105 protein-coding genes (1 of these 105 only partly in view) are annotated in these 112,951 nt (G+C 66.7%); 44 read left to right on the top strand and 61 right to left on the bottom strand.

Translation table 11 applies throughout. From position 1 onward, the window contains the following. On the bottom strand, nt 1–603 hold the 5' portion of the coding sequence (locus tag KHP16_RS13110) for a Bug family tripartite tricarboxylate transporter substrate binding protein (protein ID WP_211960341.1). 369 nt of this gene lie to the left of the window's left edge; only the first 603 of its 972 coding nucleotides appear in the window; the start codon lies at nt 601–603; its stop codon lies off the left edge, out of view. Nucleotides 604–630: 27 nt separating this feature from the next. Beyond that, a complete protein-coding gene (locus tag KHP16_RS13105; protein WP_109582897.1) occupies nt 631–1,434 on the bottom strand; it encodes a maleate cis-trans isomerase family protein in 804 nt (267 codons plus the stop codon). Nucleotides 1,435–1,619: 185 nt separating this feature from the next. On the opposite strand from KHP16_RS13105, the gene KHP16_RS13100 reads away from it, so the two are divergent. Next, the gene (locus tag KHP16_RS13100) at nt 1,620–2,336 is read left to right on the top strand and encodes a GntR family transcriptional regulator (protein ID WP_109582898.1); all 717 of its coding nucleotides are present in this window, start codon (nt 1,620–1,622) and stop codon (nt 2,334–2,336) included. An 18-nt stretch (nt 2,337–2,354) separates the two neighbouring features. Here KHP16_RS13100 and KHP16_RS13095 read toward each other — a convergent pair whose 3' ends face one another. Beyond that, nucleotides 2,355–3,908 (bottom strand): methyl-accepting chemotaxis protein, encoded by a 1,554-nt coding sequence (locus tag KHP16_RS13095; protein ID WP_211960340.1) that lies wholly within the window; start codon nt 3,906–3,908, stop codon nt 2,355–2,357. 151 nt (nt 3,909–4,059) lie between these two features. Here KHP16_RS13095 and KHP16_RS13090 point away from each other — a divergent pair, with 151 nt between their 5' ends. Both KHP16_RS13090 and KHP16_RS13085 read left to right on the top strand, forming a co-directional pair. After that, nucleotides 4,060–4,572, top strand: coding sequence for a substrate binding domain-containing protein (locus KHP16_RS13090; RefSeq protein WP_342344357.1), 513 nt, complete (start codon nt 4,060–4,062; stop codon nt 4,570–4,572). Between the two features lie 23 nt (nt 4,573–4,595). Beyond that, nucleotides 4,596–4,772: a YciI family protein gene (locus KHP16_RS13085; protein ID WP_211960338.1), complete on the top strand. Its 177-nt coding sequence runs from the start codon at nt 4,596–4,598 to the stop codon at nt 4,770–4,772. 40 nt (nt 4,773–4,812) lie between these two features. On the opposite strand, the gene KHP16_RS13080 is transcribed toward KHP16_RS13085, so the two are convergent. Beyond that, nucleotides 4,813–5,367, bottom strand: a complete 555-nt coding sequence (locus tag KHP16_RS13080) for a TetR/AcrR family transcriptional regulator (RefSeq protein WP_109582901.1) — start codon at nt 5,365–5,367, stop codon at nt 4,813–4,815. A gap of 89 nt (nt 5,368–5,456) precedes the next feature. Between KHP16_RS13080 and KHP16_RS13075 the strand changes: the two genes are divergently transcribed. After that, nucleotides 5,457–6,476, top strand: coding sequence for an NADP-dependent oxidoreductase (locus KHP16_RS13075; protein WP_211960337.1), 1,020 nt, complete (start codon nt 5,457–5,459; stop codon nt 6,474–6,476). Nucleotides 6,477–6,492: 16 nt separating this feature from the next. On the opposite strand, the gene KHP16_RS13070 is transcribed toward KHP16_RS13075, so the two are convergent. The 4 genes from KHP16_RS13070 to KHP16_RS13055 all read right to left on the bottom strand — a co-directional run bounded on the left by KHP16_RS13070 (nt 6,493) and on the right by KHP16_RS13055 (nt 11,646). Next, the gene (locus KHP16_RS13070) at nt 6,493–6,792 is read right to left on the bottom strand and encodes a hypothetical protein (RefSeq protein ID WP_179593684.1); all 300 of its coding nucleotides are present in this window, start codon (nt 6,790–6,792) and stop codon (nt 6,493–6,495) included. Nucleotides 6,793–7,077: 285 nt separating this feature from the next. Beyond that, a complete protein-coding gene (lpdA, locus tag KHP16_RS13065; protein ID WP_211960336.1) occupies nt 7,078–8,871 on the bottom strand; it encodes a dihydrolipoyl dehydrogenase in 1,794 nt (597 codons plus the stop codon). 94 nt (nt 8,872–8,965) lie between these two features. After that, nucleotides 8,966–9,973 (bottom strand): tripartite tricarboxylate transporter substrate binding protein, encoded by a 1,008-nt coding sequence (locus tag KHP16_RS13060; protein ID WP_415831084.1) that lies wholly within the window; start codon nt 9,971–9,973, stop codon nt 8,966–8,968. A gap of 20 nt (nt 9,974–9,993) precedes the next feature. Then, nucleotides 9,994–11,646 carry an acyl CoA:acetate/3-ketoacid CoA transferase gene (locus KHP16_RS13055; RefSeq protein ID WP_211960335.1) on the bottom strand — a complete coding sequence of 551 codons (1,653 nt, stop codon included), beginning with the start codon at nt 11,644–11,646 and terminating at the stop codon, nt 9,994–9,996. Nucleotides 11,647–11,772: 126 nt separating this feature from the next. On the opposite strand from KHP16_RS13055, the gene KHP16_RS13050 reads away from it, so the two are divergent. Further along, a complete protein-coding gene (locus tag KHP16_RS13050) occupies nt 11,773–12,603 on the top strand; it encodes an IclR family transcriptional regulator domain-containing protein (RefSeq protein ID WP_109582905.1) in 831 nt (276 codons plus the stop codon). Between the two features lie 19 nt (nt 12,604–12,622). On the opposite strand, the gene KHP16_RS13045 is transcribed toward KHP16_RS13050, so the two are convergent. The 3 genes from KHP16_RS13045 to KHP16_RS13035 all read right to left on the bottom strand — a co-directional run bounded on the left by KHP16_RS13045 (nt 12,623) and on the right by KHP16_RS13035 (nt 15,591). Next, nucleotides 12,623–14,419, bottom strand: a complete 1,797-nt coding sequence (locus KHP16_RS13045) for an FAD-dependent oxidoreductase (protein WP_121491409.1) — start codon at nt 14,417–14,419, stop codon at nt 12,623–12,625. Nucleotides 14,420–14,608: 189 nt separating this feature from the next. Further along, complete coding sequence (locus KHP16_RS13040; RefSeq protein WP_211960334.1) at nt 14,609–14,899, bottom strand: hypothetical protein; 291 nt, start codon at nt 14,897–14,899, stop codon at nt 14,609–14,611. Nucleotides 14,900–15,111: 212 nt separating this feature from the next. Continuing rightward, nucleotides 15,112–15,591 carry a VOC family protein gene (locus KHP16_RS13035; RefSeq protein WP_211960333.1) on the bottom strand — a complete coding sequence of 160 codons (480 nt, stop codon included), beginning with the start codon at nt 15,589–15,591 and terminating at the stop codon, nt 15,112–15,114. A gap of 185 nt (nt 15,592–15,776) precedes the next feature. On the opposite strand from KHP16_RS13035, the gene KHP16_RS13030 reads away from it, so the two are divergent. The 5 genes from KHP16_RS13030 to KHP16_RS13010 all read left to right on the top strand — a co-directional run bounded on the left by KHP16_RS13030 (nt 15,777) and on the right by KHP16_RS13010 (nt 20,566). After that, nucleotides 15,777–16,514 carry an ATP-binding cassette domain-containing protein gene (locus KHP16_RS13030; RefSeq protein WP_109582909.1) on the top strand — a complete coding sequence of 246 codons (738 nt, stop codon included), beginning with the start codon at nt 15,777–15,779 and terminating at the stop codon, nt 16,512–16,514. Continuing rightward, nucleotides 16,511–17,845, top strand: coding sequence for an ABC transporter permease (locus KHP16_RS13025; RefSeq protein WP_211960332.1), 1,335 nt, complete (start codon nt 16,511–16,513; stop codon nt 17,843–17,845). The genes KHP16_RS13030 and KHP16_RS13025 overlap by 4 nt, the downstream gene beginning before the upstream one ends. A gap of 110 nt (nt 17,846–17,955) precedes the next feature. Further along, nucleotides 17,956–18,498 (top strand): DUF3299 domain-containing protein, encoded by a 543-nt coding sequence (locus KHP16_RS13020; RefSeq protein ID WP_211960331.1) that lies wholly within the window; start codon nt 17,956–17,958, stop codon nt 18,496–18,498. A gap of 52 nt (nt 18,499–18,550) precedes the next feature. Further along, nucleotides 18,551–19,204 carry a DUF3299 domain-containing protein gene (locus KHP16_RS13015; protein ID WP_208648224.1) on the top strand — a complete coding sequence of 218 codons (654 nt, stop codon included), beginning with the start codon at nt 18,551–18,553 and terminating at the stop codon, nt 19,202–19,204. Nucleotides 19,205–19,345: 141 nt separating this feature from the next. Then, complete coding sequence (locus KHP16_RS13010) at nt 19,346–20,566, top strand: MFS transporter (protein ID WP_121491413.1); 1,221 nt, start codon at nt 19,346–19,348, stop codon at nt 20,564–20,566. Between the two features lie 4 nt (nt 20,567–20,570). On the opposite strand, the gene KHP16_RS13005 is transcribed toward KHP16_RS13010, so the two are convergent. After that, entirely contained in the window at nt 20,571–21,593 is a 1,023-nt protein-coding gene (locus KHP16_RS13005) for an AraC family transcriptional regulator (RefSeq protein WP_115952991.1), read from the bottom strand. 166 nt (nt 21,594–21,759) lie between these two features. Here KHP16_RS13005 and kce point away from each other — a divergent pair, with 166 nt between their 5' ends. The 8 genes from kce (at nt 21,760) to KHP16_RS12965 (ending at nt 30,379) form a co-directional block, all read left to right on the top strand. Beyond that, a complete protein-coding gene (kce, locus tag KHP16_RS13000) occupies nt 21,760–22,722 on the top strand; it encodes a 3,5-dioxohexanoate:acetyl-CoA acetone transferase (protein WP_258307957.1) in 963 nt (320 codons plus the stop codon). A gap of 44 nt (nt 22,723–22,766) precedes the next feature. After that, nucleotides 22,767–24,122, top strand: coding sequence for an MFS transporter (locus tag KHP16_RS12995; protein ID WP_244835783.1), 1,356 nt, complete (start codon nt 22,767–22,769; stop codon nt 24,120–24,122). Nucleotides 24,123–24,159: 37 nt separating this feature from the next. Then, a complete protein-coding gene (gene fabG / locus KHP16_RS12990) occupies nt 24,160–24,900 on the top strand; it encodes a 3-oxoacyl-[acyl-carrier-protein] reductase (protein WP_109582915.1) in 741 nt (246 codons plus the stop codon). Nucleotides 24,901–24,991: 91 nt separating this feature from the next. Then, nucleotides 24,992–25,783, top strand: coding sequence for an SDR family oxidoreductase (locus KHP16_RS12985; protein ID WP_211960330.1), 792 nt, complete (start codon nt 24,992–24,994; stop codon nt 25,781–25,783). Between the two features lie 548 nt (nt 25,784–26,331). Continuing rightward, nucleotides 26,332–27,582, top strand: a complete 1,251-nt coding sequence (gene cqsA / locus KHP16_RS12980; RefSeq protein WP_109582917.1) for an alpha-hydroxyketone-type quorum-sensing autoinducer synthase — start codon at nt 26,332–26,334, stop codon at nt 27,580–27,582. Nucleotides 27,583–27,630: 48 nt separating this feature from the next. After that, nucleotides 27,631–28,953, top strand: a complete 1,323-nt coding sequence (locus KHP16_RS12975; RefSeq protein WP_211960329.1) for a sensor histidine kinase — start codon at nt 27,631–27,633, stop codon at nt 28,951–28,953. Nucleotides 28,954–28,984: 31 nt separating this feature from the next. Continuing rightward, nucleotides 28,985–29,287 carry an ArsR/SmtB family transcription factor gene (locus tag KHP16_RS12970; RefSeq protein WP_109582919.1) on the top strand — a complete coding sequence of 101 codons (303 nt, stop codon included), beginning with the start codon at nt 28,985–28,987 and terminating at the stop codon, nt 29,285–29,287. 132 nt (nt 29,288–29,419) lie between these two features. Beyond that, nucleotides 29,420–30,379: a zinc-dependent alcohol dehydrogenase family protein gene (locus KHP16_RS12965; RefSeq protein WP_211960328.1), complete on the top strand. Its 960-nt coding sequence runs from the start codon at nt 29,420–29,422 to the stop codon at nt 30,377–30,379. A gap of 17 nt (nt 30,380–30,396) precedes the next feature. On the opposite strand, the gene KHP16_RS12960 is transcribed toward KHP16_RS12965, so the two are convergent. From KHP16_RS12960 to KHP16_RS12945, 4 genes are all read right to left on the bottom strand, one after another. After that, nucleotides 30,397–30,684, bottom strand: coding sequence for a putative quinol monooxygenase (locus tag KHP16_RS12960; RefSeq protein ID WP_109582921.1), 288 nt, complete (start codon nt 30,682–30,684; stop codon nt 30,397–30,399). Nucleotides 30,685–30,754: 70 nt separating this feature from the next. After that, nucleotides 30,755–31,528 carry a glycine betaine ABC transporter substrate-binding protein gene (locus KHP16_RS12955; protein WP_211960327.1) on the bottom strand — a complete coding sequence of 258 codons (774 nt, stop codon included), beginning with the start codon at nt 31,526–31,528 and terminating at the stop codon, nt 30,755–30,757. Between the two features lie 201 nt (nt 31,529–31,729). Then, on the bottom strand, nt 31,730–32,122 hold the full coding sequence (locus tag KHP16_RS12950; protein WP_211960572.1) for a type II toxin-antitoxin system PemK/MazF family toxin: 393 nt from the start codon (nt 32,120–32,122) through the stop codon (nt 31,730–31,732). A gap of 17 nt (nt 32,123–32,139) precedes the next feature. Continuing rightward, complete coding sequence (locus KHP16_RS12945) at nt 32,140–32,394, bottom strand: AbrB/MazE/SpoVT family DNA-binding domain-containing protein (protein ID WP_109582924.1); 255 nt, start codon at nt 32,392–32,394, stop codon at nt 32,140–32,142. Between the two features lie 166 nt (nt 32,395–32,560). On the opposite strand from KHP16_RS12945, the gene KHP16_RS12940 reads away from it, so the two are divergent. Then, nucleotides 32,561–32,821: a hypothetical protein gene (locus tag KHP16_RS12940; protein WP_146208428.1), complete on the top strand. Its 261-nt coding sequence runs from the start codon at nt 32,561–32,563 to the stop codon at nt 32,819–32,821. 9 nt (nt 32,822–32,830) lie between these two features. Here KHP16_RS12940 and KHP16_RS12935 read toward each other — a convergent pair whose 3' ends face one another. Continuing rightward, nucleotides 32,831–33,406, bottom strand: a complete 576-nt coding sequence (locus KHP16_RS12935; protein ID WP_211960326.1) for a hypothetical protein — start codon at nt 33,404–33,406, stop codon at nt 32,831–32,833. A gap of 448 nt (nt 33,407–33,854) precedes the next feature. Here KHP16_RS12935 and KHP16_RS12930 point away from each other — a divergent pair, with 448 nt between their 5' ends. Next, a complete protein-coding gene (locus KHP16_RS12930; protein ID WP_211960325.1) occupies nt 33,855–34,805 on the top strand; it encodes a Bug family tripartite tricarboxylate transporter substrate binding protein in 951 nt (316 codons plus the stop codon). Between the two features lie 144 nt (nt 34,806–34,949). Next, nucleotides 34,950–36,506 carry a class I adenylate-forming enzyme family protein gene (locus tag KHP16_RS12925; RefSeq protein ID WP_415831086.1) on the top strand — a complete coding sequence of 519 codons (1,557 nt, stop codon included), beginning with the start codon at nt 34,950–34,952 and terminating at the stop codon, nt 36,504–36,506. Nucleotides 36,507–36,546: 40 nt separating this feature from the next. On the opposite strand, the gene KHP16_RS12920 is transcribed toward KHP16_RS12925, so the two are convergent. Continuing rightward, nucleotides 36,547–37,449 carry a LysR family transcriptional regulator gene (locus KHP16_RS12920; protein ID WP_109582925.1) on the bottom strand — a complete coding sequence of 301 codons (903 nt, stop codon included), beginning with the start codon at nt 37,447–37,449 and terminating at the stop codon, nt 36,547–36,549. A 214-nt stretch (nt 37,450–37,663) separates the two neighbouring features. Between KHP16_RS12920 and KHP16_RS12915 the strand changes: the two genes are divergently transcribed. Next, the gene (locus KHP16_RS12915) at nt 37,664–38,443 is read left to right on the top strand and encodes an enoyl-CoA hydratase/isomerase family protein (protein ID WP_415831087.1); all 780 of its coding nucleotides are present in this window, start codon (nt 37,664–37,666) and stop codon (nt 38,441–38,443) included. 276 nt (nt 38,444–38,719) lie between these two features. On the opposite strand, the gene KHP16_RS12910 is transcribed toward KHP16_RS12915, so the two are convergent. Beyond that, a complete protein-coding gene (locus KHP16_RS12910) occupies nt 38,720–39,712 on the bottom strand; it encodes a tripartite tricarboxylate transporter substrate binding protein (protein ID WP_211960324.1) in 993 nt (330 codons plus the stop codon). A gap of 72 nt (nt 39,713–39,784) precedes the next feature. Continuing rightward, the gene (locus KHP16_RS12905) at nt 39,785–41,275 is read right to left on the bottom strand and encodes a class I adenylate-forming enzyme family protein (protein WP_244835817.1); all 1,491 of its coding nucleotides are present in this window, start codon (nt 41,273–41,275) and stop codon (nt 39,785–39,787) included. 393 nt (nt 41,276–41,668) lie between these two features. Between KHP16_RS12905 and KHP16_RS12900 the strand changes: the two genes are divergently transcribed. The 4 genes from KHP16_RS12900 to KHP16_RS12885 all read left to right on the top strand — a co-directional run bounded on the left by KHP16_RS12900 (nt 41,669) and on the right by KHP16_RS12885 (nt 45,555). Continuing rightward, nucleotides 41,669–42,832, top strand: coding sequence for a thiolase domain-containing protein (locus KHP16_RS12900; protein ID WP_109582928.1), 1,164 nt, complete (start codon nt 41,669–41,671; stop codon nt 42,830–42,832). 18 nt (nt 42,833–42,850) lie between these two features. Further along, the gene (locus KHP16_RS12895; protein ID WP_211960322.1) at nt 42,851–43,249 is read left to right on the top strand and encodes a Zn-ribbon domain-containing OB-fold protein; all 399 of its coding nucleotides are present in this window, start codon (nt 42,851–42,853) and stop codon (nt 43,247–43,249) included. A 66-nt stretch (nt 43,250–43,315) separates the two neighbouring features. Then, complete coding sequence (locus KHP16_RS12890; protein ID WP_109582930.1) at nt 43,316–44,230, top strand: SDR family NAD(P)-dependent oxidoreductase; 915 nt, start codon at nt 43,316–43,318, stop codon at nt 44,228–44,230. Nucleotides 44,231–44,262: 32 nt separating this feature from the next. Continuing rightward, a complete protein-coding gene (locus KHP16_RS12885; RefSeq protein ID WP_211960569.1) occupies nt 44,263–45,555 on the top strand; it encodes a CaiB/BaiF CoA transferase family protein in 1,293 nt (430 codons plus the stop codon). A 39-nt stretch (nt 45,556–45,594) separates the two neighbouring features. Here KHP16_RS12885 and KHP16_RS12880 read toward each other — a convergent pair whose 3' ends face one another. Together KHP16_RS12880 and KHP16_RS12875 are read right to left on the bottom strand one after the other, a co-directional pair. Then, nucleotides 45,595–46,905: an ArgE/DapE family deacylase gene (locus tag KHP16_RS12880; RefSeq protein WP_415831091.1), complete on the bottom strand. Its 1,311-nt coding sequence runs from the start codon at nt 46,903–46,905 to the stop codon at nt 45,595–45,597. A gap of 140 nt (nt 46,906–47,045) precedes the next feature. Beyond that, nucleotides 47,046–48,404 (bottom strand): MFS transporter, encoded by a 1,359-nt coding sequence (locus KHP16_RS12875; RefSeq protein WP_211960320.1) that lies wholly within the window; start codon nt 48,402–48,404, stop codon nt 47,046–47,048. A 165-nt stretch (nt 48,405–48,569) separates the two neighbouring features. Between KHP16_RS12875 and pdxR (KHP16_RS12870) the strand changes: the two genes are divergently transcribed. Continuing rightward, nucleotides 48,570–50,048 (top strand): MocR-like pyridoxine biosynthesis transcription factor PdxR, encoded by a 1,479-nt coding sequence (pdxR, locus tag KHP16_RS12870; RefSeq protein ID WP_115952999.1) that lies wholly within the window; start codon nt 48,570–48,572, stop codon nt 50,046–50,048. Between the two features lie 18 nt (nt 50,049–50,066). Here the strand turns inward: pdxR (KHP16_RS12870) and KHP16_RS12865 are convergent, their stop codons facing one another. From KHP16_RS12865 to KHP16_RS12840, 6 genes are all read right to left on the bottom strand, one after another. Further along, a complete protein-coding gene (locus tag KHP16_RS12865; RefSeq protein WP_179593704.1) occupies nt 50,067–51,395 on the bottom strand; it encodes an aspartate aminotransferase family protein in 1,329 nt (442 codons plus the stop codon). Next, nucleotides 51,388–52,626 carry a phosphotransferase gene (locus tag KHP16_RS12860; protein WP_211960319.1) on the bottom strand — a complete coding sequence of 413 codons (1,239 nt, stop codon included), beginning with the start codon at nt 52,624–52,626 and terminating at the stop codon, nt 51,388–51,390. Before KHP16_RS12860 ends, KHP16_RS12865 begins: the two co-directional genes overlap by 8 nt. Before the next feature lie 192 nt (nt 52,627–52,818). Then, nucleotides 52,819–53,916, bottom strand: coding sequence for an alkene reductase (locus KHP16_RS12855; RefSeq protein WP_109582939.1), 1,098 nt, complete (start codon nt 53,914–53,916; stop codon nt 52,819–52,821). A 196-nt stretch (nt 53,917–54,112) separates the two neighbouring features. Continuing rightward, nucleotides 54,113–55,711: a SulP family inorganic anion transporter gene (locus KHP16_RS12850; RefSeq protein ID WP_211960318.1), complete on the bottom strand. Its 1,599-nt coding sequence runs from the start codon at nt 55,709–55,711 to the stop codon at nt 54,113–54,115. Nucleotides 55,712–55,833: 122 nt separating this feature from the next. Continuing rightward, entirely contained in the window at nt 55,834–56,454 is a 621-nt protein-coding gene (locus KHP16_RS12845) for a carbonic anhydrase (RefSeq protein ID WP_109582942.1), read from the bottom strand. Between the two features lie 121 nt (nt 56,455–56,575). Beyond that, nucleotides 56,576–57,139: an acyloxyacyl hydrolase gene (locus tag KHP16_RS12840; RefSeq protein ID WP_121491425.1), complete on the bottom strand. Its 564-nt coding sequence runs from the start codon at nt 57,137–57,139 to the stop codon at nt 56,576–56,578. A 348-nt stretch (nt 57,140–57,487) separates the two neighbouring features. Between KHP16_RS12840 and KHP16_RS12835 the strand changes: the two genes are divergently transcribed. Next, the gene (locus tag KHP16_RS12835; protein ID WP_109582946.1) at nt 57,488–57,805 is read left to right on the top strand and encodes a hypothetical protein; all 318 of its coding nucleotides are present in this window, start codon (nt 57,488–57,490) and stop codon (nt 57,803–57,805) included. Here the strand turns inward: KHP16_RS12835 and KHP16_RS12830 are convergent. From KHP16_RS12830 to KHP16_RS12790, 9 genes are all read right to left on the bottom strand, one after another. Next, nucleotides 57,763–58,806, bottom strand: a complete 1,044-nt coding sequence (locus KHP16_RS12830) for a LysR family transcriptional regulator (protein ID WP_109582948.1) — start codon at nt 58,804–58,806, stop codon at nt 57,763–57,765. The two genes, KHP16_RS12835 and KHP16_RS12830, sit on opposite strands and share 43 nt — an antisense overlap. A gap of 31 nt (nt 58,807–58,837) precedes the next feature. Continuing rightward, nucleotides 58,838–60,370: an efflux transporter outer membrane subunit gene (locus KHP16_RS12825; RefSeq protein ID WP_211960317.1), complete on the bottom strand. Its 1,533-nt coding sequence runs from the start codon at nt 60,368–60,370 to the stop codon at nt 58,838–58,840. After that, a complete protein-coding gene (locus KHP16_RS12820) occupies nt 60,370–63,510 on the bottom strand; it encodes an efflux RND transporter permease subunit (protein ID WP_211960316.1) in 3,141 nt (1,046 codons plus the stop codon). Before KHP16_RS12820 ends, KHP16_RS12825 begins: the two co-directional genes overlap by 1 nt. Before the next feature lie 9 nt (nt 63,511–63,519). Further along, nucleotides 63,520–64,800, bottom strand: coding sequence for an efflux RND transporter periplasmic adaptor subunit (locus KHP16_RS12815; RefSeq protein WP_244835782.1), 1,281 nt, complete (start codon nt 64,798–64,800; stop codon nt 63,520–63,522). Between the two features lie 42 nt (nt 64,801–64,842). Continuing rightward, complete coding sequence (locus KHP16_RS12810) at nt 64,843–65,694, bottom strand: alpha/beta hydrolase (RefSeq protein WP_211960315.1); 852 nt, start codon at nt 65,692–65,694, stop codon at nt 64,843–64,845. A gap of 127 nt (nt 65,695–65,821) precedes the next feature. Further along, entirely contained in the window at nt 65,822–66,598 is a 777-nt protein-coding gene (locus tag KHP16_RS12805) for a FadR/GntR family transcriptional regulator (protein WP_211960314.1), read from the bottom strand. Beyond that, nucleotides 66,599–67,576 carry a Bug family tripartite tricarboxylate transporter substrate binding protein gene (locus KHP16_RS12800; RefSeq protein ID WP_109582959.1) on the bottom strand — a complete coding sequence of 326 codons (978 nt, stop codon included), beginning with the start codon at nt 67,574–67,576 and terminating at the stop codon, nt 66,599–66,601. A gap of 44 nt (nt 67,577–67,620) precedes the next feature. Further along, complete coding sequence (locus KHP16_RS12795; RefSeq protein WP_109582961.1) at nt 67,621–68,772, bottom strand: mandelate racemase/muconate lactonizing enzyme family protein; 1,152 nt, start codon at nt 68,770–68,772, stop codon at nt 67,621–67,623. Between the two features lie 43 nt (nt 68,773–68,815). After that, nucleotides 68,816–69,811, bottom strand: a complete 996-nt coding sequence (locus KHP16_RS12790) for an NAD(P)-dependent oxidoreductase (RefSeq protein WP_211960313.1) — start codon at nt 69,809–69,811, stop codon at nt 68,816–68,818. A 165-nt stretch (nt 69,812–69,976) separates the two neighbouring features. Here KHP16_RS12790 and KHP16_RS12785 point away from each other — a divergent pair, with 165 nt between their 5' ends. The 3 genes from KHP16_RS12785 (at nt 69,977) to KHP16_RS12775 (ending at nt 72,319) form a co-directional block, all read left to right on the top strand. Continuing rightward, complete coding sequence (locus KHP16_RS12785) at nt 69,977–71,020, top strand: tripartite tricarboxylate transporter substrate binding protein (RefSeq protein WP_244835781.1); 1,044 nt, start codon at nt 69,977–69,979, stop codon at nt 71,018–71,020. A 142-nt stretch (nt 71,021–71,162) separates the two neighbouring features. Further along, nucleotides 71,163–72,074 (top strand): YihY/virulence factor BrkB family protein, encoded by a 912-nt coding sequence (locus KHP16_RS12780; protein WP_211960311.1) that lies wholly within the window; start codon nt 71,163–71,165, stop codon nt 72,072–72,074. A 14-nt stretch (nt 72,075–72,088) separates the two neighbouring features. After that, nucleotides 72,089–72,319: a hypothetical protein gene (locus KHP16_RS12775; protein ID WP_109582968.1), complete on the top strand. Its 231-nt coding sequence runs from the start codon at nt 72,089–72,091 to the stop codon at nt 72,317–72,319. Between the two features lie 18 nt (nt 72,320–72,337). Here KHP16_RS12775 and KHP16_RS12770 read toward each other — a convergent pair whose 3' ends face one another. Further along, entirely contained in the window at nt 72,338–72,754 is a 417-nt protein-coding gene (locus KHP16_RS12770) for a DUF1801 domain-containing protein (protein ID WP_109582970.1), read from the bottom strand. Between the two features lie 74 nt (nt 72,755–72,828). Continuing rightward, nucleotides 72,829–74,094 (bottom strand): 4-aminobutyrate--2-oxoglutarate transaminase, encoded by a 1,266-nt coding sequence (locus tag KHP16_RS12765; RefSeq protein WP_211960310.1) that lies wholly within the window; start codon nt 74,092–74,094, stop codon nt 72,829–72,831. 112 nt (nt 74,095–74,206) lie between these two features. Here KHP16_RS12765 and pdxR (KHP16_RS12760) point away from each other — a divergent pair, with 112 nt between their 5' ends. Together pdxR (KHP16_RS12760) and KHP16_RS12755 are read left to right on the top strand one after the other, a co-directional pair. Then, nucleotides 74,207–75,766, top strand: a complete 1,560-nt coding sequence (pdxR, locus tag KHP16_RS12760) for a MocR-like pyridoxine biosynthesis transcription factor PdxR (protein WP_342344356.1) — start codon at nt 74,207–74,209, stop codon at nt 75,764–75,766. A 59-nt stretch (nt 75,767–75,825) separates the two neighbouring features. Then, nucleotides 75,826–76,602, top strand: a complete 777-nt coding sequence (locus KHP16_RS12755; RefSeq protein ID WP_121491439.1) for an IclR family transcriptional regulator — start codon at nt 75,826–75,828, stop codon at nt 76,600–76,602. Between the two features lie 3 nt (nt 76,603–76,605). Here KHP16_RS12755 and KHP16_RS12750 read toward each other — a convergent pair whose 3' ends face one another. The 9 genes from KHP16_RS12750 to KHP16_RS12710 all read right to left on the bottom strand — a co-directional run bounded on the left by KHP16_RS12750 (nt 76,606) and on the right by KHP16_RS12710 (nt 86,842). Then, nucleotides 76,606–77,361 carry a class II aldolase/adducin family protein gene (locus KHP16_RS12750; RefSeq protein ID WP_109583695.1) on the bottom strand — a complete coding sequence of 252 codons (756 nt, stop codon included), beginning with the start codon at nt 77,359–77,361 and terminating at the stop codon, nt 76,606–76,608. 41 nt (nt 77,362–77,402) lie between these two features. Next, nucleotides 77,403–78,077 carry an FMN-binding negative transcriptional regulator gene (locus KHP16_RS12745; protein WP_121491440.1) on the bottom strand — a complete coding sequence of 225 codons (675 nt, stop codon included), beginning with the start codon at nt 78,075–78,077 and terminating at the stop codon, nt 77,403–77,405. 10 nt (nt 78,078–78,087) lie between these two features. Beyond that, nucleotides 78,088–79,074: an alpha/beta hydrolase fold domain-containing protein gene (locus KHP16_RS12740; protein WP_244835780.1), complete on the bottom strand. Its 987-nt coding sequence runs from the start codon at nt 79,072–79,074 to the stop codon at nt 78,088–78,090. Nucleotides 79,075–79,154: 80 nt separating this feature from the next. Continuing rightward, on the bottom strand, nt 79,155–80,093 hold the full coding sequence (locus tag KHP16_RS12735) for a 2-hydroxyacid dehydrogenase (RefSeq protein ID WP_244835779.1): 939 nt from the start codon (nt 80,091–80,093) through the stop codon (nt 79,155–79,157). After that, nucleotides 80,090–81,820 carry an ABC transporter ATP-binding protein gene (locus tag KHP16_RS12730; RefSeq protein WP_211960309.1) on the bottom strand — a complete coding sequence of 577 codons (1,731 nt, stop codon included), beginning with the start codon at nt 81,818–81,820 and terminating at the stop codon, nt 80,090–80,092. The genes KHP16_RS12735 and KHP16_RS12730 overlap by 4 nt, the downstream gene beginning before the upstream one ends. A gap of 2 nt (nt 81,821–81,822) precedes the next feature. After that, a complete protein-coding gene (locus KHP16_RS12725) occupies nt 81,823–82,689 on the bottom strand; it encodes an ABC transporter permease (protein WP_109582984.1) in 867 nt (288 codons plus the stop codon). A gap of 22 nt (nt 82,690–82,711) precedes the next feature. Next, nucleotides 82,712–83,653, bottom strand: coding sequence for an ABC transporter permease (locus KHP16_RS12720; protein ID WP_109582986.1), 942 nt, complete (start codon nt 83,651–83,653; stop codon nt 82,712–82,714). 33 nt (nt 83,654–83,686) lie between these two features. Further along, nucleotides 83,687–85,300: an ABC transporter substrate-binding protein gene (locus KHP16_RS12715; RefSeq protein WP_211960308.1), complete on the bottom strand. Its 1,614-nt coding sequence runs from the start codon at nt 85,298–85,300 to the stop codon at nt 83,687–83,689. A 72-nt stretch (nt 85,301–85,372) separates the two neighbouring features. Further along, the gene (locus KHP16_RS12710) at nt 85,373–86,842 is read right to left on the bottom strand and encodes an amidase (protein WP_211960307.1); all 1,470 of its coding nucleotides are present in this window, start codon (nt 86,840–86,842) and stop codon (nt 85,373–85,375) included. A gap of 352 nt (nt 86,843–87,194) precedes the next feature. Between KHP16_RS12710 and KHP16_RS12705 the strand changes: the two genes are divergently transcribed. Continuing rightward, nucleotides 87,195–87,641: a lytic transglycosylase domain-containing protein gene (locus KHP16_RS12705; protein ID WP_109583697.1), complete on the top strand. Its 447-nt coding sequence runs from the start codon at nt 87,195–87,197 to the stop codon at nt 87,639–87,641. 36 nt (nt 87,642–87,677) lie between these two features. Here the strand turns inward: KHP16_RS12705 and KHP16_RS12700 are convergent, their stop codons facing one another. The 3 genes from KHP16_RS12700 to KHP16_RS12690 form a co-directional block, all read right to left on the bottom strand. Then, nucleotides 87,678–88,451, bottom strand: coding sequence for a response regulator transcription factor (locus KHP16_RS12700; protein WP_146208429.1), 774 nt, complete (start codon nt 88,449–88,451; stop codon nt 87,678–87,680). A 471-nt stretch (nt 88,452–88,922) separates the two neighbouring features. After that, nucleotides 88,923–91,073 carry a TonB-dependent siderophore receptor gene (locus tag KHP16_RS12695; RefSeq protein WP_211960306.1) on the bottom strand — a complete coding sequence of 717 codons (2,151 nt, stop codon included), beginning with the start codon at nt 91,071–91,073 and terminating at the stop codon, nt 88,923–88,925. A 174-nt stretch (nt 91,074–91,247) separates the two neighbouring features. Beyond that, nucleotides 91,248–93,383: an HrpF/NolX family T3SS translocon protein gene (locus KHP16_RS12690; protein WP_211960305.1), complete on the bottom strand. Its 2,136-nt coding sequence runs from the start codon at nt 93,381–93,383 to the stop codon at nt 91,248–91,250. Nucleotides 93,384–93,601: 218 nt separating this feature from the next. Here KHP16_RS12690 and KHP16_RS12685 point away from each other — a divergent pair, with 218 nt between their 5' ends. Then, nucleotides 93,602–93,907 carry a hypothetical protein gene (locus tag KHP16_RS12685; protein ID WP_211960304.1) on the top strand — a complete coding sequence of 102 codons (306 nt, stop codon included), beginning with the start codon at nt 93,602–93,604 and terminating at the stop codon, nt 93,905–93,907. A 56-nt stretch (nt 93,908–93,963) separates the two neighbouring features. On the opposite strand, the gene sctC is transcribed toward KHP16_RS12685, so the two are convergent. The 10 genes from sctC to KHP16_RS12635 all read right to left on the bottom strand — a co-directional run bounded on the left by sctC (nt 93,964) and on the right by KHP16_RS12635 (nt 104,058). Then, nucleotides 93,964–96,078, bottom strand: coding sequence for a type III secretion system outer membrane ring subunit SctC (gene sctC / locus KHP16_RS12680; RefSeq protein WP_244835777.1), 2,115 nt, complete (start codon nt 96,076–96,078; stop codon nt 93,964–93,966). Next, the gene (locus KHP16_RS12675; protein WP_115953028.1) at nt 96,071–97,576 is read right to left on the bottom strand and encodes a helix-turn-helix transcriptional regulator; all 1,506 of its coding nucleotides are present in this window, start codon (nt 97,574–97,576) and stop codon (nt 96,071–96,073) included. The genes sctC and KHP16_RS12675 overlap by 8 nt, the downstream gene beginning before the upstream one ends. Nucleotides 97,577–97,753: 177 nt before the next feature. Further along, the gene (gene sctT / locus KHP16_RS12670; protein WP_211960303.1) at nt 97,754–98,560 is read right to left on the bottom strand and encodes a type III secretion system export apparatus subunit SctT; all 807 of its coding nucleotides are present in this window, start codon (nt 98,558–98,560) and stop codon (nt 97,754–97,756) included. 33 nt (nt 98,561–98,593) lie between these two features. Beyond that, nucleotides 98,594–99,106, bottom strand: coding sequence for a hypothetical protein (locus KHP16_RS12665; protein ID WP_211960302.1), 513 nt, complete (start codon nt 99,104–99,106; stop codon nt 98,594–98,596). Nucleotides 99,107–99,188: 82 nt separating this feature from the next. Next, entirely contained in the window at nt 99,189–100,511 is a 1,323-nt protein-coding gene (locus KHP16_RS12660; protein ID WP_115953030.1) for a FliI/YscN family ATPase, read from the bottom strand. Beyond that, entirely contained in the window at nt 100,508–101,332 is an 825-nt protein-coding gene (sctL, locus tag KHP16_RS12655) for a type III secretion system stator protein SctL (RefSeq protein WP_211960301.1), read from the bottom strand. Before sctL ends, KHP16_RS12660 begins: the two co-directional genes overlap by 4 nt. Next, complete coding sequence (locus tag KHP16_RS12650; protein ID WP_211960300.1) at nt 101,329–102,138, bottom strand: type III secretion protein HrpB4; 810 nt, start codon at nt 102,136–102,138, stop codon at nt 101,329–101,331. Before KHP16_RS12650 ends, sctL begins: the two co-directional genes overlap by 4 nt. Before the next feature lie 119 nt (nt 102,139–102,257). After that, nucleotides 102,258–103,022: a type III secretion system inner membrane ring lipoprotein SctJ gene (gene sctJ, locus KHP16_RS12645; protein ID WP_211960299.1), complete on the bottom strand. Its 765-nt coding sequence runs from the start codon at nt 103,020–103,022 to the stop codon at nt 102,258–102,260. Nucleotides 103,023–103,027: 5 nt separating this feature from the next. Beyond that, complete coding sequence (locus KHP16_RS12640) at nt 103,028–103,549, bottom strand: hypothetical protein (RefSeq protein ID WP_179593731.1); 522 nt, start codon at nt 103,547–103,549, stop codon at nt 103,028–103,030. A gap of 20 nt (nt 103,550–103,569) precedes the next feature. Further along, nucleotides 103,570–104,058, bottom strand: coding sequence for an HrpB1 family type III secretion system apparatus protein (locus tag KHP16_RS12635; RefSeq protein WP_244214637.1), 489 nt, complete (start codon nt 104,056–104,058; stop codon nt 103,570–103,572). A gap of 231 nt (nt 104,059–104,289) precedes the next feature. Here KHP16_RS12635 and sctU point away from each other — a divergent pair, with 231 nt between their 5' ends. From sctU to KHP16_RS12590, 9 genes are read left to right on the top strand one after another with little or no spacing between them, the layout of a single operon-like run. After that, complete coding sequence (sctU, locus tag KHP16_RS12630) at nt 104,290–105,357, top strand: type III secretion system export apparatus subunit SctU (protein WP_211960298.1); 1,068 nt, start codon at nt 104,290–104,292, stop codon at nt 105,355–105,357. Nucleotide 105,358: 1 nt separating this feature from the next. Beyond that, on the top strand, nt 105,359–107,338 hold the full coding sequence (locus tag KHP16_RS12625; RefSeq protein ID WP_211960297.1) for an FHIPEP family type III secretion protein: 1,980 nt from the start codon (nt 105,359–105,361) through the stop codon (nt 107,336–107,338). Between the two features lie 5 nt (nt 107,339–107,343). Further along, nucleotides 107,344–108,246, top strand: coding sequence for a type III secretion HpaP family protein (locus tag KHP16_RS12620; RefSeq protein WP_211960296.1), 903 nt, complete (start codon nt 107,344–107,346; stop codon nt 108,244–108,246). Nucleotides 108,247–108,298: 52 nt separating this feature from the next. Further along, a complete protein-coding gene (locus tag KHP16_RS12615) occupies nt 108,299–109,435 on the top strand; it encodes a FliM/FliN family flagellar motor switch protein (protein WP_211960295.1) in 1,137 nt (378 codons plus the stop codon). After that, nucleotides 109,425–110,078 carry a type III secretion system export apparatus subunit SctR gene (sctR, locus tag KHP16_RS12610; RefSeq protein ID WP_211960294.1) on the top strand — a complete coding sequence of 218 codons (654 nt, stop codon included), beginning with the start codon at nt 109,425–109,427 and terminating at the stop codon, nt 110,076–110,078. Before KHP16_RS12615 ends, sctR begins: the two co-directional genes overlap by 11 nt. A 1-nt stretch (nt 110,079) precedes the next feature. Further along, nucleotides 110,080–110,343 carry a type III secretion system export apparatus subunit SctS gene (sctS, locus tag KHP16_RS12605; protein WP_109583023.1) on the top strand — a complete coding sequence of 88 codons (264 nt, stop codon included), beginning with the start codon at nt 110,080–110,082 and terminating at the stop codon, nt 110,341–110,343. After that, nucleotides 110,340–111,377, top strand: a complete 1,038-nt coding sequence (locus KHP16_RS12600) for a hypothetical protein (protein WP_211960293.1) — start codon at nt 110,340–110,342, stop codon at nt 111,375–111,377. The genes sctS and KHP16_RS12600 overlap by 4 nt, the downstream gene beginning before the upstream one ends. Next, the gene (locus tag KHP16_RS12595; RefSeq protein WP_211960292.1) at nt 111,374–112,555 is read left to right on the top strand and encodes a hypothetical protein; all 1,182 of its coding nucleotides are present in this window, start codon (nt 111,374–111,376) and stop codon (nt 112,553–112,555) included. Before KHP16_RS12600 ends, KHP16_RS12595 begins: the two co-directional genes overlap by 4 nt. Nucleotides 112,556–112,575: 20 nt before the next feature. Next, nucleotides 112,576–112,815 carry a hypothetical protein gene (locus KHP16_RS12590; protein ID WP_109583029.1) on the top strand — a complete coding sequence of 80 codons (240 nt, stop codon included), beginning with the start codon at nt 112,576–112,578 and terminating at the stop codon, nt 112,813–112,815. Nucleotides 112,816–112,951: the final 136 nt, after the last annotated feature.

Here is a 112,951-nt window from a genome sequence, read left to right as displayed (position 1 = left end):
CACGTCGACGAGTCCGCTCAGCAGGTCCGTCAGCGCCGCGCCGCTCCCCTTGTACGGCACGTGCGTCATGCTCGTGCCCGTGGCCGACTGGAACAGTTCCGCCGCAAAATGCTGCTGCGTACCGACACCCGAAGAGGCGTAATTCACGGCGCCCTGCTTCGTCTTGCACAGTGCGATGAACTCGGCCAGCGTCTTCGCCGGCGAACTTGCCGGTACCACGATGACCTGCGGCACCGTGCCGATCAGCACGATCGGCGTGAAGTCCTTGTTCGGGTCATAGGCAAGCTTCGGCGTGATGGCGGGCACCATCGCGTTCGAGCTCACATGCCCGAGCAGCAGCGTGTAGCCATCGGGCTTCGCGCGCGCCACCGCCGTGGCGGCAATGGTGCCGCTCGCGCCCGCGCGGTTCTCGATCACTACCGGCTGCTTCAGTTTCTCGCCCAGCTTCTGTCCCAGCTGTCGCGCGATGATGTCCGTACCGCCGCTCGGCGCAAAGCCGACCAGTAGCGTGATGGGCTTCGCGGGATAGGGCTCCTGCGCACTCGCCGTGCCGGTCAGCAGCCCGAGGGCGGCTGCCAGCACGATCCGTTGGATGTGTTTCACGTCCTGTCTCCTCGGGCTGGCTGGCGATCAGTGATGCGACATCAGGCTGCCGAATCCATCGATCTGGTCCTTGATGCCCATCTTGCGCAGCGCGGACCAGTAGATGACCGGACCCGACGCAAACACCGGCTTGCGCAGCCATTTCTCCGCATCGTTCGCCACCTTCGCATACGCGAGGTTGGTGCCGAGCTGAAGGATCGCGTCGGGCTTCGCGGCCTCGCAGCGCATCGTCGCGGCCGCGAGTTCCTCGTACGTCTGGGAGGCCACGTGAATGATGCTCTTGCACTTGAGCCCCTCCACATGCACGACCTCGAAGCCGCGCGCCGTGAAGTAGTCGATCGCGTTCTGCTCGATCACAGGGTAGTACGGCGTCAGCAGCGCGATTTTCCTGGCGCCGCACAGCTTGAACGCCTGCTCCGCGGATTGCGCGCCCATCGTCACGTCGAGCCCGGAGATCTTCTGCAGATGCTCGAGCAGCGCAAAGCTGCCACGCTCGCCGCCCATATAGCTCTGCGACGACATGCCAAGCACCAGATGATCGATCAGCGCCTCGCGCAGCCGGCGTACCGAATCGTCGAGGTTGGCGGCGACGTTGCGCATGATGATCGACCAGTCCTCGTTCTGCACGATCTTCTGGTTCGGCACGTAGTAGCGATCCACCGCATTGATGACCCCGCGCGGCCGCATGTCCATCATCTCGTTCTCGACGTTGACGTTCGGCCCCGGCGTCATGATGCCGATCACGCCGCGCGGACCGAGTGCGTTGACGTAGCGCTGCTCGTCGTGTGTGGACCCGTCGACCTCATGGATACCCTGCTGAAATGCATTCATTTTTTCGCTACCTCCAGATTTATTCGCATTGAACATCCACTTTTATTGCCAAAGTGAATGCATGTCACTGTAGGAGCCAGCACGGCGCATGGTCAAGCGATATTGCATGCATGATCGGGTAAACACTGGGCCCTTAACCGATATCCGGCGCACATAATCGTAAAAATGCATGCATAATCGCGGTCATGAGCAAAGAATTCGTCCACAACTCCCTCCTCGACAGCCTGCGCGAGGTCTTCATTCAGGGCGACGTGCCCCCGGGCGCCAAAGTCCCGGAAGCCGAGCTATGCGAACGGTTTGGCGTGTCGCGAACGCCGTTGCGAGAAGCGCTGAAGGTGCTGGCGGCGGAAGGCCACGTCGAACTGCTGCCCAATCGCGGCGCGCGCGTGCATGTGCTGACGCTGGAGGAAGTGGATGGCCTGTTCGCGGTGGCCGGCGCGCTGGAAGCGTTGGCGGGGGAACAGGCCTGCAAGCGCATCGAGCCGCAGGCGCTCGCGGCATTGGAGGCGATGCACGAGGAATTGCGCACGGCCTTTCGCGCGCGCGATCTGGCCCCCTATTACGAGGCCAACCGCCGGATTCACGAAGCCATCGTCGCGGCCACGCACAACCCGATCTTGCAGACGCAGTACGCGCAACTGAACGCGCGCATACGGCGCATCCGCTTTGCTTCGCCGATGACCGAAGAGATCTGGTCCCGCGCGATGGCGGAGCACGAAGGCATGCTCAACGCACTGCAACGCCGCGATGCCGCGGCGATGGCGAGCATCCTGAAAACCCACCTGATGCACAAGAGCGAGGCCATCCTCGACGCATTGCGCGCCGAGGCTGCCGTGCAGAAACCCGTAAGAACCCGACGCGCGACGAACGGAAAGGCTTCGCCGTCGCCCGAGGTCGTGTAACGTCCCGAAGCGGGCGCGTTACGCCGCCACGCGGAACGCCGACACGGCGTGATGCAGCGCCCCGGCCTGGTCCTCGAGGGAGGCGGCTGCGGCGCTCGCCTCTTCTACCAATGCGGCGTTCTGCTGGGTCATCTGATCCATCTGCGACACCGCGCGGTTGACTTCCTCGATGCCCGTGCGCTGCTCCGCCGTGGCCGTGGCGATGCCATCCATGATCGCGGTCACGCGACCGACCGCGGTGACGATTTCGGCCATGGTCTGGCCGGCCTGTTCGACCAGCAGCGAGCCGCTGTCGACCTCGTTCACCGATTCCAGGATCAGCGTCTTGATTTCCTTGGCGGCGCCCGCGCTGCGCTGCGCGAGGCTGCGCACTTCGCCCGCCACCACCGCGAAGCCACGGCCCTGTTCGCCCGCGCGGGCGGCTTCCACCGCGGCGTTGAGCGCGAGGATGTTCGTCTGGAACGCGATGCCGTCGATCACGCCGATGATGTCGTTGATCTTGCGCGAGCTGGCCGTGATGCCGCGCATCTTGTCCACGACCTCGCTGGCCACGCTACCGCCACGCTCGGCGATCTGCGCGGCGTCCGAGACGTAGCGGCTGGCTTCCGCCGCGTTGTCCGCGCTCTGGCGCACGGCGGCGGTAATCTGCTCCAGGCTGGCGGCGGTTTGCTGCAGCGATGCGGCCTGCTGTTCGGTACGGCTCGACAGGTCGGTGTTGCCCGCCGCGATCTGCTGGGCCGCGGCGTTGATCGCATCGGCCGATTGCTGGATGCCGGCCACCGTATCGGCAAGCTGGTCGCGCATATGGCCGATGGCGTACATCAGGCTGCTGCGGTCATCGGGCTGCGTTTCCGCGCGTACCGTCAGGTCGCCGCCCGCCATGCGCAATGCCAGCGCCGCGGCGACAGGAGGTTCGCCGCCGACGGATTTCTGGATGCTGCGGATCACGAGCGTCGCCACCACGGAGATCGCGATGCCAAGCAGCACCAGCAGACCGAGCGATTGATACAGCGAGTTACGGAACTGCGACTCGATGTCGTCCATGTAGGTGCCCGCGACCAGGTCCCAGCCCCACGGCTTGAAGCGCGCCACGTAACCGATCTTGGGGCTCGGCGCGTCGCTGCCGGGCTTCGGCCACCAGTATTCGAGATACCCGGTCCCTTCGGACGACTCGCCGCGAGCGGCGATTTCCACATACAGCGGATACCCCTTGGCATCCTTGAAATCGCGCATGTTCTTGCCGTTCAGCTTCGCGTTGGTCGGATGCATGACCACAGCGGAATCCGCGCCGACGATGGTGACGTAGCCATCCTTGCCATAACGCTGCGCGGCGATGCGCGCGGTCGCCTGCGACTTGGCTTCTGCCTCGCTGATCTTGCCCTGCTTCGCCTGCTCGGCGTAGTCACGGATCAGGGACATCGACATATCGACGACACTGGCGAGTTCTCCGCGACGGTCGGCCAACTGCAGTTGCCGCGTCTGGAACGCATGCGTGACGGTCAGCAAGAGCAGGCCGAGCCAGGCCAGCACGAGTGGAATCCACAGTTTCTTACGCAGGGTCAGGCGATTCATTTGGGGGCGAATGATGAAAGCAGACAAGATCTGGGGTTATGGGTCTCCCCCACATATCGGAGCGTTTCCTGTTTGCTTGAGTTTTTTCATCGCCGTGCATGCTATGCGGGCATACCTCTGCACATCGGTGCTAAGGTAACCTCTCAATGCGATGGCGAACGGGAGCGCCCAGTGGATCGGATCGATGTCATGCGATTGTTCATTCGCGTCGTGGAGACAGGCAACTCGCATCGGCAGCACGCAGTACGCGACCGTGGCTTCGCCGGCCTACCTCGCGCGCGCGGGCACGCCGTCGTCCATCGAGGATCTGTCCAGGCATGCCTGCATCGCCATGATGTCGCGGGATGTGCCGCGCCTGTGGCCGTTCGCCGCGCCGCATGGCGACGTCGAGCATGTGCCGATGGGACCGGTGCGCAGCAACGATGCAGAGTACGTGCGCGCGGCCGTCCTTGCCGGCCTCGGCATCGGCCACAACGCGGGATGGCTCTATGCGCGCGATGTCGAGGCAGGCCTGCTGGTACCGCTGCTGGAGACTTTCCGGCCCGCCCCGTTTCCGATCAGCGCCGTGTGGCCCGGCAGCCGCCGATTGCCCGCGCGGACGCGCGTGTTCGTCGACTTCCTCGCGGAGACCTTCGCGGCGGATCCGCTCCTCGCGATCCGCTAGCATGCCGCGCCGGCATACGTGCTATGCCGGCGGGCCCTCTACCGGCCACCTCCTCGCGCGTCGTGCTCGACGATGGCGGCATGACGATCTTCAAGGCAAAAGACCTCGCCGAGGCCACACGCATCGCGACGGACGACCCCACGGTCAAATCGGGTTTCCTCAACGTCGAAGTGAAGATGATGTGGGTGCCGTTCCACTGAAGCGGCATCGAGATTCAGGGGGTTCGGATCCGGGTCGGCGTCATGCCATGCGACGCGTCAGGATCGCGCTGGCAATCACGTTGAGCAGCCGGTCCGCGCGCGGCGCGTGCGACGGTTGTTCGCGGAGCCACGCGAGCGCCGCGATCAGGTCGAAGAGTTCCGAACCGTCGAGATCGGCCCTGGCATGCCCGTCCCGCTGGGCCCTGGCCAGCAGCGACGCGCCCGCGGCGCGCAGGCCCACGCACGATGTGTGAAGCGCGGACTCCGGGTCTTCGATCGCGCCCATCATTGGCGCGATCACCCCGCGGTGCGCATGCGTGAACGCGATGATCTCGCGCAACCACGTGACCAGCGCATCGTCGGGATCGCGCGCCGATTCCAACGCGCGCGCCCGGTCCGCAAGCGCCTCGAAACTCGAACGCAGCAGCGCCTCCAGTAGCGCCTCTCGCGTGGGGAAGTGACGATATAGCGTCCCCAATCCCACCTCTGCCTTGCGCGCGATATCGCGCAGGGACGCATCCGCACCCTGCTCCGCGAACACTTCGCGGGCGGTCGTCAGCAGCTGGTCATAATTTTTTCTAGCGTCGGCGCGCATACCTGTCCTTGACAAACGGAGCGGCGCTCCATATATTCGGATCACTGCTCCGCTCGCAGCATATCCGAAATTCGTCCAAGGACAAAGTCATGCTACCCACCACCATGAAAGCCGTCAGGCAACACGCCCTTGGCGGCCCCGACGTATTGCGCTACGAAGATGCTCCCATGCCGGCGGCCGCCGCCGGCGAGGTCATCGTTCGCGTGTATGCGGTCGGCATCAATCCACCCGACTGGTACCTCCGCGAGGGATACAGGATGTTGCCGCCCGAGTGGCAGCCCAAGCTGTCGCTGCCGCTCATTTTGGGCACCGACATTTCCGGTGTGGTCGCGTGGGTGGCTGACGATGTGACGCAGTTCGCCGTGGGCGACAGCGTCTATGCGATGGTCCGATTCCCCGAGGGCCTCGCCGGTGGCAGCCAGGCGTATGCCGAATACGTGAGCGTGCCCGCCAGCCAACTGGCGCACAAGCCGGCCGGAATCGGCCACATGCACGCGGCCGCCGCCCCGATGTCCCTGCTTACGGCCTGGCAGTTCCTCGTCGATCCCGGCCACGACGCCCCGAATCCGCTACAGCCACAGCCGCATGTGCCCGTCCCGCTGGCCGGCAGAAGCGTCGTCGTCAACGGCGCCGCCGGCGGCGTCGGGCACTTCGCCGTGCAGGTCGCGAAGCTGCAGGGCGCGCACGTAACGGCCATCGCGTCGGGCAAGCACGAAGCCCTGCTGCGGGACCTGGGCGCCGACGCCTTTATCGACTATACGCGGACCACCCCGGAAGACGTCATCCGGGATGCCGACCTCATCGTCGACGCCGTCGGCGGCGCGGCCTCCGGTCGGTTCCTGCGCGCGATCCGGCGCGGCGGCGCGCTCTACCCCATCTTCCCGCTCGGCTTCACGGGCGCCGACGATGCCGCGGCGCTAGGCATCACGGTGTCCACAACGCAGGTCCGCTCGAACGGCCCTCAACTCGCGGAAATCGCGAAGCATCTCGACGCAGGCACGATCCGCGCGGTCATCGACAGCACCTATCCGCTATCCAACGCCCAAGCGGCTCACGAACGCGCCGCGCGCGGCCACATCCAGGGAAAGCTCGTGCTGGCGGTGCAATGAGGCGAGATGCATGCGTTCAATCGTGGCGAAGCCCGATGCGGCCGGGCGCCATGCCCACAGGCGGGTCGCCCTCCCCGGCACCGGCGAATTCGCCTTCCACCTGATGCAGTTGTGCCATCAGCGAGTCGCGCACCCCGCGGCAGATCGCGACCGATGCGCGGAGGGATCTCAGCAGGCGCAGACCCAGGTCATCGTCCTGTCCCGACGAACGCAGTTCCCGGACGACCCGGATCTGCTTGCGAACCTGCCGCCGGCCGGCAGCAATTCTGTCTTCGGCGGTGGCGAGCCTCGTTAGTAGATATGTGCGATCTGGCATGTTTAGAGGTTACGTCGGAATGTTCCCAGAACATACGCCGATTTTCCTCACGCACAAAGACAATAAGCCGCCGCCACACACAGAAAAAAGGCCCGTCATGCGGACGGGCCAACTTCAAGGACCAAAGGAGCCTTCAAACGAAGGAAGGCGATTCGAGTGTAGGCTTCGGCGCCGGCGCGACGCATGTTCGCTTTGCTCGCCTTCCGGATGCCGCCTTCCGGATGCCGCCTTCCGGATGCCGCCTTCCGGATGCCGTATTCCGCGCATGCGCCGCGCCAGTCTCGCTTACATGTTGAGAGAGCGCTTCCGCACCGCGAGCGCCGCCTCCCGCATGGCCTCGGGCAGCGACGGATGCGCGTGGCTGATCATGCCGATGTCTTCGGAGGCGGCCTTGAATTCCATCGCGACGACCGCTTCGGCGATCAGGTCGGAGGCGTTCGTGGACACGATATGCACGCCGAGGATCTCGTCGGTCTTCGCGTCCGCGATCATCTTGACGAAGCCTTCGGGGTGCCCGAGTCCCAGCGCGCGGCCATTGACCGCCATGGGGAACTGCCCCGCGCGGTACTCGCGGCCTTCGGCCTTGAGCTGGGCTTCGGTCTTGCCGACCCATGCGATCTCGGGTTCGGTGTAGATGACCCACGGAATGCAGTTGTAGTCGATATGCGGCTTCTGGCCGTCGATGACCTCGGCGACCAGCACGCCCTCGTCTTCCGCCTTGTGGGCCAGCATCGGCCCGCGCACGACATCGCCAATCGCATAGATGCCCGGCACCGACGTGCGGCAATGATCGTCCACGGGAATAAAGCCGCGCGCATCGGCCGCGAGCCCGACCTGGTCGAGGCCGAGGTTGTCCGTGTTCGGCACGCGGCCGATCGACACGATCAGGCGGTCCGCCTCGAGCTTGTGGTCCTTGCCATCCTTGTCCTGATAGGCGATCTTGACGCCCTTGGCCGACGTGGCGATGTCGCCGATTTTCACACCCAATTCGATCGTCAGGCCCTGCTTCTTGAACTGTTTCGCCGCTTCCCTGGCCACGCCTTCATCGACCGTGGGCAGGAAACCCGGCAGCGCTTCCAGCAGCGTGACTTCCGCGCCGAGCCGGCGCCAGACCGAACCGAGCTCCAGCCCGATCACGCCCGCCCCGATCACCGCGAGCTTCTTCGGCACCGAGTCGAACGACAGCGCGCCCTCGTTGTCGGAGACGATCTTGTTGTCCACGGGCACGTTCGGCAGATGGCGCGCCTTCGAACCCGTGGCGATGATCACGTCGCGTGCCGCATAGGATTGGGTCTTGTCGCCCTCGGTCACATCCACCACGAATGCGCCATCCGCCGCGCGCTGGTTGAACTTGCCATGACCCTTGAGCCAGGTGACCTTGTTTTTCTTGAACAGGAATTCCACGCCGCCCGTGAACTTGTCGACGATGGCGGCCTTGCGCTTGAGCATCTGCGGCAGATCCAGCGTCACGCCCTGCACGCGCACGCCGTGCTCGGCCATGCCATGCTGCGCTTCCTCGAAGCTCTCCGACGAGGCGAGCAGCGCCTTGCTCGGAATGCAGCCGACATTGAGACAGGTCCCGCCGAGGCGCGGCTTGCCCGCATCGTCGATCCACTCCTCGACGCATGCCACATTGCGGCCCAGCTGCGCGGCACGAATCGCGGCAATATAGCCACCGGGGCCGCCACCGATCACGATGACGTCGTAGTCAACCTTGGCCGATGCGCTGACCCCCGGACCGGCGGCGGGAGCGGGTGCCGAGGCGGTAGGTGCGGGAACTGGCGCGGAGGCCGGCGCCGGTGCGGCGGCAGCGGCCGGGGCGGCCGCGGTGGCCTTGCCCTCGGTATCGACCACCGCGATCACCTCGTCCGCGCGAACCGTCGCCCCATCGGGCTGCAGGATCTTCGCCAGGACGCCGGCCGCGGGACTCGGCACCTCCAGCGTGACCTTGTCCGTTTCAATCTCGATGAGGATCTCGTCCTGCCCGACCGCCTCGCCAACCTTCTTCTTCCATTGGATCAGGGTCGCTTCCGAAACCGACTCGGAGAGCTGGGGAACCTTCACATCGATCGTTGTCATGGTCATCCTCGTTGAACTGTCGTGCGACGAAAACTGCTCCAACCCGCAAGTGTATGGCGTTGAGCGGCATTGCGCATCTTCAACGAGGGTGACGTCAATCGCTGCGAATGTTGTTGTCCTTGATGACCTTGCCCCACCTGGCATAGTCCGCCTGCATGCGCGACGTCAGCTGCTCGGGCGGCAGGTAGGAGGCGATCGTCCCCGCGCCCAGCATCTTCTGTTGCACCGCAGGGTCCGCCAGCGCGCCCTTCAGCGCATCCGACAGCTTCGCCACGACCTCCTTCGGCGTGCCGGCCGGCACGAGCAAACCGCCCCACGAGGACGCGTCGAACCCCGGAAAGCCTTGCTCGGCCACCGTCTTGACGTCCGGCGCGAACGACACACGCTTGCCCGACCCCACGGCGATGGGCCGCAGCTTGCCCGCCTTGATATGCGGCAACGCAGCAATCATGTCCGAAAACATCATCGGCACCTGCCCGGCCAGCAGATCGGCGATGGCGGGCGCGCTGCCCTTGTACGGCACGTGCTGCACATCGAAATGACCGAGGTTCTTCAGCAGCTCCGTCGAGAGATGGCCGAAGCTGCCATTGCCCGCGCTCGTGTAGTTGGTTTGCCCCGGCGCGGCCTTCGCCCTGGCGATGTATTGCTGGAGGTCCGTCACATCGGGCAGCGCGTTGGGGTTCACCACCATGACGATCGGCAACTCGTAGGCGTTACCGACGGGCGCGAAGTCCTTGAAGATGTCATAGCTCTTGCGCGGCAGCAGATGGGGCGCGAGCAGCGTGGGCGTGGCGAGCATGACCAGTGTGTAGCCGTCGGGCGCGGCCTTGGCGACCGTCTCCGTGCCGATCGTTCCCGATGCGCCGGGGCGGTTGTCGATCACGAACGTGGTCTTCAGCGTGTCGCCCATCTTCTGGCCGATGATGCGCGCGGCCGTATCGGTGGGGCCGCCCGCGGGGAACGGCACGACGAGGCGGATGGGCTTGTCGGCGGGGAAAGGCGCCTGGGCAAGGGCCGGGGTCGCCGCCGCCATGGCCACCATGGCTGCCATGGCCAGCGTGCCTGGCATGAAGAGGGTCCCGCGTGCGTGACGGTACGTCATATGTGTCCTCCAGTGACTACTCATTGTTTTTTCAGCTTCATGACACCCGGCCTGAACAGCCGCGCATCCATCGGGCGCAGATCCTCCGCCACGGCGATCGGCGTCGCGCACTGGTCGAGCACATCGCGCTGCAAGTCGATGCCCGGCGCGATCTCCACCAGTGTCAGGCGCGACTCGCCCTTCGCGTCGGGACGCATCTCGAACACCGCCCGCTCCGTGATGTAGATCACCGGTATGCCGAGCGACGCGACATACGGCCCGTTGAAGCTCAGATGCGATACCTCGGGCACGATCTTTTTCACGCGCCCCTCCTTCGCGATGACGAGCCGCTCATCCTCGACGGCAACCTCGAGTCCTCCGGCTGTCAGCGTGCCCATGAAGACCACCGCCCGCGCACTCTGCGTGATGTTGATGAAGCCGCCCACGCCCGCGATGAGCGCGTTCTCGCCTTCGCCGAACTTGCTCACGTTGACGTTGCCGTGCCCATCGAGTTCGGCAAGCCCGAGAATCGCGAGGTCGATACCGCCGCCCTCGTAAAAATCGAACTGCGCGGGCTGATCGATGACGGCCTCGGGGTAGGCCGACGCGCCGAAACTCAGCCCGTCGGCGGGCGTGCCGCCAATCGGACCGGCCTCCACGGTCAGCGTGAAACCATCGAGCCCGGCGCGATGGGCGAGCGCCCCGACAGCCGCGGGCATGCCCACACCGAGATTGACGACGCGCGGCGCGCGGGCCGCAAGTTCCATCACCGCGCGGCGCTGCACGATCGTGCGCGCATCGAGCGGGGACGCGGCGGAGGGTAAGGCCTCCGCTTCTTTCGCGGCCTCCGCGGCATGCGCGGCTTCGCCACGCCAGGGCCTCACGTAGGCCTCGTTATAGACCTCCGCGAAGGTCATCTGGTGATGCTCGGGCGCTTCGCTGACCACCACGTAGTCGACGAGAATGCCGGGCACATGGATCGCCTGCAGGATCTCGTGGCGATCGACGAGCGACTCGACCTGCGCGATGACGATGCCGCCCGAGTTGTGCGCGGCCTGCGCCATCGCCAGCAGTTCGTGATGAAATGCTTCGCGATGCGTGCTGAGGTTGCCGCGCGAATCGGCGGCCGTGCAGCGGATCAGTGCGCAGTCGATGCGGAAGCTCGGATAGAACAGGTACTCGTCGCCACGGAACTCGACGGCCTCCACCCAATTGGCGGTGCCCGCGGTCACCGCGTCGCGGGCCCGCGCGTTGATGGCGCCACCGTGATAGCGCGCATCGTGTCTCGTGCGTGGATCGACGAACGTATGCAGTCCGACCTTGGTCAGCACACCGGGCTTGCCGCCCGCGATCGCCCGGTAGAGATGCGTGATCACGCCCTGCGGCAGGTTGTAGCCCTCGCAGGCCTCCTGCATGGCGAGCGTCGCGAGGCGCGTGGCCGAACGCCAGTGGCCGCCGACAATCGCGCGCGTCATGCCGGCATTACCGAAGTGATTGACGCCGCGCGCGCCGCGATCGCCCTGCCCCGCGGAATACACGAGCGTCAGATCGCGCGGCATTCCGCCTTGCAGAAAGCGGCGCTCGAGCGCCTCGGTCACGCCCTCCGCATGGCCCGCGCCGACGAATCCCGCGCTGGCAACGGTCCATCCGCTCTGGACGAGCGCCGCCGCCTGGCTGGCCGTGATGACCTTCATCGCCTGTCTCCCGATTCTTGTAATTTGCGAACATTTGTTCGGAAAACGAATATCATACGGATCGCACCGCCAGATGCAAGTCCCGATAAACACTCCCCCCTGCCCTCACACCCACGCCGAATCGCTATGCCACGCGCCGCACCCGCCGACAAAGCAGACGCCATCGACGCCGAGAACGAAAGCGCTAACGAAGCGCCAAAAAAGGAAGAACTCCTCGACTCGCTGACCAAGGGGCTGGCGTTGCTGCGGCTGTACGCGACGGGCGTGGACGGACTGACGATGCAGGAGGTGGCGGAACAGCTCGACGTGACGCGCGCGGCCGCGCGGCGGCTGCTGCTGACGCTCGTGCACAACGAATACCTCGTGCAGGAGGGCCGGAAATTCGTGCTGACGCCAAAGGTGATGGACCTCGGCTACGCGTACTTCGCGTCGATGAACCTGCCGCAACTCGCGCGCCCCTATCTGCAGGCGCTATGCGCGGAGGTGGGTGAGAGCTGCTCCATCGGCATGCTCGATCACGAATCGGTGGTGCTGGTCGCACGCGAAGAGCCGCACCAGCTGCTGCGCGTAGACATGGCGATCGGCCGCCGCATGCCGGCCTATGCCCACTCGCTCGGCCGTGTGCTGCTGGCCGGGCTCGACGACAACGCGCGCGACGCCTATCTGAAGCAGGCGGCACTGCGCAAGCTGACGCCCTTCACGGTGACATCGCGACAAACCCTTTCCCGCAAGCTCGCGGAGATCCGCCGCCAGGGCCATTGCACGCTGATCAGCGAACTCGTCGATGGATTCGCGGGCATCTCGGTGCCGCTGCACGACCAGACCGGCAAGGTCGTGGCGGGCGTGGGCCTGAGCATGGTGCTCGGCAGCCGCGATCAGGCGTTTCTCGAGAAGCGTTTTCTGCCGGCGCTGCGGGCCACCGCGGAGAAGATCGAAGCGATCTTGAAGGGACGGTAGCCCGCCGCCAGCGGGGATATCAGACGGTAGCCGGCGCCAACGCCACCGCCGCCGCACTGGCGGATGCCGCCACCGAGGATGCCGACGACGCCGCCAGAAACTCGTGAATCTGCGCGACGACAGCAGCGCCCTCGCCAATCGCGCCACCGACGCGCTTGACCGACCCGGATCGCACATCGCCCACCGCAAACACGCCGGGCACGCAGGTCTCCAGCGCGGCGGGGAGCCGATCCGCCGGCCCGTCCACGGCGGCCGCACCGGTGCGCACGAAACCCGAACGGTCGGTGGTCACGTCGCAGCCCTCCAACCAGCGCGTTTCGGGTTCGGCGCCGACGAACAGGAACACGTTGCGGATATTGCGCTCGGTCTCCACGCCCGTCTGCCGGTTCTGCCACGTCACGCCGACGAGGCCGTCGCACGAGCCCTTGTGGAGCGCAACCAATTCCGTATGCGGCAGCAGTTCGATGTTCGGCGTGGCCGCGATGCGATCGATCAGGTAGCGCGACATCGTTGCCGCGAGTCCCGGTCCACGCACGAGCATGTTCACCTTGCCCGCGTGCTGCGACAGGAAGACGGCGGCCTGGCCCGCCGAGTTACCGCCGCCGACGAGCGCCACTTCGGCATTCGCGCAGCTGCGCGCCTCGATCGCCGAGGCCCAGTACCACACGCCGCGTCCCTCGAAGTCCGGCAGCATGGGGACATTGGGCCGGCGATAGCGCGCGCCGCTCGCGATCACGACCGTGCGCACGCGCAGGCGGCGGCCATCGGTCAGCTCGATCTGCATCACGTTGTCGGGTCCGGTCCGCTCGCAATCGAGCAGGCGCACCTCGGACGGAATCCACAACTCGGCGCCGAATTTCTCGGCCTGCACATGGGCGCGGCCGGTAAGCGCGGCGCCGGAGATACCGGTCGGAAAGCCCAGGTAGTTCTCGATGCGGGCACTGGCGCCGGCCTGCCCGCCATACGCGCGACGATCGAGCACCACGACATGCAGGCCTTCGGACGCGGCGTACACCGCGGTGGCGAGGCCCGCGGGCCCGGCGCCGACTACGGCGACATCGAAGATCTCGTTCCGCTCGCCGGTATCGACCATACCCATGCAGCGGGCCAGTTCCGTTTCCGTCGGATTGACGAGCACCGCGCCGCTCGGGCAGACGGCCACCGGATCGCCCGCCGCGGCGCCGTATTGCTCGATGAGTGCGGCGGCACCGGCATCCTCGCGCGCGTCCACCACGCGATACGGCTCGCCATTGCTGCGCAGAAAGCTTTCCAGATGCAACAGCGCGCCCGATCCGGGACGCCCGATCAGCACGGGACCGCTCTCGCCCCATTCGATCAGGGACACGCGGCGCAGGATCAGCGCGCGGATCAGCCGCTCGCCGAGGTCCGCCTCTTCGACGATCAGCGCGCGCAATTCCTGCGGCGTAACGAGCAGCGTTTCGACATGATCGATGGCGACGGCATCCACGAGCGAGGGCTTGCCCGACATCGCGGCCAGTTCGGCGGCGAAGTCGCCGCGCGTGAACTGCGTCAGCGGCCGCGTATTGCCGAGCCCGTCACGTTGGTTGATCTGCACGGTGCCGTCGAGAATGACGAACATCCCGGCCGTCCGCACGCCCGTGCATTCCAGGTGCCCGCCCGGCGCATAGCAGCGCAACGTCCCGAACCGCCCAATGCGGGCGAGCTCGGGCTCCGAGAACCGCATGTACATCTGATGATGCCGGGACGACATCGAGGCCGGAATGTCGCGGTCCACCGCGCTGGCGGTCGCTTCGGATGCTGCTTCGGTTGCCGTATCAGTCGTCTTGCTGGTCATCGCTGCTCCCCTGCAGGTTATCGGCGCGGGCACCAGCCTGAACGTTACTCCGACTCCGTGACAACGGTAAATGAAATGCGCGTGAAGCGCTGTTAACGACGCATCCGCCGGCGAATGCTGCCACGCCGGCGGATGAACGGTGGTCGGGCTGCGGGTTTCAGGATGCAAGGCGTACCGCCGCCCGAGCCATCAGGACAGATGCGAGGCGCACTCTCCTCGCACGGGCATGGCACGCGCGCCGTCGGTATACGTATCGCGCATGCCGATACGGTTGCCGCCGTCGGTATAGGGATCGCGCGGGCCCATGCGGGTACCGTCGGTGTAGGGATCGAAGCCGCCCAGCTTGCACGTGGTGCTCACATGCTTTGTGGACGCACTGGCCGGAACGAAGGTATCGCTCCATGCGGCGTGCGCGGCCTGAGACAGGCCGAAGGTCATCGTGGAAACAACAAACAGGGTCTTGGCAAGCTTCGTATACATCTCGACTACTCCAACGCAAACTCCAATCGGTAAGGGATGCGGCCTGGCATGGATTGCCAAACCGTGGAGCCATTGTCGGAAATCGATCGGTCCCGGACATGAGGCGAGCGTCCCGGTTCCGGCCGCGATCGGGCCGGAACGCGCCGGAATGCATGGGACATCGGTCCCCCGCGAGGGATTACCCTACCCTCGTTTATTGTCGATCAGCCCCTTCAGCCCTTCACCGCGGCCTCGATCTTTGCCACGTCGATCTTTGTCATCGACATCATGGCCGTAAAGGCGCGCCTGGCCGCGGCGCGGTCCTTGCTCGTGTACGCCTCCGTCAGCACGCGCGGCGTGATCTGCCACGAGATGCCCCATTTGTCCTTGCACCAGCCGCACACGCTTTCCTGCCCGCCGTTCCCGACGATCGCGTTCCAGAGGCGGTCCGTCTCCGCCTGATCGTCGGTGGCGATCTGGAACGAAAACGACTCGTTATGCTTGAACTCGGGCCCGCCATTCAGGCCGATGCAGGGAATGCCCGCGACGGTGAATTCGACGGTGATGACGTCGCCCTCCTTGCCCGAGGGATAGTCGCTTGGGGCATGGTGCACCGCGACGACGCGGCTGTCCGGGAAGGTTGTCGCGTAGAAATTGGCCGCCTCTTCCGCGCCGCCGTCGTACCACAAACAGATCGTGTTCTTGGGTATCACGTCGTCTCTCCTTGTCTTTGTGCCTTGCTGTTGTGCCCTGCCGTTGTGCCTTGCCATGGTGCATCGATTGCTACGATACGACCCCGCCGCGACGCGCGCAAAGCGCAGTTTTGTAAGCAGATAACATTCGACATTGCAACTAAGTTGCATTAATCTTGCCGACTGCCCCATCACCCGCACCATCCATGTCACCGCACCCACGCGCCCCAGTTACTGCCCAGGCGGTCGCCCTGCAGAAGGTCGTGTTCGCATGGCCGGGCCAACGCGACGCCTGCCTCCGCATCGACCGTTTCGACGCCGCCCCAGGCGAGCATGTGTTCGTCTCCGGCGAGAGCGGCAGCGGCAAAAGCACGCTGCTCGGCCTGCTCGCGGGCGTGCTGGTCCCGACCGAAGGCGCGATCGACGTCTGCGGCACCGCATTGCACACGCTATCCGGCGCGCAGCGCGACCGCTTCCGCGCCGACCGCATGGGCATCATCTTCCAGCAGTTGAATCTGCTTCCCTACCTGTCCGTGCTCGACAACGTCCTGCTCGCCTGCCGGTTCTCCGCGGCGCGTCGCGAACGCGTGCGGGAACAAGGGGACAACCCCGCCGATGCCGCGGCGATGCTGCTGGGCCGCCTCGACCTGCCCGAAGCGCTGTGGCATCGCCCCGCGTCGCAACTTTCCGTGGGGCAGCAACAACGGGTCGCCGCGGCCCGCGCGCTGCTCGGCCGGCCGCAACTGATCCTGGCCGACGAGCCAACGTCCGCGCTCGATGCCGCGCGGCAGGCGGCGTTCATGGATCTGCTGCAACGCGAGTGCCGCGCGGTGGGCGCAAGCCTCATCTTCGTCAGCCACGATGAACGTCTGGCCCGGCATTTCGACCGGCATTTCGACCGGAGATTCGCCATGCCGATGCCGGCGATGGAGGCCACGGCATGACGCTGTTCGGCCTTGCCGCGCGCAGCGCGTGGAACCGGCGGTACAACCTGCTGCTGATGATCGTGGTCATCGCGCTCTCCACGGCGCTGCTGCTCGGCGTGGAGCGCATCCGCCAGCAGGTGCGGGCGGGGTTTTCTCAATCGGTGTCGGGCACGGACCTGATCGTCGGCGCGCGGGGCAGCCCAATGCAGCTGATGCTCTATACGGTCTTCCACCTCGGCAGCGCGACCAACGACATGAGCTGGGACAGCGCGCGCCGCATCGCCGCGCATCCGCTTGTGGCCTGGACGATACCGGTGTCGCTAGGGGATTCGCATCGCGGATTTCCCGTGTTGGCGACCAATGGCGACTACTTCCGGTACTACCGTTATGGCGCGCAGCACGCGTTGCGGCTGGCCGAGGGGCAGCCGCTCGATGCGCGGTCCGATGGGCTGTTCGATGCGGTGATCGGCGCGGAGGTCGCTCGCGCGCTGCACTACAAGCTCGGCGATCGGATCGTGCTGAGTCATGGAGACGCGGGTGGGGACGCGGATGGCGATGAGCACGACCATGGCCCGCTCGGCGCGCATCACGCGCATGCGGACAAGCCGTTCGTCGTGACGGGCATTCTCGCGCCGACGGGCACGCCCGTTGACCGCACCGTGCACATCACGCTCGAGGCGATGGAAGCGATCCACCTCGACTGGCAGGCTGGCGCCCCGATCCCCGGCATGAGCATTTCCCGGCAGCTCGTGCGCAAGTTCGACCTGACGCCCAGACACGTAACGGGTCTGCTTGTCGGCCTGAAGCTGCGCTCGCGCGTGTTCGCCATGCAGCGCGAGATTGCCGACGGGATCGCCGACGACAAACAAGAGCCGTTGATGGCCGTGCTGCCTGGCGTCGCGCTCGACGAACTCTGGGACATGATCGGGGTGGCCGAGACCGGCATGCGGCTGATGTCGGTGCTCGTCATTGCGGTGGGACTCGCGGGACTGATATCGTCCATCCTCGCCGCGCTGGGCGAACGCCGCCGCGAACTCGCTATCCTGCGCGCGGTGGGCGCGCGGCCGCTGGATCTGCTGTGGCTGCTCGCGGCAGAGGGCTTCTGCCTGATGCTCGCCGGCACGCTTGCCGGATACCTGCTGGTGACCGTGGCGTCGGTCGCCGTCGCGCCCTGGTTGCAGGCGAGCCTTGGCATCGCGTTGCCGGTGGCCTGGCCGCAGGCAAGCGACCTGGCGAGGGAGTTGTGGCTGCTCGCCGCAATCGTGGCCGCGGGCGCGGTGGCCTCGCTGCTGCCGGGCTGGCGCGCATACCGGCTGAGCCTCGCGGATGGCTTGACTCCGAATACATGAAATCGACTGTAGCGCCGACTGTACGACCCATACCCCCATGCCCGATGGCGGCCCCCCATGGCCCACCTCCGGCCCGCCGCGGGGCCGGGGGAAGGCGCTTTCCTGAACCCATGACCATGCCCTCCCGACGCCTGACCCTGCAAGCCCTCGCCGCACTCGGCGGCGCCTGCCTGCTGCCGACCGCGCGCGCGGACACTACGGTGCGCGAGCTCAAGTGGTCCGCGCTGCTGCCCGCGGGCTGGGACGCGAAGGCCCCGCTGCAAGGGCTCGACCTCGACAGTCTCGAGGACAACGATCCCCGCGCGCGGGAAGCGCTCGCGCGGGCCCGCGACTATTGGAAGTCCGCGCCGGTCGAACGCTCTCTCGACGGCGTGCGCGCAAGGCTGCCCGGCTACGTCGTGCCGATGTCCGGCGACGCGCGCATCATCGGCGAGTTCCTGCTGGTGCCATACTTCGGGGCATGCATCCACGTACCGCCCCCGCCGGCCAACCAGATCGTGCATGTAAAGCTCGACAAACCCTCCCGCACGCCGCTCCGCGTGATGCGCGCGGTGTGGGTCACGGGCACCCTGCGCGTCGAACGGTTGACGTCGGCGATGGGCGATGCGGGCTATGCCATGCATGGCGCGAGCGTGGAAACCTATACCCGTTGATGTGCCACCGCCGCGCGATGCGCGGCCAGGGCCCGCAGTACCCGAGACACCCATGACATCCCGAGGCCCGCGCCTGTCCGCCCCCCTTCTGGCCACCGCGGCCATCGTCCTGTGCACCGCCGCGGTCGTGGCCGGCGCGTACTGGCTGCGATCCGCGCCGCAGAGACCTACCCCTGCAGCCACCTCCACCACAGTGGCCGCCGCGCAACCCTCGATACCCGAATCACCGCCGGCATCCGGCACGCCCACGGGCAACTTCCGGGACATCGACTGGCAGGCCCTGCTGCCCAAAGGCTGGGACCCGATGGCCCCCTTCAAGGGCCTGAAGCTGGACGAGATGGAAGACAACGATCCGCGCGCCGAAGCCGCCATGGACAAGGCGCGCAAGTTCTGGCAAACCGCACCCATCGAACCGTCGCTCGACGGCGCAGCGGTACGGCTGCCGGGGTTCGTGGTCTCCCTCGACGGAGAGGGCGAAGCCATACGCGAGTTCCTGCTGGTGCCGTACTTCGGCGCCTGCATCCATGTGCCACCCCCGCCTGCCAACCAGGTCGTTCACGTCCGCACGAATCGCCCGCTGGAAGGTCTGCGCACGATGGACACGGTATGGATCCGCGGCACCCTGCGCGTGGAGCGCGCGGAGACGATGATGGGCGAGGCAGGCTACGGCATGAAGGACGCCATGCTCGAGCCGTATCGGCCCTGACGACGCGCGCCAATCCGCCCTGCAGAACGGCCAGCCACCGGCCTCACCCCCGCCGCACGGTCGTTCTGTGGAAATTCGTTGACTTGGCTACAATCTCGGAGGCCCGCAGAGGCCATCCAGATAACGACACCGAGACACGACATGTCCAACCCCTTGCGTTCCGCGCTGCCGATCCTCGTCGGCGCGTCCGTCATGCTGTCCCTCGCCATGGGATTGCGCCAGAGCCTGGGGATCTTCGTCCCGCCGCTCACGCGCGACATCGGCATTTCCGTGGGCGACTTCACGATCGCCGTCGCCGTGCAGAACCTCACGTGGGGCTTGCTGCAGCCATTCGCGGGGGCGTTCGCCGTGCGCGTGGGGTTTCGGCCGTTGATGATCGGCGGGTCGCTGCTGTACCTCGTCGGCCTGCTCCTGCTGGCGACCTCGCAGGGACTCTGGACCGTGATCCTCGGCGCCGGCCTGCTGATCGGCGCCGCCATGGCGACCACGGGCACGGCGATGTCGATGGCCGCCGCGTCCCATGCGGTGCCACCGCATGTCCGCAGCCTCGTGCTTGGCTTCGTGTCGGCCTGCGGCTCGCTCGGCGCGATGATTGCCGCGCCGCTCGGGCAGGCGATCTCGCAGGGATGGGGCTGGCGGCTCGGTGTCGCTTCGTTCGTCATCCTCGCGCTGATCATGTTGCCCGCGGCGTGGACGGCCGGGCGCGTCGATACCCTGCGTCAGGCCACGCCCACGCATGCCCCGGTCGAACAATCCGGCCGTCACGCGCTGACGAGCGCGCTGCGCCATCCGCCGTTTGTCGTCATGGCGCTGGCCTATACGGTCTGCGGCATGCAACTGGTCTTCCTGACCACGCACCTGCCGGCCTACCTCGATCTCTGCGGCATGGACCCGATGCTCTCCGCCAAGGCGCTGGGTCTGATCGGCGGCTTCAACGTGCTCGGCAGCCTGTTCTTCGGCTGGGCCGGCGGCCGCGTCAACAAGCTGCATCTGCTGGGCTGCATCTACATCCTGCGCTCGCTGGGCTTCGTCTGGTACTTCCACGTGTCGCCGACGCCCGAGACGACGATGATCTTCGCATCGGTGATGGGCTTCCTGTGGCTCGGCGTGTCGCCGCTCGTGCAGGGCTGGATCGCGCAGACGTTCGGCCTGCGCTGGCAGGCGATGATCGCCGGCGTGGCCTTCTTCAGCCATCAGATCGGCAGCTTCATCGGCGCGTTCGGCGGCGGCTGGCTGTACGAGCTTGCGCGCAACTACGACACGGCATGGAAGGTCGGCGCGGCGATGGGCTTGTGCGTTGGCGCCATGCAGATCGCGTTCGCATTCGCCTCGCGGACGCAGGCGCCGCGGCTGGCGACCTGAGTCGTCAACCGAGGCGGGCGGCCTCGGTTTCCTTCCATCGCTTGAACGCCCGGCGGAAATTCGCGCCATCGCTGAAGCCGAGCAGCAGCGCGATGTCGTCCGTGCTCATACGTGTGGTCTTCAGATACTCGGTGGCTAGCGAGAACCGCACGTCGTCAAGAATCGCGCCGAACGACGTATCCTCGGCGGCCAGATGCCGCCGCAGCGTGCGGCTCGTCATGCCAAGCGCATCCGCCACGGCATCCATGCCCGGAAACACCCCAGGCTCGCGCATCAGGATCTGATAGACCTCGCCCGATACCCCGCTCGACGTCTTTGCTTCCCCGACAAGCCGGTCGCACGTTTCCTGAATCAGCGCGGCCGAATGCCGGTGCGCGAGCTGCGGCTTCTGTCCAAGGATGGCGCTGTCGTAGATGAGCTCGTACGCAGGCTGCCCGAATTCGCAGGGGCAACCGAGGTACTGCTCGTACAACGCCGCATGCGCGGGCGGCGCGTGAACGAAGCGCGCGAGCACGGGCGGGCAACGCTGGCCGGCAACGTCCTGCAGATGGGTGGCATGCTGCGTGAACTGCTGCTCGATCAGGAACCGCCGCAGTTCGTCCGACGCGATGGCGACCATCGCATCGGGAAACGTCCACACGATGCGGTCCGGATACTCCGTCCATTCGATCGTCACCGTCGGCGTGGCGAGCCTATGGTATTTGACGCCGAGCCGGAAATAATCCCGCAGCGACAGGCAGGACATCAGCGCATACCCATACATCCCGTAGGCCGCCAGATGCAGCCGCCCGCCGACCACGAACGGCGTGGCGGGATCGTGGGATAACGCCAGCGCATTGCGGCACACCGCGATGTACTGCCGCACGGACGTCAGCAACGACGTGTCCGTCAGAGCCTCCGGTGCGAGCCCGGTGCCGCGAAGGCTGTCTTCGGGCGCGATGCCCTGCTCGGCCAGCACTTCCACCAGCGCGGCAATCTTGTACGGCGCATGGATGCGCTCGTTGTGCAGCGGAAATCTCGGCGGCACGGGTGTCTCCTGTTTCAGGCTGGCACCCCGGACAACGCCCCCTCAAATCTGTCCTATTTGGACATGAGCGTGTCCGGAAATGACCTTACGCCGGGCATCCTATCGAACTATCATCCCCTCCACAAGCTCGCCCGAGCCCTATAAGCCAGATACCGAGACACCTGCCGTGACACCCTCCCCCAAGCGTTCCGACTCCCGGAAAGTCATCATTTCCTGCGCCGTCACCGGCTCCGCGCACGTGCCGTCGATGTCGCCGTACCTGCCGCTGACGCCCGCGGACATCGCCTCGCAGGCCATCGAGGCCGCGCAGGCCGGGGCCGCCATCCTCCACCTCCACGCGCGAAACCCCGTCGATGGCCGGCCCACGCCCGACCCGGCCGTTTTCCGCGAGTTCGTGCCCGAGATCGTGCGCGCGACGAATGCGGTCATCAACATCACCACCGGTGGCAGCACGCGCATGACGCTGGACGAGCGCCTCGCTTACCCGCGCGTCGCGCGTCCCGAGATGTGCTCGCTCAACATGGGCTCGATGAACTTCTCGCTGCATCCCATCGCGCCGAAAATCGAGCGCGAGGACGGCTGGCGCTTTGGCTGGGAGAAGGAATACCTCGAAGGCATGGAGGACATGATCTTCCGCAACACCTTCCGGGACATCCGCAACATCCTCACCGAGTTCGCGGATCACGGCACGCGCTTCGAGTTCGAGTGCTACGACGTGGGCCACCTCTACAACCTCGCGCATTTCATGCAGCTGGGGCTCGTCAAGCCGCCGTTCTTCATCCAGACAGTGCTTGGCATTCTCGGCGGCCTCGGTCCCGATCCCGAGAACCTCGTCGTCATGCGCAACACCGCGGACCGCCTGTTCGGCCGCGAGAACTATCACTTCTCGGTGCTCGGCGCCGGGCGGCACCAGATGCCGCTCGTCACGATGGCCGCGATCCTTGGCGGCAATGTGCGAGTGGGACTCGAAGACAGCGTGTACCTGTCCAAGGGTGTCAAGGCGCGCAGCAACGCCGAGCAGGTCGGCAAGATCCGCCGCATCCTCGAAGAGCTGTCGTTCGAGATCGCCACGCCCGACGAAGCACGCGAGATGCTCGGGCTCAAGGGCGCGGCCAACGTGACGTTCTGAACCTCACAACGATAGCCACAACGATAACCATCCGGAGACAAACCATGGTGACCCCTTCGTTCGAATCGGCCAGCGACGCGACGCATGACGAGGCCACGCGCAAGGCCATGCGGTATCTCATCCCGCTGATGTGCGCGATCTATTTCATGTCGTATCTCGACCGCACCAACGTCGCGCTCGCAAAGGTGCAACTGTCGCACGACCTTGGCATCACGGCCGCGATCTATGGGCTGGGCGCGGGTATCTTCTTCATCGGCTATGCGCTGCTCGAAGTGCCCAGCAACCTCATCGCCCATCGCGTGGGGCCGCGCCGCTGGATCGCGCGCATCGCGGTGACGTGGGGCGCGTTGTCCGCGGGCATGATGTTCGTGCAGGGAGAGTGGTCCTTCTACGTGCTGCGCGTGCTGCTGGGCATTGCCGAGTCCGGTCTGTTTCCGGCACTGATGTACATGGTGACGATGTGGTTCGCGCCGAAGGACCGGCCCGTTGCCGTCGGCTGGATCTACACGGCGCCCGCCATCGCGCTCGTCATCGGCAATCCGATCGGCGGCGCGCTGATGCAGATGGATGGCATCGGCGGCCTGCATGGCTGGCAGTGGATGTTCCTGATCGAGGGCCTGCCCACGATCTTCGTCGGCATCCTGCTGTACTACAAGCTGCCGGAGCGGCCATCGGACGCGCGCTGGCTGTCGCGCGACGAGGCGCAGGCGCTGACGGACCGCGCGGTCATCGAGGATCATGCGCGGCTGACCTCGGCGCACTGGATGGCGGCGCTCAAGCGGCCCACCACGGTGCTGATCGGGCTGATCTACTTCCTGAACCAGGTGGCGTTCGTCGGCCTCGTCTTCTTCACGCCGGCGATCATCCAGCAGATGCATGTCACGTCGCCGCTGGTCATTGGCCTGCTATCGGGCAGCGTGGGCATCGGCTTTCTGCTCGGCGTGCTGACGCTGCCGCGTATTCATCGCCGCACGCAGTCCGACTGCAAGTTCCTGTGGGTGCTGACGGCGGGCTCCGCGCTCACGGCGGCGGGCATTCTGCTCACGTCGAACCAGACGCTGCAGATCGTCCTGCTCGCGGGCACGGCGTTCTTCGGCGGCGGTGTGCTGCCTTCCTACTGGACCATTGCGATGAAGCGCCTGCAGGGCATTCATGCCGCGGCCGGGCTCGCGTTCATCAACACGATCGGCCTGCTGGGAGGTTTCGCGGGGCCGTATCTGTTCGGCATGGCCGAGGCCGCCACGGGGCGCAGCGCATCGGGCTTCGCGGTCATCATCGGTGCCGCGGTGCTCGGTCTGCTGATCGTGCCCCTGCTGGCGCGGGCCATCGACAACGAGACGGGTTCCGGTCGCACCCGCGGCGCGGGCGATCTGTCGCGCGATCGGCCCGCGCGAGCGTAATATCTGTTCTCCCCTACAACAACAACCATCCTGTTTCATGAGACTCAGCAGCAAGGTAGCCATCATCACGGGCGCGGGCCAGGGCATCGGCGCCGCAACCGCGCTCAAGTTCGCTCGCGAGGGCGCCGCCGTGGCCGTGTGCGACGTGAATCCGGGGGCCGTGGCCTCGGTCGTCGACGCCTGCCGCGCGGCGGGCGTGGAGGCGCACGGTTACACCGTGGACGTCACGAACCGCGATGCGGTGGACGCCATGGTGGCGGACGTGCTGGCGCGCTGGCGGCGCATCGACGTGCTCGTCAACAACGCGGGCATCACGCGCGATGCGCGGCTGCAGAAGATGACGTCGCAGCAGTTCGACGACGTCATCGACGTGAACCTGCGCGCGGTCTTTCATGTGGCGCAGGCGGTGGTCGATCCAATGATCGATCAACGCGCGGGCGTGATCCTGAACGCGAGCTCGGTGGTGGGCGTGTATGGCAACTATGGCCAGACCAACTACGCGGCCGCCAAGTTCGGCGTCATCGGTTTCACCAAGACCTGGAGCCGCGAACTCGGGCCCAAAGGCATCCGCGTGAACGCGGTGGCCCCGGGCTTCATCGAAACCCCCATTCTCGGCACGATTCCCGAGGACGTCCTCGGCAGAATGCGCGCGGACGTCCCGCTGCGACGCCTCGGCCAGCCGGAGGAGATTGCCAACGTGTATGCGTTCCTCGCGAGCGACGAGGCGAGCTATGTCAACGGCGCGGTCATCGAGGTGTCGGGCGGGATGACGTTGTAACGCGCCGGTGGGAGTGCTCCCTGTGGGTGGGCTCCCTCTGGGTGGACTCCCTGTGGGTGGGCTCTCATTCCTTCAACGACATGACCAACACATGACCATCCTCGACATGCTCAAGCCCCGCGCAGGACTGCGGGTACTGATCTCGGGCGGCGCCTCGGGCATCGGCGCGGCGATCGCCGATGCGTTTCTGGAAGCGGAAGCGTCCGTCTACGTCTGCGATATCGACCCCGAGGCCGTTGCCCGTGCGGCGAGCCGGCATCCGCGCCTCTTCGCGGGCGTCGCCGACGTGGCGGACCCCTCGCAGGTGGACCGCATCATCGACGCCGCCCATGCCGCGCTAGGCGGGCTCGACGTACTCGTGAACAACGCGGGCATCGCGGGGCCGACCGGCGCGGTGGACGCCATCACGCCGGAACAGTGGCAGCAGACCGTCACCACGAACCTGAACAGCCAGCACTCGTTCCTGCGCAAAGCCGTCCCCCTGCTCAAGGCTACCTCCGACACCCCTTCGATCATCGCGATGTCGTCCGTCGCGGGACGCCTCGGCTATGCCTATCGCACGCCGTATGCGGCCACCAAATGGGCCATCGTCGGTCTCGTGAAGTCGCTGGCCATCGAACTCGGTCCCGACGACATCCGCGTCAACGCCATCCTCCCCGGCGTGGTCGAAGGACCTCGCATGGATCGCGTGATCGCCGCGCGCGCGGAGGAGCGCGGCATCGGCTTCGATGACATGAAGCGCGAATACCTGGGCAAGATTTCGCTTCGCCGCATGGTCACCGCCGAGGACGTCGCCGCCATGGCGCTGTTCCTCGCCTCGCCCGCCGGCCGCAACGTCTCCGGCCAGGCCATCAGCATCGACGGCAACGTCGAGTATCTCTGACGCGTCCCCCGCAAGCGTGGCGTCATCCGCCACGCTGCAATACATCACGGCAGGATCCACCCCGGATCCACGCCGCCTGAGCGCGGAAAGCGCCAACATTCGACCGTAACGTCCCTGGGCCATCGACGCCATCGAAGCCTCGGGCCGCGATCGCCCGCACCACGCGCCTCCCATCCCCGACATCGCCGCCATATAGTAGATGTCAGCCATCGTCGCGTCGTAGCCGTTGTTTCACAAGGCCTGCGCGGCCCGCCATCATCGAGCGGCCGTCCGGCGCCGCCCCCTTTGCAGGCATTTCGGCAGCATCACGTGCGAAGCGTTCGGCAGCGCGCATCCACCGCGCGCAATCGCAAGCAGAACGCTGACAATCCTTCGACAATGCGCGCGGGCATTGTTGTGACGTGACAACATTTCACCTGTGCAGATCGCGCGGCGGCCCGCTCCCCACCGACGGGGGGTGCCGCGGATATTGGCAGTAGGCCTCGAACAGCTTTCATGAACGTTGTGTCTGTGTCTTTTATCGCCCAATACCCCCTGGAGAATCCTTCATGCCGTTTGCCGATGTCAAAGAATCGCCGACAATCGCCCGCAGTTGCCAGTCTCCGCCACTGCCCGCGTGGATTGCCGACCGGATGGAGACCCATTTCGTCGATCGAATGGAAAAACTCTGGGGCGGTGACCATTTGCTTCACGGCCGGACACCGGACCCCGATGCGCTGCACCTGAGCAGCAACGACTATCTGTGCCTGCTGGGCGAGCCCGCGCTGGTACAGGCCCAGGCGCGGGCCCTGCTCGATGAACAGCCCGAACTGCTGATGTCGTCCGTGTTCCGGCATGGCGACACGCCCCAGCAGCGGCTTGAACGCAAGCTCGCGGACCTGATGCAGGCCGAGGATGGCCTCATCGCGCAGTCCGGATGGGCGGCGAACGTGGGACTCGTGCAATGCATCGCGGGACCGGGCGTGCCCGTATACATCGACATGAATGCCCACGCGTCCCTGTGGGAGGGCATCAGCGCCGCCGGCGCGCAAGCCGTGCCGATCCGCCATAACGACTTCGCGCACGCGGAACGACAGATCGAGCGCGTCGGCCCCGGCGTCATCATGGTGGACTCCGTCTACAGCACCACGGGCAGCGTGGCGCCGATCGAGGCGTTCGTCCGGGTTGCGGAGTCCACGAAGAGCGTGATCGTCGTGGACGAGTCCCACTCGCTGGGCACGCATGGCCCCGGGGGCGGCGGACTGGTGCCGGCGCTCGGCCTGTCCGAACGCGTCCACTTCCGCACCGCGTCGCTGGCCAAGGCCTTCGCGGGCCGCGCGGGCTTTGTCACCTGCTCGAGCCGGTTCAAGGAGTTCTTCGCGGTGGAAGCGCGGCCCGCGATTTTCAGTTCCGGCCTGCTGCGGCACGAGATCGCGTGGTTCGACGCGGCCACGGATTTCATCGCGCAGGCGGAGGACCGCCGCCAGCAGCTGCATGCCATCACGCGAGACGTCCGGGCCGCGATCTCCGCGCTGGGCTACAACATCAGCGACGGCAGCGAACAGATCATCGGGCTCGAAGCGGGAACGGAGCCGCAGGTGATGGCCTTGCGCAATGCGCTACAACGCCATGGAATCTTCGGCGCGGTGTTCTGCTCGCCCGCCACCCCCAAAAATAGGGCATTGATGCGACTAACGCTGCATGCGAAACTCACGGCCTCCGAAGTGGAGCGGCTTGTCGCGGTGCTGGCGGCGATCCGGGATGAAGTCCGGCTCGATGAATGGTCGTCGACGCGCAGGGCGCGCCGCGGCACATCGTGACCCGCAGCCGGAGCCTCGCCACAATCCCTCAAGGAGTACAAGCTGGCTATGGAAGCAACGCGGAAGCAGGCAGGCGGCGAATCCAATGCGGTGCGGCTTGTAAAAAATACATGGCGCGCTTTGTTCGAGCGGGCATCGCGTTCCACGCTGCTCGACGAGGAAAGCGTCGTACGCCTGCGCCGCATCCAGATGGTCGGCGCGCTGGGCGTCATCGGGCATCCGCTGTACTACGTCATCTGGTCCTACGTTTTTCCGCAGCCCTACGAAAACCTGTGGCTGCGCCTGATCTGCACGGTCCTCTTCGCTCCGCTGCTGTTCGCCTCGGCGCTGTCCCACAAGCGCTGGCTCCCGATGTACGCGCTGTTCGCGATCACCGTAGGGATGCCGTTCGCCTTCATCTTTCTCTATCTGGAAAATCACGGATCGCTGGTGTGGGCAGAGTCCGTCATCATCGCGGTGGTGGTGCTTTACCACTTCAGCTCCGTCTTCGCGACGGTATCGCTGCTGTCCGGCGCGGCCGGCGCCTTCGGGCTTTTCCTGCTGGCTGGCCACTCGCTCGCCGGCATTCCGTGGGAGCCGTTGCTGCTGCAGCTGCCGATCATCGCCTTCGTGATCGCGGTGCTCATCGTCATCAAGCTCGACCGCCAGTTGCTGGTCGAGGAGAAGCGGCGCGGCATGGCCGTGGCCCTCGCGACGGTCGCGCATGAACTGCGCACGCCGCTGACCAGCCTGGCGATGACCGCGGTCGGCCTTCGGGGCCGCCTGCCGATGGCGCTCGACGCGAACTCCGCCTATCGCGACGCGCTGCTGCAGGCCGTGGCGCGACTGCAGACGGACGTCGCGTATGTCAACGGCAGCATCGAACTGCTGGTGGCGAACTCGAAGGACCCCAAGTCCGCCAGGCAAGCCGCCTTCGAACTCGCGGATTCGATCCGCGCCAGCATCGGACGCTTTCCCTTCGAACCCGCATTCGAGGGGATCGTCACCGTCGAGTCGTGCGAGCCGGTGCACGTGATGGGCAACGCGCAGCTATTCGAGCTCGTCATCACCAATCTCACCAAGAACGCGCTGGAGGCGATCAAGCGCGCGGGCAAGGGCCGCATTCACATCCGCTGCGAGGGACGGCCCGATGGCATCTACGTGCTCTTCCGCGACACGGCCACGGGGGTCTCGCCCCAGGTCCTCGCGCGCATGTTCCAGCCCTTCTTCTCCTACCCCGCCCATCGGGGCACGGGCATCGGCCTCGCCTTCTGCAGGGACGTCCTCCAGAGCTGGGGCGCGTCCATCTCCTGCCGCTCGGTGGAACACGAGTTCACGGAGTTCGAGATCCAGTTTCCACGGTTGAAAGCCGGCTCCGGGGCGGCGCATTGACATATCGGGAAAACCCGATATACTCCGCCGCATGGATTTGCTCGATATCTTCAAAGCCCTCTCCAACAAGACGCGTCTCGAGATTTTGCGCGGACTGAAGGATCCCGTTAAGCACTTTCCGCCGCAGGACGAGGGCGATGTGCACGAGGTGGGCGTGTGTGTCAGCAGTATCCAGGAGGGCGTCGGGCTGTCGCAGTCGACGGTGTCGGACTACCTTGCCACGCTTCAGCGCGCCGGTCTTGTGGAGGTTCGGCGGATTGGGCAGTGGACGTACTACAAGCGGAACGAGGCCGCGATCCGCGCGCTGGCCGCGGCCATCGGCAAGGAACTTTAGGTCTTCGCCGCTCGGTCTTCCTTACCCCGCTCGCATCCCGGCGGCCTTGTGCATTTGTCTCTTCTACCCTTATTGCACCCTTCAATATCGATATTTCCCGATATCCCTTTTTACCGAACTGGAGACTAACCCATGCTCGCCCAAATCCTGACCGCCTTCGGCGGCCCCGACGCCTTCTCGCTGCGCGACGTACCCACGCCGATCCCCGGCGCCGGCGAAGTGCTGGTCCGCGTCCATGCGACCTCGATCAACCCGCTCGATTACCAGGTGCGGCGCGGCGACTATGCCGGGTACGTGCCGTTGCCCGCGATTACCGGGCACGATGTGTCGGGCGTCGTGGAGGACGTCGGGCCCGGTGTCACGGCGTTCTCGCCGGGGGACGAGGTCTGGTACACCCCGCAGATCTTCCATGGCTCCGGCAGCTATGCCGAGTATCACGTCGCGGCAGAAGGGATCGTCGGAAAGAAGCCTGCGTCGCTGAGCCACCTCGAGGCGGCGAGTCTCAGTCTCGTGGGTGGGACGGTATGGGAGGCGCTGGTGGGCCGCGCGGCGTTGCGCGTGGGGGAAAGCATCCTCGTGCATGGCGGGGCCGGCGGCGTGGGCCATATCGCCATCCAGCTCGCGAAGGCGATGGGCGCGAAGGTGTTCACCACCGTGCGCGAGGCCAACTTCGGGTTCGCCAGGGCGCTTGGTGCGGATGTCGTCATCGACCGGCAGGAGGACGATGTCGAGGCCATCCTGCGCGAAACCGGAGGCCATGGGGTCGACGTCATCTTCGACACCATCGGCGGCGACACGCTGACCCGGGGCCCGAACGCCCTCGCCCAACTGGGCCGCATCGTCTCGATCGTCGACACGGCACAGCCGCAAAACCTGATTCAGGCCTGGGGCAAGAACGCCAGCTATCACTACGTCTTCACCCGCCAGAACCGCGGCAAGCTCGACGAACTCGCCGCGCTGATCGACCGCGGTCAACTACGGCCGCACGTCGGCGCGGTCTACACCCTCGCCGACATCCCAGCCGCCCACACACGACTGGAAAGCCGCGACAACGGCCTACAGGGCAAGATCGCGATCGCTGTGGCGGCGTGAACGCACATCATGCGATCTCAGGCGACCGGCGTCAGCCGCAGAATCGACAACTGGGCGATGCCCGTGATGGCCTTGGCCAATGCGAGGAATGCCGGCGCTTTGGCGTGGGCTTCGAGGTCGGCCTCGCTGTGCCAGCGTTCGACCATGACGTAGGTGCCCGGCCGCTGCGGGTCGGCGCTCAGGTCGTATTGCTCGCAGCCGGGCTCGCCCCGGACCGCCGCGACGGCGGTGGTGAGGGCATCGCGGACGATGGTTTCAGAGCCGGGTTCTGCGGTGATGGTGGCAACGACGACGATGGATGGCATGATGAACTGTCTGGAGTCTGAGATAGGTTGAGCGGAATGCAGCGGAAACTGCAGCGGGAAATCGTATGGGCTACCGCGCGGCGGCTTCCCGGGCAGCGTCGATCGGGTCGCGGTGTTGTCGCGAAACGAGATAGTCTAACTTGCTGATCGTCGCATTTCCCGGCCGCAGCTTACGCAGCGCCTCGACAGCCGCGGACGGCAACTTGCCCAGCCGGTCCTTGCGGGCGACCAGCGTCGCGTCATCCACGGTTCCCATGATCCCGAGCGGATCCTCGAGCGGACGGATACGGTGCGTCTCGTGGAGGTATTGCGGTTGCCACAGCGGAACGACGACCCACTCGCCCGCAGCGACGGCATGCTCATAGGCGGTCACGCAGTCATCCAACGTGCCGTTCTCGAAATGGTAGCCATGCTGCGCCAGCCCATATCGTTCGAGCGCGACGCGAGAGAATCGGCTGATGCCGGCACCGGGCCCGATGCCCTGCAATCGCTTCGTCATGCGCGCCACAACGGTCGCATGGGCGAGATCCCCGATCGTGCGTACCGACTCGATCGGCACGTAGTCCGGCACGCCCCAGAACGCGAACGGGCGATAGAGCACCGTCAGCTTCTCGACCTCTTGCGCGATCGGGGCAAGATAGATCTCGTGACTGGATGGCAGCCACGCGCTGCAGAGCAAGTCAGCCTCTCCCGCCGCGAACAACTCGAACGCCCGCTCATGCGGCGCCAGCAGTTCCCGCGTCGTGACACCGTGGTCTTCCAGCGTGGCACGCACGAGGCCCGTCGCGGCCCGGTGAAACGACAAATCGATCGTAACGATGGTGATATCGGCCGACATACGCATTGCCCTCTGCTCTGGATTCGATGAGGCAATGGTTTCATGACACAGGGCGGGAGATCACCAGGTGTTGCAGGGGAACAGTTTCACTGTGGGCGTGAAGACGGCAAAGACTCTGCAGGCGATAACCTTGCAAACGTTGACGACCCGCATCGACCGCAAGCCGATCGCTACGCCATGGAAGGCGGGCGGAGGCAGGCGCAGCCCTCAACCAATGAGCGCGTCCACTCGCGCTTTTATCTCGTCGAGCTCATCGTCCGTGGCGTCCTTGCCGCTATAAGCGGCATAGCGAGCTGCCCAATCTATCGTCTCGATTTGATCGGGCAACGCTACACTTGGCTCATCCATCGAGGTAATGGGGACCTGCAACTTTGCGCGCTGCGTTCCCGGAGTCGCCAACTTCGTTGTCATCGGCACGACGATGGCGCGATCCGTTGCACGATTGAATCGTTCGGGGGTCAGCACGACGACCGGCCGCTTTCCTGCCTGCTCGTGTCCTTTCGTGGGATCGAGGTTGACCCACCACACCTCTCCACGAATGGGCGCCTTTCGTGCCGCCCTCGTGAGCGCTGCCTCGACGACATCAGTCTTCCGTTGCATCAAGATGGTTCCTTGATTCAGGTCTCATCCGGAGATCCGAACTCTTTGCCTACGGGCTGCCCCCAATCCACCAAAGGATCCAGCTCCGCACCAGCTTCGAGTTCATCCAGAAGCGCATCGAGCGAGAAAGTCGGTTTCCTTTCGACGATGATGCGTCCGTCCCGGACGTCCAATTGCACGACGGTGTCTTCCGTGAGGTTAACTTGGTCCGCAACCTTGCTTGGGATACGAAGCGCGAGGCTATTTCCCCAACGCTTCACGGTTAGTTCCATTGGTGACTTCCTCAAAGCTGGGCGAGACAGCCCACAGGGTTCAGTTCGCTAACGTCCTCCAGATCTCCTTGTCGCCGTATCAAGAGCGCCTGGGGGTCCATAGGTAGATACAATGTATCTCCCACCGCGACGCGTGTCAACAATGGATATACGTGGAAAGGTGGACATGCACCAGCGTCACCTGACGCAATTGTCGGATAACCATTCAAGCATCACATTGACGGACAGCAACTTTGGCACTGCGGCGGCGGACGCCATTCAAGTTTGGCTTGATGTTTCTTCACATCCTGCAAGAGGCCGTGAGCAGGCAGGACTGATCGAAGAAAAACTCATCAACAAGCTTATTGGAGATTCCGGGCGAAAGACCTTAAAGCGTTCGTCAAACCTTGCGAACTGTTCCGAAATGCTGGACGAGATTTTCGAATAGCAATCCGCGTCAACGTCCCCGCCGCATGGCGCGTCTCACGATCGTCTGCCTTGCATTCGCGACCGCGCGGACTTTTTCGTTGGCGGCTCGGAGTCGGTCGATGACCGCCGCGCGGCGTTGGGCGATTTCTTCGGGGGATTCGAGGGCGTCGTAGGCGGTCTTCCCCGCAGCCAGCACCGTGGGGAGGGTCTGGTCGATCAGGGCGCGCATCGCGTCAGGCAGCGCGTGCCCTTCCCTCGCAAGTCTCGCGCGCTCGAGTTCGAATAGCGCGATGCTGATTTCCGTGACGGCGACATAGTCCCAGCGTTTGGGAACGGCGGCTTCGGAGAACCATACCTCGCCTTCGCCGGGGGCGATCAGTGCCACCACATCAAAGCCGCGGACTTCGAAACGCAGCATCTCCGGTTGCGGATGCGAGAAGGCGCGTTCCAGATAGCGGCGGAAGGCCAGTGCGTCGATGCGGTGCATGGCGTCGGCCTGAGGATCGTCCGGCGAGACAAACTCATGCTCTTCGCCCGGGCGCGTGCCAAGGGAGACTTCCCGATAAGCAATAAGCGGCGCTGGCGGTGGCTTGGCTTCAGGCATCGGCATCCGGGGGGCAGCCCGTCTCCGCTGTGAGATGCGGCCATTATCGCGGGTGGCTGCCGAGGTGTCGTGACCCATTTGTGGAGGGCGTGGCACCCGGGCAACGTCGATGCACCAGAGCCATGTGAAATTGGGCGAAGTTCAATGATTTTGCGCGTCTTTTCGCGCCGCATCGCCGATGAACTGCCTACCCTACGGAGGTGTTCACAGCGGAAGGAATGGCGTGTCACACGCTACATAGAAGGTCAAAGGAGCCCAGCGCCGCTTATCGCTTCCTCGAAGGTGACCTTCCAATAATGAAAATTGCCTGCGCGGCAGGCGTGTCGCACAGTCTCCTCAACAAGAACGGCGAAAGCCGACAACAGGAGGAGACATGCTGCGTTACTACATACCGCGTCACTTGCTGCGTTACTTGCTGCGTTACTTGTTGCGTTACTTGCTGCAACTCATGACAGCCGTCGCCATGCTGGCGTCGCTTCACGGGAAGGCGCTGGCCGACACCTACCCATCCCGCCCGCTCCGCCTGCTGGTCGGCTACGCGCCGGGCGGCCCGGTGGATACCGCCGCGCGGATCTATGCCGACTATCTTGGCCGCGTGCTCAAGCAACCGGTGATCGTCGATAACCGCCCCGGCGCCAGCGGCGCCATCGCGGCCGGGATGACGGCCAATGCGAAGGCGGATGGCTACACGCTTTATTTCGTCGCGAGTCCGACCATGACCATGACGCCTCTCGTGCAGAAGTCGGTCACGTTCAAGCCCGCGCAGGACTTCACGTATGTCGGGCTGATCACCGACTACACGAACGTGCTGCTGATCAACAAGGACTTTCCGGCCCGGAACGTGGAGGAGCTCGTTGCCTATGCCCGCAAGCACCCAGGCGAGGTCAGCTATGGCTCGGCGGGCGTCGGCGCATCGAATCACCTGTCGGCGGAGCTGCTGGCGCAGATGAGCGGCGTGAAGATGCTGCACGTACCCTACAAGGGCAACGCACCGGCGATGGCCGACGTGATGAGCGGCAAGGTCACGTTCATGTTCGACATCACGGGCACGGCCATCGGCCATATCAACGGCGGCAAGGTCCGCGCGCTCGCGGTGACCTCGACAACGCGCAACGCCGCGCTGCCGACCGTGCCGACGCTGGTCGAGTCTGGCCTCCGGCAATACGACATTACCGGCTGGTACGCCCTGATCGGCCCACTGGGCATGCCCGCGGAGATTACCGATCGGCTCGTCAAGGCGCAGCAGGCGGTCGGTCAGGACGCAACCTTCCGCGAGCGGATGTCGGGCGTGGGATACGACCTCAATGTCACGGGACCCGCCGCGCTACAGGATCGCATCCGGAAGGAACTCGCACTCTGGGGGGACGTCGTGAAGACCGCGCACATCGAGGTCGAGTAGTGAAAGGCGAGTCCTCCGGCGCTCTATTCGTGCATCGGTCGCGCTTCGGCACGATAGAAGGTCCTCTTTCCTGAAGACGAATTGCCGCGAGGGTGCGGCGCCCATACACTGCTACGCATCCCTATCTTTACCAAGATGCCGTCCATGCATCGTCCTAGCGAATACCGGATCAGCGACGACCGGATGAGCGACTCCCGGATCAGCGACATCCCCCGTCAGCGCGCCACGTGCGCGCCGGACGATGTGGCCGCCTTCGAAGGCGAGCGCACCGTCACGTTTGCACGTTTATGGGAGGACATCGGTCACGCGCAGCAATTCCTGCGGTCGCGCGGCGTGGGCCGGGGCGACCGCGTCATGATCGTCGCGGAGAATTGCCTCGCCGTTGTCACGACCATCTTTGCGTTATCCGAGCTCGGCGCATGGCCCGTTGTGACCAACCCGCGCCTGACTGCGCGCGAGGTCGAGGAGATTCGCGCGCACTGCACGCCGCGGTTGATGCTGTTCACGCATGCCGCCTCGCCCGACGCATTACGCCACGGCCTGCGCTACCGCGCGCGCGAGATCGAACCCGAGGGCCTCGGCCCAGTGATGGCCGCCGACACGGACACCGCTAGCCAGGCCGAACCCGAGGCGCTCGCCCGCGAGGTCGCCGCGCTGATCTATACGTCGGGTACGACAGGACAGCCCAAAGGGGTGATGGTCACCCATCGCGGGCTGCTGCACTATGCGCGCATCACGGTCGAGAACCGCCGCATGCACCCCGGCGACTGCGCGTATGCGGTCATGCCGATGTCCCATATCTTCGGCCTGGCCACGCTGCTGCTCGCGACGTTTCAGGCCGGCGGCAGTCTCTATCTCGTACCGCGCTTCAACGTCGCCGATGCCTGCGCGGCGCTGCAACGCGGCGCGATCTCGATCCTGCAAGGCGTGCCGGCAATGTTCAGCCGTATGCTCGCGCATTTGCGCAAGCAGGGCATCGAGCGGCTCCATTCGCCACGCCTGCGTTATCTCTATACGGGCGGCGGTCCGCTCGAGCCTACGCTCAAGCGCAATGTGGAGGCGATGTTCGGCCAGCCGCTGCATCATGGCTACGGCATGACCGAGTACGCGGGCTCCCTCGTCATCACGCGCATGGATCGCCCGCGCGACGACTGCGCGGCCGGCGAGGTCGTCGAAGGGGCCGAGCTCCGCGTCGTGGGCGCGCACGGAGAACCGGTGCCCTCCGGGACGCCCGGGGAGCTGTGGGTCAAGGGCCCGGGCGTGATGCGGGGCTACTATCGCGAGCCCACGCAGACGGCCGAGGCGCTGCGGCCCGATGGCTGGCTCAATACCGGCGACATCGGCCGTATCGATCCCGATGGCGCCGTCTTTATCGTGGGACGCACGCGCGATCTGATCATCCGGTCGGGCTTCAACGTCTACCCGATCGAAGTCGAGTCGGTCATCAACTCGCATCCGTCGGTGCGGCTGTCGGCGGTAGTGGGCAATGCGACGGCGGATGGCAACGAGGAAGTGATCGCGTTCGTGGAGTTGCGGGAGGGGGCGACGTTCGACGAGGCCGCCTTGCACGCGCATCTGGCGGAGCGATTGTCCCCGTACAAGCGGCCCGCGCGTATCGTTCGCGTGGCGGCGATCCCGACCACGCCGAGCGGCAAGCTGCACAAGCACCAGCTGCGCGCGATGGTGCGGGAGATGATTTGAAGGGTTTGGCTAAGGCTAAAGCTCAGGCTAAGGCTAAGGCTCACGCCGGCCCGCGCATCCCGTCCTCGACGAGCAGGTCCACGAGTTTGCGCGCGAACACCGGCAGCGCGGCAAGATCGGCCACGCAGATCTGCAGGTTGCGCTCGGCCCAGTCGTCCTGCAACTGCACGATGCTGAGCGCCATGGTCTGCGCATGACGCCGTGCGGTGCTCTCCGGCAGCACACCGATACCGACATTGGCTTCGATCATGCGCCCCGCCGTCTCGAAGTTGCTGACCTGTATGCGCCAATGCAGCGTTCGTTGCAGATCGGATGCCGCGCGCTTCAGAAAATTGTGGATCGCGCTCTCCTCGGGCAAGCCGACGAAGTCGTACTCGAGCGTATCGGCAAATCGCACGCGCTTCTCGCGCGCGAGCGGATGGCTCAATGCCGTCGCCAGGACGAGCCGGTCCACGCGATATGGCATGACCTCTAGCCCCTCGTTTGGCATAACGCCCGCGGCGATGCCGATGTCGACCATCCCCTCCTGCACGGCGCGCACGACGTCGGGGCTCAGCCGCTCCCGGATATCCACGGTAACGTTCGGATGGTTGACAAGGTAGGTACGCAGCACACCCGGCAGGAACTCGCTCATCGCCGTGGTGTTCGCGAAGACGCGGATATGGCCCTTGATCCCCGACGCGAATTCCTGAAGGTCACCGCTCAACTGCTCGATCTGCCGCAGTACGCGCCGCGCATGCGCGAGCAGCGTTTCGCCGGCGGGCGTGACCTTCACGCCCTGGCTGCTGCGACTCAATAGCTTGACGCCGATCTGCTCCTCGAGGTTCTTGATCCGGGTGCTCGCCGCGGGCAACGACAGATGGCAGCGTTCTGCACCGCGGGTCACGCTGCTGGCCTCCGCGATATGCGTGAACAGATTCAGATCCACCAGATCGAAGCGCATGACGGTCGTCTCCTGAATAATCGTCGATTATCTCCCGAAAGCCCGCCCCATCGATGTTCGCAATTACCCGAAATCGCGGTCTCTCGTGCGATCTTCGGCTCGGTGGAATACCTGCCTCTTGAGAGGCAAATTGCCACGGTCGCGCGCTTCGTTCAAGCTGTACGTTCCGAGAATCGCGGGAGAGATGATGGCCGATCAGGACTCGATAATGCCGATGCGCATGAACGTTGACGATGGCGTGGCGACGCTGACCCTCAATCGTCCGCAGCAGAAGAACGCGCTCAATGTGGCGATGCGCGATGCATTACGCGAGGCCGTATACCGCATTCGCGCGGATCGCGCCATCCGTGCGGTGGTATTGCGCGGTGCGGGCACGGACTTCTGTGCCGGCGGCGATATCCGTTCGATGAACGTCACGGCCGCCGACGCGGGCCGGGACCGCCTCGACGATATGCATGGCTGGATCGCGCAGCTGGCCGACCTCGACCGTCCCGTGGTGGCGGCCGTCGATGGGGTTGCCTATGGCGCGGGCTTCAGCCTCGCGCTACTCGCGGACCTGATCGTCGCTTCCCCGCGCGCGCGGTTTTGCATGCCGTTCATGAAGGTGGGCCTCGTGCCGGACTGCGGCGCGCTATACACGCTGCCGCGCGTGGTGGGCATGGCGCGCGCGCGGGAACTCGTGTTCAGCGCGCGCGAGGTCGGCGCGGAAGAGGCGCTGCGGCTCGGCTTCGTACTCGAGATTGCACCGCAGGAGGCCTTGCACGCGCAGGCCGACGCATTGGCCCGCTCGCTCGGCGGCGCATCCCCGACGGCGTTCGGGCTGGCGAAGCGCGCGATGCTGCAGTCGTTCGATAGCGATCTGCGTGCCATGCTGGAACTGGAGTCGCTTGGACAAGGCATCGCGTTCACCACCGACTACCATCGGGAGGCCGTGCGTCGCTTCAAGGAGAAGGCGCCACCGTTGTTCCAGTGGCCCGCGGCGTCTGCGCCCTAACCAGCCGCCGCAACAACTAGCCGCCTTAATCACCAGCCGCCTTAGCGCCCGCCCCTTGGCGCCCGCCCCTTAGCGCCCGCCCCTTAGCGTCCGCCTTAACCGGCGGCGTTAGCCTGCGGCGCTAATCGGCGGGTTGATCGGCGGGTTGATCGGCGGGTTGATCGGCGGCGTTGATCGGCGGCGTTGATCGGCGGCGTTGATCGGCGGCGTTGATCGGCGGCGTTAGCCGGCGGCCGCAACAGTAGCGGCTTTGACCGGCGGCGCTCACCATCGACGCTAACCGGCGGTGATCCCCGCCGTCTTGATCACCTTGCGCCATTTCTCGATCTCGGCGCGCAGCCGCTGGCGCATCTGCTCCTGCGTGCCGGGGTCGGCCTCGGCGCCCGCCTGGAGCAGGCGTTGACGCACGGCCGGGTCATTCACCGCGACGTTGAAGTCCGCATTGATCTTGTCGAGGACCGGCTTCGGCGTGCTGGCCGGCGCGAACAGCGCGGCCCATGAGTAGGCCTCGTAGCCCGGCAAGCCCGACTCCGCGACCGTCGGCACATCCGGCAACATGCCCGAACGCTGTCGGCTGGCCACACCGAGCACTTTGATACGCCCCGACTTGATATGCTGCAGCGCGGTGGGCGCGTCGCTGAACATCAACTGCACCTGTCCACCGAGCAGATCGTTCATCGCGGGGCCGCTGCCCTTGTACGGAATGTGCTGAAGCTTCGTTCCCGCCTCCATGTTGAACAGCTCGCCGGCCAGATGCGTGCCGCCGCCATTGCCAGACGACCCATATGCCAGAGGCTTGTCGCTCTTCTTCGCATAGGCGATCAGTTCGCGGATCGTGTTCGCCGGCACCGAAGGATGCGCGCACACGAACACCGGGAAGAGCGCCGCGAAGCTGATCGGCGCAAAGTCGCGCTCGATGTCGTACGGGAGATTGCTCATCAGCGTCACGTTGACCGCGTGATGGATCGATCCAACGAACAGGCCGTAGCCATCGGGTGCTTCCTTGGCGGCGATCGCCGCGCCGATCGTGCCGCCCGCGCCCGCGCGGTTGTCGATGACGACCGATGTCTTCCAGATCTCGCCGAGACGCTGGCCGATGATGCGCGCCGTGCTGTCCACGGGGCCGCCTGCGGGAAACGGCACGATCATCTTGACGGGCTTGGCCGGCCAGGGGTCGGCGGCCAACGCCGACAGCGGCCTGGCGACGAGGCTCAGCGCACCAGCGGCCAGTAGCCGCCTTCGCATGGGGAACGTATCGAGGGTTTCCATTGCAGCGTCTCCTTGGGTCTTATGGTTGTCAGGTCGTTCCGGGGTCTACAGAAGTTCGGGTCTACAGGAATTTCACGCCATCGCGCCCGCCTGCTCCTGCAGGACGCGCTTGAGCACCTTGCCGTTATGGTTGGTCGGCAGCTCCGCGAGCGCGACGATCCGCGCGGGGCGCTTGTACGGCGCCAGCCGGTCGCGGAGGTGATGCCGCAGGGCCGACTCCTCCAGCTGCGCACCGGGCCGCAGCTCCACGAAGGCCACGATCGCCTCATTGCCATCGCGCTCGGGTGTGCCGACCACCGCCGAACGCTGGATGCTCGGATGGGTGTTGATGGCGTTCTCCACCTCGGCCGGATACACGTTGAATCCGGAGCGGATGATCATTTCCTTGAGCCGGCCCACCACGAACAACGCACCGTCGGCATGTATCTCGCCGAGATCGCCGCTGGCATACCAGCCGCCCTCGCGCATTACGGCCAGCGTCGCCGCGGGATCGCGGAAGTAGCCAGGCATGAGCCCCCTGCCCCGCAGCCAGAGTTCGCCGCGCTCCCCTGCGGGCAGCGTGCGACCCGTTTGCGGATCCACCACGCATACCTCGGCTTCCGCGACCGCGTATCCCGCGCTCGTGTCGGGGCGATGCTCGCCCAGCCGTGTCACGTGCACCGAGCCTGCGTATTCGGACAGGCCGTAGCCATGATGAAGCGCAAGGCCGAACGCCGCCTCCACCCGCTGCTTGAGGGAAAGATCGAGCGGCCCGGCGCCCGTGTACAGATAGCGCAGCGCGGGGGCCACCGGCTTGTGGATTCCGCGTGCCTGGAGATGCGTGAGCAGGCGCGAGAACAGCGTGGGAGGCCCCTGCAGTTGCGAGATGCCATGGTGCGCGAGCGCGTGCAGCAGATCGTCCGGGTCGAACTGCGGACGCATGACGAGTTGCGCGCCCGCCAGCAGCGCGCTCAGCAGCACGGTGCCGAGTCCGAAGATATGGGTCATCGGTACGAACGCGTAGAGGCGGTCGTTTGCGTCCATCGCGCGCGCCTGCCGCGTGACGCGCGCGAAGTGGATCAGCGCGTCGTGCGTGAGCATCACGCCCTTTGGAAGGCCAGTGGTGCCGGACGTGAAGATCAGCGAGGCGACCTGGTCGCGCAGCGGCGCGTCCTCGGGCACGGCATCCTCCCGCACGGCGCCGTGTGCCAGACCGGGCACGGCCGAAGGCGTGGCGCCGAACCGCCGGGCGTGCGCGGCGGCGGCGTCCGAAGCTTCAGCCGTGAAATAGACGATGCGCGCGTCGGCGCGCGTGACGAATGTATCGACCTCGCCGGGCGCCATGCGCGCGTTGACGCCGCAGGACCATGCGCCGACGCGGCTGCAGGCCAGAATCAGCGCCGCGTGCTGGGGACAGTTCTCGGCCACCACCATGACGCGGTCGCCCGGGCGGACGCGGCGGGCACGCAGCTCCGCCTCGGCCTGGGTCGTCAGCGCGTCGAGGTCCGCAAAGGTCAGGATGCGGCCGTCGGACAGGTGGATAAACGGCCGGTCCGGCGCGTGCGCGACCCAGTGGTCGAGCAGGTGGTGGATGCGGCCCGACCATTGGGTCCCGCACGCCGGGCGGCCCCCGGACACGGCGGGCAGCGCCTGCGGGTCGGTCAGCGTGGGATCGGATGGTGCGGGATCGGGTGGCACAGGATCGGATAGCACGAGGGGTGTCTGCGTGGTCACGGACGTTTGCGATGCGAGATGTGGTTCGCGCAGCATGGACGCAAAGGCAGGGGCGCGCTATTCGTAAATCGCAAGGCCGGGCTTCGAAGACTTGAAATCGCCCGCTGCCTCCGGCCCGGCGCCGATTTCGCGTTGATGAAGGCCGGATTCCGCAAACCTGAACCAGCGCGCCTCGCACGCTTCTAGAATGAGCCACATTGCATCCACATCGCCACTACAGCGTCAAAACCACAGGCCAAATCGATGAGTCAAGCGAACGCATATATCGTCGGTGCCTACGAGCACCCCACGCGCAAGGCCCCGGACAAGACCGTGCCTCAACTGCACGCCGAATGCGCCAGAGGCGCGCTGGAGGACGCGGGGCTGACGCTCGCCGACATCGATGGCTACTTCTGCGCGGGGGACGCCCCGGGCCTCGGCATGGTCAACATGGTCGATTACCTCGGCATCCGCGCGCGGCATGTGGATTCCACCGAGATGGGCGGCTCCTCTTATATCGCGCATGTCTCCCACGCCGCGCAGGCCATCGCCGCCGGCAAGTGCAACGTCGCGCTGATCACCCTCGCCGGCCGCCCGCGCTCGGAGGGTTCGAGCGGCACGCAGGCACGCAACTGGGGCGCCAACCTGCCCGACCAGCCATTCGAGGCCCCTTACAATCCTGTGACGGTCAACCTGTACGCGATGGTCGCGCAACGCCATATGTACGAGTACGGCACCACATCCGAGCAGCTCGCATGGATCAAGGTCGCCGCATCCCAGCATGCGCAGCACAATCCCAACGCCATGCTGCGCGACGTGGTGACCGTCGAGGACGTGCTCAACTCGCCGATGATCTCGGACCCGCTCCACCGGCTCGACTGCTGCGTCGTGTCCGACGGCGGCGGCGCGCTAATCGTCGCGCGCCCGGAGATCGCGCGCAAGCTGAACCGCCCGAGAATCCGCGTCATCGGGGCGGGGGAACACGTCAAGGGCCAGCTCGGCGGCGAAGTGGACCTGTCGTGGTCCGCCGCGCGTGTATCGGGCGCGGCCGCTTTCGAGGAAGCCGGCGTCAAGCCTTCCGATATCAAGTACGCCTCGATCTACGACAGCTTCACCATCACGGTGCTGATGCAGCTGGAGGACCTCGGGTTTTGCGCAAAGGGCGAAGGCGGAAAGTTCGTCATGGACGGCAACCTGATTTCGGGTGTGGGCAAGCTCCCGTTCAATACCGATGGCGGCGGCCTGTGCAACAACCACCCGGCCAATCGCGGCGGCATCACCAAGGTCATCGAAGCCGTGCGCCAGCTGCGCGGCGAGGCGCACGCCAAGGTGCAGGTACCGAACTGCGACCTCGCGCTCGTGCAGGGCACGGGCGGCTACATGGGGTCGCGCCACGGCTCGGCCACGCTGATTCTCGAACGTGAATAACCAAGGTCACCGATTCTCATGACGACGCCCTACGTTCCCATGGCCCAAGCGGCCCCCGACGAGCTGCCCGATAACCAGGCGTTCTGGCAGGCCGCGCGCGAGGGCCAGCTGCTCGTGCGCCACTGCAAGGCCTGCGGCAAACCGCACTGGTATCCGCGCTCGCTGTGTCCGTTCTGCCTCGGCGACACCGAGTGGAAGCCGGCCTCCGGCCTCGGCGAGGTCTACTCGTACAGCATCACGCGCCGCGCGGGCCCGCAACCGTACTGCATCGCATACGTGCGCCTCGACGAAGGCGTCACGATGATGACCCATATCGTCGATACGGACCTCGACAGCGTACGCATCGGCCAGCGCGTCCGCGTGCGCTTTGCCGAGACCGAGGGCGGTCCGCCCGTGCCGGTGTTCGCCCCGGCCTGACGGCGACCCTCGCGCGGCCCCCGCGGCCCCCCGCGGCCCCGCTACGACACATTCAAGGAGACAAGCATGGCGCAGATGATGGAAGGCAAGGTAGTGGTCGTGACCGGCGCGGGCGGCGGTATCGGCCGCGACATGGCACTGGCCATGGCGGCCGCCGGCGCAAGCGTGGTCGTCAACGACCTTGGCACCTCGACCAGCGGCGAAGGCCAGGACATGGGCCCCGCGGAGTCCGTGGCACGTGAGATTCGCGAGGCCGGCGGCCGCGCCGCGGTCAGCACGGACAGCGTGGCGGGCGCGAACAGCGCGGCGCGCATCATCGAGTGCGCGCTCGACAGCTTCGGCCGCATCGACGGCGTGGTGAACAACGCCGGCATCCTGCGCGACCGGTTCTTCCACAAGATGGGGAACGACGAGTGGGATGCGGTGATTCAGGTCCACCTCTACGGCAGCTACTATATGAGCCGCGCGGCCGCGCCCCACTTCAAGGAGCAGGAGTCTGGCGCGTTCGTGCATATGACCTCGACATCGGGCCTGATCGGCAACTTCGGGCAGGCCAACTACAGCGCCGCCAAGCTCGGGCTGGTCGCGCTGTCCAAGAGCATCGCGCTCGATATGCAGAAGTTCAACGTGCGCTCCAACTGCATCGCGCCGTTCGCCTGGAGCCGCATGATCGGCTCGATTCCGACGGACACGCCCGAGCAGCAGGCCCGCGTGGCGAAGATTCAACAGATGACGCCGGCCAAGATCGCGCCGCTTGCGGTCTACCTGCTGTCCGACGCCGCATCGGCGGTCAATGCGCAGGTCTTTGCCGTGCGCAACAACGAAATCTTCGTGATGAGCCAGCCGCGCCCGCTGCGTTCCGTGCATCGCGGCGAGGGCTGGACGCCCGAGTTCATCGCGGAGCACGGCATGCCCGCGCTGCGCGCGTCATTCGTGCCCATGGACCGCTCCGCGGACGTGTTCTCGTGGGATCCGGTATGACATCCGGTATGACATCCGGTATGGCGCCCGGCATGGCACACCCGGCCGGCGCGTCCAACGGCCTGCCGCCGCCATCCCGGCAGACCGGTGCCCTGAGCCACGTGCGCGTGCTGGACCTGTCGCGCGTGCTGGCGGGACCATGGTGCACGCAGAACCTCGCCGATATGGGGGCGGACGTCATCAAGATCGAGAAGCCCGGCGAGGGAGACGATACGCGGCGCTGGGGGCCGCCGTACCTGTCAGGCGACGACGGTCCGACCTCGCAGGCGAGCTACTTTGCCGCCTGCAATCGCAACAAGCGTTCGGTCACAGTCGATATGGCCACGCCCGAGGGTCAGGCGCTCATTCGGGAACTCGCGCGCCAGAGCGACGTCGTGATCGAGAATTTCAAGACGGGTGGGCTGACGCGCTACGGGCTCGACTACGAAACCCTGAGCGCGCTCAACCCACGGCTCATCTACTGCTCGATCACCGGCTTCGGCCAGACCGGTCCCTATGCCGCGCGCCCAGGCTACGACCTGCTGATGCAGGCCATGAGCGGCCTGATGAGCGTGACCGGCCAGGCCGATGGCGATCCCGGCGCGGGGCCGATGCGCGTAGGCGTGGCGGTCATCGACGTATTCACGGGCATGTATGCGACCACCGCCATTCTCGGGGCGCTCGAAGCGCGCCACCATACGGGCCGGGGCCAGGCCCTCGATATCGCCCTGCTCGATGTGGCGATGGCCGTGCTGGCCAATCAGGGCGCGGGGTATCTGAACTCGGGATCGGTGCCGAAGCGCCAGGGCAATGCCCATCCGAGCGTCGTACCCTATCAGGATTTTCCGACGCAGGATGGCCGGATGCTACTCGCCATCGGCAACGACGGACAGTTTGCGCGCTTCTGCGAGGTAGCCGGGACCGACTGGGCGCGCGACGAGCGCTATCGCACGAACTCGGCGCGCGTCGCCCATCGCGACACGCTGATTCCGATGATGAGCGACATCACGCGGGCGCGCACGACTGCCACATGGATCGACGTGCTCGAGGCAAACGCCGTACCCTGCGGCCCGATCAACGATATCGGGCAGGCGTTCGCGGACGCGCAGGTGCGACATCGAGGCGTAGAGGTAGAACAGCGCCGCTATCGCGACGGGGAGCGGCCCGCGCACGACCCGGTCGACCGCATCCGCACGGCCGCCAGTCCGCTGCGATTCTCGGAGACGCCAACGCAGTTACGCTATGCGCCGCCCGCGTTGGGGCAGCATACGGACGAGGTCCTGCGGGATTGCCTGAAGTTAAGCGGGCCGGAGATCGCCGCGCTGCGTGAGCGCGGCGTGTTGTAGGCGCGGCCGAGCCGCGACTGACTCGCGACCGAGCCGCGATCAACCCTCCACCGGCTCCACCCCGCACCAGCCCGCGATAAACAGCGCGAGCGTCTGCGTGACGCGCCGCAGCGAGTCGAGGTCGACGGCTTCGTCGAAGCCATGCGGCATTTTGCACAGCGGGCCATAGACGATAGCGGGCGTGTCGGCGTACAGGCCGAAGAACCGCGCGTCGGTCGCCGCCGAGGTCGAATGTTCCTCCAGCGCGCGGCCGAAGACGCGCTCGTGGCTCGACCGCAGCACGGCTTCCGCCTCGTCCGCATCTTCCAGCGCATAGCCCTCGGCCATAAAGCCGTGGTACACCACGCGCGGCGGATGCTTGGCGAGAAACGGATCCCTGGCGGCCGCGGCGGCGATGAAGGCCTCGATCTCGGCGCGCGCGGCAGCGAGGCTCTGGCCCGGATAGACGGCCACCCGCATATCGAAGTGGCACCAGGCGGGCACGCTGGATCCCCAGTCCCCGCCAGCGATCTTGCCGAGGTTGAAGTTGATCGGATGCGGATGGTTGCAGTAGTGCCGCGTCTGCGTCTTGCGCGCATTCCATTCGACTTCGAGCTGTTTGAGTTCGCCGATCAGGAAGATGGCTTTCTCGATCGCATTGGCGCCCGCACCGGCGAATGCGGACGCGTGTTGAGGATCCCCTTCCACCTGCACCTGGAACCACATCGGCCCGACCTGCGCGCGCATCAGCTTGGGCTCGAACGGTTCCAGGATAAACGCCGCATCGGCGCGATAGCCGCGCGCGAGGCACGCCAGCGCGCCGTTGCCGGTGCACTCCTCCTCGACCACCGATTGCAGGTGAACCGTACCGGCCGGCTGCAGGCCGATGGCGCGCAGGGCGTCCAGCGCCGCCACACCGGCCAGCAGACCAGCTTTCATGTCGCCGGATCCGCGGCCATACAGCCAGCCGTCGATGATGTCGCCGCCATACGGGTCCACGGTCCATTTGTCGAGCGGGCCCACGGGCACCACGTCGATATGGCCGTTGATGATGAGCGACCGGCCCGCCTGCGTGCGCCCGCGGTGTGTGCCGACCACGTTGTAGGCGTTGTCATAGGACACCGCCACCGGCGAGAATCCCGGCAGATGCCGGATCGCGTCGACGTCGATGCGCCAGTGATCGACTGCGTAGCCACGCTGCCGATACGCGGCCGCCATGTAGTCCTGCGAGGCCGCCTCCGCGCCGCGCTGCGAGGGAATACGTACGAGCTGGCGCAGCATTTCCGTTTGCGTGTCGAAGCCGCGCTCCACGGCGTCGATGATGCGCGCGCGCAGGGCGTCGGGCAATGGCGCTGGCAATGGCGGTGGCAAGGGCGCCTGCACGCCCGCCGTAGCGAATGGTTTGACTGCTGACAAGCTGAGACTCCCCATCGGGTGGATGATCCGGGGTCGATGATCCGGGGTTGACGATCCGAGGCTGAAGCTCCGAGCAAAACTGGATCGTAAAACAATCAGGCGTTGCGCACCGTCATGCCGGACGCTGCGCCCGAGGCCGACAGGTTGCCTTCGGACTCCGCCCCGCCCTCCGCCTGCGCCTCGTGCGGAATCAGCACCGCGCCCAGGAACGTCGCGCCGGCAATGATCGCAAACAGCAAGGCAAGCGGCCCCCAATGCAAGCCGAAGCGCTCGGCGATCCACAGCCCGAGCAGCGGCGTGGTACCGCCGAACAGCGCGCCGCATAGCTGGAAGCTCAGCGAGATGCCGGTGTAGCGCACGTCGATCGGGAATGCCCTGGGCAGGAACGGTGCGAGTACCGCGTAATACGCGCCGATAAACACCGTTGCCACAAGGATCCCGACCGCGATGTTGGCGATGTTTCCGGTCATCACCAGCATCATCATCGGGGCAGCCCACAACGCTGCCGCGCCCGCCACGATGGCGATCGTGCGGCGTTCGCCGATGCGCGTCGCGATATACGACGCGATCGGGAAGCTCAGCAGTTCGACGATGCCGGTGTACGTACCGACACGCAGGATGTCCGGACGCGCGACATGGAGGTATGTCGTCGTGAACGTGATCATCAGCGTGGTGATGAAGTAGAAGCCCGAGATGCCGAGCATCGACAGCGCCATGCCCAGCAGCAGGCGCGTCTTGTAGCGCGCGAAGATGTTGCGCAGCGGCGCCACCTCTTGCACGTGCCGGGCCTTTGCCATGCGCTCACGATGCGCCTCGAGTTCCGGGCTCTCGTTTACGCTGCGGCGAATCAGCAGCGCGGCCAGCACCAGTACGCCGCTGAACAGGAATGGAATGCGCCAGCCCCAGCTCTTGAAGTCCGCGTCGGGCAACGACGACACCGCGGCGAACATCGACGTGGCGATGACGAGTCCGACCGGGCTGCCATATTGCGGGGCCGCGGCGAGGAACGTGCGCAGTTTCGGCGGCGCATGCTCGGCCGCGATCAGCACCGCGCCGCCCCACTCGCCCCCGACGGCGACGCCCTGCAGCAGCCGCAGCACGACCAGCAGGATCGGTGCCATGACGCCGATCGACTGGTACGACGGCAGCATGCCGATCACCATCGTCGCGATGCCCATCAGCAGAAGGGTCACGATCAGCGAACGCTTGCGGCCCACCTTGTCGCCAAGGTGACCGAACACGATCGCGCCGACGGGCCGCGCCACGAAGCCCACCGCAAAGGTGCCGAGGGAGGCCAGCGTGCCGACGAAGTGGTCGGCGTTGGAGAAGAACACGTCGCCGAACACCAGCGCCGAAGCGGTCGCATAGATGAAAAAGTCGTACCACTCGATCATGGTGCCGAAAAATGCCGCGGCGGCTGCTCGATAAGGCTGCCTTGCTGCCGAGATGTCCATCCCTATTCCTCCGTGCGCCCGTAACGGGTGCGCCATGCGTTTGTGTTCCCGAGTCCGGGCGTGTCGATTGAGCTCGCGATTGACTATAGCAACCGGTGGCTATAGCCTATATATCCATATATGTTAATTTGATAGGGCCACTTGTCCGGGCCCTCCCGACGCCCGATGCGTGCCGTCCTCCTGACCGACCTGCTCTCGCAGGCATTGTCCGAAGCGAATCCCGTACCGATGCAGCGCCAGATCTACGACGTGATTCGTCGCGCGGTGCTCGATCATTCGCTCGTCGCGGGGCAGAAGCTGCCGTCGTCGCGCGCGCTCGCGGAGGAGCTCGGCGTGTCGCGCATCACGGTCTCGCTGGCGTACGACCGGCTCATCGCCGAGAACTACCTCACGGCCAGTACGGGCAGCGGCACGTTCGTCGCGGCGACCACGGACCTGCCGCTGGCCGGCAAGTCCGAGGCAAGCCACGCGCGCCATACCATGGCGCTGTCCCAGCGTGGCACGATGATCGGCACGCTGCCGGGCGGACTGCAGCAGTTCCATGGCGCGTTCGTTCCCGGCGTGCCGGACGCCTCGCTGTTTCCGTTTCATCTGTGGCGGCGCCTCGTTTCGCGCCATATCGGCAAGGGCGACCTCGCGCTGGCGGGGTATGCCGCCGACGGCGGCGGCCTGCCCGCATTGCGGCAGGCGGTGGCGAGCTACCTCAAGATCTCGCGCTCGGTCGTCTGCGATCCGGAGCAGGTCATCATCACGGCCGGCACGCACCAGTCGATCGATCTGTGCGCGCGCATGCTCGCGGACCCCGGCGACATGGCGGTGATCGAGAATCCCTGCCACTGGGCATTCCCGACCGTGCTCGCCGCGGCGGGCATGCAAATCGGCGCCGGCGTCGTCGATGAAGGGGGGCTGTCGCTCGCGGCCAGCCATGTGCCGCGCCATGCGCGGCTCGTGGTGACGAGCCCCTCGCATCAATATCCGACGGGCGTGGTAATGCCGCTCGCGCGCCGGCTCGAGTTGCTGCAGGGCGCGCGCGATCACAACCTGTGGGTCATGGAGGACGACTACGACAGCGAGTTCCGGTACGACGGCACGCCGCTGCCATCGCTGCAGGGACTCGACAGCGACGCACGCGTCATCTACGTAGGCACCTTCAGCAAGGCGATGTTCGCCGGCATCCGGCTGGGGTACCTCGTGGTGCCCGCACACCTCGCGCAGGCGTTCGCGAGCGCGAGCGCGCGGATCTATCGCCCGGGCCAGCTCCATATCCAGGCGGCGCTGGCCGACTATATCGATGAAGGCCACTTCGCCCAGCACATCCGCCGCATGCGCGTGGAGTACGGCGAACGGCAGCAGTTGCTGCGGACGTCGCTGGCGCGGGCCTTGGGCGATGCCATCACGCTGTCCGAAGCGCGCGCCGGGCTGCATCTGTTCATGCGTTTCAACTTGCCGCTGGACGCGGCGGTCCTGCACGCGCGCGCCGCCGAGGAAAAGCTCGTGCTCGGCGTGCCGCGCTTTATCGGCGCCCGGCCCGACATCGACGGCCGCTCCGTGGTGCTCGGCTTCGGCGGCGTGCCGCAGGACCATATCGCGCGCGGCGTGAATGGGCTCAAGCGAGCCGTCGAACGCACGCTTGGGCGGCGCTGAATCTCCGACCCCGCTCGCTCACACGCCGCGTAGCGCGTCGTCGGCCACCTGCAGCAGCAAATCCGCATTCTCCGGCGTGAACGGCAGCAGCGGGCGGATCTTCAGCACGTTGCCGAGCATCCCGGTGGTGCTGATCAGCACGCCATTCCGCCGCATCGTATTGACGATGCGCGCGGTCTCCTCGGTGGCGGGCGCCTGCGTGGCACGGTCGCGCACGAGTTCGATACCGAGGAAGAGCCCATCGCCGCGCACATCGCCGATCAGGTCGTGCCGCCGGGCCAGCGCCCTGAAACCCTCTCGCAGGTGCGCGCCGATCCGCGCGGCATTGGCCTGGAGCCCGTCCTTCCCGATAACGTCGAGCACCGCCAGCGCGGCCGCGCACGAGACCGGATTGCCACCGAAGGTATTGAAGTAACGGGCTTCGCGGCCGAACGCCTCGACGACCTCGGGACGTGCGACCACGCCGGCGATCGGATGCCCGTTGCCCATCGGCTTGCCCATGGTGACGATATCCGGAACCACATCGTGCCGCTGGAAGCCCCACATGCAGGAGCCCGTGCGCGCGAACCCCGCCTGCACCTCGTCGGCGATAAAGACGCCGCCCGCCTCCCGAATGACGTCCACCGCCTCGCGCAGGAACCCCGCCGGGTCGGCGAACACGCCATCGCTCGTGAACAGCGTATCGACGATCAGCGCGGCCGGCCGGATGCCATGTCGCAGCAGGTCCTCGCAGGCATCGCGCACGGCTTGCGCGAAACGCTGGCCTACGGTTGCCGCATCTTCGCGATAGGCATCGGGCGGCGGCACCGCGCGGACGGCCGGCGACAGCGGCACCGCCTTGCCGAGCGATGGCGAGATTTCGGCGATGGCCGTCGTCACGCCGTGATAGGCGAGGCGCGTCACGATGATGCCCTCTCCGCCCGTGTGCCGGCGCGCGATGCGCAGCGCGAGGTCGTTCGCCTCGCTGCCGGTGCACGTGAACATGGCCTGCGACAGCGGTGCCGGGAAGGTGGCCAGCAACCGCTCGGCATAGTGGAGGACACCCTCGTGCAGATAGCGCGTATGGGTGTTCAACACGCTGGCCTGCCGGGCGATGGCCTCGACCACTTCCGGCCGGCAGTGGCCGACCGACGCGACATTGTTGTAGGCGTCCAGGTAGGCGCGGCCGGTATTGTCGTAGAGCCAGACGCCCTCCCCGCGGACGATATGCAGCGGCTCGTCATAGAACAGGCGATATGCGGGCGACAGCAGTTGCTGGCGCCGCGCGACGAGCGCGCGATCCGCTTCGGCAAGTTCGCTCGCGCGCGACGGGTCGAACGCATTGAGCATCGCCTTGTCCTTACTCATGAATATCCTCGACTTGCTGATGAGAGTGATGTTGCGACATGGGCAGTGCCTGTTGCAGTGCGTGTTGAAGGGATCGCACGGCCTGGTCCATGCCCAGTGCATCGAGCCGTTCGAGCCCGCTCCACGACAGCCCGCTGTTGCGCAGGATGTACGCGCTGTTCTCGGGATGCTCGCGCGCGCGCCACGACGTGATGAGGACGGTCGTCATCAGCCTTGCGGCGATCAGGTCGGGCAGCAGCGCGATTTCCGTGTCGGTCAACGGCAGGCGCGCATGATAGGCGCCGATGCATTCGGCGGCCGTGACGAGCGGATCCGGCGCATCGGCCAGCTGGTAAGCGGCCGCGACGGCGATCTCGTTCACCAGCGGAGCCTCGACCATGTCGCCGAAGTCGAAGACCGCCGCGACCCGGTCGTGATCTTCCGCGTCGACGAGAACGTTGTACGGGTTGAGGTCGTTATGGATGACCTGGCGGCGCAGCGTGGGCAACACGGGGGCGACGCGCGCCTCGAAGCGATCGAGGTACCGGCGCACGAGCGACTGCCGCGCGGGGTCCTCGATACAGGCCAGCAATGGCCGTAACTGCGCGAGATGCTGGAGGTCCCACAGCAGCCGGTGACTGGCATGCGCGTGCGTAAATCCATGCAGCGCGAGGTCGATGCGCGCGAGCGCCGTGCCAAGCGCGCGCCGTTGGGCCGCGCTTCGCGCCACCTTGTAAAGGGGGACGCCCGGAACGAATGTGATCAGCCGCACGGCCTGCCGTGTGGGCGCGCTCCCATCGGACCCGCTGCCGAGGCCGCGCCAGTAGACGCTCTGGCCGTCGCGCGTGGCGATCAGTCGCGGAATCGGGAGCGTGGCGTCCGCGCGCATGAGGTGCAGCTGCGCCTGCGTGTGAAAGTCGGTTACGCCGGCGTCCTCGGCCGGATGCGTGATCTTCAGCACGTAGGCCGCGTTGTCCGGTCCGTCGATGCGGAAGTTTTGATCGCGCTCGCTCGTGAGCAGCGTGGCATCGCCGGAGATGCCGAACGCCCGCGCGGCCAGCGCGGCGGCCTGCGGCGCGTCGAGCTTGGGCCAGGAGCGCGCGAACACTGCGTCCGCGAACAAGGCGCCGGCCCGGCCTTCGTGAGGCTCGTTTTGAGGCTCGTTTTGAGGCTGGTTGTGAAGCCCGTCTTGCGGCTGGCCTTGCGGCGGGTCTTGCGGCGGGGCTTGCGGCGGGTCTTGCGGCTGCGTCATGAAAACAATCCCATGGGAAAGCGTGGCGAAAGAAGCGACGCACAACTATAGGGCGGATTGGCGTTATTCTGGATATCCATTCCAGAGTATTTGATATAGCCACTTTCCCTAAGCTGGCGCGCCGCGCCGCGCTCCCATGGGGACCATGCCGGCTGGCGATCAGCCCTCCAACATTTCAGCCCTCCAACCGTTTCAGCCCTCCAACGTCTCGTAATCCGTATACCCCGCCGCCCCGCCGCCATAGAACTTGGACGGATCGGGCGATGCCAGCGGGGCGTCGCGGCGCAGGCGGTCCACGAGGTCCGGGTTGGCGATAAACGGTCGGCCGAAGGCCACCATGTCCGCGTGGCCGGAATCCACCGCCTCGATCGCCATCTCGCGGCTATAGCTGTTGTTGGCGATGTACTTGCCGCCGAACGACGCATGCAGGGCCTTGAAGTCGAATGCGCTCGCCGCGTTGTCGCCACGGGTCTGCCCTTCGATGCAATGGAGGTAGGCCATGCCGAGCTTGCCGAGCCGCTCCGCGTAATAGCCGTAGAGCGCCTGCGGATCGCTGTCCAGCGGCGTGTCGCCGACCGCGCGCGTGATCGGCGACAGGCGTACGCCGACGCGGTCCGGTCCCCACACTTCCGCCACGGCGGAGATGGCCTCTACCGGGAAGCGCGTGCGGTTCTCGATCGAGCCGCCATATTGGTCCGTGCGCTTGTTCGTGCTATCCCGCAGGAACTGCTCGAGCAGGTAGCAGTTGGCGGAATGCACTTCCACGCCATCGAAGCCCGCCTCTTTCGCGCACCGCGCGGCGTGCCGGTAGTCATCGACGAGCTTGGGAATTTCGGAGGTTTCGAGCGCGCGCGGCATCGAGGGACGGTCCTGCGTGCTGGTCTCGAGGAACACCAGTTCACCGGCCTGGATGGCCGAGGGCGCTACCGGCGGCTGGCCGTTTTCCTGCAGCGAGGCGTGCGACATGCGGCCGACGTGCCAGAGCTGGCAGACGATCTTGCCACCGGCTTCGTGCACCGCGTCGGTGACGCGGCGCCACGCCGCCACATGCGCCTCGGTATAGATGCCCGGCGTGAACGCGTAGCCGCGCCCCTGGCGCGAGATATTGGTGGCTTCGCTGATGATCAGCCCTGCCGATGCACGCTGCCGGTAATACTCGACCGCAAGGTCCGAGTGCACACCGTTCATGTCCGCGCGCGACCGCGTGAGCGGCGCCATGGCGATGCGGTTCGCCACCTCGATGGCGCCGATCGTCGTCGCGGAAAACAGGGCTGGTTCGTTCGTTGGCATGGGATTGACTCCTGGTGTCGGTTCAAACGCGCGGCAAACGCTGGCATGCCGCGCCCTCGCACACGTTAACAGAGGTGGCGCAACTTGGTCTGTTAACCGTTGCAATGCGCAACCCCCGACCCATCGCCGAATGGCACTATGCGGCACTCCTCCGATTCACGGCGATTCACGACGATCGACGCCAATCGATCTCCGGTTACGTGTGGATCGCCGCCGCCACCGCTGGCGGCACGCCGCGCGCGGGCATGGGGCGGAAGGTCACGTCGATCTTCGTCACGCGCGCGCTGCGCTGGAAGTCCGCGATGGTCTCCTCGATATCGTGGTCGATCCACGCACAGCGGCTTGCATCGATGATCAGCTTGCTGCCCGGCTCCACGCGCGCGAGCAGGTGCCGCAGCCGCGCCTTGTTGAAGAACGACACATCCTTATGCATGCGCAGCAGATAGCAGTCTTCGTAGCGCGTCAGCGACAGCGCGCTATGGAAGTTGCTGCGGAGCGTGAAACCGATGCCGACCGCCATGCCAATGGCGATGCCGATCAGCAGATCCGTCGCGAGAATGGCCGCCACCGTGACGATGAACGGCACCGCCTGCGACGGTCCCTCCCGCCACGCCTGCGCAAACAGCGACGGCCTGGCGAGCTTGTAGCCCACATGAAGCAGGATCGCCGACAGCGCCGCGAGCGGAATCCAGCGCAGGGCATTCGACAGGAACAGCACACTCAACAGCAGCAGCACGCCATGCACCATCGCCGAGACCTTGGTGCGCCCGCCCGCGTTGATATTCGCCGAGCTGCGCACGATCACGGCCGTCAGCGGCAGCGCGCCGACGAGACCGGCCGCGATATTGCCCGCCCCCTGCGCGTAAAGCTCGCGATTGCTCGGCGCCACGCGGCGCATCGGATCGAGCTTGTCGACGGCCTCGACGCTCAGCAAGGTCTCGAGGCTGGCCACGATGGCGAGCGTAATGGCCACGCGATACATCGCGGGATTCGCGAACTGGGAGAAGTCCGGCTGCACGAGTTGCGCGCCCAGCGACGCCAACCCGTCGATGGGGGGCAGTTGCACGAGGTGCTCGTCCGCAAGCGCGACGCCCGGCGCCGCATGCGCCGTGACAAGCTGGTACAGCACGCCCCAGGCCACCACGACGAGCGGACCGGGCACGTGGCGCAGCACGCGCTGCGCGCGCGCCCAGGGCGTCTCCCAGATCGCGAGCAGCGCGAGCGAGACCGCCGCGACCGTCAGCGTGCCACCCGAGATGGCGCCCCCAACCTGCGCGAGCATGCCGCCCAGCCCGGCATCGTCGGGAATGCGGCTATCGAACGCGGAGAACGACGCATGCCCGAGCGCCACCGGAACCTGCTTGACGATCAGCATCAGGCCGATGGCGGCGAGCATGCCCTTGATGACGGACGAGGGGACATACGCGCCGAGATCGCCCGCACGCAGACGGGCGAGGACGAGTTGCAGCACGCCCGCGACGAGCACGGCGGTCAGAAAGCCTTCGAAGCCGCCCAGCAATGCAATGGCCTCGATCACGATGACGACAAGACCGGCGGCGGGACCGCTGATGCTGAGCTGCGAGCCGCTGAGTACCGCGACGAGCAGTCCGCCTATCACGCCCGCAAGCAGCCCGGCGAGCAGCGGCACGCCCGACGCCAGCGCGATGCCCAGGCAAAGCGGCAGTGCCACGAGGAAGACGACGATCCCGGCGGGGATGTCATGCGAGAGGTGGCGCGTGTAGGGCTTCCACGCGGAAGCGGTCCGCGGGGCCGTTCGGTCGGCGTTGAGAGTCATGAGGGCGCTTTGAGTGAGACGCTTTGGATGAAGGAAATCGCGGACGCACCTCTCCCCCGCGCGGGTCGTGCGACACGCGCGGCATGAACGGTGCGGGCCGGAAAAAGGTGGCGGAACTGGCGCTAGGCAGCCAGCGCCGAGGCCGGCGCGGGGGCGATCGAATGCCGTTGGTCGAGCAGTCCGGTGTGCAGGTCGTAAACCCACGCGTGGAGCTGCAGCGGACGGCCGTTGTCCCACGCCTGACGGATCAGCGGCAGCGCCGCGAGCCGCTCGACCTGCGCGACCGCATTGAGTTCGACGAGGCGCTCGACGCGCGCGTCGTCATCGGGCAGCGCATCGAGTTCGCGGCAATGGTGTCGATAGACCTGCCTCAGGGAATCGAGCCGCGCATCGACGTGCGGCAGGTCGGGCACGCGCGCGAGCGCGGCGCGCACGCCTCCGCAGCCGCGATGGCCGCACACGATGATGTTGTCGACCTTGAGCACTTCCACCGCGTATTGCAGCACGCTCATCAGGCTCGGATCGTGCTCGACCACCAGGTTGGCGATATTGCGGTGAACGAAGAAATCCCCGGGCTCGGCGTTGGTGATGAGCTCGGCGGGGACGCGGCTATCGGAACAGCCGATCCACAGGACGGCGGGGGCCTGCCCCGCCGACAGACGCGCAAAGCCTTCGGGATCGCGGGCCAACGTCTCGCTGGCCCACGCGCGGTTTTCAAGAATCAAGCGTTTTACGACTTCCATGCTGGCGTTCCCTAATCGTCGATCGTGTGTATCGTATTTCCACGATTCGAGAAGCAGGATACAGGCGAGTTCCTGTTACATCGCACAGACTTTTGCAGTGCAGTATTTTGAATTTTTTTTGTCAGAAGCGGTAATTGAAGTAGCCCGTGATGAAATCCGTGCCGGGGTTCGGCTTCTTGATCGTGCCGTTGGACAGATGCTGGAAGCGCAATCCGAACTCGGCCGCGTTGCGCGGACCGAATGCCACGCCGACCCCGACGATCTCCGTGAAGCGGAACGCGGTGCTGTAGTTGTGCTGCGGCGATGTGCTCGAATGACTCATGATGCGGAAGCCGACGGAGCCTTCGATGAACGGCTCCCACGCGCCGCCCCGCTTCTGCAGGCGGAACAGCGGCGAGACACCACCCTCCACGACGTTCTGTCGCGGCGTGCCATAACGCGTCTGCCATTGGGCGATATCGAACTCCCAGTAAAGCGTGGTCTGCCATCCCTGCGGGTTGCCCCAGTGGAAGCCGGAGTCGAACTGAAAGCCGATCTCGTACTTGTTGATGTCGTGCGAGTAATCGCGACCGAATCCGACATGCACCGCCGGCGCCGGAATCTCGGCGTTCGCGCTGGCTGCGGCCACCAGCATGGCGACGGCCGCGAACAGCGCCGCGAGCGCGTTCGGAACAGCGCGGGACATGGACCATCCTCCGGGAGATATTTGCGAATGCAGTTTCTGCATGTGCCGCTATTCATGCTAGTGGCGCATGGACGCGTCCGCGTCGGAAAGATGGATGGGTTGTTGCATGGCACAAACATGTCTTGCGCCATGTCTCATCCCCGCGCGACGGTGAGTGGGTGGCAATAATTGCCGATTGCGGCCTGCGTTACACGGTGGGCGTGCAAATTTGACACACAGAGGGTGCCAGCAGGCCGCCAGCACGCGGGAATGTGGCAGGCATGCGGCTTGCACCCCCCGGCATGCACACCCGTAGGGACATCCACCTCCCCTACCTCACCCACCAAGACAACCCACGGGAGAAACTTCATGAAGCCACGCGTGGTGATCATTGCCGCATCGCTGATCGCGGCGTCCTTGCTGCTTGCGCCGATGGCCGCCTCGACGGCGCTGGCCGCCAATGCGGCCGCGCCCGACAGCACGGGTCCGGGGATCATGCAGGGCTCGGGCGGCGCCGGTTCGCAGCCCATCGACACCAATCATCCGGGCACGAATGCGGGCAGCAGTGGAACAGGCAGCGCAAAGCCCGGTGCCACGAAGCACGGCAGCAGCACCAGCAATAGCAGTAGCAAGCGGAAGCGCGCTCAGTCCGCCAGCGGCGCCAGCGCACCCGCCGCCAGGCCGTAGGAACCGTCCCGCGCGCTGGCGTCCCGCACGTCCGAGGCCCCCGCAACAGAGGCCTGCGCAGTCGAGGCTCCCCCACCCGCCCGGCGCACCGCTTCGGGCGTGAAGAGCGGCGACGCCTCGAACAGGCCCAGCACCCACTCGACGAACACGCGCACTTTCGGTGCAAGATGCCGGCTCTGCGGATAGATGGCCGAGATCGGTAGCGAGCGCGGGCGCCATTGCGGCAGTATCTCGACGAGCGCGCCAGAGCGCAGGTGCTCGCCCACCATGAAGCGGGGCGGCTGGAGAATGCCGGTTCCCGTCAGCCCGCATTCGACGTAGGCGTCGGCGTCGTTGAAGCCGAGCTTGCCGGGCACCTGCACTTCCACCATGCGCCCATCGACCGTGAAGCTCAGCGGAATCGCACGATTGGTCTTGCTTGAAATGTAGTGGATGGCCATATGCCGCTCGAGATCGTCGAGGGTGCGTGGCAGGCCATGGCGATGCAGGTACTGCGGGCTGGCGACCGTAATCGTCTGCATGTCCGCGAGACGGCGCGCGATCAGCGTCGAGTCCTGAAGCTCGCCGACACGGATGGCGCAGTCCACGCCGTCCTGGATCAGATCGACGAGCTTGTCGCCATAGCCGACGATCAGCTCGACGTCCGGATACAACTCATGAAAGCGGTACAGGTGCGGCGTCACGACCCATTTGCCGATGGTGGCGGGCATATCGACGCGCAGCTTGCCGCGCGGCCCCCTGCCAGCGCCGGCCATCGCCGCCTCGGTTTCGGAAATCTCGGCAAGAATGCGCACGCAATGTTCGTAGTACTCGGCGCCCTCGGGCGTGAGCTTGAGCTTGCGCGTGGTCCGCTGAAGCAGCGGCGTGCGCAGATGCGCCTCCAGGCTCTTCACGATCGTCGTGACCGACGTACGCGAGAGATCGAGGGAATCGGAAGCGCGCGAGAAGCTGTTCGCTTCCACCACGCGCGCGAAAACTTCCATCGCCTGCAACCGATCCATCTTCCCTCACCCTCGCGTGCTTCGTCACCGGTTAATTGTTATTTAGATGACGATCGTTTTCCACATGCGCGACTGTACCACCTTCGCGTTCACTGCGTGCGACAGGGTCGGATGCTGGCGGCGGCACCGTCCAGCCGCCGCCCAGCGACCGGAACAGCGTGACCGCCGCGCGACTCGTATTGGTGCGCGCCTCGTCCTCCCCATCCCGCGCCACCAGCAACTGGCGGTCCGCGTCCAGCACATCGGTCAGCGTGATGGCGCCGAGGCGGTACGCCTGCTCCGACAGTTCGCGGGCGCGCTGCAACGATGCCACCTCCGCCTGCAGCTCCTGCCGGCGCTCGGCCGTCTGCGCCATGGCCGTCATCGCGTTCTCGACGTCCTCCGCCGCCCGCAGGATCGATTGCCGGTAGCCGGCAAGCGCCTCCGCGTAACCGCCGCGCGCCTGCTTGACTTCGGCGTCGATCTTGCCGAAATCGAACAGCCGCCACCGCAGCCCGGCCGTGCCGACCGGCTGGAACGACCGTGCCGAGAACAACCCGTTGGTCGTGATGCTGTCGAAGCCCAGCGCGCCGGACAGCGACAGCTTCGGGTAGTAATCGGCCAGCGCCGCGCCGATGCGCTCGTTAGACGCGGCCAGCCGACGCTCCGCCGCGAGCACGTCCGGGCGACGGCGCAGCATCTCCAGCGGCTCGGTAGCGCCCGCGATGCCCGGCGGCGACGGAATGCGCACGGCATCCTGCGCGGGCGCCGCCAGCTCCGCCGCGTACGTTCCCGGCTGCACGCCCATCAGCACGTCGAGCCGGTTGAGCTGTGCCTCCAGCGCGATGCGCAGCAGCGGCACGGTCGCGCGCGCCTGACGCAAGAGCGCATCGGCCTGCGCCACCTGCCGATCGTCGGCCGCACCATACCGGCGCCGCTCGCGCACGAGGTCGAGCAACCGTTCGTCCGTGCGGATCTGGTCCAGCGCCACCGCCAGGCGCGACTGATACCCGCGCACCTGCAGATAGGCATCGGCCGCATCGGCGGCGACGGTCACCCGCGTGCCGACGTGATCGGCCGACGCGGCTTCCGCCTCCGCGCGCGCCGCGGCCGCACCGCGCCGCAGTCCGCCGGCGATGTCGATCTCCCAGCTGGCCACGGCACCCGCCGTGTAATGGCGCTGGTTGCGGTCGAACCCGGGGAACGTCTGCGCGAGCGTACCGAACGGGCTTTGCAGGCTCTGCCGCTGCGCGGCGGCCGATGCGGAGAGGTCGAACGTCGGCAACAGCTCCGCGCCGGCGGCCTGCGCCACGGCGCGCGCCTGCTCGACCCTTGCCAGCGCGGCCGCGAGGTCGAGGTTCTGCGCCAATGCGCGCTCGATGACGGTGACGAGCATCGGGTCGTCGAAGCCCGTCCACCAGGTGTCGAGGCTCACCGGCGCCGCGTTGTCCGCAACGCGTGGCGCGGTGTTATGGAACGGTGCGAGGTCGGTTTGCGGCTTCACGTAGTCGGGGCCGACCGCGCAGCCCGCCAGCATCATGGCGGCCACGACCACAACGCGCGGTGTAAGAGAGAAATTGGACATCACGCTTGACTCCGGCGACCGAACTTGCGAATGAAGATATAGAACGCTGGCGTGAACAGCAGGCCGAAGCAGGTCACGCCCAGCATGCCGAAGAACACCGCGGTACCGAGCGATTGCCGCATTTCGGCGCCGGCGCCCGATGCGATCGTCAGCGGCGCCACGCCGAGGATGAACGCGAGTGACGTCATCAGGATCGGACGCAGACGGGTGCGTGCCGCGTGCACCGCCGCTTCCACCGGCGAGCTTTCTCCCTCGTCTTCCTTCTGCCGCGCGAACTCGACGATCAGGATCGCGTTCTTCGCGGCAAGGCCAATGAGCACCACGAAGCCGATCTGCGCGAGGATATCGATCGGCATGCCCCGCAGATGCAGCCCCGTGACCGACGCCAGAATGCACATCGGCACGATCAGGATGATGGCCATCGGCAGCCGCCAGCTTTCATACTGCGCCACGAGCACGAGGAAGCAGAACAGCGCGGCGGCGGCGAACACGAGCGTGGTGGGCGTCCCGTGTTGCTGCTGCTGGAAGGCCAGTTCGGTCCACTCGAAGCCGATGCCGCGCGGCAGCACTTCCCGTGCGAGCTGCTCCATGCGCAGCAGCGCGGTGCCGGACGCCACGCCCGGCGCGGCGGCGCCCTGCACTTCCGCGGCCGGATACAGGTTGTAGCGCGGCACGCGATACGGGATCGTCGTCGTCTCGACCGAGGCCACCGTGCCGATCGGCACCATGTCCCCGAACACGTTGCGTGCCTTCAGCCGCGTGATGTCCTCCGCGGTACGGCGGAACGGTCCGTCGGCCTGGGCGATGACCTGATACGTCCGGCCCAGGTAGTTGAAGTCGTTCACATACTGCGACCCGAGGTACACCTGCAGCGTGGAGAACACGTCCGTCGGCTTGAGGCCGACCTTCTCCGCCTTGACGCGGTCCACGTCAGCGAAGAACGACGGCGAACCAGCGTTGAACAGCGTGAACGCGCCCGCGAACGCCGGATCCTTGTTCGCGGCGGCGACGAGCGACTTGGCCGCATCGACGAGCGCCTGCGAGCCGAGCCCGCCGCGGTCTTCGAGCATCAGCTTGAAGCCCCCCGCGCTGCCGAGACCCTGCACCGGCGGCGGCGGAATCGTCAGCACGTAGGCATCCTTGATGACGGACAGCCGCTTGCGCAGGTCGGCCAGCACGGTATTGGCGTCAACACCGGGGATGTGGTGGTTGTATAGCGACGGCAGGCCGGTAAAGACGGTACCCGAGTTCGAAGCGACGGTACTCGTCGTGGCGTCGAGGCCGACGAACGGTGCCGCATGTTCGATGCCCGGCGTGGACAGCGCGATATCGATGACCTGGCGCACGACTTTCTCCGTACGCTCGAGCGACGAGCCGGGCGGCAGTTGCACGATCGTGATCAGGTAGCCCTGGTCCTGCTCGGGGATGAAACCCGTCGGCGTGCGCGAGAACTGCACGCCCGTCAGCACGATCAGGCCCACATATACCGCCAGCACGAGGCCCAGCACGCGCGCCAGACGGCGCGTGACGTTGCCGTAGCCGAACGACATGCGGTCGAACGCGCGGTTGAAGCGGCCGAACCCCGCATCGAGCCAGCGGCGCGCGCGACTCTTGTGGGCGGCATCGTGCGGCACATGATGCTTGAACAGGACCGCGCACAATGCCGGACTCAACGTCAGCGACACCACGCAGGAAATGACGGTCGCCGCGGCGATGGTCACCGCGAACTGCCGGAAGAACAGGCCAGTGATACCGCTCAGGAACGCCGCGGGCACGAACACCGCGCACAGCGTCAGCGCGATGGCGATCAGCGCGCCGCCCACTTCGTCCATCGTCCGGTGCGCGGCCTCGAATGGGGACATGCCCGACTGGATGTTCCGCTCGACGTTCTCCACCACGACGATGGCGTCGTCCACCACGATACCGACCGCGAGCACGAGCCCGAATAGCGACAGGTTGTTCAGCGATATGCCCGAGGCATAGAGCACGATGAACGAGCCGAGCAGCGAGATGGGAATCGCGACGACGGGGATGATTGTCGCGCGCCAGTTCTGCAGGAACAGGAACACCACGGCGACCACGAGGACGATGGCTTCGAAGATCGTCACGACCACTTCGTCGACCGACTTGCCGATGAAGATCGTCGGGTCGTAGATGATCTTGTACTCGACGCCCTTCGGGAAATCCTTCTCCAGCTCCTTCATCGCCGCCAGCACCTTGTGCTCGACGTCGAGCGAGTTGGCGCCCGGCTGCGCGTAGATCAGCATGGCCGTGGCGTCGTCGCGGTCCATGAACGACGTGGAACCGTAGTCCGCGGCGCCCACTTCCACGCGGCCCACGTCGCGGACGCGCGTGATTCGGCCCTGCGCATCGGCCTTGAGCACGATGTCCTCGAACTCCTTTGGCGTCGCCAGCCTGCCGCGTGCTTCCACGTTGATCTGGTACGCCTCCGCGGAAGGCGTCGGCGGCTGGTTCAGCACGCCCGCGGACACCTGCAGGTTCTGCGCGCGCAGCGTGGTCAGGATTTCGCTGGCGTTGAGGTTGTTGGCCGCTGCCTTGTCGGGGTCGATCCAGATGCGCATCGCGTATTCGCGGCCGCCCTGGAACTGCACGTCCCCGACGCCCTCGATCCGCGCGAGCACGTCTCGGATGTGCAGCGTGGCGTAGTTCGACAGGTATAGCGTGTCGCGCGAATGGTCGCCCGAGAACACGTGTACGGCCAGCAGAATGCTCGGCGTGGCCTTGCGGACCTGCACGCCGAGGCGCTGGACATCTTCCGGCAACCGTTGCAGCGCGTTCTGCACGCGGTTTTGCGTGAGGTTCTGCGCGACGTTCAGGTCCGTGCCGATGCGGAAGGTCACGGTAATGGTGAGGCGGCCGTCGCCGGTGGACTGGCTGCTGAGGTACAGCATGTCCTCGACGCCGTTGATCTGCTGCTCCAGCGGCGTCGCCACGGTGCGGGCGATCGTTTCGGCGGAGGCGCCCGGATACGACGTGGTGACCTGCACGGTCGGCGGCACGATCTCCGGGTACTGCGCGACGGGCAGCGCGAACATCGCGCCGAGGCCGATCAGCGTCAGGAAGCAGCTGACGACCGTGGCGAAGCGCGGACGGTCGATGAAGAAGTGGGCGAGTCTCATGATCGGTACTTACCCCTTGCTGCCCGTAGCGGCGTTATTCCCGTCGCCCTTCGCGTCAATCCGGATCTCGCCCGTTTTCACCGCCACTTTCGCACCGGGGGCCGCATAGGGGATGCCGCCGATGATCACGCGGTCGGTGGCCGCGAGGCCGCCGCGAATCACGCGCATGCCGTCGCGCACGTCGCCGACCTGCACGATCTTCGGGGCCACGGTGCCGTCGGGCGTCACCGTCAGCACCACGAATTGCGATTGGTCCGGCAGCACCGCACGGTCCGGCACGAGCATCGTCGGCGCGGGTTGATCCAGTGCAAGGCGCACGCGCGCGAACTCGCCCGGCGTCAGCCGATAGTCCGCGTTTGCCACCGTCGCCCGCGCGCGGATCGTGCCGCTGGACCGATCGAGCACGTTGTTGATGAAGTCGAGCACGCCCTTCCGGGAGTAGGACTTCTCCGTGCCGAGCGCGATCTCCACCGTGTTGGTCAGCGCGGCCTTCTTGTCCGACTTGCTCCGGTAGCTCGACAGCAGCTGGTAGTCCGCCTCGCTGATATCGAAGTCGAAGTAGATGGGATCGAGCGAAACCAGCGTGGCCAGCAGCGTGGTAGCGCTGGTTGCCGCGCGGCTGCCGGAGATCAGGTTGCCGATGGACACCAGATGGGTCCCGATGCGCCCCGTGAACGGCGCGACGATACGGCACCGGTCGACGTCGAACTGCGCGTCGTCGACGGCCGAACGGGCCTCCGCCACGGCGGCCTGCGCGACCTGCCGGTCCGCGCTGCGCTGCTCGAGGTTCTGCACGGACCCCGCGCTCGTGCGTTCGAGCGCCTGCGCGCGCTGGAACTCGCTCTCGGCGAGCGTGAGTCGGGCCTTGGCCGTTTCCAGCTGGGCCTTGGCCTGCGCGAGGCGGATGTCATAGGGCCGCGATTCGATCGTGAACAGCAAGGCGCCCTTCTGGACGATATCGCCATCCTTGAAATGAATGCCCACGAGCGGGCCGCCGACCTGCGCGCGCAACTCCACGCGCTGCACGGCCGAGAACTGCCCCAGCGCCCCGAGACGCGCCTCGAGGTCGCGCACGAGCGGCGTGGCCACCGTGACCTCGGGCAGCGCGGTGCCCTGCTGGGCGGCGGGTGCCGACTTGCCACGCTGCTGGAAGCCCCAGCCGACCGCGGCGAGCGCGACCAATATGCCAACCGCGATCGCTGTGCGCCGTAGCGTGCGCTGCCTGCCGGTATCCGAATTGCCACCCCTCGACAGGGGCTTGGCGCCTGTCTGCTGTAGTTCCGTATCCACTGGATTCTTCCTCTGGGTTCTGCTGTTGATCTGCTGCTGGAATCAGGTTTTCCCGCCTTTGGTGCGCGGCGAGAGTTGTTTCGCGAAGAACGCCGACACTTCGGCCAGCGCCTGGGCGTTGGCCGCCAGCGCGGCGTGCGATACGTCGGGAATGCGGAGCATCTGGGTCGGAACCCCCGCGGCGATCAACGCGCCGGCATAGGCTTCGGCCTCGAGATGAAGCAGGTCCAGGGCCGCGCTGATAATCAGCGTGGGCGGCAGGCCGGCCAGGCGCCGCGACTCCAGCGGCGCTGCATAGGGATGCAGCAGTTGCCGGAATCCGGGCAGATAGGCGCGATATCCGTGCGCGCACGCTGTGACCGACAGCTCGCCGCTGGGGCATTCGATGAGGTGGGAGACGCGTGTCAGGCTCGGATCGAGCAGTGGCGCCAGCAGCGCCTGCGCACGCACGGGAATCTCCTTACGGTCGCGGGCCATCGCGCCGATACCGGCCGCGAGGTTGCCGCCGGCATCGTGACCGGCGACGCCGAGGCAGTCGGCATCCGCGCGCAGGCGGCGCGCGTGCTCACGCGCCCACCGGCAGGCGAGGTAGCCGTCTTCGAGCGGCGCGGGGAATGGGTAGGCGGGGGGCAGCGAGTAGCCGACCGAGACGACGACGGCCGGGGTGGCTAACGCGATCGCGCGCGCGGCGGCGTCGCCGGCATCGAGGTTGCCGTGCAGGAAGCCGCCGCCGTGCAGATAGACAACGATCGGGCGAAGCGCCGCGGCGGGACGTCCGGCGTCCGGGCGCAACCCGGGGGCGTACACGCGCAGCGGGATCCGCTTCGCATGCCCTTCAATGGTGACGTCTTCGACTTCTACCGGAACGCTGTCCGCAACGATGTGGCCAGCCATGATGCTGTTCCTGTGGCGCGATATCGCAATGGCTGGATTCTCGGCGCTCCACAGATACAGGTAAACGATAATAATCCAAATGTGTATTTGGTATTACCGAACAATCGATGCGGGCTGGTGCTGGCGGTCAGGAAAGCTTCTGCAATGCGGTTTCGACCCGGCCGATATGCTCGCCCATGATCCGCTGTGCCGCGGCCTCGTCGCGGCGGCGGATGGCGTCGAGCAGTTCGCGGTGCTGGCGGTTGGAAGCCTTGCTCCGCGTCTTGTCGGCGAAGAATGTCGCGCGCCGGTGCGCGGACATCAGGTAGAACGGGTGCACCATCTGCGTGAGCACGGTGTTGTGCGCGGCGTTGAAGATGGCCATGTGGAAGTCATAATCGAGGTCGGCGGTGCTTTCCTCCGCGCCACCTGGGGCCGCACCTGAGGCCACACCTGAGTCCCCACCTGAACCGCCGCCGATCGACACTTCGAAACGCTCGACGATGTCCTGCAGGACGGCGAGATCCTCGTCCGTGCGCCGCTGGCAGGCCAGCTGCACGGCCTGCACCTCGACGATGCGCCGGACTTCGAGTGCCTCGAGCAACTTGTCCGTGGTCAGCGAGATGCCGAGCTCGGAGAACAGGCTCAGCGTCTCGAGGCTCACGCGCTCCGGCGTCGCGGTCAGGAACACGCCGGAGTTGGGCCGGCGTGTCAGATATCGCAGGTTTTCCAGCACGGATAACGCCTCCCGCACGACGCCTCGCCCCACCCCGAATCGCTCGGACAATTCCCGTTCGGACGGCAGCCGCTCGCCCGGGTCGTAGGCGCGCTTCTGGATGAACGACAGGATGTCCGCGAGCGTACGGGAGGTCAGCTCCTGCTTCTCGTTTGGCTGTTCTTCTGTGCTTGGACTGACTTTGGGCATCTATTGCTGCTGCTTGGTAAATATCTTCGGGGCGACGGTATTGAACGTATTTTGAATCGCCACGACCTGCTTTTGCAACTCGTCGCCGCGCACGTCCGACACTTTCATGCCGTATTCGCGCGCAAACGACTGGTACGCGTCGCTGGCGATGGCCCTGGCGAACAGTTCCTGCAACTGTTGCGCGCGCTCCGCCGACAATCCCTTCGGCCCGACCAGATACGACATCTGCTCCAGCGCGCCGAACGGAAACACGTCGATCTTCTTTTCCGCGAACGTCGGCACCTTCGGCAGGATCGACACGCGCTCGTGCGAGAACACGCCCACCGGACGAATCAGCCCGCCGTTGATCTGGCTCAGCGTTTCCGACGGCTTCAGCACCGCGCCATCGATCTGGTGACCGGCTAGGTCCGTCAGCACTTTGGCGCCACCCGTGTACGGCACATTGATGAAGCTCACGTCATTGGCGCGCGCGAGCATGGCCGCGAACGTATGGTTGACGTTGTTGTTGCCCGGCGTGCCGATCGACACGCCGCCGGGCTTCTTCTTCATCAGCGCGACGAACTCCTCGATCGTGTTGACGGGGCTCGACTTCGACACCACGAGGATCATCTGCTCGATGGTGGTCTGATTGAGCGCCTTGAACTGATCGACGCGCAGCCGGGTCATGTCCTGCGCGACGGCGCCCATCAGCGACGATGTCGCGAGGCCAACGGTGTACCCGTCCGGGGCGGCGTTGGCCACCTTGGTCAGGCCGATCGTGCTCGATGCGCCGGGCACGTTCTCCACCACCACGGTCACGCCTGATTTGCCGAGGATATCGGACAGCTTGCGCGCCGTCAGGTCCACCGAGCCGCCCGCGTTCCACGGGACGATCAGCGTGATGGGCTTCGACGGAAAGGCATCGGCGGCATGGGCGGATGCGCCCATCCACGCGGTAGCGGCCAATGCCACTGCGGCGGCGATTCTGAACAGCTTCATGACTACGGTCTCCTCCAATTTCGTTATGTTTTTGGGGTGCAGCGTCAGAACTTCACGACGTAGCCCGGGCCATCGATGAACGGGTATTCCTTGAAGATGCCCTCGTCGATGTCGAGCCCGAGGCCCGGCTTGTCGAGCGGGCGGACGTAGCCGTCGCCGTCTGCATGGAACGCGGGGCCGAACATGTCGCGGAACGGGTTGAAGTGCGACACGCACGCTTCGAAATACCCCGGGTTGTCCACGGCCGCCAGCATGTGCACGCAGGCCGAATGGTTCAGGCCCGTGGCCGAGCTGTGCGGATGCACCTTGTAGCCCCAGGCGGAGACCAGCGCGCCGATGCGCATGCCTTCGGTCACGCCGCCGGTCTTCGACAGATCTGGCTGAAACACCTGCACCGCGCGCTCTTCGATCAGGCGGGCGAAGTCGTAGCGCGTGTAGTGATTCTCTCCGGCCGCGAGGGGCACGCGCGTGCTCAGCGCGCCGGCGGCGCGGTAGCCGCCGAAGTTGTCGCAGGCAAACGGTTCTTCCAGCCAGCCGATGCCGGCTTCCTCGAGAACGGGCATCAGGCGGCGGACTTCGTCGATCGTGTACGCCGCGTTGACGTCGGTGAGGATGTCGATGCCGTTGCCGAGCGCCTTGCGGACGTGCAGCACGCGGGCGCAGTCGTCGGCCACGTTGTCGCCGAGGCGCAGTTTCAGCGCCTGATAGCCCGCGTCCACGTACTGCTGGGCTTCCGCCGCCAGCGACTCCGGCGCCTGAAAGCCCAGCGCGATGCCGCCCGCATACGCCTTGATCTTCTTGCTGCTGCCGCCGAGCAGTTTGTACAGCGGCTGGTTGCAGAGCTTGCCGCGTACGTCCCACAGCGCCATGTCGATGCCGGACAGCGCGAGCGATGCACCCGCACCCATGCCATGGCTGGCCAGCTGCATCTTGTGGATGCGGCTCCAGACGCCGTTGGTGTCGAAGGCGTCCATGCCAACCGCCAGCGGCGCCATCGTATTGGCGATCAGGCTTGTGACGGCGCCGGGGCTGCGGCCCGGATGCGCTTCGCCGTAGCCGATCACGCCGCATTCGGTCTCCACGCGCACGATGATCGCGTCGCGCTTGATGGTGCTGCCGATGCCGAGCTTGACCGTCTTGCCTTCGGGCAGGCGGAACGACAGCGGGATGGCCTGGATGGATTTGATTTTCGACATGCTGGGGTGTCTCCTCTTTGACGATGCCTTGTGAATCTGGAAGTTATTGCGGCGCGATGCCCAATGCCGTCCATCGCGCCCGGATGGCGGCTTCGGCGTCGCGGTTGACCCAATGCGGCGGCAGGCGGCCTGCCAGGACGTCGAGCACTTGCGCGGCGGCGCCCATGCTCATCGCATGCAGGCTCTGCGCCGAGATGCCCGCCATATGGGGTGTCAGGCGCGCGGTGGGACATGCGAACAGCGGATCGCCGGCGGGCAGCGGCTGCGTGTCGAACACGTCGAGCGCGGCGCCCGCGATCCGCGACGATCGCAAGGCGTCATACAGCGCGAGGCGATCGACGACCGCACCGCGGGCCACGTTGATCAGGAACGCCGTCGGCTTCATGCGCGCGAGCTGAGCGGCGCCGATCATGCCGCGCGTCTCGGACGTCAGCGGACACGTGAGGACGAGGTAGTCCGCCTGCGACAGCGCGTCGTCGATCGGCACGTATTCGGCATGGGTCTCGCGCGTGCCCGTGCGCTTCGGATGCACGCCGAGCACGCGCATGCCGAAGCCCGCCGCGCACATCGCCGCCACGCGGCGGCCGATCTCGCCCATGCCGACGATGGCCACGGTCTTGCCGCCGATCTGCTGCCCATGGTCGGCGATCAGGCGGCTCTCGCTCCACGATGCGGAGCGCATGAGCCGGTCCATGTCCGCGAACCGCCGGGAAAGCGCGAGCATCTGGCCCAGTACGTATTCCGCGACGGCGACGGCGTTCACTGCCGGCACGTTCGCCACGAGCACGCCTCGGGCGGAGGCGGCTTCGACGGGAATCATGTCGAGCCCGACGCCATGGCGGATCACGGCGCGCAGCCTCGGTGCGCGATCGAACAGTTCGGATGGGATGCGATTGCGGACGATCACCACTTCGGCATCGGCGAGATCGTCGGCGTAGGCCGCGCCGTCGCGCCAGGGGCGGATGTCGAAGTTCGAGGCTTGCTGCAACCGCGTCTGGGCCTCGGGGTGGATGCGGTCCGTGCTGATAACGGTAGCCATGCCTTGTCGGACGGATTCCATGCGTCTGGGGTCTCGCGCTCTGGGCGCTCTAGGGGATAACGCTAAGTGGTCATATTTGTTTGGTACTACCAGTTTGGTATGGTAAGTTCCACCTGACGCCTACGTCAACCCACTCAACCACACAAGATGGTGAAGGAGACAACCATGATCACGACTCGCATCGCGGTGGCAAACCCGCGCCTGCCCGCCTCATCGTTACCCATGTCCTCCGCCGGCCGGCTGCTGGCGATGGCGCTGCTCGGCGCGCTCGCGGTGGCCGCCGCCCCGGTCCGCGCCGCGGAGGGCGACAACTATCCCGACAAGCCCATGCGCATCGTCGTGCCGTACACGCCCGGCGGGTTCAACGACACGCTTGCCCGCACCACCGCGGAGAAGCTCACGGCCAAGTGGAAGCAGTCCGTGGTGGTGGACAATCGGCCGGGGGGCAATACGGTGATCGGCAACAGCCTCGTGGCGAAATCCCCGGCGGACGGCTATACGCTTCTGATCACGCCGCTGCCATTCGCCGCGCTGCCGGCGCTATACGGCAACCGGCTGCCGTACAACGCGACGAAGGACTTCACCCCTGTGGTGTGGGCCGCGAGCACGCAGAACGTGTTGGTCTCACGCCCGGACCTCGGGCTCACGACGGTGAAGGACGTCATCGAGTTCGCGAAGAAGCAACCGGGCAAGCTCAACTACGGTTCCACGGGCGCGGGGTCGTCCAACCATCTGTCGATGGAGCTGTTCAACAAGATGACGGGCACGCGCATGACGCATATCCCGTACAAGGGCAGCAGCCCCGCGGTGGTGGCCCTGCTCGGCGGCGAAACCGACCTGATGTTCGACAACCTGCCGAACGTGATTCAGCAACTGCGGGCAGGCAAGTTCAAGGCGATCGCGGTGACGGGGCAGACGCGATCGCCGCTTCTGCCGGATGTGCCAACGGTGGCCGAATCCGGCGTCCCCGGTTATGAGGTCAACGTGTGGTTCGGCATCCAGGCCCCGGCCGGCACACCGGCCCCGATCGTCCAGAAACTCAACGAGGAAATCGTCCGCTCGCTGGCGGAGGCCGACGTGGTCAAACGCTTCCGCGACCAGGGCGTGGAAGTCGTCGGCAGCTCGCCCGCGAAATTCGGCACGCTGGTGGAGTCGGAGATCCGGAAGTGGGGCGAGGTGGTGCGGGAGGCGAAGGTGCAGCTGGAATAGGAAGGCGGAGCGCTACGCTATGACGGGACCGGCAGAGGTTGGGAAATCGGCGAAACTCCTACAGACCCTTGAGCCTGCGCCGTCTGGTGATGGCGCGGTAGCCGTCCCATAATGGCCGCACGAGCGACCTTCGGAGGTTTCGATGCGGTTACCCGACGCCCGCGTGCTGCTGCGCAGCGCGTGGCGCTTCTTCTGGCATACGCTGGCGCAGTTCCGTGCGAACCAGGGGTTGTTGCTCGCTGGGGCGGTGGGCTATTACGCCCTGCTGTCCATCGTTCCGCTGCTGATCCTGCTCGTCATCGCGGTCTCGCATTTCGTGGATCCGGATCTGCTGCTGACGACGGTGGCGCGTTATCTCGAGTGGGTCGTACCGGGGCAATCGCGCGCGCTCATCGGCGAGCTCGCCGCGTTTCTGCATCATCGCGGCACCTCTGGCTGGGTGTTGCTGGCGACCATGTTGTTCTTCAGTTCGCTGGCCTTCACCGTGCTCGAAAACGCCATGTCGGTCATCTTTATTCACCGCGTGGCCATCCGGCGGCGGCACTTCCTCGTTTCGGCGGTGCTGCCCTACTGCTACATCGCGGTCCTGAGCGTCGGACTGCTGGTCGTCACAGTGGTGTCGGGCGGCCTGCTCGCCATCGGCGAACGCCATCTGGACGTCCTCGGCCATGAATGGTCGCTGGACCGCCTTTCCACCAGCCTTCTCTACATGCTTGGCTTCCTCGGCGAGGTCATGATGCTGACGTCCATCTACATGGTCATGCCGGTGGGCCGCCTCTCCCTGCGCCGCGCGCTCGCGGGCGCCCTGCTTGCCGCGGTCCTCTGGGAAATCTCACGGCATCTGCTGGTGTGGTACTTCACGTCGCTGTCGCAGGTCAGCCGCGTGTATGGCTCGCTCACCACCGCCATCATCGTCCTCTTGAGCCTGGAAATCGCCGCGGCATTGCTGCTGCTCGGCGCGCAGGTGATCGCCGAACTGGAGCGAGGCGACTGGAAAAAGAACCCCGCCGCGCCGGACCAGACAGGCGACAAGACGGGCGAATTCAGGACATGACGAGCGACGACGCCATGAAGACCTACCGAAACCTCAGCGGCACCTCGAACATCAAGTGCTACGACATCACCGACGACGGCATCATCGTCGTCTTCAAGTCGGGATCGGAACCGCACTACCTCTACAACCACCTCAGCGCGGGCAAGCCGATCGTGGACCAGATGAAGAAGCTGGCCACACAGGGACGCGGGCTATGCACGTATATCTCGACGACCGTCAAGGACCGGTACGCGAAGAAGTGGTAGGCCGGATGCGAGCAAGGCCTACGTGGCCGACGGTCCCGAGCGAACAGAGCCCGCCCGGTTCAACTCGACTGCCGCCCGAATCAGCGCTCGCAGGGCCGCTTCGTCGATGTCGTCGCCCTCGTGGATGTCGATGGCGCGGCGGGTGTTGCCCTCCAGGCTGGCGTTGAAGAGGCCGGTGGGGTCCGGGAGGGAGGCGCCCTTGGCGAAGGTCATTTTGACGGCGGATTTGTACGTTTCGCCGGTGCACAACATGCCGTGATCGGACCAGACCGGGACGCCGCGCCATTTCCATTCCTCGATGGCGTCGGGGGCGGCGGTGTGGATGATCCTGCGGATGCGGGCCAGGGTCTGGCCGCGCCAGTCGGCGAGTTCTCGAATGCGGGCGTCGATAAGTTCGGCGGCGGGCGCCGCAAGGGGCGAGTCGGTTTTTGCCATGGGGGTCTCCTTGGTCCGGACTTCGGTGTTTTGCGGCAGCATAAACGATCGAAGTCCGGACGAGCCGGAGCGCGTTACTCGACCAGCGCCTTCTCGAGAATCGCCAGTGCCGCGTCGAACTGCGCCTGCGGGATGGTCAGCGGGTACAGGAAGCGGATGACGTTGCCATGCACGCCGCACGTCAGCAGGATCAGGCCGGCTTCCAGTGCCCGGGTCTGGACGCGTTTGGCGGCGTCGGGACTGGGGGCGCCGGTGGCGGGATCGGTGAACTCGGCGGCGATCATCGAGCCGACGCCCCGGACCTCCGCGAGCGACGGGCAGCGCGGGCGGAGCGATAGCAGATGCTCCGTCAGTTGCGTGCCCAATGCCGCGGCCCGCTCGCACAGTCGTTCTTCCGTGATGACGTCGATCACCGCGTGGGCCGCGGCCACGGCCAGCGGGTTGCCCGCGTAGGTACCGCCGAGCCCGCCCGGCTGTGGGGCGTCCATGATCTCGGCGCGGCCGCATACCGCCGACAGCGGCATGCCGCCGGCCAGGCTCTTGGCCATCGTGATCAAGTCCGGCTCGACATCGTAATGCGACATCGCGAACAGCTCGCCCGTGCGCGCGAAGCCCGTCTGCACCTCGTCGGCGATGAGCACGATGCCATGGCGGTCGCACACCGCCCTCAGTCCGCGCATGAAATCGGCCGGCGCGGGATGAAACCCGCCCTCCCCCTGCACCGGTTCGATGACGATCGCGGCCACGCGCGACGGATCGATGTCGGTCTTGAACAACGAGGCCAGATCGTCGAGCGCCTGCGCCGTCGTCACGCCGCGCAGCGTGTTCGGGAACGGCGTGTGGTAGACGTCCGCCGGAAACGGACCGAAGCCAACCTTGTACGGCACGACCTTGCCCGTCATCGCCATGCCCAGCAGCGTGCGGCCATGGAACGCGCCCGAGAATGCGATCACGCCCGGACGTCCCGTATGCGCGCGGGCGATCTTGACGGCGTTTTCCACCGCCTCCGCGCCTGTCGTGAACAGCGCGGTCTTCTTGACGCCGCCGATCGGCACCAGCGCATTGATCCGCTCCGCGAGCGCGACGTAACCCTGATACGGGACGATCTGGTAGGCCGTATGCGTGAAGCGGCCAAGCTGCCCGGCAATGGCGTCCACCACGCGCGGATGCCGATGGCCCGTGTTCAGCACGGCAATCCCCGCCGCGAAGTCCGTGAAGGCCTGGCCTTCGACGTCCCACAGCGTCGCGTTCTCCGCGCGGTCCGCGTAGAAATCGCACATCACGCCGACGCCGCGCGGCGTGGCCAGGGTACGGCGTTGATCGATATCGAGATTTTTCATGGCGATGAGGTGTTGGGGTGGATGGCGCGGGGATGGCGTGGGGGATGGCGAGATTTCAATCCCATTTGGCTCTACAATCCAGCACCGCTTTGATAAATCTCCTGGTGCCAAATTGAAGTCGATCTGCGCCGATCTGTTGCTGCAACGCATGGGCCCCGATGGGGTGGCATCGCTGGAGAGGCCGCTCAACCGCGCGCTGTATGCCTGCGTGCGCGGCGCGATTCAGGATGGGAGCCTCGCGCCGTCCACGCGCATGCCGCCGCAGCGGGACCTTGCGGCCGAACTCGGGCTCTCGCGCAATACGGTGATGTTTGCGTACGAGCAGTTGCTGGCCGAGGGCTACCTCACGGCGCGCACGGGCAGCGGCACCTTTGTGGCCGATACCGCGCCGGAGCGGTTTCTCCATGCCGGCGTCGCCGCCACGCCGCATGCCGGCACATCCCACGCCACCGCCGCCCACGCCACCGCCGCCCACGCCACCCACGCCCACGCGGCGGCGCCCATGCAAGGCCTGTCGCCGCGCGGCCAGCGGCTGATCGCCAATGCATCGGCCTCCCCCACGCAGTGGGGCGCGTTCATGCCCGGCGTGCCTGACCTCGTCCGCTTTCCGCATCGCCGCTACGCCCAGATCGCCGCGCGGCTATGGCGCCAGCCGCATCCCGAATGGCTCAGCTACAGCCACGGTGGCGGCCTCCCCGCACTGCGCGAAGCCGTCGCGGCCCACCTGCGCGTGGCGCGCTCCGTGCGTTGCGACGCGTCGCAGGTGCTCATCACCGAAGGCATCCATCAGGCGATCGACCTCGTGGTGCGCATGCTGGGCACGCCCGGCGAAACGGCATGGGTGGAAGAGCCCAGCTACTGGGGCATCCGCGGCGTGCTGGAAGTGAGCGACATCGGCATGGTGCCGATGCCCGTGGATGCCGAAGGCATGACGCTGCCCGCCAGCGGCGACGCGCGCTTCGGCTACTGGCGCCGTCCCGCGCCCCGCTTCATCTTCGTCACGCCCTCGCATCAGTACCCGCTCGGCGCGGTGCTGACCCTGAAGCGCCGGCGCGAACTGCTCGAGTTCGCGCGCCGCGAAGGCAGCTGGATCGTCGAGGACGACTACGACAGCGAATTCCGCTTCTCGGGGCAGCCGATTCCCTCGCTGCAGGGACTGGAGCCCGATGCCCCCGTGATCTATATCGGCACGTTCAGCAAGACGCTCTATCCGGGCCTGCGGATGGGGTATATGGTGCTGCCGCCCGCCATCGCCCCGGCATTCCAGACCGCCCATGCCGAGCTCTATCGCGCGGGACACCTGATGACGCAGGCGACGGTGGCGGAGTTCATGCAGGCGGGAGACTATGCCGCGCACATTCGCCGGATGCGGCCCCTGTATGCGCGGCGCCGGGCGATCCTGGCCGGACTGATCGAGCGGTATCTGGGACCGGGCGCGCTCCACGCGCATACCAGCAATGCCGGATTGCATCTCGTGATGCGGTTGCCGGATAACGCGGACGATGTCGCCGTCGCCGCGCGGGCCGGGGCGCGCGGGATCATGGTCCGGCCGCTGTCGCGGTATTACATGGGGCCGTCGGCCGAGCGCGGCCTGCTGCTCGGTTACGCGTGTGTGCCGGAGGAAGCGATCGCGCCCGCCTTTCAGACGCTGCTGGAATGCCTGCGCGCGTAAGGAAGACCCGCTGGTATTGATATAAGATACCGAGCATTCGATATTCAATACTGCCCGCCATGAGCGAACGCACCAACACGCTATTCGTCCAGTCGCTGGCCAAGGGCCTGAGCCTGCTGGAGGCCTTCGCCGACCGCCCGGGACCGCTGACGCTGAACGAGCTGGCCACCGTCTGCGACATGGACCGCAGCGCCGTTCAGCGGATGGCCCACACGCTCGTGGCGCTCGGCTATCTGGAACGCGGCGCCAACGGCAAGGCCTTTCTGCCGGGGAAGAAGATTCTCGAGCGGACGTTCGACTATCTGCGCAGCGTGCCGCTGCTCGAACGCGCGACGCCGCTCATCGTCGACCTGCAGCGGGAGTCCGGCGAACGCGTGGAACTCAGCCTGTTCGACGACCTGACGATCATCTTCGCGCTGCGCCGCCAGACCAAGCGGCAGACGTACACGACCACGCTGATCGGGCGGCGCCTGGCCACGATCCATACGGCGAGCGGCCGCGCGGTGATGTCCCACATGAGCGACGAACAGGTCGATGACATCCTCGCGCGCAGCACCTCGGAGCCATTGACCCGCAAGACTGTCACCGACCCGGACGACATCCGGGAACTCGTGCGGCGCTGCCGCGCGGACGGTTACGCGGTGGCGGCCGAGGAAAGCATGCTCGGCGAGATCAATCTGGCCAGCGCCATCCTCGACCACGAGGGCCGTCCGATCGCGGCGATCGACATCTCCGGCTCGCTGGCGGACTGGAGCATCGAGGACTTCGCCCGCCGCTTCGCGCCGCTGCTGATGAGCGGCACCAAGGCGCTCAGCGGCAAACCGGGTCTGTCATAGACCTTACAGCAGACGGATGGCAGCGTTCCACACGCGCTGACAATACTCGGGCGCGGTCGGACGCTCGAACTGGCGCGCGGTTTTCTCGCAGACTTCCGGCGAGGGATACACGAGTTCCGCGCCGCCCGACGTCGCCTTGATCTGCGCCTGGCACGCCCGCTCCAGGTAATAGATATTGACGAACGCCTCCTGGATCGTATTGCCCGCGGCCAGCAGGCCGTGGTTGCGCAGGATCATCGCCTTGTGGTTGCCGAGGTCCGCCACCAGCCGCTCGCGTTCCTCGAGTTCGAGCGCGATGCCCTCGTACTCGTGATACGCCAGCCGGTTATAGAACCGCAGCGAATGCTGGGACAGCGGCAGCAGGCCTTTGCGCTGGGCGGATACCGCAATGCCGTCGGCCGTATGGGTGTGGATGACGCACGCCAGATCGTGGCGGGCCATGTGCACCGCCGAATGGATCGTGAAGCCCGCCGCATTGACGCGCTGCAGCGCAGAATCGCCGTTCTCGACGGCACGGCCCTCGGTATCGATCTTGACCAGCGTTTCCGGGCGCATCTCATGGAACAGCACGCCGTAGCGGTTGATCAGGAAGTGGTCTTCGCTCCCCGGCACGCGCGCGCTGATGTGCGTGTCGATGAGGTCGGTCATGCGGAAGTGCGCGATCAGCCGGTACAGCAGCGACAGGTCGCGGCGCACCGTGGCTTCGGTCTGCGGCTCGTTGAGGCCGGCGAGCGGATCGGAAAACGCGTCTGGTTCCACGGGCGGCGCGGTAGTTACCGTGGCAATCACATCGTCGAGGTTCAAGGTCTACTCCCGGTGTCTGAAACGGCTTGGTGATATTGCGTCTGCATATCGGCATGGTCGCGCATCAGCGCGGCCACCGCCACTCCCTGCGGCTCCCCCAGTGCCTCCAGCGCCGCGATCACGCCAGCGCGATCGGCCACGGACTTGTCCTGGTTGAGCTTCATCTTGCCTTCCAGCGTGGCGATGGGAATCCGCACGCCCGCGATCGCGCCCATTCGCTGGCGCGTGACCTCGGCGGGCATCCCCTCCAGCGTCCACGCGCCGCCTGCGGGGCGCAAAGGCATATCGTATCGCGCAACGGTCCGTTCGAGGAGATCCAGCACGGCTTCCGGCTCATCCAGCACAGTCGGCACGCCGCGCGCATGCACCGCAGTGTAATTCCAGGTGGGGAACGTGTGGCGATTCTCGTACCAGCTCGGCGAGACGAACGCATGCGGCCCCTGGAAGACGACGAGCGCCTCCGCGCCCGCGCGAAGGTCCGCCAGCTGCGCGTTGGCCCGCGCCATGTGGGTATAGAGCACGGGCTCGCGGGACGTGTCGAGCAGGAACGGCAGATGCGTGACGTTGACGCGCGCGCCGCCGAACGTGATGAGCGACGCAAAGCTGTGGGCGCGCATGAAGGCATGCAGCGCGCCGGCGTCACGCTCGGCATAGGCGGGGGGTGTGTACATGGCGCCCTCCTCAGCCAGCCTTGCGCCGCAGCCAGCGCGCAGTATCGTCGAACGCCTCCACGGCGACGTCGGCGATCGACACCGCCTCCAGGAAGCTGTGCACCGTGCCCGGATAGACCTTCGATTCCACGTCGGCCCCGATCGCGCGCAGGCGGCGGTCGAGCTCGATGTTGTCGTCATACAGCGGATCGCATTCCGTGATGACCATGAACAATGGCGGCAGGTTCTCGAGCGAATCGCCGAGGATGTTGTACCGGCGGTCGTAGAAGTCCTCGCCCCGGCCAATATGCAGGCCGCGGAACCAGATCATCATGTGCAGCGACAGGCCATAGTCCCCCGCGCCATAGCGCACGACCGAATTGCGGAACAGGTTGTTGCTGTACGCGCCATAGTTCAGCACCGCGCCGCGCAGCAGGCCCGTGTCGCCCTCGTCGCGCAATGTCAGGCACGTGCCCATCGAGAGGTTGCCGCCGGCCGAATCCCCGCCGACGAACAGCTGCTTCGGATCGATACCCAGCGTCGCCGCCTCCGCATGGACCCAGCGCACGACATCGACGCACTCTTCCAGCGGCTGCGGGAATCTGGCTTCCGGCGCGCGCGTGTAGTCGATGCCGATGACGACGATGCCCGCGCGCTCGGCATACTCACGCATCACGCGGTCATGCGTGTCGATGCTGAAGAGCACGAAGCCGCCGCCATGGATATAGACGAACGCGCCCGGCATGGCGCGCTGGCGCGGCGTGTAAATGCGGATGCGCACGGGGCCGTGCCGCGTCGACACATATCGCTCCTGCGTGTCGGCCATCTCCGGGCCGCCCTGCGCCCACGGCGCGCGAACGGCCTCGCCGATGCGGCGGCCTTCGGCGATCGAGACGGTATCGCGGCGCGGATACTTCGCGGCATCGGCCGCCATCTTCTTGAGGAATTCACGGATCTGCGGGTCCACGGGTGCCGGCGCGCCAGTGGGCAGGGTGAAGGCGGGATCTTCGGGGTGCATCGAAACTCCGGTGTCGGTCGGACGGACGAGTCGTCCTGATCGGTTGTTCTGGGTGAGTTGTTTTGGGGACAGGCGCCGCGTCAATAGCCGCGCGCGAGATCGACGGCATTGCGCAGCGGCTCCCCGGCGTCCAGCCGCGCGATATTGGCGGCCACCTGGGTCACGATCTCCGCCGATGTCGCCATCGATGCCATGTGCGGCGTCACCACGACGGCCGGGTTTCGCCATAGCGGGCTGTCCTCGGGCAGCGGCTCCGCTGGGAAAACATCGAGGACGGCGCCGCGCAGATGCCCGCTGGCCAGCGCGTCGGTAAGCGCATCGGGCACCAGATGCTCGCCACGGCCGCAGTGCACGAGCGCCGCGCCGCGCGGCAGCTGCGCGAACGTGCGCGCGCCGAGGATGCCGCGGGTGGCGTCGGTCAGCGGCAGCAGGCAGATCAGGATGTCCGTGCGCGCAAGAAAAGGCGCAAGCCCTTCGTCCCCATGCCACGTCGCGACCCCGTCGATCTCGCGCGGCGATCGCGCCCAGCCACCGACGTCGTAGCCGTCGTCGCGCAGCGTGCGCGCGACCACGCCGCCGAGCTCGCCAAGCCCCATGACACCGACCCGACACTCGGACGCCGTGCGCAGCGGCAGCCGCGACCACACACGCTCGCGCTGCTGCATCGCCATGCGGTCGAAGTCTCGATGGAAGTACAGCACCGACCAGCGGACGTATTCGATCATCCCCTGCGTCAGACCCGGCTCGACCACGCGGCAGACGGGCAGTCCACGCGTGTCCTGGCCATCCAGAATGTTATCCACGCCGGCCGCGATGCCGTGGATCAGGCGCAGGCGCGGCATACGCGCGTAGACGCCCGGCGGTGGGGTCCAGCACACGGCGATATCGGCCTCGAGGCAGCGCGGGTCCGGCCACACGAAGACTTCCGCGTGCGGCAGCGCGTCCGCCATCAGCGGCCCAAAGTAGTCGAGCGCCGCGGACTGGCTGATGAAAGCGATACGGGTCGGTGCGAGGGTCATGCGAGACGTGCCTCCATGAAAGCCGGCGAGCCGCCGGCGGGTAGCTGTTGACCGGCCAGCGCGGCGGCGGAGGCGCCCGTCGCCTCCGCGCCTTGCTGACCGGGGATGGCCGCGACGAGATCGCGCGTATAGGCGCTTTGCGGCCGCAGGAAGACGTCCCGCGCGCTGCCCGCCTCCACGATCTGGCCGCGCTGCATCACGACGATGCGATGGCACAACCGCGCCGCCACACGCAGGTCGTGCGTAATGAAAACGATGCTCACGCCGAGCCGCTCGCGAATCGACTCGAGCAGGTCGAGGATCTGCGCCTGCACGGAGACGTCCAGCGCGGAGACGGCTTCGTCGGCGATCAGGATCTCGGGATCCATCATGAGCGCGCGCGCGATCGACAGCCGTTGCCGCTGGCCGCCGGAGAACTCGTGCGGATAGCGGTCCAGCGCGCTGACGTCCATGCTCACGAGCTGGAGCATCTCGCGCATGCGGGCCTCCACGTCCGCGTGGCTCGCACCGACGTTCTTCGCGAAATTCATCGGCCCTTCGGCCAGCGTGCGCCCGATGGTCAGGCGCGGATTGAACGAGCGGAAGGGGTCCTGGAACACCATCTGCACGCGCTTGCGCCACGCGCGCGAGGCATGGCGGTCCATCGACGACAGGGACTGGCCGTCGAGTTCGATGTCCCCGGACGTCGGCGTATTGAAACGCGCGATGCAGCGGCCGAGCGTGCTCTTGCCCGAGCCCGACTCGCCGACGATGCCGAGCGTCTCCCCGCGCCGGACCGACAGCGACACGGCGTCGAGCGCGAGCACGCTGCGGCGCCGCGAGCGGAACATCGAGCGCGTCTCGAAGCGCATCGTGAGATCGCGCACGGCCAACGCAGTGGGCGCGGACTCGGGCAGTGGTGGCGCGCGGAAATCCCCACGGGGGCGGGCGTCCAGCAGCCGCTGGGTATACGCATGGCGCGGGCGGTTCAGCACCTCGTCGGCGGTGCCCTGCTCGACGATGCGCCCGGACTGCATGACGATGACGCGATCGGCGATCTCGGCGACCACGTCGAAGTCGTGCGTGATGAAGAGCACGCCATTGTCGTGATGACCGGACAGCTCCTTGAGCAGCCGCAGCACCTGCGCCTGCGACGTGACGTCGAGCGCCGTGGTCGGCTCGTCCGCGATGATCAGTCCGGGCTCCATGGCCAGCGCCATCGCGATCATCACGCGCTGGCGCTGCCCGCCGGACAGCTGGTGCGGATAGGCATGGCGAATCGTCTCCGGCTGCGGCAGGTGCACGTCCGCCAGCAACGCGAGCACGCGGCGGTCGCGCGCGGCGGTATCCATGTCCTTCGCGTGGAACGTAAAAACCTCCGCGATCTGGTCGCCGATGCGCATCAGCGGGTTGAGCGCGGTCATCGGCTCCTGGAAGATCATGGCCATGCGGTGGCCGCGCAGCACCTGCAGCTCCGCCGGAGAGGCCCGCGTGATGTCCTGCCCCGCGAGCAGGATCTGGCCCGATTCGACCTTCAGCACGTCGCGCGGCAGCAAACCCATCACGGCGCTCGATGTCACGGATTTGCCGGACCCCGATTCGCCCACGATGCAGACCGTTTCCCGGGGGCGGACGGTCAGCGACACGTCCTGCACCGCGTGACGGCGATCGCCGCCATCGGGCAGGCGGACGGTCAGGTGACGGACCTCGAGGACCGGCGGAGAGTCTTGTTCAATGGCTCGCGACATTGTCAGCCCTTTCTGGTGCGCGACAGGCGCGGATCGAGGCGATCGCGCAGGGCGTCGCCAAATACGTTGACGGAAAGGATCAGCAAGGCAAGAAACACGCCCGGATAGAGCACGATCCACGGCGCGCGCTGAAAGTATGGCCGGCCTTCGGCGATGATCGTGCCAAGGCTTGGAATCTCCGGTGGAAAGCCCAGACCGAGGAAGCCGAGCACCGCTTCGGTGAGGATCGCGGCCGCGCAGACGAACGTCGCCTGCACCACGAGGGGGTTGATGGTGCTGGGCATGATGTGGCGCCACAGCACGGTCAGCGGCGGCGTGCCCGCGCCGATCGACGCCTCCACGTACGGCGCCTCCCGCACGGACAGCACCACGCTGCGGACCAGCCGCGCGATGCGGGGAATCTCGGGGATGGCGATGGCCAGCACCATGGTGACGAGATTGGCCCCGCCGAGCGCGACCATGGCCACGGCCAGCAGCAGGCCGGGCACGGCCATGATGCCGTCCATCACGCGCATGACCGGCGCATCGAGCCGGCGGACGAAACCGGCCGCGAGGCCGATGACGAGGCCGATGGCCACCGACAGCGCGCTGACCAGCGCGGCCAGCATGATCGACAGGCGGCCGCCGTAGAGCACGCGGGCCAGCAGGTCGCGGCCGAGCGAGTCCGTGCCGAGCCAGTACTCGGCCGAGGCGGGCTTGAGCCGCGCGCGCGGCGACAGCGAGGCGGGATCGTGCTGCGCGATATACGGCGCGCAGACCGACGCCACCACGAGCAACAGCAGCAAACCCAGTGCGATCAGCATCGCGCGGTCGCTGGCCACGGCACGCGTGGCGCGCCGGGCGGTTCCGAGAGTCGCGGAGAAACTCATGATTCGGCTCCGTCCACCACGTTCAGTAGCGGATGCGCGGATCGAGCACCACGTAGGCGATGTCGATCAGCAGGTTGATGAACACATACAGGAACGAGAAGAACAGGATCGTGCCCTGCACGACCGGATAGTCACGGGAGAGCACCGCATCGACGATCAGCCGGCCCACGCCGGAGATGTTGAAGACCGTCTCCGTGACCACCACGCCGCTGATCAGCGTGGTCAGCGCCACGCCGACGACCGTGACGATGGGAATCGCCGCGTTTCGCAAGGCATGGCGGAACAGCACGAAGCGCTCCGTCACGCCCTTGGCGCGCGCCGTGCGGACGAAGTCTTCCCCGAGCACGTCAAGCAGACTCGCCCGCGTGATACGCGTGATCAGCGCCACGAAGATCGTGGCCAGCGTAATGACGGGCAGCACCAGATGGGCGAGGTAGTCGCCAAGCCCTTCCGCGACGGGCGTATAGCCCTGCACGGGCAGCCAGTTGAGCTTGACCGAGAAGATCAGGATCAGCAGATACCCGACCACGAAGGCAGGGACGGAGAACGCGAGCACCGCGCCGGCCATGATGCCGCGGTCGGCCAGGCGCCGATGCCGCCATGCGGCCAGCACCCCGAGCGGAACCGCCAGCAACACCGTGAGCAGGATGGCCCCGCCCGCGAGCGAGAACGTCGGGCCGAGCCGGGCGGCGATCAGCGTGGCGACGGGCTGCTTCGACAGTACCGAATGTCCAAGATCGCCCTGCGCGAGCGCGCCCAGCCAGCGCACGTACTGCGTGCCGACGGACTGGTCGAGCCCCATCTCGGTGCGGATCTGCGCGATCGTGTCCTCGCTGGCCATGTCCCCCGCGATCACGCGCGCGGGATCCCCGGGCGCGAGCCGCAACAGCAGGAACACGAGCGTGGCCACGATCAGCATGACCGGGATGGTCGAGATCAGCCGCTTGATAACGATGTCTAGCATGGTCTGCCTCCTTCGCTGCGCGCGTCCATGGCGTCAGGGCTTCGCGGCCCAGAACAGCGGCAGCGGCGCGTCGACCATGTTGGCCAGGCGCTTGCTGTAGCCCTTGTACTTCGAGTACCCGCCCAGCGGCACGAAGAAGACCTGGTCGTAGCTAAGCTTCTGGATGGACGCGGCGATTTGCCTGCGTTTGGCGATGTCGCTTTCTCCGGCGAACTGGTCGCGCAGCTTCTCCATCTCTTCGTTACGCGACCAGCCCACGTAGCCCGCTTCTCCCCGGCCGTCGAGGTTTGGATTGATAACGGGGCTCAGCAGATCCAGGCTGCTGAAGCTCGAATGGAAGATGCTCCAGCCGCCCTGCGCCACGGGTTCCTTTTTCGTGCGACGGGACAGCAGCGTGGCCCAGTCCATCGACTGGATCTCCACGTTGAAGCCCACCTGCTTGAGCGACTGCGCGGTAACGGACGCGAAGCTGGACAGGATCGGCAGGTCCGTCGGATGCAGGATGACCACCTTCGTGCCGTCATAACCGCTCTCCTTGAGCAGCGCCTTCGCGCGCGCGAGGTCCGGCTTCTTCGTCTGCGTGGCGCCCTCTTCCGAGGCATACGGCGACACGCACGTGAGCACCGCGCCGCAGATCTGGTACACGTTGGCGTCGCCGATCTGCGCGTCGAGGTAGTCAGCTTCGCTGAGCGCGGCCAGCGCGGCGCGGCGGACCTTGACGTTGTTGAACGGCGGCTGGTGCCAGTTCATGCGCAGCGTGAACGCATTGCTGTTCTTGCCGTACGGCTTGAGCGCGACGGTCTTGACGCCCTCCAGTTGCGGCATGAGGTCCGGCGGCACGTCCTCGACGAAGTCCACCTCCCCGCTGCGCAGCGCGTTGATCGCCGTCTGTGCGTCGGAGATATTGACCAGCTCGATGCGATCGACGAGCGCGAGCTTGGCGCCCGCAAACGCGGACGGCGCGTCCTTGCGCGGCACGTAGTCGGCGAACTTCACATAGGTCGCCTTGACACCGGGCTGGAAGTCGCCGGCCACGAACTTGTACGGGCCCGAGCCAACGACTTCCGTGATGGCCTGCGACGACGGCGCGGAGGCGATGCGCTTCGGCATGATGAACGGCACGGGCGAGCCGGGCTTGGCGAGCGCGTCGAGCATCAGGCCGAACGGATGCCTGAGGCGCATCTGCACGGTATCGCCGGTGCTTTCCATCTTGTCCATCGACGCCATCAGGCGCTGGCCCATCGGATCGCGCTCGCCCCAGCGCTTGAGCGAAGCCACCACGTCGTCCGCGGTCACCGCCGAACCGTCATGGAACTTCAGGCCCTTGCGCAGCGTGAAGGTGTACGTCAGCTGGTCCGGCGAGACCTTCCAGCTCTCCACCATTTGCGGCTGCGGCTTGCCTGCGGCATCCATCGCAAACAGCGTGTCATAGACCAGATAGCCGTGATTGCGCGTGATGTACGCATTGGTGAGCACGGGGTCGAGCACGCGCAACGGCGCATGCAGCACGATGCGCGCGGTCGTGGGCGACTGGGCGTGCGCGGTCGTGGCGGCCGGTGCCGTGGCGATTGCCGTGACCATTGCCGTTGCGATGGGCAGCACGAGCGGCGCCAGCCAGCGGGAGACAGTGGAAGTGAACGGGTTCATGCCGGTGTCCTTTGATAGCAAAAGCTTGGTAGCCATAACGTTTGATGGGGGCGTCGATGCAAGTGCCGGACCTTAGCCGGCGAGTACCGGTCTCCGCTGCGACCACGGGGCCAGCGCCTCGAGCTGCGCGGACAGCGCGAGCACCATGTCTTCGCGCCCGAAATGGCCGATCAGCTGCGTGGCGACAGGCAACCCCGCATCGGTCCACGACAGGGGAAGGCTCGCTGCCGGCAAGCCCGCGGCGTTGATCACCGCGAGGAACGTCGCGTACCCCGCCGCGCGTTCGCGGAACTCCCGGAACGGCAGGTCGACGTCGAGCGCGAGAAAGCCGAGTTCGGCGGGCAGCGTGGTCAGCGTAGGTGTCAGCAGCACGTCGTAGTCGCGCATGGCGGTGGCGAACGCGCGGCCGATTGCGTGCAGGCGCTGCACGGCGTCGACATAGGTCGCGGCATCGAGGCCCTTGCCGATGACGTAAGCCTTGGCGAGCACGGGTTCGATATCGTCGTCGCGCATCGTCCGGCCCAGCGCCTTGAGTCGGGTATCGACCGCGAGGGCGACATTGGTGGCAAGGATGTTGCCGTGCGCGATCACGAAGCCCGAGTAGTCCAGCGTCGGAAGCCGGGCCTCGGCGATGTCATGGCCCAGCGAGGCGAGCAGCCTTGCGGCGTGGCTCACGGCCGCATCGCATTCCGGGGCGATGCCGATCCCGTTCCAGCCCTCGCGCAGGATGCCGATGCGCAGCTTGCGTGCGCCTTTCCCGTCGGCGCCGTCGAGTTGCTGCGCGCGGCGCACGATGTCGAGGTACGGCTCCGGCTGCGGCGGGGCCGCGTAAGGCGCGCCCGGTTCGTATCCGCCGATGGCATCCATCGCGGCGGCCGTGTCGCGCACGGTCACGCTGAGCACGCCGTCGGACGCCATGCCGCCCCACCCTTCCCCGCGCGCGGGTCCCATCGGCACGCGGCCGCGCGACGGCTTCAGGCCGTAGATGCCGCAGCATGCGGCGGGAATGCGGATCGAGCCGCCGCCATCGCTGCCATGTGCGACCGGGACGATGCGCGCGGCCACGGCGGCCGCCGCCCCGCCGCTGGACCCGCCAACCGAGCGGTTCAGATCCCACGGGTTGCGCGTCGGCGCGCCGTTGCGGCGCGCCTCGGTGGACGCGCCCATGCAGAGCTCGGACACCGTCGATCGCGCGAAGGGAATCAGGCCGGCCTCCTCGAAGCGGCCGGCGACCGTGGCATCGAACGCGTATACCGTGTCGTCGAACAGGCGCGAGCCAATGCTGGACGGGAAGCGCCGATGCGCGAAACCGGAGTCCTTGAGCAGGAACGGGATGCCGCGAAACGCGCCACGGGGCTGCCAGTCTTCCGCGATCGCCAGCGACTCCTCGTAGCGCGGATAGGTAATGGCGTTGATCGTGGGGTTCCACGCCTCGGCGAGGTCGATGGCATGGCGGGTGAGTTCCAGAGACGTGGTGGCGCCCGTTTCGAGGAGGTCGGCCATGGCGAGGCCATCGAGGGATCGGTACTGGTCTGTGTTCATGCGGTATGTTCGCTATAAGTATTGCAATGCAATTACTGCGTATTGTTTAGCAATCATATTGCACACATCGTGCCAACAGAAAAAGTGGGGTTTCCCCTCGGGGAGGGCCGGATAAGGAGAGGTTTTGGTGCGTGGCATGCGCGAAAACGGATCGCGCGGGAGAGCGCGTGCACGCGCCGCGTGCACTGCGAAGCGGAGGCGCTGACAGCGAATCGTGGCCGTGGAGCGCGTGGCGGGGCCGACTACGCTCGCGCTATTTCGACTGCGGAGATTCGACGTGCCTCGCCCATTCCGGTTTGCCCAGATCCGGCCCCCGGTCGCCCCGGTCGCCCCGGTCGCCCCGGTCGCCCCGATCGCGCTCGGCGCGCTGCTCGCGCTGGTCGCGCTGGTCGCGCTGGTCGCGAGCCCGGACGCGCACGCGGACTGTTTCGATGAAGCGGCCGCGTACCATCACGTCAACCCGCATGTGCTGCGGGCCATCGCATGGGTGGAGTCGCGCAATCGTCCCGACGCGCGCAATGTGAACCAGAACGGTTCGATCGATTACGGGGTGATGCAGGTGAACTCGATCCACCTGCGCAAGTTGTCCGAGTATGGCGTCGATGCGTCGACGCTCATGGAACCTTGCAAGAACGTGTATGTGGCCGCGTGGCACCTGCGCAAGCAGGTGGATCGATATGGCAACACCTGGGCGGCCGTGGGGGCCTATCATTCGGCGACGCCCGCGCTGCGTGACGGGTATGCGGCCAAGGTGCAGGCGGTGCTGCGGCGCTGGGGGCACGACATGGGGGCGCAGTAGGCTGCCGCCGGGGCCGCGCCCTGCTGCGTTCCGTCCCTATGCGCCCTGCATCGCTGCCTGCATGGCCAGCTGCCCTTCGAGCGTCGTCAGCGACCCGGCGCTGTCCGGGGCGCGCGCGCTCAGCGTCGCGTCGAGCCGATAACCGCCGCCATAGACGGCCTTGAGCTTGAAACCCGCCTCGCCATCGAGGCAGAGCTTGCGGCGTACCTTGTAGATATGCTGTTCCAGGGCGCGCGAGACCTGCTCGGGCGGCTGACCCCAGATATCCATGGCGATGCGCGGCCGCGTCAGCAACGCGCCGGGCAACGAGAAGAAGAGCCATGCCAGCGCGAACTCCCGCGCCGTGAGCCCCACGTTCTGCCCGCGCATCATGGCCGTCTGCGACGGCCGATCGAGCAGATAGTCGCCGATCTCGATGTGCGTCACCTGCCGGCTCCGCTCGCGCAGCCGCGCCACGCAATGGGCGGTGCGCGCATGCAGTTCCTCCACATGGAAGGGTCCCACCGCGATGTCGTCCCCGCCCATCGCGAACGCACGCGCCATCGCGTCGCGCTGCGGAAACTGCCCGATCACCAGAATCGCGTAGTCGCTGCGCGCATGGCACGCGCGCCAGGATGCGATGCGGCTGACGGCCTCGAGGTCGAAGTCGGCGTCGATGACGACCACGTCGATGGCCTCGCGCGATGCGAGATGACGCAGCAGGTCGAGCCTGTCATGGAAGTACGAGGGATTCCAGTCGGCTTCCATCGTCGAGAAGGCCGCGATGGTCTGCCGCACGGCCTGATTCCGGGTGAGCAGTGCAAGTTTCACGGAGGATTACCCCTTCTAGTTGAACCTCACGCCGCCGCGCCCCCGCTACGAGCGCACCCTTCCGGTCAACCAGAACGGCGATGGCGGCATTTTTGTTGGTGAGATGCGATACAGCTAAACACAGACTTAAATGCGAGGCCGATGATAAGTAACTTGCAGGGGCGGTTCATCACCATCTTTTGCAAAACTGTAAATTGACGAGGGATGGCGGCGTGCAGGGGCGCACCCCATGCCGGGGCACTTGCCGCTAACGTGCGGGGAACGGCGAGTAACTTGCATGACGCACGCCCCAGATTGGGAACGCGAAGGTCGAAACGACGTGCAAGATTTAACGAAGGCACGGCAAATCGTGAAAACGACCTGAAAGTGCCAAAAAACATCCTCTTACATTTTGTTTCCAAAAGCGGACCCCGCGCTTGCCGCGAAACAGGGACGGCATATGCGCGGGGTATGCTTGCGGGTTAGGGGTGGTCAGTAATTGACCACGACGTTCAGCATCGCCACGCGCGGGTTGCCGACCGGCAGCACATTGTTGTTGAGACCCCCCGCGTAGTACGCCTTGTCGAAGACGTTCTTCAGGTTGAACGCGGCGCGCCAGTGGCTGGCCGTATAGCCGACGCCGAGGTCCGCCACGGCATAGCCGGGCACCGTGTAGTTGAAGCTGTACCCGCGCTTGGCGCTCTCCCCGCGCGCGCCGACGCCGGCCCACCACCCCGCCAGCGCGCCGCGGAAGCGGTACTGGGTCCATAGCGAGAAGCTGTGGCGCGGCACTGCGTTGAGCGGTTTGCCGACGTTGGCTGCCACCGTGTCTTCCGTGACTTCGCTCGCGATATAGGCGTACGCGCCAATGAGGCTGAAGCCGTTGCCGAGATCCTGCGTCAGCTCGGCCTCGAAGCCGCGGGAGCGCTGCTCGCCCACCGCCGTGCTGAAGCCGATGTTGACGGGGTCCGAGGTCAGCACGTTCTTGCGCGTGAGGTCGAACGCCGCCAGCGTCAGCAGGCCGGTCTTGCCCGGCATGTCGAACTTCACGCCCACTTCCACCTGGCGGCCCTTCTCCGGCTTGAACGCGGCGTTGTTCACGTCTGTGCCGATGTTCGGCAGGAACGACGTCGAATAGCTGACGTAGGGGCGCGCCCAGCCGGTCAGGTCATACATCGCGGCCGCGCTCCCGGTGACCGCCTTGTCGTCGTTGTCCGTGCGCGTGCCGCCAAGGTGATTGACGCTCGCGGAGCGCGCCATTTCGTAACGGACGCCGCCCGTCACGGTGAGGCGATCCGCAATGCGGATCTGATCGCGGAAGTACAGGCCCAGCGCGTTCAGGGAGTCGGTGCTGTCCGTGCTGAAGTTCGTCGGGCAGTTGATGGCCGCGCCATAGACGGGCTGGTAGACGTTGAGCGCGGCCACGCGGCAGGTCTTCTGCAGGCGGTCTTCCTTCGTATGCCGATAGTCGACGCCGAACGTCAGGCTGTGCTGATGGCCCGCGAACGCGAAGGTCTTCTGGGCATTGGTGTCCACGCCGAACGAATCGCCCGAGAAGTCCTGCTGCGTGCCGCTGCGGTTGAGCGTCTGGCTGTTGACCGCCATGGTGCCGGCCGTGACGAACGTGCCCGTCAGCGACGACGTCTGGTAACGCAGGTTCTGGTTGACGGTCCAGCCCGAATCGAACCGATGCGTGAGCGCGTACCCCACGCGATTCTGCTCGCCATCGTAGGGCTGCGCGCCGGGCTCGCCGATGAAGCGCGAGTTGGGCAACACGCCGTTGACGTTGGGCGTGATCGTGCCATTCACGGGCAGGCCCTGCTGCCGCACGTAATGGCGCTCGTTATGGCTGAGCAGGATCGTGAAGTCCGTTCGCTCGCCGAAGTCGAGCGTCAGCGACGGCGCGATATAGCGGTTGCGGTACCAGACGTGGTCCGTCGGGTCGTCGCTGTTCATCGCCAGCGCGGTCAGCCGGAACGCGGCCTTGCTGTCCGGCTTGAGCGGCGTGCCCACGTCGGCGGTCACCTGCCGCAGGCCGTAGTTGCCGACCGTCACGCCGAGTTCGCCGAAAAGTTCGGGGCGCGGCCGCTTGGTGACGATGTTGACCAGCCCACCGGGCTGCACTTGGCCGAACAGGATCGATGCGGGGCCCTTGAGCACTTCCACGCGCTCCGCGCCGAAGACTTCCTGCGCGACGCGGTTGTTGCTATCCACGAGCAGTGCGTCCGCGAAGATCGACTCCGACGCGCGCTGCCCTCGGATGATGAAGTCGTCCCAGCCGCGCCGGCCGTAGGTATTGGCGGAAACGCCCGCGGAGTTCCACAGCACGTCGCTCAGGGTCTGCGACTGCTGACTGTCCATGAGATCGCGCGTGATGACGGTGATCGACTGCGGGGTGTCGGCGGCCGACTCGTTCGACTTCGTCACGCCGGCCGCGCGACGGGTGGCGAAGCCGATATCGGTATCGACGGCGGCGTTGGCGTTGACCGTGACCGTGGGGAGGACGGCCCTGTCGGCGCCTGTGTTCTCGTCGGCCGCGTGGGCGTGGGTGGCGAACACCGAGACACAAGCGAGGGCGGCGGGCGTGAGGTGAAAGCGGAGGCGGCGGCGGGGGCGGCGGCAGGGGCGGCAGCGGAGGGGCATTCTGTAATCCGGCGTAACAATATGACGAGAGCGCCGGATTATAAATGCAAACGATTCGTATTTACTTCAAATTCCCGGGATCACCCTGATGTTGTCTCCGAAAAGATACAAGAAGGATGGTCGCCGCCGGAGCCGGGGAATGCCCGGCCCCCCCACACCGGCGATACCTGCGGATCAGCCGTTGACCGCCTTGTGATAGGCCTTGTCGGCCTCGTTGTAAGCCACGTCCGTGACCTGATCCTTCGCGGTGTCCTTGATGGCTTCGGGCAGTACTTCCTTCACCGTGCGGGTCGCGCCGGCCTCGACCGCATCCTCGGCCACATGGACCGCCCCCTTCACGAACGCGCCCGCTCCCGGCACGCCAATGCCGCCGATCGCGGCGCCGGCGAGGTCGAGCCCGGCTTCCTTCTCGGCGGCGCGGATCTCGTCCTTGCTGCCGCCGCCCGCCGCGACCGACGCCACCTTCAGCTGGCCCGAGATGAAGCTGGAACCCACCGAGATCGCGCCCGCGATCAGGTTGCCCACGCCGGGGATGATCTTGACCACGGCGCTGACGACCTGCCCCACGATCTCCACGATCTTGGAGAACACCTTGAGCACGCCTTGCAGGAACTTCATGAAGCCCCCGCCTTTGGACTTCTTTTCTTCGGGCTGATCCTGGATGCCCGCTTTCATGGCGCCAGCCGCGGCCTCCGCCTCGGGCGTCGTGGGCTCGTGCGACGGCGGGATCTCGGGCGGCGGCTGGTCCTTGGTCTTGAGCTTGCCGACGAACTTGTCGAGGTCTTCGCCGCTGATCTTGCCGTCGTCGGCGGCATGGATCAGGTCGCCCGAGTGCCCGCGCTTGCCGTTGTCGAGCATGCCGAACAGCATCGGATCGTTGAGCAGCTGGTTGGCGGCTTTCTTCACCGCCTCGCTCGCGTTCGGATCGTTGGCGATCTTCTTGAGCTTGTCGCGGTTCATCGTGCCGTCGCCGAAGAACGTGCTGCGATTGTCCTGCAGCGTCTTGATGGTTTCGCGTTCGTCGGGGTTCAGGTTGATGTCCTGCGCGATGGCGTCGCACAGGTGCGCTCGCGATAGCGAGCCGTTCGGCGCGACTTGCGACCAGGCATCCTGATGCTGGAGCATGTATTGCGCCGCCGCGATGACCTGCGGCGGCATCTTGCCCATGTTGCCCGTGCCGTTGACGATGTCCTCGAGCGTCTCGCGCGAGATATTCTTCGGCAGGTAGTCCGAATAGCGATACAGCTCGCGCATCGCGTCGTTGCCCGTCATCGGACGCGGCTTCGCATCCTTGTCGGATTCGTCCGATGGAATGTAGTTGTCGACGAAAATGGCGGCCTGCTGCTTGTTGAATTCGCGAATCTCGCCGCGGCGTTCCGTCAGCCGCTCGATGTCCTGCCCCGAGAACTTGCCATCGACCTTGCCGTTCTTGCCCGCATCGATCATCGCCATCAGCGACGGATTCTTCTGCATCTGCTGCAACGCCTGGCGCAGATCGTCCGGCGTCTTCGGATCGTCGATCTTGGCCTGGATATCTTTCTCGTTCTTCGGCAGGTCCTTCTGGTGACGGCCCAGCACCGCGACGGTCTGGATATCGGCGTCGCTCAGCGGCGTGCTGTCGTCGTTGGCGATGAACTTGGCAAAGTCCTTGCCGCTCGCGATGTTGTCCTTGCCGCCGAGCTGCTCCTTGAACTGGGCGCCGCCATCCGCGGTGAGCGCCTGCGCGGCCGCGCGCAGTTCGGGCGGCGCATTCTCGTCGTTCGCGATGGCCACCACGTCGTCATAGCTGAGGTTCTTGCCCTGCATCGACGGGTCGGTGGACATCCAGTTGTACACGGTGCGCGACGCTTCGCCGAACGACGGGGGCCTGGGAGGCTGCTCCGGTGTCTGCTCCGGTGGCGCCTCATCCGGAGGCGCCTCCGCCGCGTCGACGGGCGGCTGCTCGACGACCGTGTCGACTTTCATCGGCGTCTGCGGAATCTGAGGCGTCTGGATGCCCGGATGTATCACGAAGCCCGTGGTGACGTGCAGCGGCAGCCCGGCGGGCACGTCCAGGTTGGGCACGATCTCGGTCTTGTCCGGCAACACGGGCAGCATCTGGGGACGCACACCGTACTCGGACAGATTGATGACCGGCGGCGGCGCTTCGGGCAGTACGCCCGTATGCACGGGCAGTGTGCCAAGCGCCAGCGGCGACCGGAACAGCGCGCCGACCTGGTTGTCGATGGCGGTGGTATCGGCGGGAGGTTCTTCCACCGAGGTGGGCGGCAGGTTCGCGTCGGGGCGTTCCGCGGTGATTCGAAGGTCCATCGTTGCCTCTCGATAAGCTGACGTGAATGACGCCGGCGCGTGCCGGGGCTCGGAGAGGATTATGGGAATCGCCCCGCTACGCGCGGGGCCAGATGCGAAACGCAGCGTCCGCACGCGAATCGCTTCGCCATTGCCGCCGCCGATTCGCAGGCGCGCTCGCGCCGCGCGCGAGAGGCGCCTACTGTCGGGACTCCATCCACGTCACCTTTCAACCACCCATGGCAAAAGTCTCCAGTGGCGGTTCCCATTCGCCGCCGCCACCACCGCCACCGCCGCAGCACACGGGCGGCTCGAATGGCTCGAACGGTTCCAACGGCACCAATGGCACCAATGGCACCAACGGCAGCAATGGCGCCAACGGCCCCAATGGCACGAACAACAACAATCAGAATAACGGCTCGGGCGACAGCACGGACCCCTCCGTACTGAACTCCGCGATGACGCAACTGGTGCTGCAGGTGGGCCAGATGATCATCGCGCAGGCGCGCAAGAACAAACCGCCCGATCCCGATAGCGACGAGTAGCGCCGCGGGCAACCGCATGGCCCGAACGACGCCCGGCACCGCCGGGCGTCGTTCGTTCAGGAGCCACCCGGCACGGCAGCGATCGCTGCCGGAACCGCCGGCGGCGGCAACTGCGGCAACTGCGGCGGCCGCGCGGGCAGCATCGGCAGCGGCGCGCGCTGCGCCGCGATATTGCGGATGCCCGATACCGCCGTGACGTCCCGCGCCACCGTCGGCACCGCGGGCAACGTGCCCACGATGCCCGTCGGACCGCTGGTGGTATCGCCGTTGAGGTCGGCTGGGCTCGGCGCCCGCAGGATGCGGGGCGTGACCAGGAACAGGCGCTGGAACTTCTGGCCCGAATGGTTGCGGTAGCGGAACAGGCCGCCGATCCATGGAATCTTCGAAAGGCCCGGCACACCGGTCTCCTGTCGCTGGTCCTGCAGCGCGGTGTACCCCGCGATCAGCAGGCTCTCCCCTTCCGAGATCAACGCCTGCGTGTCGATGGTGCTGTTCGACACGACCGGCAGGTTGCTCACCGTCTGGGACGTCAGCTGGCCATCCTCGATATGCACGTTGAGCCGGATCTGCGACGGCGTGCCGGCATTGTCCGAGCCCGGCACGATCATCGGCAGCACGCGCAGCGACACCCCGGCCGAGATACCGTACAGGTCCGCCGACTGGTAGCCGGAAACCGGCACGTAGAACGTCTGCTTGTTGTCCATCACGGCTTCCACGTTGTCCAGTGTCGCCACCTTCGGGCTCGCGTTGAGCGTGGCTTGATCGGTCTGGGCCAGCGCGCTGATGCGCGACAGCAGATACTTGCCTGCCCCGCCGAGCACCGCCGTGAACACGCCGCCCACCGGCGTGGTGGGCAGCAGCGAATTCCCTTCACGGTCGCGATCGTTCGGATTGCCGTAGCCGTTCGGATTGAGCGAGCCCGGGTAGCCCGCCTGCGCGTTCTGTCCGTTGCCGATGGCGAAATCGACATGCCCGCTGTGCGCGCGCCAGTCGACGCCGAGCTGCTGCAACGCGTTGTCGGTAATCTCGATGATGTTGGCGTCGATCTCCAGCACGGCCGGCCGCACGTCGAGGGACTCGATCAGCGACTGAAACGAACCCATGCGGTCGGGCCTGCCACGGACGAGGATGGAGTTCGTGCGCGGGTCGGCCTGGATGATCGGACGGTCTTCCGGATAGACGTCCGTCACGCGGCCATTGCGCCGCGAGGCCGCCATCCCTCCACCGCCAGCGCCGCCACCACCGCCGTCGGCCACGGCGCCCCCCGGCAACGGCGCTACCGCACCGGCCGCGCCCGCCGCACCGCCCATCAATCCGGGCAAGCCGATGATCCAGCCGTTCTGCGACTCCGGCTGGCGCGACCGGCTGCCGCCGCCGGGCGACCCCGTATCGGTCTCCGACACATTGCGCAAGCGGCGCGCATCGGACTGCGGCGCCGTCTGCGAACCGATGCGCCCGCCATCGGGCTGATAGAGATCGCGCAGCATGTTGGCCACGCCGCGGATCGTGATGGACTGGCCATCGACGGTCACCGTATGATCGGCCGCCCACGCATAGCGCAACGGAAACACGCGCACGGCCTGCCCGTGCTGCTGGTCCACGTGATTCTGGTCGACGAGCCTGGCCACGTCGTTCACGAGCTCCACGTAGCGCGGCGGGCCCGACACCACGGCCGTTCGGGCGTCGTCGTCGAAGCGGATCGGGAAGCGCGGATCCTCGATCTGCAGCTTGGCGAGGGACCGGCGCAGCGCCGCGGTCGAGGCGGCGGAGAGCCCGATCGTCGTCGAGACCACCTCGTCCGCGCTGTAGATGCGCAGGACCGCGCCGTCGTAGTACCAGATGAAACCGAACGTCGCCGCCATGCGCTCGAGCATCAGCTGCGGACGCGTGTCGAAGCGCCCGCTTACCGTTCCCTTGACCTTCGGCGAAATCTGCACGGCAACGCCCGCGCTGGCGCTGACGTCGCGCAGCACTTCCTGGATGTCCTTGCGGTCGGCCACGTAGCTGATGTTGCTCGACCGCCATGGAATCGGCGCCGCCAGTGCAGTCGGCGCGAACATCGAGGTCATCGTCTGGAGGGCGATGATCGCGCCGACCGCGGCGGCGCGCACCGGCCGGCGCGCGCGTCGGGCGTTGGCGCGGGTGGGGTTGCTGCGGGTGCGGTTAGCCATGGATGGTCTCGGACGGCGATTCGTGGAATTGGCGGCGATAGTTCTTCAGCAGCGAGGACCGGCTCGTGAAGCCCCAGCGGCTGGCGGTGTCGAGCACTGTGGCATGCGTACGCGTGTCGTCGAGCAGGTCGCCGCGCACGCCTTCGAGGCGGAGCTGGCGAATCAGCGCGCTCGGCGACATGCCCAGCGACCGCTTGAACTCCATCTGCAGCGCGCGCTCCGTCACGTCGATATGCGCGGCCACTTCGCGCGTGGTCAGCGTGCTGTGGCCGATGTTCTCGACGATGTAGAGATACGCGCGGCGATATTTCGCCGGCAGCCGCCCGGCGATGTCGTCGGCGCGCGCCTGTGCGGACGCATCGGCGCGCGGGTCCTGCGCGCGCATGGAGATGACCTCCGTGCGCAGGCGCTGGAGGGCCTCTTGCGAATAGATCGTCCACAGGTCGAGCGCCGAGGCGACCTGGCCGCGCAGGGCGGCCACCTTGCCGCTGGCGTAGAGCAGATCGAGATGGCCGCGCACCGCGCCGGCGGTATCGCCGCGCTTGTCGAGCGTGCTGTAGAGCCGATCCGTGAGCAGCGAGAAGCCACCGCCGAGCGCGGCCATCAGCGCGTCGATGCGCATATGGGCGTGCACCACCGTGCGTTCCGGCAGCGAGAGCGCATCCATGCGCGTAGGCAGCATGCGCGCGGCGTCGCCATCGCCGGAAGCGGTGGCGGCCAGTTCGGTGAGGTAGGCCGCGTAGCGGGCCATCAGGGTGACCGGCCACATGCCGGTGTTGCCGCCTGCCCCGGTAACCGAGGCCTCCCTCACATTGCCGCGCAGCGATGCCGCGGCGGCCATGTCCTGCGGCGACGCACCCAGCGTCGCGCCGAGCGTGGCAGCGGGCGCGGCCGCCCGCACCGATTGCCAGAATACGTGGTCGGCCAGTCCGGGCGACCAGCGAATGGCGAGCTGGATGCCGATGTCGAGCGCGAGCAGTTCGACGACGTGGGCCCATAGCGCGTCATCGGCCTGCGCGGCACTGTGGCGAGCCTGGGCAATCGCATGTTCCGCGGCGCGCTGATGGCCGAGCTGATGATCGATCAACGCCAGCGCGATCGCGGCTTCGGTCCGTTCCGCGCCGCTTGCGGCATCGTCGTGCATGATGCGCGTGAAGCAATTGCGCGCCAGGCTCGTGCGGTTGCGCTTGAACGCCTGCCAGCCCGTATTGCGGCATGACACAAGGCGCAGTTGCTCCGCGCCGCGGCATACGCGCTGCGCGCGCGCGTAGCCCTGCTCGGCTTCCTCGTCGAGGTCGCGCAGGGCGAGCGCGTCGGACACGGCCTGCAAACGCGAGACCGCGCCCACGCCGAGCTGACGTTCGTCGCCATCGGCGGCATCCGCCACCAGCGCGTAGGCCTGTTGCCAGTCCGCTTCGAACACCGCCTTTGCGTAGCGTGGCAGATGCGCGCGGGCGGCAATGCCGCTGACCAGCGCGAAATAGATTCCGCTTACCATGACTTACCTCTCTTCGATATGCGTCGTTGCCGAGTGCGACTTCCGTGTCAACAGAAGTTGAAACAACGATAGCGAAGAAGCGGCCCCATCAAACTCAAGAAACTCACACGCAATTCTCAATTTTTACGCGATGATTTTCTTCGCGCGATGTTCGTTCGCGCAGCGATGCCCGCTTGGTCAGTGGCGGAGCTTTTCGAGCAGGCCGGAGAAGCCGGTGAAGTGGATCGCGTCGCGGACCTGCACGGAGATGGCCCCGATCATTGCGACGAGGAGAATCACGCCGATCAGTCCGCGCAGGGGCTGGCTCAGCGAGTTGGGTTCGAGCTTGCCCGCGGCGCGTCCGACAATCGACAGCCCGAGGTCGATCAGCACCAGCGCGAGCATGATCGGCGCGCAGATCTTCACCGCGGTGGCGAGCATGCCGTTGCCCTGGTCGATGGCAAGGGATGCCGCCGCACTACCGAGATCGGGTGCCGCGGAGATCAGCGGCCACCAGTGGTACGACTCGAACAGGACGCCGAGCAATACCGTCATGCCGCCCGAAATATGGAACAGCGTGATCGTGAGCTGCACGAGCAGCGACGAGACGGGCGTGCTCTGCTCGCCGTGCATCGGGTTGGTCATCTGCACGTTGTTGAAGCCGGCGAGGTCGTCAATCAGCGTGCCGGCCGCTTCGGCGACCCAGAAGATGATCGACGCGAGGTAGCCGATCATCAGGCCGATGAACGCTTCCTTCATCGTCAGCAGCAGCATGTCGGGGACGGTGAGATGCTCGAAGGCCGATGGCGATTGTCCGGCGGCGATGAACCACGTCATCAGGTAGCAGGCACCCGCGCGGACGGCTCCGGGTACGGCCTGCGACGACATGGCGGGCAGCACGAGGAAGATCGTCGTGACGCGCATGCCCGACAGCGCGATCAGGAACAGCAGGCCGTGGGCCTGGTCGTTGAACGCAAGCAGCGTGCCGATCGTGTTGGCGTCCATCGCGATGTTCCGTACGGTTGATCAGTATTGAGTTCAGACGTGCCGCGCCGCGTTGCGTGTGCTTCTGGCGTGCAGGCGTGCCGCGGCGGTCTCCGAGGCCTCTTCGTCCAGCGCGGCCTCTGCCGCGCGCTGCGCGGCGTCGATCAGTGCCTGCAGCCGCTGCTGGCAGGTGTCGCGCGACGTTTCCGCGCGGGAGAGCACGCGCTGCGCGGCGTCCACCTTTTGCTGCGCGGAGACGCGATACCGTTCCGCGACCTCGATGGCCTGGTCGGCGGCCTTCACCTCATCGTCGAGGTAGCGCAGGTAGGCCACGTGCATGAGGTACGAGGCCGGGGCCATATCGCGCGCGGTCAGCAGCCGGGCGAGTTCCCTGCGGCCCGCGTCGAGCCGGGCCTGCGCTTCGGCGCGGGCTTCGCGGGCGGCGGCGACCGCGGCCTCCCGTTCGCGGAGTTCGGCACGGCGGGCGAGCAACGCCTCGTTGGCGCGCTCGACGGCGCGCTCCTTGACGATCAGCACGGCGCGCCATGCCCGCAGTTCGCGGCTCATGGCGTGCGGTACATGGCCGCACGCGCGGGGGGGCGCATGGGGGTGGGCATCCGCTTGTTCACTCGTGGGCTCAATGGTGAACTCACTGGTCAGCGTAGCTCATGACGATATTGGCGGTTTCGAACGCCTCGGCGTGTTCCTGCGTGCCCTGCCCAAGGAACGCCTCGAGTTCCTCATGCCGGGCGATTGCCTCATCCGCGAGCGCGTCATTGCCGCTCTGATATTCGCCGACCTGGAGCAGCGTTTCCACTTCCGCATAACGCGCGAGCAGCTTGCGCATGCGGCCTGCTCCGGCCATGTGGTCCTGTGTCGCCACGAGCGGCATCACGCGGCTCAGGCTGTTGAGAATGTCGATCGCCGGATAGCGATTGCGGGCGGCGATCTCGCGCGAGAGGATCAGGTGGCCGTCGAGAATGCCTCGGACTTCCTCGGTCACGGGGTCGCTGCCGCTTTCGTCTTCGGCGAGCACCGTGTACAGCGCGGTGATCGAGCCGACGTCGCTGGTGCCGGCGCGTTCGAGCAGGCGCGGGAGTTCGGCGAAGATCGACGGCGGGAAGCCCCGGCGCGTGGGCGGTTCGCCGGCGGCGAGGCCGATCTCCCGCTGCGCGCGGGCGAATCGCGTGAGGGAGTCCATCATCAGCAGGACGCGCAGGCCCTGGTCACGAAAATATTCCGCGACGGCGGTGCCGACGTAGGCGGCCTTCGCGCGTTCGATCGACGAGCGGTCCGACGTGGCGCAGACGACCACGGTGCGGCGCATGCCGGCCTCGCCGAGAATCAGCTCGATGAACTCGCGCACTTCGCGGCCGCGCTCGCCAATCAGCACAATGACGCTGATGTCGCAGTCCGTGCCGCGGGCGAGCATGCCGAGGAGCGTACTCTTGCCGACGCCGGCCGGGGCGAAGATACCCAGGCGCTGCCCTTCGCCGAGGGTCATCAGGCCGTCGATGGCGCGGACTCCGGTGGCGATGGCGGTGTCGATGAGCTTGCGGCGCATGGGGTCGGGGGCGTTCGCGAACACCGGGACATAGTGCGTGGCGTCGATGGGGCCCCTGCCGTCGATGGGCTCGCCAAGGCCGTCGATGACGCGGCCCAGCAGACCCTGCCCGACACCGATGGCCAGCGCGCGGCCGCTGCCGACCACGCGGGTGGCTCTGGAGAGTCCGACCGTGTTGCCGAACGGCGCGAGCAGCAGCATGCGGCGGCTGAAGCCGACGACTTCGGCGCGCTGTAGCACTGTTCCGGATGGCGATTGCAGTTCGCAGATCTCGCCCAGCGAGGCATCGAGGCCGCCGACGTGCAGCAGCGTGCCGGTGACCTCCACGATCTTCCCATAGCGCGCGCCGCCCTCGGTGGACGCCAGCGCCCGATCGACCCGCTCGGCGAACTCGAGGATCGTGCTCATGCGGCGGCTCCGTAGGCGGGCTGGGGGGCGTAGTCTTCGATCGTGCCTTCGATCGTGCCTTCGATCGGGGCGTCGTTGAGGTTCGGGTGCTGCGCCGCGTGCTGCTCGACAGCGTACGCAGGGGCGGGGTCGGGGGCAACCATGCGTTCGCGTTCCAGCAGGCGGCGCAGGGAGGCCATCTCTTCGTCGAGGCTCGTGACGAAGACGCCGTTGTCCCACTCGCAACGGCAGCTGCCGACGGGGGCGTTGGCGTCGGACACCACGTCGAGCGCGGCGTGGCGGCCAACGGTGTCGCGCAGCAGCCCCAGCGCTTCCCGCGCGCGGGCGACGTCGTCCGGGTGCACGGTGAGCGTGACGAAGGACGCTTCGTCGATCAACCGCTGTAGCCGCAGCGTGACGCGTGCGAATAGCGCATTGCGGTCGCTCTCGCAGACGATGCGTTCGACGGCGGCCATCACCAGATGCGCGAGCCGTGCCTGAGCACTGGCCATCGCGGTGTAGGCGTCGCGCGCCTCGTGCAGCATCACGGCGTTGGCGTCGTCGTGCGCCTTGCGGAGTCCCGCGGCATATCCCTCGGCCGCCGCGGCCTCCCAGCGCGCCTGCGCGGCGGCATCGGTCGCAGCCGCCTCGGCCATGGCCGACTCGCGGATCGACGCGGCATGCGAATGCGCATCGCCCACGATCCGCCGCGCCTCCGCTTCCGCCCTTGCCATCGCCTCGTCGATCGACAGCACCGCGGCATACTCCCCGGCGCGGAGGACGTCCTGCTCGATGCCTACGTCGGCGCGATAACGTTGCTTGCGGTCGAGCCAGACAATCATGTCAACTCCGGCATCCATTGCGTCAGGCGGTGGAAGAAGGCGGCGTTTTCCTTCTTGTTCGCTTCCTTGCAGGCTTCCTCGCTGGCTTCCGCCGCGCTGGCTTCGGTCCAGTGCCACAGCGAGCCCTTCGCCGGCTCTTCGGCGTCCGACCGGCCGATGCTCCCGGCCTGCGGTTGCCCCGCCGGCATGCCCGGCAGCGCGTCCGCGCCAGCGGCGTGGCTCGCGTCTTGGCGCCCCTCTTTACACTCCTCTGGGCCCACCTTTGGGCCCACCTTTGGGCGCACCTTTGGGTGCACCTCGTAAGGTGGCTCGCCATACCCCGCCAGCACGGCCAGCGACCCCGCCGCGGGTTCGCCCGCGATGAGGCGGGCGAGGCCGTCGTGGGCCAGCGCGTCGGCGTCGAGCGTGGGGGGCAGCGCGATGGCGGTCTCGCCGTCTTCGGCGGCGGCGCCGCGCAGTTGGGTCAGCAGTGCCGCGTCACCGACTGCCCCGCTCAGCGCCGAGAGGCTCGCGCGATCGATGCAGCGCCGGAGGGCGGAGCGCCGCGCGAACAGCGCGCGCAGCACCAGCGCCTGCCGCCGGCGCGCGGGCTCCGCGACGCACAGCCTCGCCACGGGCCGCAGAAACGCCTCGGCCGGCACCGCGTCGGCCAGCAGCGCCGCGCGGGCCCAGCGTCGCGAACGCCCGAGGCCGGCCGCGGCCACGCCCTCTTCCAGCCGCGCCGCATAGGCCCGCAACGCCGTCATCGCCATCGCGAGCTCGGCGGGCGTTCCGGCGATGCCGGCACCCCCCGACACGAGGAGCATGTCGGCGTCAGGGCGGCGTTGAACCGCCGGCCCGATGTCCCCGGAAGCGCCGTCGCGCATGGGCCCGGCGCTCGCGTCAGAGCCTCCTTGGGTGACGCAGTCCATCGGCATCCCCTCCGTCATGACGCCGCTCCGCTGGCAGCCCGCCGCGTCCCGCGCCGGCGGTCGGACACCGCCTCCGCGATGCGTTCGCGGAACAGGAAGCCCGTGACGCCGAGCGCGACCAGTACCGCCGCGGCGATGCCGAGCCAGAGCAGCGACGCCGACGACTTGTGCCGGACCGCGCGCTGCACCTCCGCCGGGACGAATGTCACGCTGACGTTCTCGTACGTGAGGCCCTCCACGCTATGCATCACGAGGTTCTTGATGCTGGGCAGCAACGACGCCACATCGGTGTTGGGCCGGTACTTGATGAACACCGCCGCCGAGGAAGGCTTGACCACATTGGACAACGGATCGTTGTTGGGCAACACGATCTGCACACTCGCGAACGAGACCCCATCCACCCGCGACAACACCGCCGACAACTGCTGCGACACCCCGTAGATGAACCTCACACGTTCTTCGGTAGGCGTGGAGATCAGCCCCTCCTTCTTGAACATGTCCCCGAGGTTGGAATACTTCTCCCGTGGCAGGCCATGCGCGCGCAGCGCCTTCATCGCGTCGGGAAAATCGTCGCCCGGCACCGTGACCGTCCAGGTCTTGCCGCTGTCGGGCGTCTCCTTGTCCGGATGCAATCCGGCGTCGAACAGCACGCTCATCATCTCGTCGACCTCGTTCTCGTTCAGCTGCGAGTAGAGCTGCTTGTTGCAGCCCGTCAGCAACAGTGCAAGCAGGAGGCCGACGACCAGGCCGAAGGGAAAACGGGGGCGGACAGAGGTCATGATCGCTACTGGTTCTTCATGAGGTTCTGGACCGCGCTCTTGCCGCCCTGCGCAAAGCCGACCCCGAGTTCGAGCCGTGCCATCGCGTCCGCCATGTGATACTGCAATTGCACCATCTGCGCGGTCATCTCGCGCTGGTCCATCGTCGGTGCCGCCTGCTGAAAGGCCTGCACGCGATGCTGCAGGTCATTGAACATGTCGTCCTGCGCGCCGACCATCTCCGTGATCGCCGAAGGACGCTGGGCGGGGCTGGCCTCCTGACTGCGCGTCTGCATGTCCGACGCGGCACGGTCCAGCAGCTGGCGAAAGCGCGCCTCGGACTCCGGCGAGGCAGGCGGCACGGCGGGGTTCGACACACTGGCCGCATCCCCTGTGCCCATACCCACACCGCTGGGCGGAAAGGGGCCGTGTGTGGGCCCGTGTGTGGGCCCATACGCGCTCGCCGCGGCGGCCGGCGCCACGCGCGACGGGCCGTCGATGGCGGAGATGGCCTGGATGGCACCGATGGAAGGATCGATCATGGACATGCTGGGCTCTCCTCGGACGCTTACACGCGCAGGAAGTGGGTGGTGGAGTATGGGGAACGATCGGTGGAACGCTCCGGGGAGTGCCCGGCGGAACGGTCCGCGCCCGTGAGGGCGCGCGGGACGTCCTCGTCTTCCTTGCGGCCCATCAGCAGATTGACCAGCCGCGTGGATTCGGGGTCCGCCTCGCCCGCCAGCACCTGGTTGGCGAACATCTGCCAGCCCGGGTCCCGCAGCGAAAACAGGCAGGTGGCCAGCAACGCGGCCACATAGGCGTTGAACGGCGCCTGGAGCGTCTGCGACTCCATGTCGCGCAACGTACGCGCGGCGTCGTCGTAGCGCTTGCGGCCCATCATGAGCCAGACGTCGTAGATATGCAGCTCGCGGAAGCGCGGCCGCATCACGTGCAATGCCGACAGCAGGCGCTCCGCCTCGTGGTTGTACTGCTTGTTCACGCTCGTGACGAGCAGTTCGATCAGGGCGGATACGAGGGAATCCGGGCATTCGGTCATGTCGAGCACGATGGTCTCCAGCGGGGCGGAATCTGGGAATGGAGTGTGGCGCGCCCTTCGTGCCCCTGCCGCCCCGCATGCGAAGACACCACGCCCGGGGCGAAGCCGCGCCGCGCTCCGGCGCCCGCTTCGCCAGCCGCCGCGCGGCTTCGGGTCCGTCCGTGCAGGGCCGCGCCCGCCCGCGCACCATCGCCAGCGTTGCCAGCCTGAGCGATGCAGATCGCCCGCATCATGTCCGACGAAAAGACCGAAGCCCCCACACAGAAAAAGCTCGACGATGCCAGGCGCGAAGGCAAATCGCCGAAAAGCACGGACCTGGCGGCCGGCGCACTGCTGATCGGCGCGGGCGCCGCGATGTCCGGCGCCGCGGGCTTCATGGGCGAACATCTGCGCAACCTCGTCAACGTGGCGCTGGATGTCGGCCGGTCGGCCTCGCCCCGCTTCGATATCGGCGCATTCCTCATCGCCGTGAGCATCGAGGCCGGCTGGGTCCTGCTGCCGCTGCTTGGCGTCGCCATCCTGTTGCCAGCCGCCGCGCTGGTCGCGCAGACCGGTTTCAACGTGTCGTTCAAGTCGGTCGAACTGAAGCTCGACGCGATCAACCCCGCCGCCGGCATCAAGAAGCTGTTCTCGCTGCGGGCGCTGCTTGACCTCGTGAAGATGGTCCTCAAGGCCGCCGTGCTCGTCGCCGTGCTGATCAAGCTCACGATGCTGCTGCTCCCCACCACGGCCGCCCTCGCCTATCAGTCCGTCGCGGACGTGGTCGCGGTCGTCTGGATCCTGCTGTGGCGCTTCATCGCCGCGGCGGGGGTGCTGTTCCTGCTGATCGGCGCGGCGGACTACGGCCTCCAGTACTGGCTCTTCATCCGCGAACACCGCATGTCGAAGGACGAGGTCAAGCGCGAAAACAAGGAGTCAGAAGGCAATCCCGAGATCAAGTCCAAGCGCAAGTCGATCGCCCGGGAGATCGCGATGGGCGGCGCCACCGCCAAGGTGGAACAGGCCAACGCCGTCGTGGTCAATCCGACCCACTATGCCGTGGCCATTCGCTATGTGGCCGAGGAGCATGGCCTGCCGCGCGTCATCGCAAAAGGCGTCGACGCGGAAGCGCTTGCCATTCGCGAGCGCGCGGAAGCCTGCGGCGTGCCGATCGTCCCCGCGCCGCCGCTCGCGCGCGCGCTCTACACCGTACCGCTCGAGCAGGCCGTTCCCGAGCCGCTGTTCGAAGCCGTCGCCGAAGTGCTCGCATGGGTCGCCCAGCTGACCCCGGCGGCCGACAACCCAACCGAGGCCCACTGACATGTCCACGCCACGCGCGTCACAAGCCACCACGGCGAACTCCGTCCTCCGCGACTACTCGGGCGAATTCAGCATCGCCGCGCTCATCGTCGCCATCGTCGCGCTGATGATCCTGCCGCTGCCGACGATCGTCATCGACACGCTGCTGTCCATCAACATCATGCTCAGCGTCATCCTGCTGACGGCGACGATGTACGTGCCGAGCGCCACATCCCTGTCGGCGTTTCCGTCGCTGCTGCTGTTCACGACGCTGTTCCGGCTCTCGCTGAACATCGCATCGACCAAGTCGATTCTGCTCAAGGCGGACGCAGGACACATCATCGAGAGCTTCGGCCAGCTGGTGGTCGGCGGCAACCTTGTGGTGGGCCTCGTCGTGTTTCTGATCATCACGACGGTGCAGTTCATCGTGATTGCGAAGGGCTCGGAGCGCGTGGCCGAGGTCGGCGCGCGCTTCACGCTCGACGCCATGCCCGGCAAGCAGATGAGCATCGATGCGGACGTCCGCGCGGGTAACATGACCGCAGAGGAGGCGCGCGAGCGCCGAGAGATGCTGGCCATCGAGAGTCAGCTGCACGGCGGCATGGACGGCGCGATGAAGTTCGTGAAGGGGGATGCCATCGCGGGCCTCGTCATCACCATGGTCAACATCGTGGCGGGCATCGTCATCGGCACGAGCTACCACGGGATGAGCGCGTCCGAGGCGGCGTCGCGTTTCTCGGTGCTGTCGATCGGCGACGCGATGGTGTCGCAGATTCCGTCGCTGCTGATCTCGGTGGCCGCCGGCATCATGATCACGCGCGTGTCGAAGGAGCACGAGAAGCCGCGCTCGCTGGGCATGGAGATTCTTGCGCAGCTGTCCACGAGCTCTCGCGCGCTTTCCACGGCCTCCGTGCTGCTGGCCGGGTTCGCGCTCGTGCCGGGATTCCCTTCGACGATCTTCCTGCTGCTCGCGGGCGGTCTGTATGGCGGCGGCCACGCGGTGCGCCGCGCCGCCCTGCGCCGCAACAACGACGCGGATGAAGCGCTGTCGTCGCTGCAGCGGGAAGGCGCAAAGCAGGACACTGGCAGCATTCTGCGCAATGCGCCGGCCTTTGCGGCGCCGCTCGCGGTGAAGCTGTCGCGCGAGCTGGCCGACAAGCTGGACCTCGAGAAGCTCGACCAGGCGTTCGAGACCGGACGCCGTATCGTGGCCGAGGAGCTTGGCCTGCCCTTCCCCGGCATCGTGTTCTGGGGGGACGAGCACTTGTCGGGCATGACCTACGACGTGCTCGTGCATGACGTGCCTGTGGCGTCGGGCGACCTGGACGCGGCCGGCAGCAAGACGCCGGAGGAAGAACGGGAGGCGCGCATCGCCGAGCATGCGGTGGAGACGCTGCGTCGGGAGGCGCGGCTGTTCATCGGCGTGCAGGAGGCGCAGTGGATTCTTGAACGCATCACGGCGACGTATCCAGGGCTTGTTTCGGAGGCGCAGAAGGCATTGCCGGTGCAGAAAATCGCCGACGTGCTGCGGCGGCTGCTCGAGGAGCAGATTCCGATCCGCGATATCCGCTCGATCCTGGAGAGTCTCGTGGCGTGGGGACCGAAGGAGAAGGACCTCGTCATGCTGACGGAGTACGTGCGCAGCGACCTCGGCCGCATGATCGCGCACCGTGCGACGCGAGGCTCGCGGCAGCTGCCGGCGATCGTGCTGGACCAGGAGCTCGAGCAGACCATCCGGCAGTCGATCAAGCCCACGCCGGCGGGCAACTTTCTGACGCTGGAGCCGCGCGTGATCGAAATGATCCTGCAGCGGCTCGAGCGGCTGGCGAACGGTCCCAACGGCGAGGGTCCGCCGGACCGGCTGGCTGTGGTCACCGCCGCCGATATCCGCCGCTACTTCCGCCGGCTCATCGAGCGGCGCTTCGAACGGCTCGACGTGTACTCGTTCCAGGAACTCAACGGCGAGATCGACCTGCAGCTGGTCGGCAGCCTTTCGCTCTGACCGCCATGACCCGCACACCCCTGCCCATGCCGCCGGTACGGATCCTGCCGGCCACCGACACCGGGACGACGCCCGCCGCCGCGCCATCGGCCGACGCCGGCAGCCGCTTCCGCCGCCTGCTTGACCGCCAGTCGACACGGACGGCGGCACCCGCGCTGCCTTCATTTTGCGCGTCAATCGGCGCGTCAATCGGCGCGTCAATCGGCGCGTCAATCGGCGCGTCGCCCGATGCGATGGCTGGCCCGCGCGCGGACGCATCGCCTCGCGCGATGGACGCTGGCGCCGGCACGACGGACGGCGCCTCGCGTCGCGACCCTTACTGCGCTACCGGGGGTGTCCCCTGCGGTGTGCCCAACGGCGTCCCCTATGGCGTTCCAACCGCGCGCTCCGCGCCCGCGGCCAGCGACGCCGCGCCGGCCCTCGCGCCAACTGCCACGCAGCCGGCGCCAGCCCAGCCGTCGCTCGTGCGTACGTCCCAAGCTCCCCTGCCTGCGCAGGCCGCATTCGCGCCCGTCGCCCCCCGGCGGGACGAGCGGGAGATGTCGCAGCCGAAGCCGGCGGTCCAGCCGGACAACGCGGCACAGGACCGCAATGCGTGCACGTTCCCCCCCGCCTTCGTGACCCAGCTCGAGCGCGATGTCGGCGCGTTTTGCGGGGCCGGCGAACTCGCTGCCGATAGCCCGGCGCGCACGGTCACGCTGACGCCAGACCCGCGCGTCCTGCCCGAAACGCGGCTGACCATGACGATTTCGCCCGATGCCCTGTCGCTTCGGTTCCACAGCGAATCCGCACGTTCCCGTGAATTACTCTGCTTGCACGGCGATACGTTGAAGTCGCGGCTCGCGGGCCGGACCGGACGCACCGTTGAGATTGAGATTGAAAGCGATATCGAGAGCGATAACGCCTGACCGCACAACCGCATAGCCGCATAACCGAAACAAGCAGACACCCATCCGCATCATGTCCGCACCCACCGTCCACGTCGATCCGCTACGCACCCGGCTGCCGCGCCACGCCCCGGCGATGGCGCGCCTGTCGCGCATGCTGCCGGCCATGGCACGGCAGGCGCAACTGGACGTGTCGCTGCTGGTGTCCGCACGCGAACCCGTTTTCGTGGACCCCGCCCGCGTGCTGATCGAGTCCGACGCCGGTGCCGCGCTGCTGCGCGTCGATCTGGCGAGCTCGCCCGCGCTGGAGAGCATCGCCGCGGATCGCGATGCGGCGCGCCGCGTCGCACTGGCCAACCTGTACCTCGCGCCGTGGCTCGCCGCGTTGCAGCCCGCCCATACCGGCGCGCTCGTCGTGCGAGACCTCGGCCGCGATGTGCCGCATCGCCTCAACGACGAGCCGATCGACGCAGACGATGCAGACCGCGTGCGCCGAGGCCTGTCGCTGACGCTCGGCGCGGAGATGCCCTGCGTGGTCGATGCCATCGCCCCATCGCTGGTGGACGCCCTCGCCCGGGATCACGAAGACACCCTCCCCCCGACATCGGCAACCGGCAGCGATCCGGCAGCCATCACGGGTCGCACCCCGGGCCGCACCCCGGACCACATACCGGGCACGCTGCGCGGGCGCCTTCACGTCGCTACCCGCACGGTGCGTCTGGACGTGCTGCAAAGCCTCCGCCCCGGTGACGTCCTGCTCGGCTGGCCGCTCCGCGCGCCATACGCCTCCGATACGCCCGATGCCCGAATGGAAGGCCTGTCACTCCGCTGGGGGACCGCCCAGGGCGTGCAGGCACACGCCACGGTGTCCGCCGCGGGCAGCACCCTGACGCTTCAAAGTCCCCTGACCATGATCCAAGACACGCAAGACTTCGATACCGCCAGCGCGGAGCCCAGCCCGCCGACCGTCGATCTGGGACCGATGACGGTCCCGGTCCGCGTGGAACTCGTGACGCTCGAACTCTCGCTCGATGCCATCGCCGCGCTGCAACCCGGCAGCATCGTCGAACTCCCCGCGCCGCTCGACGGCGCCGTGGTCCAGCTCGTGTGCTGCGGCAACACGGTGGCGAGCGGACAACTGGTTGCCGTGGGCGACAACCTCGGCGTTCGCATCGTGCAACCCGTGCAAGCGCCGGCCCATGGGCACTAACATCAACGTCGCGTCGCTGCTGATCACGCTACTCGCGCTCGGGCTGCTGCCCTTCATCGCGATGGTGGTCACCTCGTACACGAAGATCGTCATCGTGCTCGGGCTGCTGCGCAATGCGCTCGGCGCGCAACAGGTGCCGCCGTCGATGGTGACGAACGGGATCGCGCTGATTGTGTCGTGCTTCGTGATGGCGCCCGTCGGCCAGGCCGCCTACGACGCCGCGCAAAGGATGTCCAACGGCAGCCTCGTCGACAACGGCAATGCCGCCGTGCTGTTCGACGCCGCACGCGAACCGTTCCGGCAGTTTCTGACCAAACACACGTCCGAGCGGGACCGCGCGTTCTTCATGAAGTCGGCGAAGGAGATCTGGCCGCCGGAGATGGCGGACAAGCTCAAGCAGGACGACCTCCTCGTGCTCGCGCCGTCCTTCACCGTGAGCGAACTGGCGGCCGCGTTCCGCATCGGCTTTCTGCTGTACCTGGTCTTCATCGTGATCGACCTCGTGATCGCGAACATCCTGATGGCGCTGGGCCTCTCGCAGGTCACGCCCACCAACGTGGCCATTCCGTTCAAGCTGCTGCTCTTCGTGGCGATGGATGGCTGGTCGGTGCTGATCCACGGTCTCATCTCCACCTACAAATGACATGGACTACGACAACATCGTCCACCTGACAACGAGCGCGCTCATGATCTGCCTCATGGTGTCGCTGCCGGCCGTCGCCACCGCCGCGGTCTCCGGCCTGCTCATCTCGTTCCTGCAGGCCATCACGTCGCTGCAGGACTCGAGCATCTCGCAGGTCGCCAAGCTGATCATCGTCACGGGCGTGCTGCTGGCCACCGCGCCGTGGGGCGCCTCGGCCGTGCTCGAGTTCGCCAACGCGGTCATGCGCACGGTGTTCCCGTCATGAGAATCGTCAATGGCTACGTCCAGTCGATGGACCCATCCGACGTGCCGGGGTCGCATGACGCCCACGGCGCCGGCGAGCATGGACACAAGACGCGCGGACCGGCGCAACGAGCGGCGCAACCCAAGCGCCCGCAGAACCTGCGCGCCGCCCGCAGCGCGCGCGCCCGGGCGGGTGTGCAGCACGACCCCGAAGGCGTCGAGTCCGGCCACACCGCGCACGAGGAAAGCGAACTGAGCGAGCTGCACCACATCGACGGGCACCATCCGCGCACGGCACGCCGGAATGCGCGGCGCCGTAGCGCCGCCAGCGCGAGCCATGATCCCGAACAGGAAGGCGACGATCAGGACGACGCGATCGACATGCACGAGCACGATGCGCGGGAGGACTGGCGCCAGCGGCTCGTGATCCAGTCGAGCGAGCAGCGTGGCGGCGAGGGTGGCTTTGACGACCGCTCCGGGGGCCACGGCGACGAAGAGCGCTTTCACGACCCGAAACACGACCGGCCCCAAGACCAGAACCGCGAGCAACGCGCGACGGGTTTCGGCAATGCGTTCCGCCAGACCGCGGCGCGCCGGTTGACGAAGCATCCGGCGGCTGGACAGGCCGGTCTCCGCGACGCCGATATCGGCTGGGCGCAGTCGGAGCTGCTCGCGCAGATCCCCGCGATCCAGCAGCCCGTCCAGTCGGGCGCTGCACGCGTGGCAGGCCGGCTCGAGCGGCAGACGCGCGAGACCATGCTGCGCTACCTCGCGCAACGGGTGCGCAAGGGCCGCGCGGCGGAGACCGCCGATCCGGCGATGGCCCCGGGAAAGCTGGAGACGGTGCGCGCGCAGCTCGTTGCCGAACGCGAACGCCTGCGCGAACAAGGCATCGCTCCGCGTGCGTCGATGTTGCTTGACGAAGCGCAGCAGCGGCAGTTCCTGCTGCTCCCGCTGAAGCTGCTGATGTTGTCGTCGCCGGGCCCACGCCGCCATGGCAACCAGGCCATCGCGACCATCCAGTCGCTGCTCGGTCATCACAGGAGGCGTCCATGACGCGCCAGCTACGCATCCTTACCGGCTATCACGCCGGTGCCCGGCTCGATCTGCCGCGAGGCCGCCACACCATCGGCGCCGGCGATCAGGCGGACGTCGATATCTCGGACTGGCATGGCGATCCGGTCGTCATCGCGTTCGAGGAGGACGGGACGGTGACGCTCGTCAGCGCGACCAATGTCGGCGAGACGCCGATCGTCATGGCCGATTTCGTACCGGCGCGCCGCGGCGATATCGTGCTGTGCGTCGGTCCGGCCGATGCGCCATGGCCCGCCGAAGTCAAGCTGCTCGAGGCGATGTTCGCGCCCGCGGCCGCACCGGCCGCACCGGCCGCACCGATAGCCACTGCCGCAGCCGCTGCTCCGGCAGTGCCGGCAGCCGCCGCTACGGGCACGGCAACCGCCGCGCCGTCGCCGCGCGTTCGGCCGCGCCGCCGCTGGCTGCGTGTGGGCGTCTGCGCGGTGGTGGCAACGACCGCGATCGGCGCCGCCATGGCGATGTCGATGACGCGCATACCGAAAGCGTCCGCGTCGGTGAAGGCGCCCGACCCTGCGCCCGAGCTCACGCCGCTGCAGCGGCGGCTGGCCGCGGTGGAGCACGCCCTCAAGACCTCGGGTCCGAGTCTGAGCGTGAAGGATGCGCTGACCGGCGTGAAGACGACGGTGGCCGACGACAACATCGTCGTCAGCGGCATGGTCCCGACGGCGGCCGATGCCACGACGCTGCGCCGCGCGCTCGCACAGGTGGACAGCGGCCACGTCGCGGTACGGCTTTCCGTGGCCGCAAGCATTACTGACGACCTGCGGGCCTCGCTGTCGGATCCCGGCGCGGAGATCAGCTATGCCGGCGACGGCGTATTCCGCGTCGGCGGCACAGTACGCGACCCGGCCCGGGCGCGGGCGTTGATCGAGCGGATGCGCGGCGACTACGGCGCGGCCGTGCGGCGCATCGACGTCGACCTCGCCGGCCAGGCTGCCGACACCACGCCGCGCAACGTGCATGCGGCCCTCCATGTGGAAGGCCTGCGTTATTACCAGTTGCCAGACGGCACCAAGAATTTCCCCGACGAGATGCTGCCGCCCGAGGCGTCCGCATCCGCGCCGGAAGTCGTGGCCGCCGCGTCCCCCGCAGGTGTCCTCCCGTTGCCCGCGGCCACCATCGCGAAACCCCTCCGATAGCGCATTGATGGAGTTCGACCATGTACAGCAACCTCACCCCCGACACGATCCGCTCGCTCGAGCAGATGGTGCAGCTGATCGAGCAGAACCCGAAGGATCCGCGCATCGCGGACGGCATCGCGCAGCTCAAGGCCAGCGCCTCCGCCATTGTCGATGCCTCGCTCGCGGAACCGGCCGCGCACGCGCGGAATGCCGCGCGCGTGGTGGCCGACGGGCTCATGGCCGCGGCGGCCGTGTGCGAGCGGCTGCGCGGCGATTGACGCACGGTTGATTAACGCGAACGCCCCCATTGGGGGTGTTACCAGACAGCGCGGCCGTGTCTTCGGACCTGGCTGCCTGGAAGTACCGGGGCGTCATCCCGATGCCCCGTCACTCACCACCGGCCCATTGGGCCAT

Source organism: Cupriavidus plantarum, assembly GCF_905397285.1.
Taxonomy (GTDB): domain Bacteria; phylum Pseudomonadota; class Gammaproteobacteria; order Burkholderiales; family Burkholderiaceae; genus Cupriavidus; species Cupriavidus plantarum.
This window is presented reverse-complemented; position numbering and strand designations above follow the sequence as displayed.

Excerpts from the sequence above, each read along its gene's own strand:
- KHP16_RS13020 (WP_211960331.1), top strand. The coding sequence starts at position 17,956 with ATGACCATGCCCTCCCGACGCCTGACCCTGCAAGCCCTCGCCGCACTC.
- KHP16_RS13085 (WP_211960338.1), top strand. The coding sequence starts at position 4,596 with ATGCCGGCGGGCCCTCTACCGGCCACCTCCTCGCGCGTCGTGCTCGAC.
- KHP16_RS12910 (WP_211960324.1), bottom strand. The coding sequence starts at position 39,712 with ATGGAAACCCTCGATACGTTCCCCATGCGAAGGCGGCTACTGGCCGCT.
- KHP16_RS12745 (WP_121491440.1), bottom strand. The coding sequence starts at position 78,077 with ATGTACACACCCCCCGCCTATGCCGAGCGTGACGCCGGCGCGCTGCAT.
- KHP16_RS12770 (WP_109582970.1), bottom strand. The coding sequence starts at position 72,754 with ATGGCAAAAACCGACTCGCCCCTTGCGGCGCCCGCCGCCGAACTTATC.
- KHP16_RS12755 (WP_121491439.1), top strand. The coding sequence starts at position 75,826 with ATGAGCGAACGCACCAACACGCTATTCGTCCAGTCGCTGGCCAAGGGC.
- KHP16_RS12650 (WP_211960300.1), bottom strand. The coding sequence starts at position 102,138 with ATGCTCCTCGTGTCGGGGGGTGCCGGCATCGCCGGAACGCCCGCCGAG.
- KHP16_RS13090 (WP_342344357.1), top strand. The coding sequence starts at position 4,060 with ATGGCGAACGGGAGCGCCCAGTGGATCGGATCGATGTCATGCGATTGT.
- KHP16_RS13015 (WP_208648224.1), top strand. The coding sequence starts at position 18,551 with ATGACATCCCGAGGCCCGCGCCTGTCCGCCCCCCTTCTGGCCACCGCG.
- KHP16_RS12800 (WP_109582959.1), bottom strand. The coding sequence starts at position 67,576 with ATGAAGCTGTTCAGAATCGCCGCCGCAGTGGCATTGGCCGCTACCGCG.
- KHP16_RS12940 (WP_146208428.1), top strand. The coding sequence starts at position 32,561 with ATGCACCAGCGTCACCTGACGCAATTGTCGGATAACCATTCAAGCATC.
- KHP16_RS12635 (WP_244214637.1), bottom strand. The coding sequence starts at position 104,058 with ATGACCGAATGCCCGGATTCCCTCGTATCCGCCCTGATCGAACTGCTC.
- KHP16_RS12805 (WP_211960314.1), bottom strand. The coding sequence starts at position 66,598 with ATGCCCAAAGTCAGTCCAAGCACAGAAGAACAGCCAAACGAGAAGCAG.
- KHP16_RS12675 (WP_115953028.1), bottom strand. The coding sequence starts at position 97,576 with ATGGTAAGCGGAATCTATTTCGCGCTGGTCAGCGGCATTGCCGCCCGC.
- KHP16_RS12850 (WP_211960318.1), bottom strand. The coding sequence starts at position 55,711 with ATGACTCTCAACGCCGACCGAACGGCCCCGCGGACCGCTTCCGCGTGG.
- KHP16_RS12970 (WP_109582919.1), top strand. The coding sequence starts at position 28,985 with ATGGATTTGCTCGATATCTTCAAAGCCCTCTCCAACAAGACGCGTCTC.
- sctL (WP_211960301.1), bottom strand. The coding sequence starts at position 101,332 with ATGATTGTCTGGCTCGACCGCAAGCAACGTTATCGCGCCGACGTAGGC.
- KHP16_RS12835 (WP_109582946.1), top strand. The coding sequence starts at position 57,488 with ATGAAGCCACGCGTGGTGATCATTGCCGCATCGCTGATCGCGGCGTCC.
- KHP16_RS12975 (WP_211960329.1), top strand. The coding sequence starts at position 27,631 with ATGGAAGCAACGCGGAAGCAGGCAGGCGGCGAATCCAATGCGGTGCGG.
- KHP16_RS13010 (WP_121491413.1), top strand. The coding sequence starts at position 19,346 with ATGTCCAACCCCTTGCGTTCCGCGCTGCCGATCCTCGTCGGCGCGTCC.
- pdxR (WP_115952999.1), top strand. The coding sequence starts at position 48,570 with ATGCGTGCCGTCCTCCTGACCGACCTGCTCTCGCAGGCATTGTCCGAA.
- sctT (WP_211960303.1), bottom strand. The coding sequence starts at position 98,560 with ATGGACGCCAACACGATCGGCACGCTGCTTGCGTTCAACGACCAGGCC.
- KHP16_RS12660 (WP_115953030.1), bottom strand. The coding sequence starts at position 100,511 with ATGAGCACGATCCTCGAGTTCGCCGAGCGGGTCGATCGGGCGCTGGCG.
- KHP16_RS12915 (WP_415831087.1), top strand. The coding sequence starts at position 37,664 with ATGCGCATGAACGTTGACGATGGCGTGGCGACGCTGACCCTCAATCGT.
- sctU (WP_211960298.1), top strand. The coding sequence starts at position 104,290 with ATGTCCGACGAAAAGACCGAAGCCCCCACACAGAAAAAGCTCGACGAT.
- KHP16_RS12810 (WP_211960315.1), bottom strand. The coding sequence starts at position 65,694 with ATGGCTGGCCACATCGTTGCGGACAGCGTTCCGGTAGAAGTCGAAGAC.
- KHP16_RS13025 (WP_211960332.1), top strand. The coding sequence starts at position 16,511 with ATGACGCTGTTCGGCCTTGCCGCGCGCAGCGCGTGGAACCGGCGGTAC.
- KHP16_RS12950 (WP_211960572.1), bottom strand. The coding sequence starts at position 32,122 with ATGCAACGGAAGACTGATGTCGTCGAGGCAGCGCTCACGAGGGCGGCA.
- KHP16_RS12775 (WP_109582968.1), top strand. The coding sequence starts at position 72,089 with ATGAAGACCTACCGAAACCTCAGCGGCACCTCGAACATCAAGTGCTAC.
- KHP16_RS12615 (WP_211960295.1), top strand. The coding sequence starts at position 108,299 with ATGTCCGCACCCACCGTCCACGTCGATCCGCTACGCACCCGGCTGCCG.
- KHP16_RS13050 (WP_109582905.1), top strand. The coding sequence starts at position 11,773 with ATGCCACGCGCCGCACCCGCCGACAAAGCAGACGCCATCGACGCCGAG.
- KHP16_RS13100 (WP_109582898.1), top strand. The coding sequence starts at position 1,620 with ATGAGCAAAGAATTCGTCCACAACTCCCTCCTCGACAGCCTGCGCGAG.
- KHP16_RS12820 (WP_211960316.1), bottom strand. The coding sequence starts at position 63,510 with ATGAGACTCGCCCACTTCTTCATCGACCGTCCGCGCTTCGCCACGGTC.
- KHP16_RS12885 (WP_211960569.1), top strand. The coding sequence starts at position 44,263 with ATGGCACACCCGGCCGGCGCGTCCAACGGCCTGCCGCCGCCATCCCGG.
- KHP16_RS12895 (WP_211960322.1), top strand. The coding sequence starts at position 42,851 with ATGACGACGCCCTACGTTCCCATGGCCCAAGCGGCCCCCGACGAGCTG.
- KHP16_RS12640 (WP_179593731.1), bottom strand. The coding sequence starts at position 103,549 with ATGTCCATGATCGATCCTTCCATCGGTGCCATCCAGGCCATCTCCGCC.
- KHP16_RS12725 (WP_109582984.1), bottom strand. The coding sequence starts at position 82,689 with ATGAGTTTCTCCGCGACTCTCGGAACCGCCCGGCGCGCCACGCGTGCC.
- KHP16_RS13060 (WP_415831084.1), bottom strand. The coding sequence starts at position 9,973 with ATGACGTACCGTCACGCACGCGGGACCCTCTTCATGCCAGGCACGCTG.
- KHP16_RS13080 (WP_109582901.1), bottom strand. The coding sequence starts at position 5,367 with ATGCGCGCCGACGCTAGAAAAAATTATGACCAGCTGCTGACGACCGCC.
- KHP16_RS12590 (WP_109583029.1), top strand. The coding sequence starts at position 112,576 with ATGTACAGCAACCTCACCCCCGACACGATCCGCTCGCTCGAGCAGATG.
- KHP16_RS12865 (WP_179593704.1), bottom strand. The coding sequence starts at position 51,395 with ATGAGTAAGGACAAGGCGATGCTCAATGCGTTCGACCCGTCGCGCGCG.
- KHP16_RS12985 (WP_211960330.1), top strand. The coding sequence starts at position 24,992 with ATGACCATCCTCGACATGCTCAAGCCCCGCGCAGGACTGCGGGTACTG.
- KHP16_RS12890 (WP_109582930.1), top strand. The coding sequence starts at position 43,316 with ATGGCGCAGATGATGGAAGGCAAGGTAGTGGTCGTGACCGGCGCGGGC.
- KHP16_RS12710 (WP_211960307.1), bottom strand. The coding sequence starts at position 86,842 with ATGAACACAGACCAGTACCGATCCCTCGATGGCCTCGCCATGGCCGAC.
- KHP16_RS12845 (WP_109582942.1), bottom strand. The coding sequence starts at position 56,454 with ATGGAAGTCGTAAAACGCTTGATTCTTGAAAACCGCGCGTGGGCCAGC.
- KHP16_RS12720 (WP_109582986.1), bottom strand. The coding sequence starts at position 83,653 with ATGCTAGACATCGTTATCAAGCGGCTGATCTCGACCATCCCGGTCATG.
- KHP16_RS13070 (WP_179593684.1), bottom strand. The coding sequence starts at position 6,792 with ATGCCAGATCGCACATATCTACTAACGAGGCTCGCCACCGCCGAAGAC.
- KHP16_RS12925 (WP_415831086.1), top strand. The coding sequence starts at position 34,950 with ATGCATCGTCCTAGCGAATACCGGATCAGCGACGACCGGATGAGCGAC.
- KHP16_RS12620 (WP_211960296.1), top strand. The coding sequence starts at position 107,344 with ATGACCCGCACACCCCTGCCCATGCCGCCGGTACGGATCCTGCCGGCC.
- KHP16_RS12825 (WP_211960317.1), bottom strand. The coding sequence starts at position 60,370 with ATGTCCAATTTCTCTCTTACACCGCGCGTTGTGGTCGTGGCCGCCATG.
- KHP16_RS12900 (WP_109582928.1), top strand. The coding sequence starts at position 41,669 with ATGAGTCAAGCGAACGCATATATCGTCGGTGCCTACGAGCACCCCACG.
- KHP16_RS12690 (WP_211960305.1), bottom strand. The coding sequence starts at position 93,383 with ATGGACCTTCGAATCACCGCGGAACGCCCCGACGCGAACCTGCCGCCC.
- KHP16_RS12855 (WP_109582939.1), bottom strand. The coding sequence starts at position 53,916 with ATGCCAACGAACGAACCAGCCCTGTTTTCCGCGACGACGATCGGCGCC.
- KHP16_RS12735 (WP_244835779.1), bottom strand. The coding sequence starts at position 80,093 with ATGACCCTCGCACCGACCCGTATCGCTTTCATCAGCCAGTCCGCGGCG.
- KHP16_RS12740 (WP_244835780.1), bottom strand. The coding sequence starts at position 79,074 with ATGCACCCCGAAGATCCCGCCTTCACCCTGCCCACTGGCGCGCCGGCA.
- KHP16_RS12790 (WP_211960313.1), bottom strand. The coding sequence starts at position 69,811 with ATGGCTACCGTTATCAGCACGGACCGCATCCACCCCGAGGCCCAGACG.
- KHP16_RS13040 (WP_211960334.1), bottom strand. The coding sequence starts at position 14,899 with ATGTATACGAAGCTTGCCAAGACCCTGTTTGTTGTTTCCACGATGACC.
- KHP16_RS12860 (WP_211960319.1), bottom strand. The coding sequence starts at position 52,626 with ATGACGCAGCCGCAAGACCCGCCGCAAGCCCCGCCGCAAGACCCGCCG.
- cqsA (WP_109582917.1), top strand. The coding sequence starts at position 26,332 with ATGCCGTTTGCCGATGTCAAAGAATCGCCGACAATCGCCCGCAGTTGC.
- KHP16_RS12730 (WP_211960309.1), bottom strand. The coding sequence starts at position 81,820 with ATGTCGCGAGCCATTGAACAAGACTCTCCGCCGGTCCTCGAGGTCCGT.
- KHP16_RS13055 (WP_211960335.1), bottom strand. The coding sequence starts at position 11,646 with ATGAAGGTCATCACGGCCAGCCAGGCGGCGGCGCTCGTCCAGAGCGGA.
- lpdA (WP_211960336.1), bottom strand. The coding sequence starts at position 8,871 with ATGACAACGATCGATGTGAAGGTTCCCCAGCTCTCCGAGTCGGTTTCG.
- KHP16_RS12665 (WP_211960302.1), bottom strand. The coding sequence starts at position 99,106 with ATGAGCCGCGAACTGCGGGCATGGCGCGCCGTGCTGATCGTCAAGGAG.
- KHP16_RS12875 (WP_211960320.1), bottom strand. The coding sequence starts at position 48,404 with ATGGACATCTCGGCAGCAAGGCAGCCTTATCGAGCAGCCGCCGCGGCA.
- KHP16_RS13030 (WP_109582909.1), top strand. The coding sequence starts at position 15,777 with ATGTCACCGCACCCACGCGCCCCAGTTACTGCCCAGGCGGTCGCCCTG.
- KHP16_RS12785 (WP_244835781.1), top strand. The coding sequence starts at position 69,977 with ATGATCACGACTCGCATCGCGGTGGCAAACCCGCGCCTGCCCGCCTCA.
- KHP16_RS12695 (WP_211960306.1), bottom strand. The coding sequence starts at position 91,073 with ATGCCCCTCCGCTGCCGCCCCTGCCGCCGCCCCCGCCGCCGCCTCCGC.
- fabG (WP_109582915.1), top strand. The coding sequence starts at position 24,160 with ATGAGACTCAGCAGCAAGGTAGCCATCATCACGGGCGCGGGCCAGGGC.
- KHP16_RS12780 (WP_211960311.1), top strand. The coding sequence starts at position 71,163 with ATGCGGTTACCCGACGCCCGCGTGCTGCTGCGCAGCGCGTGGCGCTTC.
- KHP16_RS12965 (WP_211960328.1), top strand. The coding sequence starts at position 29,420 with ATGCTCGCCCAAATCCTGACCGCCTTCGGCGGCCCCGACGCCTTCTCG.
- KHP16_RS13045 (WP_121491409.1), bottom strand. The coding sequence starts at position 14,419 with ATGACCAGCAAGACGACTGATACGGCAACCGAAGCAGCATCCGAAGCG.
- KHP16_RS12715 (WP_211960308.1), bottom strand. The coding sequence starts at position 85,300 with ATGAACCCGTTCACTTCCACTGTCTCCCGCTGGCTGGCGCCGCTCGTG.
- KHP16_RS12960 (WP_109582921.1), bottom strand. The coding sequence starts at position 30,684 with ATGCCATCCATCGTCGTCGTTGCCACCATCACCGCAGAACCCGGCTCT.
- sctR (WP_211960294.1), top strand. The coding sequence starts at position 109,425 with ATGGGCACTAACATCAACGTCGCGTCGCTGCTGATCACGCTACTCGCG.
- KHP16_RS12595 (WP_211960292.1), top strand. The coding sequence starts at position 111,374 with ATGACGCGCCAGCTACGCATCCTTACCGGCTATCACGCCGGTGCCCGG.
- KHP16_RS12765 (WP_211960310.1), bottom strand. The coding sequence starts at position 74,094 with ATGAAAAATCTCGATATCGATCAACGCCGTACCCTGGCCACGCCGCGC.
- sctJ (WP_211960299.1), bottom strand. The coding sequence starts at position 103,022 with ATGACCTCTGTCCGCCCCCGTTTTCCCTTCGGCCTGGTCGTCGGCCTC.
- KHP16_RS12920 (WP_109582925.1), bottom strand. The coding sequence starts at position 37,449 with ATGCGCTTCGATCTGGTGGATCTGAATCTGTTCACGCATATCGCGGAG.
- KHP16_RS12995 (WP_244835783.1), top strand. The coding sequence starts at position 22,767 with ATGGTGACCCCTTCGTTCGAATCGGCCAGCGACGCGACGCATGACGAG.
- KHP16_RS13105 (WP_109582897.1), bottom strand. The coding sequence starts at position 1,434 with ATGAATGCATTTCAGCAGGGTATCCATGAGGTCGACGGGTCCACACAC.
- KHP16_RS12600 (WP_211960293.1), top strand. The coding sequence starts at position 110,340 with ATGAGAATCGTCAATGGCTACGTCCAGTCGATGGACCCATCCGACGTG.
- sctC (WP_244835777.1), bottom strand. The coding sequence starts at position 96,078 with ATGGCTAACCGCACCCGCAGCAACCCCACCCGCGCCAACGCCCGACGC.
- KHP16_RS12795 (WP_109582961.1), bottom strand. The coding sequence starts at position 68,772 with ATGTCGAAAATCAAATCCATCCAGGCCATCCCGCTGTCGTTCCGCCTG.
- KHP16_RS12935 (WP_211960326.1), bottom strand. The coding sequence starts at position 33,406 with ATGCCTGAAGCCAAGCCACCGCCAGCGCCGCTTATTGCTTATCGGGAA.
- KHP16_RS12625 (WP_211960297.1), top strand. The coding sequence starts at position 105,359 with ATGTCCACGCCACGCGCGTCACAAGCCACCACGGCGAACTCCGTCCTC.
- KHP16_RS12685 (WP_211960304.1), top strand. The coding sequence starts at position 93,602 with ATGGCAAAAGTCTCCAGTGGCGGTTCCCATTCGCCGCCGCCACCACCG.
- KHP16_RS12955 (WP_211960327.1), bottom strand. The coding sequence starts at position 31,528 with ATGCGTATGTCGGCCGATATCACCATCGTTACGATCGATTTGTCGTTT.
- KHP16_RS12930 (WP_211960325.1), top strand. The coding sequence starts at position 33,855 with ATGACAGCCGTCGCCATGCTGGCGTCGCTTCACGGGAAGGCGCTGGCC.
- KHP16_RS12840 (WP_121491425.1), bottom strand. The coding sequence starts at position 57,139 with ATGTCCCGCGCTGTTCCGAACGCGCTCGCGGCGCTGTTCGCGGCCGTC.
- KHP16_RS13095 (WP_211960340.1), bottom strand. The coding sequence starts at position 3,908 with ATGAATCGCCTGACCCTGCGTAAGAAACTGTGGATTCCACTCGTGCTG.
- KHP16_RS12945 (WP_109582924.1), bottom strand. The coding sequence starts at position 32,394 with ATGGAACTAACCGTGAAGCGTTGGGGAAATAGCCTCGCGCTTCGTATC.
- sctS (WP_109583023.1), top strand. The coding sequence starts at position 110,080 with ATGGACTACGACAACATCGTCCACCTGACAACGAGCGCGCTCATGATC.
- KHP16_RS13075 (WP_211960337.1), top strand. The coding sequence starts at position 5,457 with ATGCTACCCACCACCATGAAAGCCGTCAGGCAACACGCCCTTGGCGGC.
- KHP16_RS12830 (WP_109582948.1), bottom strand. The coding sequence starts at position 58,806 with ATGGATCGGTTGCAGGCGATGGAAGTTTTCGCGCGCGTGGTGGAAGCG.